Origin of the sequence: Streptomyces zhaozhouensis (assembly GCF_900230195.1) — a bacterium.
In the GTDB taxonomy this organism is placed as follows: Bacteria; Actinomycetota; Actinomycetes; order Streptomycetales; family Streptomycetaceae; genus Streptomyces; species Streptomyces zhaozhouensis.
The window spans coordinates 1-111,938 of record NZ_OCNE01000016.1; the positions used below are offsets into that span (position 1 = coordinate 1).

Here is a 111,938-nt window from a genome sequence, read left to right on the forward strand (position 1 = left end):
CGAACGGCTCGCGACGATGGCCATGCACCCGCCGGGACCAAGAGGTCACAACCCTACCCGTGAGGGCTGCAGAAAGGATGGTCCTCTAATGAGCGACGAGGCAGACGAGGTGTTCGGCATCGCGGAGGTGGCGGAGCGGATCGGGCTGGCGCCCGACACGTTGCGTTACTTCGAGCGTCAGGGGACCGTGCCGTCCCCCCAGCGCGACCACGCGGGTCGGCGCCGGTACACGGCGGCCGACATCGAGCTGATCCGCATGTTGGTGCATCTCCGCGAGACGGGGATGCCGCTGGCCGACATCGCGCGGTTCACCGGTGCCGACGGCGGGGCCGCCGATCCGGCCCGGCTGCGGCTGGAGTTGCTGACGGCGCACCGGCGCCGCATCCGGGAGCGGCGCGAGGAGCTGGACCGCGCGCTCGACGTGGTCAGCCGCAAGATCGCGGACTACGACGACCGGAGCACCGGCACGCCGCAGCGGCTCGAACGGCCGGACTGCGCGCTCGCCTTCGACGTCCGGGGCGAGGGGCCCCCGCTGTTCCTCGTCGGCGCCCCGGCCGGGCGGGCCGGCTTCGCGGCGCTGGCGCGGGAGTTGGCGGACCGGTTCACCGTCGTCACGCACGATCCGCGCGGCATCGGCGAGAGCCGCGCGGCGACGGGGATGGCCGAGCCCACCCCCGAGGTGCTGGCCGAGGATCTGGCCGCGCTCGTGGACCTCTTCACCGGCGGACCCGCGCTGTTCGTCGGCACCAGCGGCGGTGCCGTGACGCTGCTGGAACTGGTCACACGACATCCCTCACTGGTCAGCCGGGCCGTCCTGCACGAGCCGCCACTGGTCACCCTCCTGGACGACGCGGAGCTGACCAGTCGTGCCACGGCCGCGTTCGCGGTGGCGGAGCGGGACCCGCAACGTGCGGTGCAGGAGTTCTTCGACCTCACCGGCGCCGGGCACCGCACCGGCCCGGGGCAGACGCCTCCCCCGCACCTGCCCCTGCCCGAGCTGCCGGCCGGGGAACTGGACAAGAACCGCTACTTCCTGGGGCGGATGGCCGGCCCCACGGTCCTCTACGCGCCCGACGTCGAGGCCCTTCGCCGGGCGCCGGTGGCGCTGTGCGCCGGCGCGCTGAGCCACCAGCAGTTGGCGCGCCTGGCCACCCAGGCGCTCGCCGACCGGCTGGGGCAACCACTGGTCGACATGCCGGGCAACCATGTGGGCGCGAGCGCCGAGCCGGCGGAGTTCGCCCGCGCCGTGCTGCCGCTGCTGCGGCGACCCGACGCGCGGTGAGCCGCCCCCCTGCCGCCCTCGCCCCCGGCGCCCCGGCCGGAGCGCTGCGTCTGGTGGTGCTGATCCCGCTCACCGCCGCCGAGATCGACGTGCTGGAGTCCCCGGGGCAGGGGCGAGAGGCGCTCTGGGAACGGTGGCGCGCCGAGAAGACCCGGCTGTGGGACGTGGAACGGGCCACGGACCCCGCCGGGTGAGGAGGGCGCGCACCCGCGCCACGGACTTCGCTACCGGGTCCCGCGCTCGTCGACCGCGTGCAGAAACGCGCGCCAGGCCGTCGGCCGGAACGTGAGGATCGGGCCGTCGGCGCGCTGGGAGTCGCGGACGCCGTGGCGCGCGCCGGGCAGGGCGGCCACCTCGACGCAGGCCCCGCCGTTGCTGCTGTAGGAGGACTTGAACCAGTGCACTTCCGCTGGGGTGTTCAACGGTTCGGCTCCCTCGTTGTCCTTGTCGTCACGCCGGTTGGGCGCGGAGTCGGTCACCTCGGGAAATCGTCCCAAGACGCCGCCCGTTGGGCAACGGGGCCTCCGCGCACAACCGGCGCCGCGCTCAGTTGGCGCTGATGCGCCCGGACTTGACGCTCGTCACGAACGAGGAGAACGCGCCGGTGGAGAAGGTCAGGACCGGACCGTCGTGGCTCTTGGAGTCACGGACGGGGACCGTGCCGCTGGTCGCGGCGAGATTGTCGGCGGCCTCCAGGCAGGCGCCACCGTTGTCGCTGTAGGAGGACTTGAACCAACGGGGGGCTTCGGAGCTCACGGGGTGCCCTTTCGTTGCTGCTTGATCGCGGCGACGGAGGCCGACTGGGACAGCGCCTCCGCCTGTAGCTGATGGTAAGCCGTCAGCAGCGGGACCACGGACCCGTTATCCCGTTCCACATTTCCGCGAAGTGAGGACTCCGCGTAGGACAGCAGCGAGCGGTCCGACATCGTCAGGATGTGGACCGGCAGACTGAGGGTGCGGCGCACGCCCATCTCGAAGGGGGCGAGCTGGAGCACGGTGTGCGGCTGCCGGGCGAACTCCTCCAGATACGCCAACTGCGCGTTCATCACCGCTGGTTCCCCGATGGGCCGACGGATGCAACTCTCGTCCAGCACCACGGAGATCAGCGGCGCGGGCGTCCGCTCCAGCGCCGCCCGGCGCTCGGTGACGAGCGCGATCCGTTCCTCCGCCTGTTCGGCGCTGATCGCCCCCCGGTTGACGGCGCTTCGGGCGAGCTCCGTCGCATACTCCGGGGTCTGAAGCAGCCCGGGGACGACACCGATCTCAAAAAGCCTGATCTCGGCGGCGCGTCCCTCGCACTCGACGTACTCGGGGAACCCTTCCAGCAGGCTCCCGTGGCGGATATTGCGCCACTCGCGTTCGAACGCGTCCGCGGTGTTCTCGGTGCCGAGGACGCGATCGGCACTGCGCGCAAAGCGCAAGGTGGAAATCTTTCGACCAGTTTCCACGGAGGACATGTGGCTACTGGTGTAACCCATCCGGTTTGCCAGTTCCTCCTGCGTCCATCCGCGTCCCTCCCGCAGGCTGCGCAGACGCGCGCCGTACGCGGCCTCGGGGGAACTCTCGGGGACCAACTCCTTGCGGTTCAAGGGCAGCACACCAATCTTTCGTGCCGATCCAGCACGTTGAATGATCCCCGACCGAGCGGCACTCTGTCTACCCCAAGTAGTGGCGACGCTACGGAGAGGAGCAGTTATGCCCACTGCGAGCGGTCCTGACGTGCGGGTGCCCGAGGCCCCCGAAAGACCCCGCTTCCTCGCGGGCGGCCTTTCCGGAACGGGACCCGACGACGGCCCCCAGGACGCCCGTTGGTCCCTGACGGTCAGCGTGCGCGAAATCGAGGGCTGGCGTCGGACGGTCGCGGGCGCGCTGGCGGAGTGGCGGGTGTCGCGGGAGGCCGTGGAGCTGGCGCGGCTGGGCGTCTCGGAGCTGCTGGCCAACGTCGCGAAGCACACGGCGAGTCGGCGGTGCGGCCTGCGGGTGGTGCGGGCGGAGGCGGATCTGCTGGTCCAGGTCTTCGACGAGTCCCGGCAGTTGCCGGTGCTGCGCACGCCCGACTGGTGCTCGGAGAGCGGCCGGGGACTGTGGCTGCTGCGGGAGATGGCCGACGGGTTCGGCTTCATGCCGACGCCGTTCATGGCCGGCGCCTCCTGCCGGCTGGGCAAGGTCGTCTGGTTCTCCTGCCGGGACGCGGCATGAACGGCGCGGAGCGCGTGGACCTGGGGCCTGCGGAGTGGGAGTTCCAGATACCGATGCCGGGGTTGGTGGGTGCGGAGCAGCGGGCGTGGGGCCCCTGTTGGTTCTGGTGCGGGCACCGGGTGGCGCCGGTGGTGTGGATCGGCTGCCTCACCTCGGAGGACGCGACCGCCCCGCTCTACGCCTGCGACGCGTGCCTGCGCCAACTCGCGGCGATGGCCTGGGACTTCACCGACGCCGTGCGTGCGGCGCCGCGCGACCGCACCGGGCGGCCGTGGGAGCCCTACCGACCGGCGGACGGTGCATGGATGCCCTGGGCCCGGCGGGACCGGGGGCGGCCTCGCGCCCGCACCACCTTCGGCACCCGCTTCTGGAAAGGGGCCCGGCCCTCATGAACGACATCGTGCGGGGCGCGGACCGCGTACTGATCCAGGAGCGAGGCCCCGGGGTGCCGGAGGGCATCTACGGCGCGGAGTGCATGAGCTGCGAGGCGGTCTCCCCACTCTTCGACGACGACTCCCTGCCGGTGGCGGTATGGGCGCTCCAGCACTCCCAGGACCACCCCGACCACACCCTCTTCCTGGCCAGGACCGAGCGCCACTGGCGCGTGGTCCCCCGCCCGGACGACCCCCCGCCGCCGCCGTCCTGGGGCCCGGGGTTCGCCGGTCCGGCGTTCGTCGGCCTGATGTGCCTGCTCACCGCCCTCTCGGGCCTGCTGCCCGCCCTGACCACCTAACCCCTCAAGGAGACGACGACATCATGCTGACGACGATCAACCGTTCCCCGATCCCGATCACCTTCCACGTCCTGGCCACCACCCAGACCAACCACGTGCTGATGGTGCGCGGGACACGCGAGGACGGCCAGGAGGGCTGGGTCCTGCCCCACGGGCAGATCCCTCAGGGCCGCTGCATCATCCTCGCCGCCCGCGAGGCGTTCCTTGAGGCCACCGGCTGCGACCGCACCCTCTCCGAAATCCTCGCGGTCAGCCCCACCACGGACGACGCCGGGACGCTCAACGGCCTGACCTACGTCCTCGACGGCGGCGTCCTGCCCCAACTGCCCGCCAGGGAACCCAAGGAAGGCGCGGGCTGGGTCCCCCTGCGCGAACTGTACGAACCCCCGGCCCTCTACCAGTACGCCATCATCGCCGCCGGCCAACACCGCCGCCTCCCCCTCCTGATCAACACCGACCGCCCCGAAGCCGCCTTCATCTGACCGCACCCACCTCACCCTGACCTCGACCGGACGGGGCCGGCGGCCCGAAATCCCCGATGCGCCCCACCGGGCGGACTCTAGGCTGCTCACATGGCCGTTTCTGAGGTGTTGACGGAGCAGGACGCGCTGAGAGCCGAAGCCGGGGGTGTGTATCGGGACCTTCGGCTGGAGGAGCTGCTGTCCGACGTCGGCGCACCGACCATCGTGGGGAGCGCGGCGCTGGGTCTCATGGTCCGTCGGGATCTGGACATCGACGTGGCGTGTGCGCGTTTGGACGACGCCGCTGTGGCGGCCGTCACCGCGGTCGGCGCCCAGCTCGGGACCCACCCGCGCGTCCGCCTCGTGACCTTCCGCAACGACTGCGGGGTGTGGAACCAGGAGCCGGACGCGTACCCGGACGGCCTCTACCTCGGCGTGGAGTGCCGCGCATCGTCCGGGGCCACCTGGAACGTCGACATATGGTTCCTCGACCAGCCCGAACGACAGCCCTCCACCGTCCATTTGACCACCGTGCGCCCGTATCTGACGGATGAGACGCGCGTGGCCATCATCGGGATCAAGCGGGCATGGGTCGACCGCCCCGAGTACGGCAAGAGCGTCAAGAGCTTCGACATCTACCGCGCGGTCCTAGGTCGCCTCGTTTGGATCTTCGCGGGGGCGCGACGCCAGCTACGGCACCTCGCTGCGTTACCGAATCGCGCGAATACGACCAAGTATGAGCTGCGATCCGGCGCCTTGCGATGCACCGCATCTGACGCCGCGCCCTGATCCACGAAGATCCAAACGAGACGACCTAGACGACGGCGTCCGCGATGCCGCGCGGTTCGAGACCTGGGTCGGGCAACGAAAGGAGCCGTGACCCCGAGTACCGCGCCGTGCGGGCTCCGATCGGCGGATCATGTGCGAGGCCAGGGCCGGATCGCTGCGGCGGTGCCGACGCCGACGCCGTGGAGGACGTGGGCCCGCTCCGACGGGTGGCGACCGCGCGGGAGTTCTCCAACCGGTCGGTGGCGCGCTCGACCTCGTCGCGGCGCCGACAGCGGGCGCGGGCGAAGCCGGGTGGTCTGCCGCCTTCGCCCGTCACATGATCCGCCGGTCAGGCTCTAAACCGCGGCCGGCGGCACCAGGCGGCCCGGGGAGCCGTCGCGGATGAGGTGGTCCATGTGGACGTTGTGCGCGATGGTGCGGCCGTTCTCGACGTTGGCGCCGATCGCGACCGGGCCGAGCGAGTCGCCGTCCGGGAGCCCGGCGTAGTAGAGCCCGGGAAGCGCGCCGAAGATGCCCCGGCGCTGGATCGGCGCCCCGGTGTCGTCGAGAACGTGGCCCGGGAGGATCCGGTAGTCGGGGCCGAAGCCGGTGCACCAGAGGATGGTCGTGATGCCGTGGCGGGCCAGGTCAAGCCGGGTGCCGAAGTCGGCGACGCGGCTCATGTCGACACCGGGCGCCCGGTCGACTTCCGGTACCGGGAAGCCGCGTTCCCGGATACCGGTGTCGATCTTCTCGACGACGCGCCGGTAGGCGCGGGCGGCCAGTTCGGCGAGGGCGACGACGTTGTCCTCCAGCACCAGCACGTCGTTCCGCACCCCGCGCGCGGAGCCGACCAGGACGACGCCCTTGCCGGCGAGCGTGCCGAGGTTGAGCTCACCCTCCCAGTCGCGGGTGGCGGTCACCGGCAGGCCGGCGAGGACCGAGCGGCCGCTTCCGATGTCGAGGGCGGGCCTGACGTAGTCGTCGAGGAGCGAGAACGTGTGCATCCAGTCGTGGATGCGACGCCCTCGATGGCCGCTGGGCCAGGAGAGGTGACGGCCGACCGACAGATAGACCTCGCGGCCGGCGTCCGCGAGTTCGTCGGCGATCTGCTGGCCGCTGATGCCCGCGCCGACGACCAGTACCGCCCCGGCCGGCAGGGACCGGGCGTTGCGGAAGGACCCCGCGTGCACCTGGTGGACGGTGGGGCCGACCTCGGCGGCGAAGGCCGGGGTGCGGGGGCTCGCGTATCCGCCTATGGCGGCGACCACGTTGCGGGACTCCACGACGCCGCCCGCGGCGAGCCGGGTCCTGAACCGCGCGTCGTCGTGCACGCCGTCGCGCCCGGAGCCGTCCCCGAGGCACTCGATCTCGCGGACCGGCGTGTGCTCCCACACCCGCAGTCGCCGCCGTTCCACGTAACGGCGTAGATGCCGGGCGAGCTCGGGGCCCGACATGAAACCGTCGGGGTCGTCGCCGTCGTACTCCCAACCGGGGAACCGCACCGAGCGGTTGCCGCTGCCCACGCGCAGGCTGTCCCAGCGTTCGTGTGCCCACGCCTGGCAGATCTCCCCCTTCTCGATGACGAGCGCGTCGCGCCCCAGCTCCTGGAGGGCGGCGGCGACCCCGCATCCCTGCTGGCCGGCGCCGACGACGACGGTCTCCGTGTACTCGACTGTCACTGGTTCGAAGCCCTTCCGACATCGGGTCGCGGACCACGCGGGTCCGCCGGAACGAGGCAGCCGGGCACCACGGCAACGGGCACTTAGGCTAGCCTTACCTAAACCTTGCGTGGTGAAGTCGACTTGATGTCAAATGACGTCATGGACAACGAGCCCACGGTCACCATCGGCCAGGCCGCGGCGTTGTACGGCCTCGCCCCGTCCACCGTGCGGTGGTGGGAGCGTCAGGGCCTGCTCAACCCGCCTGCCCGGCGAGGCGGCAGGCGGGCCTACGGCCCTCTCGACCTGCGCCGCATCGGCATGGCCTATCTGTGCTGCGTGGTCGGAAAGATGCCGCTGGAGCAGGCCGCCGTCGTCACCTCGGGCGCCCACTCGCACGCCGACTGGCAGCGCACCGTGGGCGAGCAGATCGAGCAACTGGAGGAGCGGGCCGAGCAGTTGCGGGCCGCCAGGGACTACCTGCGCCACCTGCTGCTCTGCGAGGACGACGACATGGCGCGGTGCCACCTGCTGGTGGCCGAACTGGCCGCGCGCACCCCGCAGGGGCCGGTCCCGGACGGCGACCTCGTGGCCGCCGCCCGCGCGGCCCACCGCGGCGGGGCGTCGCGCGACCGGGAGGCGCGAGACCGGGAGGCGCGAGACGGGGAGGCGCGTGAGGAAAGGCCGGTCGCCCGCCTCCCGCGTGAGGAAACGTCGGGGGCGTGCGCCGGCTGCGCGGCGCCGATGCCGCGCAACTCCCGTGGCCGCCCGAGGAGATACTGCGGCCGCGCCTGCCAGCAGCGCGCCTATCGCGCCCGGCGCGCGGGGGACGGCCGCTAGAACCTCAAGGCTCAAGAGAGGCCCCGGACCACCGCGCGGGCGGCGCGCGGCGCAGCGGCGGCGGCCGCGGCGTCACGCACCACGGCGAGAGCGCCACCGCCGCCCGGGGCGACGGATCGCCCCGTCTGTCGCTCAGTGACGCCAGACGAAAGGCCGCTTCGGCGGGACAGGCGCGTCAGCGTGGCCGGAACACGGGACTCAACGGCCTCGCCACCCGCACCCGGAGACACGGGACAAGCCCTGACGTGCGGCAACTCCGCGCCCCACGAGGGGCGTTCACCCCTTCTGTGACCCAGGTCACCCTTTCCCGGCTGGACGCAAAGTGTCGCTGAATGCCAAGCTGTCACTTAGTGGCGCACAGGGGCCGCTCCCCCACCACCAACCCGGAAGAGCTGATCACCATGCAGACCCCCACCGACCCCCACCAGGCGACGGCCATGCGGACCGAGCCGGCCCCGGGACAGCCGAGGAAGCCGACCATGCTCGACCAGGCCGGCGGCACCAAGGGGCTCGTCTACTCCGCGCTCCCCGCGGTCGTGTTCGTGATCGCCAACAACGCCAAGGGGCTCAGGGCCGCGATCGTCTGCGCCGTGGCCGTGGCGGTGGCCATCGCCGTGGAGCGACTGGCCCGCAAGGAGTCGCTGCAGCCCGCGCTCGGCGGCCTGTTCGGCGTGGCGATCGCCGCCGGCATCTCCTGGTACACCGGCTCGGCGAGGGACTACTTCCTCATCGGCATCTGGACCAGCCTGGCCGGCGCGATCGTCTTCCTCGCCTCCGTGCTCGCGCGCTGGCCGCTGGCCGGCGTGCTGTGGAACGCCGCCACCGGCAAGGGCAACGCCTGGCGCCAGGACGCCCGTTCGCGCCTGTACTACGACATCGCCACCCTGACCCTGACCGCCATCTTCGCCGCCCGGTTCATCGTTCAGCAGTGGCTCTACGACGCCGACGACGTCGACTCGCTCGGTTTCGCCAAGATCGCGATGGGCTACCCGCTGCTGGCCGTCGGCCTCCTGGTTCTCGCCTGGGCCGCCCGCGCCTCGGACAAGCGGCTGAAGACGCTCGGGCTGGTGCCCGCCCAGCGGGGTTGAGACGGATGGGGAGACCCCGCGCTTCCACGCCCGCGCGCCGGAGGACCGGACCGGTCCGACCGGCGCGCGCCGGCGTGAGCGCGGGGCAGGGCGCGCGCGGCGGGTGCGCGCGGCGGGTGCGCGGCCTCCGGGGAGGCGGGGAGCGGCCCCTCTCCCGGAGGTAGCGCGGGCCGTCACTTAATGTCAATATGGCACTTGATGTGTCGGGTGCGGAGAAAGGGTGAAGAGGCGTGGCCACGACGAAACGGGTCAGGGGTGCGATGAGCGAGCAGCGCCGCCACCGCTTGCGGCTGGAGATCTCGCGGGAGGCGTCCCGGCTCTTCTGGAAGCAGGGCGTCGACGCGACCAGCGGCGACCAGATCGCCGAGGCGGTCGGCCTGTCGACCCGCACCATCTGGCGCCACTTCCGCTCCAAGGAGAGCTGCGCCGAGCCCATCGTCGCCCAGGGCGTGGAGTGGGAGATGTCCACGCTGCGCAGTTGGCCGCGCCATCTCTCCCTGGAGGAGCACTTCGCCCACGAGAGCCAGCGGTTCGGCCGGGTGGCGAGCGAGACGGAGCAGGGCGACACGGTGCTGGCGGTGCAGATGGTGCGGCTGGGGGACGACGAGCCGGCGATCCGCACGGCCTGGCTGATGGCCTGCGACCAACTGGAGCGGGAGCTGGCCGAGATCGTCGCCAAGCGGCTCGAACTCCCCGCCGACGACCTTCAGGTCCGGCTGCACGCGGCGGCGGCCGGGGCCGCCCTGCGGGTGGTGAACGAGCACATCGGCGCCGCGTTGCTGGACGGCGTCCCGGCCGAGGAGTTCGCCGACGCGCCCGAGCGGATCGCCAACGCCGTCCGGACGGCGACCAGCGGCGCCGTGGGCGACCCGATCGTCTTCTGAGCGGCTCCCGGAACGGGCCGCGGAAGCAGCGGTTCTGGCGGCTGGCGCGGGTGCCTTCCGCGTCCGTCGGGAAGAGAGCGTGTGATCGACCGCGCTACGTGTCCGTTCGCCGCGACCATACGAGAACGGGGCCGAGCTCCCCGGCGGTTCCACCACGGCGCCGGACTGGCGTCACCAAGTGACGCGGACGGCAAGCGCCGCCCCCGTCGTCCTAGCGAGCGCCGCGCGCCCGCCGCACCACCCGCGCGCCCGCGTACACGCCCGCGCCCAGCGCCAGAACCCCCGCGCCCGCCAGCACCGAGGAGGCGGGCAGCGCGAAGGCCAGAACAAGACAGCCGGCCAGGCCCACGGCCGGAACCAGCCTGGGCGGGCGCCCCTCGTCGGGCGCGAGCGTCCAGGCCGAGGCGTTGGCGACCGCGTAGTAGACCAGCACCCCGAACGAGGAGAACCCGATCGCCGCCCGCACGTCCCCCGTCGCCGCGACCACGGCCACCACCGCGCCGACCAGCAGCTCAGCCCGGTGCGGCACCGCGAACCGCGGGTGCACGGCGGCCAGCGCCGGCGGCAGGTGCCGGTCCCTGGACATGGCGAGCACCGTGCGGGAGACACCCAGGATCAACGCCAGCAACGCCCCCAACGCGGCCAGCGCGGCGCCGAGTCGGACCACCGGCACCAGCCACTCCGCTCCCCCGGCGCGGGCCGCTTCGGACAGCGGCGCCGACGCCTCGGCCAGCCCGTTCGGGCCCAGCACGGCCAGCACCGCGACGGCGACGGCCACGTAGACCGCCAGCGTGATGCCCAACGCGAGGGGGATCGCGCGGCGGACCGTGCGCGCCGGGTCGCGCACCTCCTCCCCCAGCGTCGCGACGCGGGCGTAGCCGGCGAAGGCGAAGAACAACAGCCCCGCCGCCTCGAACACCCCGCCGGCCGTCGCGTCCGAGCCGACGTCCAGCCGGCCGAACTCCACCGCGTCCGAGGTGAGCGCCGCGACCACCACGGCGGCGAGCACCGCCAGCACGACGGCGACGATCACCCGCCCGAGCAGCGCGGACTTCCGCACCCCCGCGTAGTTGACCGCCGTCAGCGCCACCACGGCCGCCACCGCGACGGCGTGCGCCTGCCCCGGCCAGGCGTACGCGCCGAACGTCAGCGCCATCGCCGCGCACGAGGCCGTCTTGCCGACGACGAACGCCCAACCCGCCAGATAGCCCCAGAAGTCGCCCAGCCGCTCGCGGCCGTAGACATAGGTGCCGCCCGAGGCCGGATAGCGGGCGGCGAGCCGCGCGGAGGAGGTGGCGTTGCAGTAGGCGACGACCGCCGCCAGCGCGAGGCCGAGCAGCAGCCCGGAGCCGGCGGCGCGGGCCGCGGGGGCGAGCGCGGCGAAGATGCCGGCGCCGATCATCGCGCCCAACCCGATGACGACGGCGTCCGTCACCCCGAGCGTGCGCCGCAACGCGTCGGGGGCGCTGCCGCGGTGCGGCGAGGACCCGGCCATGAGCGTCCTCCTCGTTCGACCTCACATGGCTTGCCGCCCGATTGTCGCCCGTACCCCACCCCGCGCCCCGCAACCCCCCACCGGCGGAGAAGGGGGCGCGGGCAACCACCCGCCGGGGTGGGGCCGACCGACCGACCGACACCGCGTCCCGGAGGGCCTCACCGGTCCAGGGTGCCGCGCAACGCCCGCGCCCTGGCGTCGTCGAACGACGCGAGCAGCCGCAACGCCGTGCGCCGCTGCGCGGCGGCGGCCGGCGGGTCCTCCGCGAGGAGCGCGCGGGCCAGGCCGTCCCGCGCCAACGCCTGCCACCAGGGGTCGTCGAGCGCGACGAAGACGTCCGCGGCCCGCCGGTGGAACGCCGCCGCCTGGTCGTCCCTGCCCAGCCCGTGGAACGCCTCACCCGCGCCGTGCCACGCGCGCGCCTCGTTGGCCCGGTCCCCCAGCCGGCGGTAGAGCGCGGCGGCCCGCTGGTAGGAGGCGAGGGCCTCGTCGAGCTGTCCGGCCGCCCGTTGCGCCGCGCCAAGCGTCAGCAGCCGGTACCCCTCCGAGGGGCGGCTGCGCGCCGTCAGCGCGAGGTCGACGGAGCGCCGCGCGGACCGCAGCGCCGCCGCCGTGTCGCCCCGTTCGCGCTGGATGTCGCTGAGCACGCGCAGCGCGGCGCCCTCTCCCCGTTCGTTGCCCTGCCGGCGGTGGTCGGCCAGGGTGGGGGCGACGACGGCCTCGGCGTCGTCGAGGCGGCCCGCTTCGTGGTAGGCGTTGGCCAGATTGGTGAGTGTGGCGGCGAGTTGACGGGCGGCGGCCGGGTCCTCGCCTTCGGCGAGGATGCGGAAGATGCCCTCGGCCTCCTCGAAGTCGGCGATGGCCTGCGGTAGTTGCCGGCCGCGCAGCCCGGTGAGGCCGAGCGCGTTGAGGGCGCGGCCCTCCGCCAGCCGGTCGCCCGAGGCACGGTGCAGCGCCAGCGCCGCCCGGTGGTGCTCCCGGCTCGCCGACAGGTCGCCACGCTGGGCGTGGGCGTCGCCCAGGCAGCGGAGTACCCGCGCCTCGGCCGCCCGGTCGTCCAGCGCGCGGCTGGACGCCAGCGCGAGCGCGGCCACGTCGAGCCAGCCGGCGGCGGGCGCCGCCCGGGTCCAGCAGCGCCACTGCGCGACGGCCAACTGCCAACAGAACGCGTGGAGTTCGGCACGGGCCGCCGCGCGTGCCGCGGCGAGCACGTTGGTGTGTTCCCGTTCCGCCCAGTCCCTGGCCTGGTCGTGGTCCGCGATCGCGTGGGGCGCCACCTCCGGGGCGGCGCCCCCGTCCAGCGGCAGCCGGTCGTCGCCGGGCGCCAGCAGCCGGTGGGCGGCGTCGGCGGAGCGCAGATACCAGCTGAGCACGCGGTGCAGCGCGGCCCGCCGTTCCTCCTCCGGCTCGTCCAGGCGCGCCTGGTCGCCGGCGTAGGCGCGCAGCAGGTCGTGGAACTCGAAACGGTCCGGGGCCGTCTGCGTCAACAGGTGCGCGGAGACCAGGGAGTCGAGGAGCTGCCGGGTCCTGGCCACCGGCGCGCCGCAGAGCGCGGACGCCGCCTGGAGCCGGAACTCCGGCCCCGGGTGCACGCCCAGCAGCCGGAAGAGCCGCGCCGCGCCCTCGGGCAGCGCGCGATAGGACCAGGCGAAGACGGTGCGTACGGCCTCCGCGTCGGGTCCCTCGCCGGTGCTGAGCGCGTCCCACAGCGAGGACTCGTCGCGCAACTCGGCGATCAGGTCCGGGAGTCGGGCGTACGGGTTGCTCGCCGCGCGTTCGGCCGCGATGCGCAGCGCCAGCGGCAACCGGGCGCAGAGCCCGGCCAGTTCCACCAGGTCGCGCTGGTCGGCGCCGTCCCGTCGGCCGCCGGTGAACGCCCGCAGCAGCGCCACCGCCTCCGCCTCGGGCAGCACGTCGAGCACGAGACGGTGGGCGCCGTCCCGAACGGTCAGCCCCGAGACGCGACTTCGGCTGGTCACCAGCGTCAGACAGCCGGGGCCGCCCGGCAGCAGCGGTCTGACCTGGGCGGCGGTGGCGACGTTGTCGAGAAGGATCAGCACCCGCCGGTTGGCCAGCCGCGTGCGGTAGAGCGCGGCGGCGGCGTCCGGGTCGGCGGGGACGGCGGCCGGCGGGACGCCGAGCGCGGTCAGGAAGTGGTGCAGCACCTCGCCCGGGGTCAACGGGGCGGCCGGGTCATATCCCCTGAGGTTGACGTAGAGCTGCCCGTCGGGGAAGCGGTCCGCCACCCGGTGCGCCCAGCGCAGCGCGAGCGAGGTCTTGCCGACGCCGGCCGTGCCGACCACCAGGACGACGGCGGAGATCCCGGGGTCCGGCACGCCGAGAACCGCGTCGAGATGCTCCATCTCGCTGACGCGGTTGACGAACCCCCTGGTGTCACCGGGGAGTTGGCGGGGACGCGCGGCCTCGCCCGGGTCGGCCCCGGTGTGGAAGTGGATGCCGCCGCTGACGCTTCCGGCCTGCACCACGTCCCTGGCGGAGCCGGAGAGCGCCGCGTGGGAGCCGTCCGTCGGTCTCCCCGCCGGGTCTTGGTCACCTTCGGTCATGCATCCGGGGCCGGGTCCGGGGACGCGCCGCCCGGAGGCGCGTCCGGTATGTGCGGCTTCGCCGACGCGAGGATGCGTCCGGGGATCACGACGAGGCGTTCACCGGGCGCGAGGGAGACGTCGCGCGGCAGCCGCCCGGCGTAGGACTCGGTGACGTCGTGCCCGATGACGGCCACGTCGTCGTTGTCCAGGAGCCACAGGTCGGGGCAGGCGGTCTCGCCCTCGTTGGGGTTGGAGAGCCCCAACTCGCCCGCCGACCTGCCCAACCGCCGCCCGAAGGAGGCCGTCAGGTCGGGTTTCCATGCTTCGGCCACGTGGGTCTCCGATCCGCTCGCTGAGACGGGGAGGATGAGGGGGGCGCCGGAACGGCCACCCAGTCTAGTTCGCGTCCCGGACACGCACCATGACGCCCCGTCAGCGCACGGGGGCGCACGAGGCGCGGGGCGCGGGGCGCGGGGCTCGGAAGCGCGGGGCTCGGGGCGCGGCGACACGGCGGCGCGAGGTGGAAGGGGAGCGCGAGGTGGAAGGGGAACGTGCGGTGGAAGGGGAACGTGCGGTGGAAGGGGAACGTGCGGTGGCGGAGGACCGCGAGGTGGACGGCGGGGGCGAGGTGTTCCGGGGCGCGTGGGAGCGCGCCGCGCGCCGGGTGGGGCGGCTGCGCGAGGACCACCCCTTCGACTTCGACCCGACCTACGGCTGCCCGCCCGACGCGCTGCTGACGGTGGACGCCCCCGCGCCGCCGGAGGACTTCGACGCGTTCTGGCGCCGGCGCTTCGCGCGGGCGCGCGAGGCGCGGGTCGCGCCCCGGCTCGGGCCCGAGGTGGCGCGGGACGCGCGGCACCGCACGCACCGGGTGGAGTTCGGCTCGGTGGGCGGCCGGCGGCTCGGCGGCTGGCTGACCCTGCCCGCCTCCGGCCCGGTCACCAGGGGCTGCGTCGCCACGCACGGCTACGGGGGGCGCGCACGCCCGGAGCCCGCGCTGGCGCCCCCCGGCGCGGCCACCCTCTGGCCGGTGCTGCGCGGGCTGCCCGACCTCAGCCGCTTCCCGGACATCCCGGAGACCTCGGACGCCCATGTGCTGCACGGGATCGCGGCGCGCGACACCTATGTGCACGGGGACTGTGCGGCCGACGTGTGGTGCGCGGCGACCGCGCTGCTGGAGCTGGTGCCGGAGGCCGCCGCCCGGCTGAGCTATCTGGGCACCAGCTTCGGCGGCGGCATCGGGCCGCTGGCGCTGCCGTGGGACGCGCGGTTCACGGCCGCCGCGTTGACCGTTCCCAGCTTCGGAGCCCATCCGCTGCGGCTGACCCTGCCCTGCGTCGGCAGCGGCGAGGCGGTTCGCCGGCTGCATCGCGAACGGCCGGGCGTCGCGAAGGTGTTGCGGTACTTCGACGCCGCGACCGCCGCCTCACGACTGCGGATCCCGACGCTGGTGGGGGCCGCGTTCCTCGACCCCGCGGTGCCACCGCCGGGGCAGTTCGCGGTCTTCCGGGCGCTGGCCGGGCCGCGCCGGCTCTTCGCCCTGACGGCGGGCCACTTCGACCACCGGGACGCGGCGGCCGAGGAGGCGGCGCTGGTGCGCGCCGTCCACCGCTTCCTGCCGTAGCCGGGCCGGCTTCCCGCCGCGGCCCGCCGGCCGGGGCACGCCGCCGGAAAACCCGGGGCGGCGTTCCCGGTCGGCTTGGTAGCGTGCGCCGGTCCGCACGGGGCGGGCGACAGAGGAGGTCACGGTGGAGGCTGCGACGGGGCGACGCGCGAGCGACGCGGCCCGGGGGATCGCCGGCGCGCTCGGGCTGGCGGCGGACGAGGCGATCGTGCTCCAGGACTCCAACAAGCTGACGCTGCGGCTGCTGCCCTGCGACGTCCTGGCCCGGGTCGCCGTCGCCGGGCCGGGAGAGGCGGGGGAGGAGGCGCGGCGGGTCGCGCGGTGGGAGATCGACCTCGCCCGACGGCTGGTCGACGCCGGGTGCCCGGTGGGCGCGCCCGACCCCCGGGTCGCGCCGGGGGCCCCCGAGCGCGACGGGTTCGTCGTCACGTTCTGGACCCACTACACGCCTCCCTCGCCCCCGCCCGTCCTCTCCCCGACCGAGTACGCCGGCGCACTCGCGCGGCTGCACGCCGGGATGCGCGCCGTGGATGTCGCGGCACCGCACTTCTCCGAGCGGGTCGCGTACGCCAGCGCGCTCGTCGCCGACCGCGCCCGCACGCCGGAACTGGCCGAGGCCGACCGTGAGTTGTTGAGCGACACGCTGCGGAACGCGGGCCGCGCGGTCGCCGAGCGGGGCGGCCCCGACCAACTGCTGCACGGCGAACCGCACCCGGGGAACCTGCTCGCCACCGCACGCGGGCCGCTCTTCATCGACCTGGAGACCTGCTGCCGAGGCCCCGTGGAGTTCGACCTCGCCCACGCTCCGCCCGGCGTCGGCGAGGAGTACCCGGGCGTGGACCGGGAGTTGCTGCGCGCCTGCCGGAGCCTGGTGCTGGCGGTGATCAGCGCCTGGCGCTGGGACCGCGACGACCGCCTCCCCGACGGCCGCGCGCTGGGCCTCGCCTGGCTCGACGAGCTCCGCGAGGCCCAGCGGACACGGTGACGCGGGGCGCCCCCGCGTGCACGGCGCGATGCCGCCGTCCTCCGCGCCCCGCCAGGGACACAGCGCCGCCCACCGGCGAAGCGGGCTGCGGGGAACCGCGCGAGCCACCGGGGACCGGGCCGAGCACGACGACCCACCAGGCCGCGCGCGCGAGTCGTGCGACCGACCCCGCCACCCGTGCCCCGCGCGGTCCCGGCCCCGGACCGTCCACCGGCCGTCTGTCGGACTACGCCCGGCCGAGGGCGGCGAGCGCGTGCGCGAGATGGTCGCCGAGGCGCGGCAACCAGTCGGGCCGCGCGTTCCCCAGAAGGTGGTCGCCGTGCGGGACGGAGAGACAGCGCCCCCGCGGCGCCAGTCGGGCCAGGGGCTCGCCGCCGCCTGCGCCCGGGAGGCGGGGCGCGGCCGCTGGCTGGAGTACGACCCGGCACGCGACTGGCTGCCGGAGCCCCCGGTCCAGGTCAACGTTCCGCCGCGCGAGCCGTGAGGGTCCTGCGGCAGACCTTGCCGGTCGGACCGTGTGGCATCTCGGCGACGGGCAGCAGCAGTTCGGGGAGCTTGCGCCGCTCCAGCCCCCGTGTGTCGCGCAGGAACGCCTGGAGCGCGGCCAGCGTCGGCGGCGGTGCGCCGGGGGCCGGGCGGACGCAGGCGCAGAGGCGTTCGCCGAGGTCGGGATCGGGGACCGGGACGCAGGCGACCTCGGCGACGTCGGGGTGGGCGGCGAGGTGGCGTTCGACCTCGGCGGGGCTGATGTTGTAGCCGCCCCTGATCACGACGTTCCGCAGCCGGCCGAGGAGGAACAGCCGTCCGCGCGCGTCCAGTCGGCCGAGGTCGCCGGTGCGGACCCAGCCGTCGGGGGTGCGGTGGCGGGCGTCGTCCGCCCGTTCGCCGAGGTGGCAGAGCGGGGTCATCGGCCCCCGGGCCTGGATCTCGCCCGGCTCCCCCGCCGGGAGCTCCCGACCGTCGGGGCCGACGATCCGCACGGCGACCACCGCCGGGTCGGGGACGCCGACGAACCCGGCGGGCGCCGCCGGGGTGGCGCGGGTGTGGCAGTTGACGCCGTCGGAGGAGCCATAGACGGTGATCACCGGCCTCCCGAGGCGGCGCTCGGTCACCTCGGCGGTGGCGGGAGGGAGTTCGGCGCCGCTGGAGACCGTGGCCACCAGGGTCGACAGGTCCTCGCCCGGCGACGGCGGCCGTTCGGCGATCCGGCGGAGCATGGTCGGGACGGCGAAGAGATGGGTGGCGCGGTGCGCGCTCGCCGCCCGCAGCGCCTCGGCCGGGTCGAACGCGGGCAGCACCAGCAGCGTTCCGCCGAGCGCCGCCACGGTGAGCACCCCGCAGGAGCCGAACGAGGAGCCCAGCGGCACCAGCACCAGATGGCGCCTGGGCCCGGGGTCGGGGGTGAGGGCCCGCAGATAGCGGGCCCGGCCGCCGCCCATCGCGTGGTGGGAGTAGGCGACCATCTTGGGCTCGGCCTCCGAGCCGGAGGAGACCATCAGCCGCGCGGGCGCCGTCGGATCGACGGCCCCCGGCCGCCACCGCGTGCGCGCCGGCGCGCCCAGCCAGCGCACGCCCCCCGCACGCCCGGCGGGTGCCTCGTCGGTCGTGAAGACGGCGCGCAGGGTGGGAAGTCGGTCGGCGAGCGCGAGGTCCGAGTGCTCGGCGAACACCGCGCCGGCGGCGCGCGCACGGCCGAGCAACGCGAGGGTGTCGCGGCGCCCGCCGCCCGGCGGGTAGGGCAGCGCGACCGCGCCGATCGCGTAGACCGCCAGCTCGGCGGCGACGGCGGCGCGGCCGTTGGGCAGCCGCAGCGCCACCACGTCACCGGCGCCGAGCCCGGCCTCGGTGAACAGGGCGGCGATCCGGCGGACCTCGGCGTCCAGGGTGGCGTAGTCCCAGCCGCCGCCCGGCGGGTCGCCGGCCTCGACGACCGCCTGCCGGGCGGGATGGGCGGCGACGCGTTCCCGGAAGAGGGCGGCCACATCGCGGTCGGGGCACAGGCCCCCGGCGACCCAGGAGCGGCGCTCGGCGAGCGGCACCAGGTCGGGGAGGGCGAGCCCGGCACGGCTCGTCCAGACGGGCACGGTCGGCACGGCCGGTTCGGCGGACGCGGCGGGGGCGGCGGGCGCGGTGGGTACGGCGGGCGCGGTCACGAGAAGGTCCAAGGGGTGCGGGGGCGGGCGTGGCCGCCGGGCGGTGCGGGGGCGACGGCGGCGCGGAACGCGGGGTCACGCGCCAGGGCGGGCAGCTCGGTGACCACGGGAACGGCGGCGACGCCCGCCTCGGCGAGCGCCGCGCGCCACTCCTCCGTGGCGCGGGTGGTGAAACGTTCCGCGACCGCGCCCGGCGCGCGCGTCAACACTCCGGTGACGCGGGCGAGTCGGGCCGGGTCGGCGGCGGCGTCGGCGGGCAGCGCGAGCCAGCCGTCGGCGGTGCGCAGCGGCTGGTCCAACGGGGTCAGGACCGCCCGCGCGCGGGGGCGCGGGACGAGCGCGGCGGCCGAGAGCAGCGAGGACTCCACGCGCGCGCCCCTCCCCGCGCCGGCGCGGCGCAGCAGCGCGGAGACCGCGCCATGGGCGCAGAGCGCCCCGCCGAGCACGTCGGTGAGGGTCATCAGGGAGGGCGTCGGCGCGTGGCCGGCGGGGCGCAGCGCGGCGGCGAGGCCGCCGTGGGCCTGGGCGAGGTAGTCGGTGCCGATGGGCGGCACCGCGCGTCCGAAGGCGTCGCCGAAGCCGGAGGCGGCGGCGTGGACCAGCCCGGGACGCACCCGCCACAGGTCGGCGGCGGTGAGGCCGAGCCGCTCGGCGCGGCCCGGCGGCCAGTTGTGGAGGAAGACGTCGGCCCCGGCGGCGAGTTCGGCGACGGCGCGGCGGCCGGCCGGGGTCGCCAGGTCGATCTCGGCGACGGACTTGCCGGCGTTGAGCGCGGCGAACCGCGCCGACACGCCGCCGGCCAGCGGGGGCAGCCCGCGCATCGGGTCGCCGCCCGGCGGTTCGACGCGCAGCACGCGGGCGCCGAGCAGCCGCAGCAGATGGCCGGCGAGCGGGCCCTGCACGCGGTTGGTGACCTCGACCACCTGCAACCCGCTCAGCGGCAACGCGCCCTCGGCGGCGGGCAGTTCCCTCCGCGCGCGCCCCGGCGCGCACGCGGTGCGCAGCGGCGCCGGCAGTCCCGACGGGTCGGGGTCGTCGGGGAGCGCGACCAGGCTGAGGCCGGCGGCCCGCGCCGCCTCGGCGAGGTCGGTCAGCGGGTGGGCGTTGGCCGCCCGGCGCAGCTCGGGCGGCAACGGGCAGCTCCCGGTGGCGAACCGCTGCTGGAACGGCGCCCAGCCGCGTCCGGCGAGCGCGGGCTCCACGCCGAGCCGACGCCAGAACTCCCGCCAGGCGTCCGGGGCGAGGGTCTCGATCTCGCAGGTGACGCCGTCCGCGGAGACCAGGCTCGCCCCGCCGGGAGCCGGGTCGTCGGCCGGGTCCTCCGGCGCGGTGGCGGCCGCCAGGTACTGGGTGAGGGAGAGCAGCGCGCCCTGCGCGACCGAGGTGGTGACCCGGCGCAGCGCCAGGCCCCGTCGGCGGGCGAGCAGCGCGGCGTGGACGCCCAGCGCGGTGAGGACGCCGGCCACCGTGGCGGCGTAGGGAACGGCGAGGTGTTCCGGCGTGCCCGAGGCGCGGCCGTGCACCTGGGCGATGCCGCAGGCGGACTGGACGGTGCGCTCGTCGGTCAGCGGGAGCGCGACGGGGCCGGCCCAGTCGACGACGTCCTGCACCTCGCGGCGGGCGGACGGGGGCAGTTCTGCCAGCAGGCGCCCGGCGACCGCCCGGTGCGCCGGAGAACGCGCGGGCGCGCGGGCGGTGACGCTCGCGCCGGGAGTGGCCGGGACGTGAGGGGAGACGTTCACGTTCCCCATCGTGGGTGCCGGGCAAGGGAGTTGGGGCGCCAAGCGGCCGGGATGCACCCCGAAGGGTGAGCGCCTCGCTCACGGGAACGAACGCCCGCCGGCGGCGGTGCGAGGGCGCCCCCCTGCTGACCGGTGCGGCGCCGACGCACGGCGCCGCCCGCCACCTGAGGGGGTGGCGGACGGCGGGTTCGGTGTGCCGATGGCACGTGTACCGGCGGCACGTGTGCCGGTGGCACGGTCGAACGGCCGAGCGGTCAGCAGGACAGGTTGCCGCCCGGGTCGACGCCGAGGATCGCGGAGAACCGCGTGAAGGTGTCGATCCGGCTCTGCACCTGGCCGGGGTTGCCGCCGTTGCACTCGATCGAGCCGTTGATGGCGCGGATGGTCTCCCCGAAGCCGACCTCGTTCACGATGGCGTCGTGGGGGGTCATCGTGCCCGGGCCGCTCTGGGTGTTCCAGTACCACAGCGCGGTGCGCCAGGCGACGGCCGCGTCCTCCTGGACCAGCCAGGGGTTGTTCAGCAGGTCGATGCCGAGGGCGTCGCCCGCGGCCTTGTAGTTGAAGTTCCAGCTCAGCTGGATCGGGCCGCGGCCGTAGTAGGCGTCCTGCCCGGCGGGGCAGCCGTAGGGCTGGCTGGGGTCGCAGTAGTGCGGGTAGTTGGCCTCGTTCTGCTCCACGATGTGGACCAGGCCGCCGGTCTCGTGGCTGGCGTTGGCGAGGAAGGCGGCGGCCTCCCGGCGGGCGATGGTCTCGCCGCCGGCGTTGGCGAAGTCCGGGTAGGAGCTGAGCGCCGCGGTCAGGCCCTGGTACGTGTAGAAGGGATTCCGGTTCGGGAACATCTCGTTGAACTGCGCCTCGGAGACCGGGAACGCGGTCGGGCGGACGTCCTCGGCGCCGACCGGGTCGGTGGCGGTCGCCGACGAGGCGGGCAGCGCGTTGAGCAGTCCGGCCAGGAGCGTGGCGACGGCCAGGAAGCCTGCGGCGCGGAGGCCGCGCCGCCATCTGTCAATCATGCTCATGCCAATCCTTCTCTCGGGACGGTGCGCGGTGCGCGGGGTCACGCGGGGGGAACCACGAGTAATTGAAGAAGCAGCGCGAGGGAGCGTCAAGGGGTTGGTCTGTACCAATCGGTCTGTACCAATGATCGCGCGCCGAAGGCGGGTTGGCCGACGCGAGGCCGCCCTCCCCGCGCCGGCCGTCAGAGCCGCAGGATGACCAGCGCGGTGTCGTCCTCGGTGCCCTCCGGGGGCAGCATGTCGGCCAGCAGCGCGTCGGCCAGCGACTCGGCGTCCTCGTGGCGGTGGCGCCGCAACGCGTCGGCCAGCCGCTGCAGCCCCCGGTCGATGTCCTCGTCGCGCCGCTCCACCAGGCCGTCGGTGTAGGTGACCAGTACGTCCCCCGCGCGGAACGACGTCGACGCCTCGACCGCGTCCCCGTGCGTCGGGAGCGCGGCGAGCGGCGGGTTGACGGCCTGGTCGAGGAAGTCGACACGGCCGTCGGTCCTGGCCAGCGCGGCCGGCGGATGGCCCGCGCTGGCGTAGGTGAGGGTGTGACTGCCCCAGTCCACGAAGAGCTTGACCACGGTGGTGGACTGGGCCCCCGGCACCGAGCGGGCGTAGAGGTCGAGCACGTCCAGCGACCGGGAGGGGCTTCCCGAGGCACGGGCGACCGCGCTGAGCGCACTGCGCAGCTGCCCCATGACGCCCGCGGCCTCCAGCCCGTGGCCGACCACGTCGCCGACGGCGAGGGTGATCTGCTCCTCGCTCAACTCGATGATGTCGTACCAGTCCCCGCAGACGTTCATCACGGCGCTGGCCGGCCGGTAGCGCACCGCCGAGTCGTGGGACAGCCGCAGGTCGGTCGGGGGCAGCATGGACCGCTGGAGGCTCAGCGCCACCTCCTGCTCCTGGGCGTGCGCCGCGCGGAGCCGCTCGTTGCTGGCCTGCAACTCCCCTGCCCTGCTGAGGACGTCGGACTCCATCCGGCGCCCCCGTTCCCCGGCCGCCGTGCCGCGCGGCGCCCGTTCACTCGTGATCAGGTCGGTGACCTCCTCCACCCGGTGGAGCAGCAGCCGCACCTTCCCGTGCTCGTCCAGGACGGGGGCGTTGACGACGCTCCAGTAGCGTTCGGCGAAGCCCTCCGCGCCCTCCTCGGGGCGCACGTCGAAGCGCTGGATCGCCATCGGGTCGGTCTGGCCGGTGGCCGCGACCCGCTCCAGGGAGAGCCGCAGGTTGCGCGTGCCGCTGGGGTCGCCCTCCTCGGGGTTGTCGGGGAACACCTCGTCGAAGGTGCGGCCGAGCAGTTGCTCCCTGCTCCGGCCCGCGGTGCGCGCGTAGGCGTCGTTCACCTCGACGTAGGTCAGATCCGGGCGCAGCAGCGCGACCGGCGCGGGATACGCACGGTAGACCGCCGCGTAATCGACTTCCGACTCCGTCATCTGGGCCACCTCAGACCTCGCCTCGTGATCCCCGCCACCCTAGAGTCGGAGCGAGCCGTGCGGGGCGCGGACCGGGTCCGGTCGCCGGCAGGTCACACGGACGGCCGCGCGGCGGGTGTGAGCGGGGTCACAGGGGCGGGCCGCTCAGTTCCGCGCCGCCGGCCGGTCGGAAGGGTGAGCAGTCGCCACCCGAGGACGAGGGAGCAGGGCCATGGCCAACCCGGCGAAGGGACCCGCCAGTTACTTTCCGAGCATCGAGCGGACGTACGGCCGCCCGGTGGGCGAGTGGCAGGCGCTGATCCGCGCCTCGCCGCTCGGCCGGCACGGCGAGCTGGTCTCCTGGCTGAAGACGGAGCACGGGCTGGGGCACGGTCACGCCAACGCGCTGGTCGCCCACACCCTGGCCGAGGACCGCCGCTGAGCCGCCCGGCCACCCCGACCGCCGCCCGGCCGCCCCGACCGCCCCGACCGCCGCACGACGACGGCGGCGGCGGCCGGGGCGGGGGGGCAGGCGGTCGCCCGGGGGCTCAGCCCTGCGGGAGGGCGTTGAGCGTGTACCAGGCCTCCGTGCTCCACAGCGTCTCGCCGTCGGCGGAGCTGAAGGGGCGCGGGGACTGCACGTGGACGACCCGGTCGGGCTTGAGGCCGTCGATGGTCAGGGTCACCTCGGTGCCGTCCTCGGAGAGTTCGGCGCCGGTGACGCGAAGCGTCTCCTCGTCCAGCTTGGGCCCGCCGTAGTCGGCGGTCGGCTCGTAACGCCACTGGTCGACGCGGTAGGAGTCGGCGAGCGCGTCGGCGGTCTCCTGCGAGAGCGGCTCGGTGTAGCTGAGCGTGAACCCGTCGGGCGTGGCGCGCATGTCATGGATGTCGAACGCGCTGTCGCCGTTCGGGGTCAACTTCTGGAGCCCGTGGTCGAGTTTGCCCTCCTGGCCCCAGTTGCCGCCGGCGCCGAGGCCGCCGGTGTAGATCGCGCCGTCCGGGCCGATGCTGACCCGTGTGACGCCGGCCTCAAGGCCCTGGGTGTGGCGGAAGAGCGCGCCCTGGTAGGCGCCGTCGACCTTCTCCAGGGAGGCGCGCTGGAGACCGCCGTAGGTGACGTCGCCGATCAGCACCTGTCCGGCGAAGGGCCCCTCGGTGAGGGTGACCGGGGTGCTGGGCGAGTTGCCGATCTCGTTCTGCGGCAGCCAGAGCACCGGCTTGGTGACCGGGTTGTCGTCGAACGGGCCCGGCGGGTTCATGTAGTGGTTGAAGAACGCGTCCTGCTCGATGTGGAGCAGCTTGGACGAGGGCAGCCAGCCGCCCTGGTTGTCGGTGACCAGGATCTCGCCCTCCGGGCCCCAGCCGATGCCGTGCGGGGTGCGCAGCCCGCCGGCGAGGTAGTCGACCTCGCCCGTGTCCTTGTCGACGCTGATGGTGGTGCCCCGGTCGGGCGCCGGCTGCGGGTCGGTGGTGGCGCCGCCGAGGTCGATGGCGACCGACAGGTTGAGGTAGAAGTGGCCGTCCTCGTAGAGCATCCCGAAGGCGAACTCGTGGAAGTTGCCGCCGTAGGGCCACTCGGCGACCGTCTCGTGGGTGTCGGCGACCTCGTCACCGTCCTCGTCGACCAGCCTGGTCAACTGGTGCTTCTCCGAGACGTAGAGGGAGTCGTCGACCCACTTGATCCCCATCGGCTCGTTGAGGCCCTCGGCGATCCGCGTGTAGGTGACGTCCTCGGGACCGGTGGCGCCGGTGACGTTCTCCAGCAGGTAGACCTCGCCGGCCACGTTGTCGGTGCCGCCCCAGGTGGCGATGGCCAGCCGGTCGTCGGGGAGCCAGTCCATGGCGGAGACCTGCGGCTCGAAGCCCTCGGGGCGCAGGTCGGTCAGGTCGTAGGAGGGGTGGACGGAGTCCAACGGCAGCCCGTCGCCCGGGGAGTCTGCGCCGCCCTCGCACTCCTTCTGGCCCGGCGCGGTGACCCGCACCACGTCGGCGTCGGTGGACAGCACGTCGTTGGGCACGGTGACGAAGTCCCCGGCGCCCGGCGGCCGCCACTGGAGGGTGAGCTGCTGCTCGGCGGAGGCGTCGAAGTAGTCGATGTGCAGGGAGTGGTAGCCGGCGGTGAGCTGGACGCTGCCGTCCTTGGGCTCGGCCGAGTGGAGGCCGTCGTGGTCGATGACCAGCTGGTCGCCGATCGTCAGCCGCGAACCGTCGTCGCTGATGAGGCGGAAGGCGTAGTCGCCGTCCTCGGGGACGTTGATGTTGCCGATGACCTGGGAGACGAAGTAGTCCTCAAGGCCGAAGTCCTCGGTCGACTGCCAGTCGATGACGGGCATCAACTTGTCGACGTTGGGGGTCTGACCGGCCTTCAGCGTGCACAGCTGCTCCAGTGGTGATCCCACGTCGAAGCTGCGCAGGGTGACCCCGGGCTCCTGCGGGGGGATGTCCGCCGCGTCGCGCGGCGCCGCGTTGCCCGGCGCCGCGAGTCCGCCGAGGAGCAGCGCGGGGAGCAGCACTCCCACCGCACGTCTGCGGGCGCGCCGCGTCTGCCGTCTTTTCACCGTGTCCTCCTGCCGCTTGGCGGGTGCCGTGGGCCGTCGTCGAGCACGGCGACACGCGTGTGTCATGTACTCGTAACAGACCCATCTGCACGGCAACGTAAGGACTTTGATCGAACCTGTCCATAACTTTCGCCACTCAGAGGACATCTTCGTCCGTTCCCGGAACGACCGGGACCACCGGGCGCACGCCACCCCCTCGAGGATGCCCTGGACGGCATATAACCATGCGGGCATACTGAGCCCATGCCCCCGCCGTTCGAAGTGCTGGCCGACCCCACGCGCCGGCTGATACTCGACCTGCTCCGCGAACGTCCGCGTTCCGTGGGCGAGTTGGTCGACGCCCTGGCAATCAGCCAGCCCCGGGTCTCCAAGCACCTGCGAGTGCTGCGCGACGCCGGCCTCGCGACCTCGCGGGTGCGGGCCCAGTCGCGGCTCTACACGCTGCGGCCCGAGCCGCTGGCGGAGCTGGACGCCTGGCTGGCCCCCTACCGCCGACTCTGGGAGGAGCGACTCGACCTGCTGGAACGGCATCTGGACACCATCCCCGAGACCCCCGAGACCCCAGAGCCCCCCGGTCCCGCCGGGGAGGCCGCACCGCCCCCCGAGGAGCGACCATGAGCACCATCACCCACGAGGGCCGTCCCGCCCTGCGCGTCGAGCGCCGGCTGCCCCGCCCCGTGGAGGCCGTCTGGCGCGCGGTCTCCGAACCGGCCCGACTGAGCACCTGGTACCCCATGCGGGTCACCGCGCTCGACGCGCGCGTCGGCGGCCGGATCGTCTTCGACAACGGCGAGGACACCGTGCTGAACGGCACGGTCACCGCCTGGGAGCCGCCCCGGCTCCTCGCCTTCGACGAACACGGGGGCGGGGAGGACGGCCCCGCGGCGGACGACCACCTCCGCATCGAGCTGCACGACGACCCGGCGGGCTGCCTGCTGGTCCTCATCCACGTCCCGCACGACTTCGCCACCGCGATGAGCGCCGAGAAGGGCTGGAACGCCTGCCTGGACCAGCTGGTCGTCGACCTCTCCGGGTGACCGCCGCCCGCCGCCCGCGCGCCTAGTCGTCCAGGAACCAGTCGGGCTCGGGCCGCTGGTGAAGGGCCGGGGCGGCACGGGGCCGGTCCGGCTGGGCCGCCCAGCGGGTGGCGTTGGCCAGGACCCGCAGCACGTGCGGATGGTGGTAGACGGGGAACTCCTGGTCGCCGGGGCTGAAGTAGAAGATCCGCCCGTGGCCCCTGGTGAACGTGCAGCCGGAGCGGAAGACCTCGCCGCCGCTGAAGGAGCTGATGAAGACCAGCTCGTCAGGGGCCGGGATGTCGAAGTGCTCGCCGTACATCTCCTGCTGCGGGATGACGATCGGGCTGGGCACCCCCTCGGCGATCGGATGCGTGGGCGCGACCGTCCAGACCAGCTCGCGGTCCTCGCCGTTGCGCCAGTCCAGGGAGCAGGTGGTGCCCAGCAGGGTGGTGAAGATCTTCGAGTAGTGCCCGGAGTGCAGCACCAGCAGCCCCATGCCGCCCTGCACATGGCGCCGCACCCGGTCCACGACCGCGTCCGAGACCCGGTCGTGGGCCGCGTGCCCCCACCAGGTGAGCACGTCCGTCGCGGCCAACACCTCCTCGGTCAGGCCGTGTTCCGGCTGCTCCAGGGTGGCGGTGCGGATCTCGGCGCCCGGCAGCCGCTCGGCGAGGCCGTCGGCTATCGCCCCGTGGATGCCCTCGGGATAACGCGCGGCGACGGCGGGCTCGGTGGTCTCGTGGACGTTCTCGTTCCACACGGTCACGCGGAGCGGCACGGTCAACGGGATCTCCTCCTTGGCGTCGGCTCTCCCCGCGCGAAGAACGCGCGACCCGCCCCGCGCGTTCCCCCACCCACCCGGCGCACGCCGACGGCCCGTCCGGCCGGTGCCGCACCGCGGTCGACTCCCCCGCCACTCGGCATCCGCGCGGTTCCCGCGCCACCCACCGGGCCGCGGCAGTCACCCCACCCTGGCGCCACGCGACATCACCCGACACCATCTGGCGCCATCCAGCGCCATCTGGCACCACCAAGCGACTAGCGCTTGGCGCCAAAGTGATGCCATGATGGCGCCATGGACCTCACCCCGTATGTCGACGCCCTCCGCCGCGAGCTGGCGGTGGCCGCCGAGGCCGGCGGCGACGAGGCGCGCGAGCTGGCCGAGCGGCTGACCGCGCCGCTGGAGTCGGCGACCCGCCTGACCCTGCTCAACGCGCTTTCCGCGGCCACGGACGAGATCACCAGGGATCTCGCCCCCGGCTCGGTGGACGTCCGGCTGCGGGGGCTCGACCCCGACTTCGTCGTCACGCCCCCGCCGAGCGACCCCGCCCCCACCGAACGGCCCGCGTCCGCCGAGCAGTTCAGACCCTCCTCGCCCGCCCCCGGCCCCGGCGAGGGCGACGACGGGGGCACCGCCCGCGTCAACCTGCGCCTGCCCGCCCACCTCAAGACCCGCGCGGAGGAGGCCGCGGGCCAGGAGGGGCTCTCGGTCAACGCCTGGCTGGTGCGGGCCGTCGCGGCGGCGCTCGACGGCGGCCACCGGCCGCGCCCCGCCGAGCGGACCATGACCGTCGGCCAGAGCATCACCGGCTGGGTGCGTTAGCGCACACCGCCTCCGACGCACACCAACGGCACACCCCCACGCACACCACTCAACGCGCACCACTCACACGGCCCCGACCAGCGGGGACGCTTCCAGGACCCACGAGGACGGTACCGCCATGCCTACTTTCGACACCCCAGAGCCCGTCGCCGCCACCGCCCATGTGGAGGCGGGTTCGATCCGTTTCGTCGCCACCGACCGTGCCGACACCGTCGTCGAGGTGCGCCCCCGCGCCCCGGGCAGGGACCTGGACGTGCGGGCCGCCGAGCAGACGGAGGTCACCCACGCCAGCGGCGTGCTGCTCGTCAGAACGCCCAGGCCGCGCTACCGCGTCGGACGCACCGGCACCGTCGACGTGACGGTGGAGCTGCCGACCGGTTCGCGCGTCGAGGTGACCGGCGCCTGGCTCCAGGTCTTCGGCGAGGGCCGGCTGGGCGAGGTGCGGGGAAAGACCTCGCTGGGCGACACCCGGCTGGAGACCTCGGGCCCGCTGCACCTGACCGCCGCCCACGGTTCGGTCGCGGTGGACCGGATCGAGGGCGACGCCGAGATCACCACCAGCTCCGGCTCGCTGCGCGTCGGGCTGATCGACGGCCGGGCGACGTTGAAGAACTCGCACGGCACCACCACCCTCGCCGCCGTCACCGGCGAGCTGCGGGTGAACAGCACCACCGGCGGCGTCGACATCGGCCGCGCCGAGGACTCGGTCACCGCCACCACCACGCACGGCTCGCTGCGGATCGGCGAAGTCGTCCGGGGCACGGTCGAGTTGGGCACCGCGCACGGCGCCATCGAGGTCGGCGTCCGGGAGGGCACGGCGGCCTGGCTCGACGCCAGCTCCGCCGTGGGGCAGGTGCGCAACACCCTCGCCGCGACCGACAGCCCGGCCGGCGCGGAGGAGACGGTGAGCATCCGCGCCCGCAGCCGGGTCGGCACCATCCACATCCTCCGCGCCCGCCCCTGAGCGACCCGTCACCGCCCCGTTGCCGCCCCGTCACCGCCCCGGAAGACCCGACCATCCACACCCCTTCACACGGGGAGGGCCCATGCCTTCATCTGTCATGCCCACGTCCACTCCGGACCCCGCTCCCCCACCCGCCGTCTCCGCCGTCGGCCTGCGCAAGTCCTACGGCGGGCGTGCCGTACTCGACGGCGTCGACCTGCGCATCCCCGCCGGCACGGTCTTCGCGCTGCTCGGACCGAACGGCGCGGGCAAGACCACCACCGTGCGGATCCTGACCACCCTGGTCCGCGCCGACGGCGGACTCGCCCAGGTCGCCGGCCACTCGCTGGCCTCCGCCCCGGAGCGGGTGCGCGCGGCGATCGGCGTCACCGGGCAGTTCTCCGCCGTGGACGGGCTGATCACCGGCTGGGAGAACATGCTGCTGATGACCGACCTCCACCGGCTGCCCCGGCGCGAGGGACGGCGGGTGGCGGCCGCGCTGCTGGAACGGTTCGACCTGACCGGGGCCGCCTTCCGCCCGGCGCAGAGCTACTCCGGCGGGATGCGGCGCCGCCTGGACATCGCGATGACCCTGGTCGGAAACCCACGGGTCGTCTTTCTCGACGAGCCGACGACCGGCCTGGACCCGCGCTCCCGGCAGGGCATGTGGGAGGTCGTCCGGGAACTGGTCGCCGACGGCGTGACCGTCTTCCTCACCACGCAGTACCTGGAGGAGGCCGACGAACTGGCCGACCGGATCGCCGTGTTGCACAACGGCGTGATCGCCGCCGAGGGCACGGCCGCCGAGCTGAAGCGCCTGGTCCCCGGCGGCCATGTGCGGCTCCGCTTCACCGACCCCGACGCCTACCGTTCCGCCGCCGAGGCACTGCGCGACGGCGCCGCGCCGGACGGCGAGGCGTTGACGCTGCGGGTGCCCTGCGACGGCGGCCAGCGGGAGCTGCGTTCGCTCCTCGACTGGCTGGACGCCGCCGGCGTCGAGGCGGACGGGATGACCGTGCACACCCCCGACCTCGACGACGTCTTCTTCGCCCTGACCTCACCCACGGCCGAGCAACGGGAGGCCACCCGATGAGCGCCCTCACCCTCGCTACCCGCGACGCGACCACCATGCTGCGGCGCAACCTGCTGCACGCCCGCCGCTATCCGTCCCTGACGCTCAACCTGCTGCTGACGCCCGTCATGCTGCTGCTCCTCTTCGTCTACGTCTTCGGCGACGTGATGAGCTCCGGCATGGGCGCGGGGGCGGGCGGCGGCGACCGTTCCGACTATGTCGCCTACGTCGTTCCCGGCATCCTGCTGATGACCATCGGCAGCACCCTGGTCGGCACCGCCGTCTCCGTCGCCACGGACATGACGGAGGGCATCGTCGCGCGGTTCCGCACGATGGCGATCCACCGCGGCTCCGTGCTCTTCGGACACGTCGCGGGGAGCGTGCTCCAGGCGGTCGCCAGCGTGGTGCTGGTCGGCGCCGTCGCGGTGGCCGTCGGCTTCCGCGCGACGGACGCCACCGTGCTGGAGTGGTGCGCGGCGCTCGGCCTGCTGGCGCTGGTCGCGCTGGCGTTCACCTGGGTCGCGGTCGGGATGGGCCTGGGCAGCCCGACCGCCGAGGCGGCCAGCAACAACGCGACCCCGTTGATCCTGCTGCCGCTGGTCTCCAGCGCCTTCGTGCCGGTCGACGCGATGCCGGGGTGGTTCCGGCCGGTCGCCGAGTACCAGCCGTTCACCCCGGCCATCGAGACGCTGCGCGGGCTGCTGCTCGGCACGGAGATCGGCCACCACGGCTGGCTCGCCGTCGGCTGGTGCCTGGCGCTGGCGGCGGTGGGTTACGCCTGGTCACGGGTGCTCTACGACCGCGAGCCGAGCTGACCGGGGACCGTACCGGTATTGGTATAACGGTGAGGGGCGGGGCTACGATCGGGGCATGGTGCGCACACCTCTGACCCCCTGGGAACGGCAACGCGGCGAACGGCTGGGCGCGTTGCTGCGCGAGGCGCGCGGGGAACGCAGCATGGTGGAGATCGCGGCGGCGGCCGGGGTCTCGGCCGAGACGCTCCGCAAGATCGAGACCGGTCGCGCCCCGACCCCCGCCTTCTTCACCATCGCCGCGCTGGCGGCGGCCGTCGGGCTCTCCCTCGACCAGGTGGCCGCCGCGGCGGCGGACTTCACCTTCGACGAGCGGGCGGCGTAGCCGCGGCGTCACCGGCCCGCGCTCAGTCCCCGCCGCACAGAGCGGACTCCAGCAGCGCGTTCGCGCGGTGGTTCTGCTCCACGAGGCTTTCCATCGAGTCCCGCACCTGGGTGGAGAGAAAGGCGCTGACGCTTCGCCGCCCGCTGTCCGTAATGCCCGTGCGGGTCATCGCCCCCTCCACGTCGCCCCCCGAGTGCCAGTAGTGTCCCGGACACGAGGTGAAGCCGACGCGGAACACACCCAGCCCGTACTCGGCCCCGCCCGGCCAGGCTTCCTCGTACCCCTCCCCGGCGACCGGCACGGTGCGCAGCATCTCCCTCAGTTGTGGCGCGTCCAGCACCTCGCCGCCGAACAGCGCACGCAGGAAACGCTCCAGGTCCGCCGTGGTGGAGATGAGGGAGCCGGAGGCCTCGGGCAACACGAGGCGGGTGACGTCCACCAGCGATCCCCCCGGCTCGAACACCTGGTAGCCGGTCGCGTGCGGGTCGGGGAGGGTGGGCGCGTACCCCGGCCAGTAGGTGTCCGCCAGACCGAGAGGGCGGATCAGGCGGTCGTGCACCTCCTTCGCCCAGTGGTGTCCGGTGACCTCCTCGATCACCATGCCGACCACCACGTACCCGGTGTTGGAGTACGCCCAGCCGGTGCCCGGCGGGAAGAGCGGCCCGTTCGCCACCGTGGCGGCGACCGTCTCCGCCGGGTCGGCGACGTCGTCACGGTGCTCCCGGTAGTACTCCTCCGATCCCAGCTCCGGGTCGTCGTAGTCCTCCAGGCCGCTGGTGTGCTGGAGCAGTTGACGGATGGTGATCGCGCGGCCGTCGAAGTCCGGCCCCGCCAGCAGGTCGGGCAGCCATCGCTCGACCGGGTCCTCCAGCGTGAGGCGGCCCTCGGCGACGAGTTGCAGGACCACGGCGGAGACGAACGTCTTGGTGACGCTGCCGGCCCGAAGGTAGCCGACCGGGGAGACAGGCTCCCCTGTGGTCACGTCGGCGACGCCGCTGGTGACCGTCCGGGTCGCGCCGTCCGCGTCGGTCACCCGGACCTGCACCCCCGTGACACCGAAGTCGACGATGGCGTCCGCGGCGCGCTGGACCGGAGCCAGGCCGTCGTCGCGCCCGCCCTCCCGGGGCGCCGGGGCGGCGGCTACCAGGACGGCGGGAAGGGCGAGCGCCAGGATCGACAGCAGAGCAGCCGTGCGGAAACGGCGGCGAGCTGACGGAGTATGTGCGGATGCCATGACGGCACCCTAGGGAGCGTGGCGCCCGGAACCCATCGGGGTGGCTGGCCGGTCGATGAGGGGGTGCGCACCCCGGGGTCCCCCTAAGGGTCTCTCTGCAATCATCGTGCGGACCACAACAGCCCCCTCACCGCTGCGAACGCGGGGCCCAGGCGGTGCCCGCCTAGAGAACGCCCCGCCGGGTGAGTTCGCCCGCGAGGCGCCAGGTGCGCCGGCGCGCGGCCTCGCCGCCCATGGCCGTCTGCGACAGGACGACCTCGGTGGCCCCGGCGTCCCGGTAGCGGCGCAACTCGGCCACGACGGCCTCCTCGTCGCCCACGACCGCCAGTTCGCCGGCCCGCTCGGCGCCGCCGAGGTCCAGCACCCGGCGGTACGAGGGGATCGCCTCGTAGAAGGCCAGGTCCCGCACGGCGGTCTCCCGCACCCGCTCCGCCTCCTCGGTGACCACGGTCGGCACCAGCGCGATCACCCGGGGCGCCGGGCGGCCGGCGGCCTCGGCGGCGGAGGTGAGCGCCGGCACCACGTGCTTCTCCAACGCCCGGGGCCCGGCGAGGAACGGCAGGGTGATGTCGGCCAGTTCGCCCGTGACCCGCAGCGCACGGGGGCCCATCGCCGCCACCAGCAGCGGGGGGACCCGTTCGGCGCCCGGCAGCGAGACCGGCAACGAGGGCGCGGCGCTGAGCAGTTCGCCGTGGAAGTCGGCGGTGCCGTCCGTGAGCAGCGCGCGCAGCGCGGTCAGAAACTCGGCCAGCAGATCGACGGGGCGCTCGTACTCGATCCCGAAGGCGCTCTCCACCAGCGCCTTCGCGCCCATCGCGAGCCCCAGCTGGAACCGGCCGCCGCTCGCCGCCTGGGCCGTCAGCGCCTGGCCGGCGACCAGCACCGGATGGCGCGCGAAGACCGGGATGGCCGAGGTGCCGACGGTCAGCCCCGGCACCGCCTGCCCGACCACCGCCGCCAGCGAGGTCGCGTCGTAGTCGAACAGCTGCGACAACCACCCCGATCCGACCCCCGCCTCGTGCGCCTCGCGCGCCCGCGCCACGGTCCCGTCGACATAGTTCGGCTGATCGGTGCCCGACAGCACCACTCCTACATCCATGCCGTGTCAACGATTCCCGGGCGCGAAGGTATTCCGACACGGTGAGCGAGGCGCCCGGAGCAACCTGCCCGGCACGCCTTGACCTCAAGTGCACGTGAAGTCGCAGCCTGGAGACACAAGCGCACCGCCCAGCAGAAGGAACTCCCGTGACCAGCACACAAGAAAACGATGAGGCCGACCGCTCGGGCCACGAGCGGGAGATCGCCGAGGTCGTCTCGCGTTACGAAGACGCCTTCAACCAGAACGACGCCGGCGCCATGAACGCCCTCTTCACGCCGGACACCATCTTCGTCAACTTCGGCGGCAACCTGGTGTTCGGGGCCGAGAACCTCTACCGGGCGCAGTCCTTCGTCTTCGCCGAGGAGGGCCCCCTGGCGGACATCTCCGTGAGCTACACCATCGAGAGCATCGTCCTTCTCACACCCGAAGTCGCCGCGGCCCACGCCCGCCAGCGGACGGTCGGGGAGAGCGCCGAGCGACTGGCGGAAGGCAGTGATCCCATGGAAGGCGTTCTCGCGATGACGCTGATGCGCGACGCCGAGGGGCGGTGGCGCATCCGCATGGCGCAGAACACCCCGGTGCTCGCGGAGTAGCGGGCCGCACGGGCCCGCGCCGCAGCCGGCCTCCCCGGCGGGCGCACGCCGGTGACCCGTCAACCCGCCGCGCGGTCCCGTTCGCCGGCCTCCACACAGAACTCGTTGCCCTCCGGGTCGGCCAGCACCACCCAGCCCCGGCCGCTCGCGCCGGTGCGGTCGGCGACGAGGCGGGCGCCCAGGTCGAGGGCGCGGGCGACCTCCTCGGCCCGGGTGCGGTCGGTGGGCCGGAGGTCGAAGTGGATCCCGCTCCTGACCGCCCCGCGCGCGTCGGCGCGCACGAAGAGCAGCCCCGGCCCCTCGCCCTGGGTCTCCACCAGCACCTCGTCGTCGCCGGGCGCGTCGATCGCGGAGATCGAACGGCCGAGCAACGCCGCCCAGAAGCCGGCCAGTTCGTAGGGCTCGCCGGCACAGTCGAAGGTCAGATGGCGGATCGTGGGTCCCAAGGTCGCGCTCCAGGCTCGTCGGGCGGGGCCGTTCCCGACGCATCATCGTCGCAACCTCGGGCCGGCGTCGAACGGTTAACCCGGCGCCGCCGGACGGCCCGCCGCGCTCGGCCCCCGGCTTTCGGACCTGGAACGGTGGGCGAGGACCCAGCGGTTGGCCGCCAGCGGGTCGTGGGGGATCTCGCGGGGGCCCCGGCCGTGGCGGCGGGCGAAGGTGAACGGGGAGTGGGCCGTCGCCGACCAGCCGCGCGCGACCAGGTCGGCGACGGAGTCGGGGCGCGGGCCCGGCGCGAAGAGCGCCAGCAGGTCGACACCGGCGTCGCGGACGGCCCGGGTGTACATGGCGTCGGCCCTGACCTCCGGCGGCTCGGGGCGCTTGATCTCGTAGAAGAAGGCGCTGCCCGGCGCGCTCAACCGGTCGACGGTGTCGACGAGTCGACGTTCGGCGGCTTCCGGCAGGTAGAGCAGCAGCCCCTCGGCGAGCCAGGCGGTCGGCCGGCCCGGGTCGAAGCCGGCGTCGGTCAGCGCGCTCTCCCAGGGGCCGGCCAGGTCGACGGGGACGGCCACGCGCCGCGCCCGCTCGTCGGGGGCGGGCGCCGAGGGCGGAAGGGCGGCGTGCACCCGGGCCTTGAACGCCAGCACCGGCCGGCGGTCCAGCTCGTAGACGGTGCGGCCGGCGGGCCAGGGCAGGCGGTGGGCGCGGGTGTCGAGGCCGGCGCCCAGCAGGACCACCTGCCGGACGCCGGCCCGGGCCGCGCCCAGCAGGAAGTCGTCGACGACCCTGGTGCGCAGCCCGAAGTAGCGGCCGAGCCGCCCCCACAGCGGATCGGCCTCGCCGCCCGCCACCCGCTCCGGCCGCAGGGGCCAGTCGGCGCAGGTGGGTTCGGCGTGTACGAAGTGCTCGGCGTAGGGGTCGGCGGCGAGGGCGTCGGCCCGGTGCGTCTCGATCGCCCGGGCCGCCGCCACCAGCAGCGCCGTCCTGGCCACGCCGTGCGCGGCGGCCGGGGGCTTGGCCTCGGCCATCGGCGGACTCTCCGTCGACACGGTCAGGAGGCCACGCCGTCCGCGAGGCGGTCGCCGGGGATACCCGCCTTGTCGGGCGCGTAGTAGGCGATGATCTCGTCCTCCCAGACGGCGGCCTCGATCCGGTCGTCCGGGGAGGGCCCGAAGGCGTCGAAGAGCGCGGTGATGTTCTCCGGGGCGAAGCCGATCGCGGTCATCAGCGCCATGAAGTCGTCCCGGGCGACCAGCCCCTGCCCCTCCGGGTCGCCGAGCCTGGTCAGCGCGCGGGCGAACGCGGCGATGGTGGGCTCGAACCGCTCGGGCGTCAGGACGCAGGCGGTGTACTCCTGGAAGTCCACCCGGCCGTCACCGTCGGTGTCCAGCTCGGAGACCAGCGTGGTCCAGTAGCGGCGGAACGAGAGGCGCAGCGCCTCCCGCTCCTCGTCGGTGGAGCGCGGCGCCGCCGCCATCACCCGGTCGGCCATCAGGTCGAAGTCCGCCGACTCCAGCACGCCGTTGCCGTCGGCGTCGAGCAGGGAGAAGACGACCCGGACCCGGTTCACGGCCTCTTCGCGCATGAGCATCCCACCTTCTTGGTCGCGGCGACTCGTCGGGGCGAGCCCCGTCGGGCACCACCCGGGTGCACTTCCCGGGTGACGCCCCAACTATCGGGCGCGCGGGCGGTGTTGGGCGGGGAGAAACGAGATGCCTCATACGAACGTGGGAAGCGTCGGAATCGGTTGACGCGGCGGCGCGGACCGGGGCGCGAAGGGCGCGCGGCCAACGAGGGCCGGTCGCGGCTCCGTTGTCAGTGGCTCGTGTCACGATACGCGCATGACTGATGGACAGAGTGTGACGGATTCGGGGTGCTGGCTGGACTCCCTCTGCGAGCAGGGGTTCCGGGTGACGTTCGCGCGCCGGCTGGCGCCCAGGGAGTTGCTGACGCGGATGGGCGCCGACCCGCTGGCGTTCCGGCGGCGGGACCCGGCGGCGGCCGAGCAGGCGCAGGGGCGGTTGGAGTGGGGGCGTTCCGTGGCGCGGGCCGGGCTCCACGAGGGCTGGGCCTACGCGGTGGAGAGCGTCGGGGTGCCGGACGCGCGGGTGGGGGCGCTGCGCCGGGTCGCGCGCGGGACGCGGGCTCTGACGCTGCTGCGCACCGGGGGCGGCTGGGGGTTCGCGCTGGCGGAGGACGGCGAGGTGGTCGCCACGGAGGCGTCGGTGGTCGCCGAGGGGCCCGGCGGCCCCCTGGGCGACTGGCCGTGGCGCAGCGGGCTCGTCGGGGGCGCGCCCGAGGCACGGGGGGAGGTGGCGGCGCGGCTGCTGGCGCTGGCGGAGGGCGCGCTGGCGGCGCGGCTGCCGAGGGACCAGGTGGAGTGGGGATGGCTGGTCTCCGCCGAGGTCGGCGAGGCGGTGGCGCGGCAGGCGGCCCTCCCGGACCGTGCGTTCAGGCCGCTCGGCGGTGTTCCCTGAGCGCGCGCCGCTCCCCCGCGTCCCGCCAGGCGGCCAGGAGGGGCGGCACCAGCGACAGCACGAGGCAGAGCAGCGGCCCGGCCAGCAGCCACCAGGCCACCGCCTCCTGCTCCTCCGCCCGCCACTGCACCCACGCCATCGGCAGGAAGGCGAGGCCGAGCAGCGCGTTGCACAGCAGCAGCGCCCTGGCCAGCCGGCGCGCGGAGGCCGCGTTGGCCGGGCGGTTGCCGGAGACGGCGGCCGCCGCGGCCCAGGGGCTCTCCGGCGGCGGCATCCGGTCCAGCGGCGTCGTCCTGAGGGCGGACCAGGCGCAGCCGATCATCAGCACGGTCAGCCCCGCGTAGACGAAGACGGGCACGAAGGCCAGGGCCACCCCGCGCTCGCCCCAGGCGTCCACGCCGCCCGGGCCGATGTGCCGGGGGATGCGATCGGGAAGATCGGGGTAGCGCGCCACGCCCCAGACGGTCAGCCCCGTCAGCAGCAGCAGGCTGGGGGCCGCCCACCACCACAGCCCGGTCGCCTGCCGCTCCCCCGTGTGCTTCTCGGTGCCCATGGCCTCCCCCTACCCGCTCGCCCTTCCCCTACCCGTTGCTGTCGCGAAGTGCTCTGGTGCCGACGGCCGCCGGAGCGGGACGGCGCCGCCCGCGACCGGCGGCCCGGGGAGCCGGTCGCGGGCGGCGGCGGTACCGTGCGGGGCCGGGGGTCAGAGACCCCGTTCCAGCCGCTCGTTCAGCAGCTTGGCGAACCTGGCGGGGTCGGCCAACTGGCTGCCCTCGGCCAACAGCGCGGAGCCGTAGAGCAGTTCGGCCGTCTCCCCCAGCGCGGGCTCGGCCGGGTCGGCGGCGTGCGCCTTGCGCAGCGCGGTCACCAGCGCGTGCTCCGGGTTCAGCTCCAGGATGCGCTTGCTCTCCGGCAGCTCCTGCCCCATCGCCCGGTAGAGGTTCTGGAGCGCCGGCGTCACGTCGCCCGCGTCGGTGACCACACAGGCGGGCGAGACCGTCAGCCGCGAGGTGAGCCGCACCTCCTTGACCTCGTCGGACAGCCGCTCGCCGAGCCAGGTCAGCAGCTCCGCGAACTCCTCGCGCCGGCGCTCCTTCTCGGCCTTGGCCTCCTCGCCTTCCTCCTCCTCGCCGTCCAGCTCGGCCTCGCCCTGGGCGATGGAGCGCAGCTCCTTCCCCTCGAACTCGGGCACCGCGCCGACCCACACCTCGTCGACCGGGTCGGTCAGGATCAGCACCTCAAGGCCCTTGGCCTCGAACGCCTCCAGGTGCGGCGAGTTCTCGATCGCGGTCCTGGACTCACCGGTCATGTAGTAGATGTGCTTCTGGCCCTCCTTCATCCGCTCCACGTACTGCGCGAGCGTGACCAGCCGCTCCTTGTCGCGGGTGGAGGCGAAGGAGCAGATCTTGAGGATGGCGTCCTTGTTGTCCGGGTCGTTGAGCAGGCCCTCCTTGACGACCCGGCCGAACTCCCGCCAGAACGTCGCGTAGTTCTCCTCGCGCTTGGTCATCATCTCCTTGACGGTGGACAGCACCTTCTTCACCAGCCGCCGGCGCATCAGCTGGATCTGGCGGTCCTGCTGGAGGATTTCGCGGGAGACGTTGAGCGACAGGTCCTGGGCGTCCACCACGCCCTTGACGAAGCGGAGGTACTCGGGGACGAGCGCCTCGCAGTCGTCCATGATGAAGACGCGCTTCACATAGAGCTGCACCCCGCGGCGGTTGGCCTGCGAGAAGAGGTCGTGCGGGGCGCGCGCCGGCAGGAAGAGCAGCGACTGGTACTCGAAGGTGCCCTCGGCCCGCAGCTGGATGGTCTCCAGCGGGTCGGTCCAGTCGTGGCTGATGTGCTTGTAGAGCTCGTGGTACTCCTCGTCGCTGACCTCGTCGCGCGACCTGGCCCACAGGGCCTTCATGGAGTTGAGCGTCTCCGGCTCGGGCGGCGCGGACGCGGCGGGCTCCTCGCCCTCCTCCCCCTCCGGGGCGGCGGCTTCGGCGTCCTCGGCCGCCTCGGCGGCGGGCGCCTCGGGGGCCATCCGCACCGGCCAGGTGATGAAGTCCGAGTACCGCTTGACGATCTCCCTGATCTTCCAGGGCGAGGTGTAGTCGAAGAGCTGGTCCTCGGCGTCCTCCGGCTTCAGCCGCAGGATGACGGCGGTGCCCTGCGGGGCGTCCTCGACGGTCTCGACGGTGTAGCCGCCCTCGCCGGTGGAGGACCAGCGGGTGCCCTCGCTCTCCCCGGCCTTACGGGTCACCAGGGTCACCTCGTCGGCCACCATGAAGCTGGAGTAGAAGCCCACACCGAACTGCCCGATCAGGCCCTCGGCGGTGCTCTCGTCCTTGGCCTCCCTCAGCCTCGACAGCAGCTCCGCGGTGCCCGACTTGGCGATGGTGCCGATGAGTTCGACCACCTCCTCGCGCGACATCCCGATGCCGTTGTCCCGCACGGTCAGGGTGCGGGCCTCGCGGTCGGGCTCGATCTCGACGTGCAGGTCGCTCACGTCGGCGTCCAGCGAGTCGTCGCGCAGCGACTCGATGCGCAGCTTGTCCAACGCGTCGGAGGCGTTGGAGATCAACTCGCGCAGAAACACGTCCTTGTTCGAGTAGATGGAGTGGATCATCATCTGGAGAAGCTGACGCGCCTCTACCTGGAACTCGAACGTCTCGGTCGGCATGGTCCTGGGTTCCTCACGTCAATCGCACGGTCGCGGAAGCCTGGCGCCCCCCGCGCCCGGCGCGTGTGGGGGCCGCCGAGAGCGATGGTAAGCGAGGTCGCGGGGTTCCTCCCGACCTTCCGGCCGACCGGCGCCCCGCCGGGGAGGGCCGGCGCCCGCGGCCGGCCTCTGCGGGCGCGGACCGCGGCCGGGTGGGCGCCGATCGTCCGCGTTTACCCGCACGCCGCCTCCCTCCGGGGCGGCACCCCGGAGGGAGGCGGCGTGAGCCGGGCCGGGGGCGTCGACCGCGTCGTCACCGGAGCGGGGTGCGGAGGAAGTCACCGATCTCGCGCACGACGCGTTCGGGGGCGTCCTCCATGAGGAAGTGGCCGGCTTCCGGCACGACGACGAGGTCGGCGTGCGGGATGGCGTCGCGAAGCCGCCGCGCGTAGCGCACGGGCTGCCACCGGTCCCTCTCTCCCCACAGGATGCGAACGGGCATGGTCAGTTGCCCGAGCCTGTCGCTGATCTCCTCGGTGTACCTGGAGTCGTAGTGGCGTACCTGGTGTTCGAAGAAGGAGGCGCGCCCCGGCGCCGACTGATGCGGCGCCAGGTACGCACCAAGGACGTCTCCCGTCATGAGCGAGTCGTCGGCGACGGTCATCCGGAGCTGCCGGGTCAGCAGGGCGTCGAGCTCGTCCTGCGACATGCTCGCGAAGCCCTCCGGGTTCTCGTCGATGATCTTCCGCCAGGTCGCGGAAGGCCACGAGTCGTAGCTGACCGAGTCGATGAGCATCAACCGCCGCACCCGCTCGGGACGGGCGAGGGCGAAACGCTGTCCGATGGCGCCGCCGATGTCGTGGGCGACGACGTTGACCTGCCCGACGCCCAACGCGTCGAGCAGGTGCCCCAGGAGGTCCGTCTGGGCGGCGACCGAGGTGTCGCGGCCCACCGGCCGCTCGGAGCCGCCGTATCCCAGCAGGTCGTAGGTGACGACGCGGAAGCCGGCCGCCTCGACCCGCGGCACGACGTCGCGCCACTCGTAGGAGTGCGAGGGCGTGCCGTGGAGGAAGACCACGGGTTCGCCCCGGCCGCGGTCCCGGTAGGCCAGGCGCACTCCGTCGACGACGAGGCTGTCGGTCAGAAGGGTCATGGTGCTTCCTCGGGTCGCTGAGACGGGGGGGGACGGCTCGGCCGTCGCTGACCGGGTGCCGCGCGCCCCCCACAGTAGGTAGACTTGTCTGTCTAGTCGAATCGAGGTTCCGATGAGTGAGACGAAGCGGGCACCGGGCGCCGGGAGGCGGCGGCCGGCCCGGGAGCGTGTACTGGCCGCCGCCGCGTCGCGCTTCTACCGTGACGGCGTCACGGCCACCGGCGTCGACACGATCACGGCCGAGGCCGGGGTGGCGAAGATGAGCCTGTACAACAACTTCTCCTCCAAGGCCGAACTGGTCCGCGGCTACCTGGACCTGCGGCACCAGGAGTGGCTGACGCGCTACCGGGCACGCCTGCGCCCCACCGAGGACCCCCGCGACGGCGTGCTGGCCGTCTTCGACACCTACATCGACAGCGCCGCCGAGGACGGCTTCCGCGGTTGCGGACTGCTCAACGCCGCCGCGGAGATCCCCGCCGGGGACGAGGGGCGCGCCCTGGTGCGCCGACACAAGGAGGCGGTCGAGGACCTGATCGCCGGGCATGTCGCGGCCCTGCTGCCCGAGCACCCCGACACGGCGCGCACCACGGCGGAACACCTGGCCTTCCTCCTGGAGGGGGCCATGGCCCGCGCCGGCCTCGAGGGCGACGGCGACCGGCTGCGGCACGCCCGCGCCATGGCGGCGGACCTGCTGAACCGGCTGCGCCCGGATCGGGCGCCCCGCGAGGGCCCGCACCCGCGATGACGAGGCTCACACCCGCCCCAGGCTCCGGCGTCGAGCGCCGGCCCCGACGGCCAACTCCCGTTTCCCCGTCGCCCGTTACCGACCCGGCTGGCCGGCCTGGGGCTTCCGGCGCCGGTGGACGGCCCCGCGAGCGGGTTCTAGGGTGTCGACCATGACACGTCATGCGCCGGTTCCGTCGCCGGTCGAGCCGTCCCCTCGCTCGCCCGGACACCCGTCGGCCTGAGGGCGAGGCGGCGCCCGGCGCCGCTCCCGCGACCCCGACGCGCACCGGCCGGCCCGCGCCACCGGGCGCCCCCAGGACCGTCGACCGCGTGAACGAGAGGAACCCCTTGCCCGTCTCGCCCCCGACGCCCACCCCGCTTTCCGAGCGGGCGGCCGACGCCCTCGCCCAGGGACCGCGCCCCGATGTCGCCGCCGCGCCGGCGCGCGCCACCGGCGTGGGGGGCGGGCGATGACCCCGGGCGAGCGCGTCGAGACCGGCCATCTCACCGGCGCGGAGTACAAGTCGGTCTTCCGCCGGCACCCGGCCGGGGTGGCGGTGGTGGCGATGACCCACGACGGACGGCCGGCGGGGTTCACCGCCACCTCGGTCATCTCGGTCTCCGCGGAACCGCCCCTGCTGGCCTTCTCGTTGGCCGCCACCTCCTCCTGCGCCCCGGCGGTGGCCGCCGTCGACACCCTCGCGGTCAGCCTGCTCGCCGACCACCAGCGCGACCTCGCGGTGCGTTTCGCCACCAGCGGACTGGACCGGTTCGCCGCCGGCGGCTGGCACCGGCTGCCCACGGGCGAACCGGTGATCGACGGCGCGCACGCCTGGATACGCGCCCGGGTGCTGGAGCGCACGCCGGTCGGCGGCAGTCTGCTGATATCCCTGCTCGCCCTCGGGGCCGAGGTCCGCCCCGAGGCCGGCCCGCTGGTCTTCCTCGACCGCGCCTACCACCGACTGGGGCCGGACTCCGCGCTCTGACGCCCCGCCCGCCCCACCCCTCCTGTCCCGCCGCTCACGTTCCGCCCTCGCCCGCGCCGGACACGGAACATCGCCGCCCTCCCCGGACACGGAACGTCGCCGCCCGTGGCGATCTGCGTGAAGGTCGGCGCCACCCCTTGACGGGGCCGGGGCGGGAGGACGAAGGTGCTCGTTAATCCGCATTAGTTCAGACCGTGGCGCTCCGCTCCACTCAACTAATACGCATTAGCGAGCACGACAAGGACGTCAGCGAGGGGTTTGCAGGTGACCGGGAAGATCAGGCGAGGAAGGCCCCGTCAGGCCGAGGTGGCGCGGTTGGCCGGGGTCTCGCAGACGACGGTCTCCCTGGTCCTGGGCGGCAACAAGCAGGGCATCGTGATCCAGGAGTCCACCCGGCAGCGGGTCCTGGAGGCGGCCCGCACCCTGGGCTACGTCCCCGACCCGGCGGCCCGGCGGCTGGCCGCCGCCAGCAACAACCTGCTCGGCGTCTTCAGCTTCACCGCGACCTTCCCGACCGACCCGGCGCACTCGTACTACCCGTTCCTGGTCGGCGTGGAGCGGGAGGCCGCCGAGCGCGGCTTCGACCTGGTGCTCTTCACCGGCTCCAGCAGCGGCGGCGGCCGGGCCGCCGCGCCCGGCGCGCTGGAGCGGGTGCGGCTCGCCGACGGCTGCCTGCTCTTCGGCCGCCACGTCCCGACCGAGCCGCTGCGGCGGCTGGTCGACGACGGCTTCCCGCTGGTGCACGTCGGCCGCCGCGACGAGATAGCGGAACTGGCGTGGGTCGGCGCCGACTACGTCGCGGCCAGCTCCGAGGTGGTGGCCCACCTCGTGGACGCCGGCCACCGCCGCGTCGTGCTGGTCCGCGAGGACGACGACGCGCCCGCCTCCACCGACCGAGAGCGCGGCTTCCGCGAGGGCCTGGCCACGGCCGAGGGCACCGTCGTCCGGGTCGGGGCGCCCGCCCGGGAGCTGACGCCCGAGTGGGTGCTGCGGCAACGGGCCGCCGGCGTCACCGCGTTCGTCGCCGAGGAGACCGACACCGGCGCGGTGTGGCGGGCACTGCACGACGCGGTCGCCGCCGCCGGGCTGCGGGCGCCCGAGGACCTGTCGCTGGCGCTGCTCGGCTCGCCGCCGCCTGACCTGCCGCTGGCGACGCCGGTCACCGGCTTCGACATCCCGCGCGCCGAGTTGGGCGCGGCGGCGGTGCGGGCGTTGACCGACCTGCTGGCCGGGCAGCGCCCCGGCGCGACGCTGGCCGGGTGCGCCTTCCGCCCCGGCGCGACGTCCGGGCCTCCCCCGGCGAAGGAGGCCCGATGACCCACCCGGCCGGTCACCGCCCCCGCGCCCCGGGACCACCCACCCGCCGAGGAGCGCGGAAAGCCCCGCGGGCGCCCACCGGCAGCCCGCACCCGCCGAGCCACCGCACCACGACCGCACCGACGTCGCCCCCCGGAGGGGCCCGCACCACCCAGGGAGAGAAGACCCCATGCCGACCTCCGACACCGTGACCACCCCCACCCCCGCCCCCACCTCGCCGGCCGGCGCGCGCGAGTCCGTCACGGACGTGCTGATCGTCGGCGGCGGGCTCGGCGGGGTCGCGGCGGCGCTCGCCGTCTGCCGGGCCGGGCACCGCGCCGTGCTGACCGAGGAGACCGACTGGCTCGGCGGGCAGTTGACGTCGCAGGCCGTGCCGCCGGACGAGCACCCGTGGGTGGAGCAGTTCGGCGTGACGGCCAGCTACCGCGCGCTGCGCGAGCGGATGCGGGACTACTACCGCCAGTGGTACCCGCTGCGTTCCGAGGCCAGTGCGTTGCCGCAGCTCAACCCGGGTGCCGGCCGGGTCAGCAAGCTCTGCGTCGAGCCGCGCGTCGCGCTCGCCGTGATCGAGGGGATGCTGGCGCCGCACCGCGCGGCGGGCCGGTTGACCGTACTCACCGAGCACCGCCCGGTCGCGGCCCACACCGAGGGCGACGAGGTGCGCGCCGTGACGCTGCGCGACCTGCGCGGCGGCGGTCGGCACACGGTCGCCGCGCCCTATGTGCTGGACGCGACGGAAACCGGCGAACTGCTCGAACTGGCCGACGTCGAGCACGTGTTGGGCGCCGAGGCGCGTTCCGAGCACGACGAGCCGCACGCCCCGGAGCAGGCCGACCCGCTGAACCAGCAGGGCATCACGTTCTGCTTCGCGCTCTCCCACCACGAGGGCGAGGACCACACCATCGACCGGCCGGCGGACTACGCGTTCTGGCGCGACTACCGGCCGCCGTTCTGGCCGGGCCCGCTGCTGGGGTTCCAGGCGCCTGACCCGCGTTCGCTGGAGTCGGTGCCGCGCACGTTCGAGCCCAACCCGGAGCAGGACCCGCTGGCGGTCTCGGCCGACCAGAGCGCGGACGCCGGCGACAAGGAGCTGTGGGGCTTCCGCCGCATCCTGGCCCGCAAGCTGCACCGGGAGGGCGCGTTCGACTCGGACATCACGCTGGTCAACTGGCCGTTGAACGACTACTGGGAGTCCCCGCTGATCGGCCTCGGCGAGGAGGGCGAACGCCGGGCGCTGCACGGCGCGCGGCAGCTGTCGCTGTCGGTGCTGTACTGGCTCCAGACCGAGGCGCCGCGCCCGGACGGCGGCACCGGCTTCCCCGGGCTGCGGCCGCGCGGCGACGTGACGGGCACCGCCGACGGCCTGGCCAAGGCGGCGTACGTGCGGGAGGCGCGGCGCATCCGCGCGGTGACCACCGTGACCGAGCACGACGTGTCGATGGAGATCGTCGGCCCCTACGGCGGCACCCGCCACCCCGACTCGGTGGGCGTGGGCGCCTACCGGATCGACCTGCACCCGTCGACGGGCGGCGACAACTACGTGGACATCGCCTCCGTCCCGTTCGAGATCCCGCTGGGCGCGCTGCTGCCCCGGCGGGTGACCAACCTGCTGCCGGCCGGCAAGAACATCGGCACCACCCACGTCACCAACGGCTGCTACCGGCTCCACCCGGTGGAGTGGAACGTGGGCGAGGCCGCGGGCGCGCTGGCCGCGCACTGCCTGTCGGAGGGCGTCGTCCCGCACCAGGTCAGGGGCGAGGAGAAGCATCTGACCGACTTCCTGCGCCGGTTGGACCGCGAGGGCGTCCAGCGGCACTGGCCCGACGTGCGGGGCTACTGAACGGCCCGCGGCGCGCCCCCAGCGGGCGACCTGCCGGGCGAGTCAGCTCCACCTGGCCCGCCCGGCCGTCCCCACCCACCACCACAACGCGAAGACACGAGGAGGTGTCCAGACGATGACCTCTCACCGGCCGACCCATCCGCACACCCGCCAGATCCGCGTCGGCATCGACGTGGGCGGAACCTTCACCGACGCCGTGGCCGTAGACGCCACGACGCTCGCGCTCGTCGGCCAGGTCAAGGTGCCCACCAGCCACCACCACGAGGACGGGGTGGCCCACGGCATCGTCACCGCGCTCGACCGGCTGCTGGCCGAGACCGGCCACACGGCGGCCGAGGTGTCCTTCCTGGCCCACGGCACGACCCAGGCTACCAACGCCCTGTTGGAGGGCGACGTCTCCCCCGTCGGCCTGATCGGCGTGGGCACCGGGCCCGGCGCGGCGCTGACCAGGCGCCTCTCGGCGCTGGCGAAGCTGCCGTTGACGGAGAACCACCCGTTCCCGCTGCGCTACGCCCATGTGCCCGACCCGCACGACACCGGCGCGGTGCGCGAGGCGGTCCGGGGGCTGGTCGACGGCGGCGTCGGGGTGCTGGTGGTCAGCGAGCCGTTCAGCGTGGACGACCCGGAGGGCGAGCGGGCCGTGTTGGAGGTGGCGCGCGAGTTCGGGCTGCCGATGACGGCGGCGCACGAGATCACCTCGCTCTACGGGCTGCGCAAGCGCACCAGGACGGCGGTGGTCAACGCGGCGATCCTGCCCAGGATGCTGGCGACGGCGGACCTGGTGGACGGCAGCATCGCGAAGGCGGGGATCACGGCGCCGCTGATGGTGATGCGGTGCGACGGCGGCGTGATGTCGCTGGACGAGATGCGGCGCCGGCCGCTGCTGACGGTCCTGTCGGGCCCGGCGGCCGGGGTCGCGGGCGCGCTGATGCGGGAGCGGATCAGCGAGGGCGTCTTCCTGGAGACCGGCGGCACCTCGACCGACATCAGCGTGATCCGCAGGGGCAAGGTCGCCGTGCGGCACGCGACGCTGCTGGGCCGTTCCTCCTATCTGCCGGCGCTGGACGTGCGGACGGTGGGCGTGGGCGGCGGCTCGATGGTGCGGATCGGGGACGGGAAGGTGGTGGCCGCGGGGCCGCGCAGCGCGCACATCGCGGGGCTGCGCTACGCCTGCTTCGCCGATCCCGAGGAGCTGCGGGACGCGCGGCTGGCGCGGATCGCGCCGCTGCCGGGCGACCCGGAGGACCACGCGGTGCTGGAGGCGGCCGGCGGGACGTTCGCGGTGACGATGACCTGCGCGGCCAACGCGCTGGGCGAGGTGCCGGAGGGCGACTTCGCCCGCGCCGAACCGGCGACGGCACGCGCCGCGTTGGCCCCGCTCGCCGAGGCGCTGGGCACGGATGTCGCGGGCGCGGCGCGGGCGGTGCTGGACGCGGGCGTGAAGGAGGTGCGTTCCGTCGTCGACGCGATGCTGCGGGACTACCGGCTGGACCGGGACGCCGTGGTGCTGGTCGGCGGCGGGGGCGGCGCGGCCAGCGTCACCCCGCACCTGGCGGAGGTGGTCGGGCTGCCCGGCCGGATCGCCGAGCACAACGAGGTGATCAGCCCCATCGGGGTGGCGCTCGCGCTGGTGCGGGAGCAGATCGAGCGGATCATCCCCGGCGCCACCCAGGAGCAGATCCTGGCGGTGCGGGCGGAGGCCGAGCAGGCGGTGGTGGAGCAGGGCGCGGCGCCGGCGGGGGTCGAGGTGGAGGTCACGGTCGACCCACAGACCAACACCGTGCGGGCGGTGGCCACCGGAGCGACCGAGCTGCGCACCCAGGACCGGGCGCACCGCTCGGACGACGCGGAGCGGCTGGCGACGGCGGCCCGCAGCCTGAAGACGGAGGCGGAACGCGTCGAGGTGCTGGGCCGCACGCCCACGCACACGGTCTTCGGGACCACCAGAAGCCGCCGCTTCCGGCGTGCCACACACCCGGTGCGGGTGGTGGACGCGGACGGGGTGGTGCGGCTGCACGCGGCCGACGCCACGGTGGCGTCCACGACGGTGGGCCAGGCGCCCGAGCTGCTGGCGACGCTGGTGCGGGACACCACCGCCTACGGCGACGGCGGGGTGCGGGCGCCGGCGGTGCGGCTGCTGCTGGGATCGCGGATCGCGGACCTGTCGGGGGTGTTGGACGCGCAGCCGCTGCTGGCGCTGGCCCGCAGCGAGCTGCGGGCCCGCTCCGCCGACGAGCCGGTGATCGCCGTGGTGGAGGCCCGCTCATGAGCGCGCCCACGTCGACGGCGGGGCGGCGCGCGCTGCGGGCGCGCGGCGCCGAACTGGCCGCCACCGAGGACATCGAGTTCGGCCGGCTGCTGCTGGCCAACATCCCGCTGCACGCCGGCCGCGACGACGCCGAGCTGCGCCGCTGGGCGGAGGTCGCCCGGGAGTTCGGCGCCGAACTGGCCGCCGCGCACCCCGAGGCGGGTGCCGAGGGCTGGTCGGGCGAGGCGCGTGTCGTGGAGCGCGACGGCGGCCTGGACGACGACCGGCTGCTGCTGGCGCGCTACCGGTCCCGGCCGGTGGAGACCGTCGAACTCTTCACGGACACGCTGGCGTTGGCGGAGGAGACCGTCGAACTGCTGGGGTGGCGCGACTGGTTCCCGCCGGGCTCGGCGCGCCGGGCGGCGCTGGTCCACGAGGAGGGCCACCGGCTGCTCGGCGACCGTGCCCACCGCGCGGAGCTGCGCCGCCGGCTGGACCACACGGCGTTGCGCGTGGGGCGCTTCCGACGGCTCGGCCATGTGGCCGGCGCCGACGAGCTGGCCGCCCACGCCTTCGCCCACACCGTCTGCGGCCTGGGCCGCAGTCCCCTGCTGCTGACCGCCGCGCTGACCCACGCGGTGTCGTCGAGAGAGAGCTGAGTGTCGCCATGGGTGTCGTGATTCTGTTGATGATGCTGGTGGGCGTCGTGCTGATGCTCTCCGGCAAACTGCCCACGGCGTTCGCGCTGGTGCTGCTCGGCGTCTCCATCGCCCTGGTCACCGGCGCGCCGCTGACCGGCGAGGAGAGCGTGCTGGACACGGTGCTCCAGGAGGGCGCCGGCGGGTTGGCCGCGACGATGATCGCGATCCTGCTCGGCTCGTGGCTCGGCAAGCTGCTGGACGAGACGGGCATCGCCGGGACCCTGGTCCGCAAGATCGTCGAGTTCGGCGGCGACCGGCCCACCGTGGTGGCGCTCGGCGTGCTGGCGGTCTCCGGGCTGGTCGGCACGGTCACCGGCTCGGCGCCGGCCGCGATGCTGGCGGGGATCATCGGCATCCCCGCGATGATCGCGGTGGGCGTGCCGAAGGTGACGGCCGCGGGCACCATCCTGATGGGCCTGGCGGCGGGGCTGCCGTTCGAGCTGCCGGTGTGGCAGTTCTTCTCCACCGCGCTGGACCTGCCGGTGGAGACGGTCCGCAACTTCATGATCAAGCTGTTCCCGTTCGCCGCCTTCTTCGCCGTGCTCTTCGTGCTGATCGAGACGCGTCGGCGGGGCGTGGAGCACGCCTGGTCGCTGAAGTCGGTCGACGCCTCGGCCGAACGCCGGCCCTCCCGTCGGCGACGGCTGGGCGACGCGCCCTGGTACGCGCTGTTCACCCCGGTCGTTCCGCTGGTCCTGGCGCTGGGCCTGGAGATCGCGATCATTCCGTCGCTGCTGGGCGGCGTGCTGTACGCACTGGTCACCACCACCAGGCCCCGGGAGATGAACCGCCGGCTGCTGCGCACCCTGTACGCCTCGTTCGACGTGGCGGCTGCGCCGATCGTGCTCTTCGTGGCGATCGGCATCCTGCTGGCCGCCGTGCAACTCCCCGGCTCCATCGAGGCGTTGGAGCCGCTGGTAAGGAACGTCAGCCCGCAGAACCCGGTGGTCTTCGTCCTGGTCTTCGGCGCGCTGGTGCCGCTGTGCCTCTACCGGGGGCCGCTGAACGTGTACGGGCTGGGCGCCGGCATCGCCGGCGTGCTGATCGCCGCCGGCATCTACCCGGCGGTCGCCGTACTGGGCCTGACCACCTCCTACAACCAGGTCTTCGGCGTCGCCGACCCGACCAGCACCCAGACGGTGTGGAGCGCGCAGTACTCGGGGGTCAGCCCCCAGCAGGTGATGCTGCGCACCCTGCCCTACGTCTGGTGCGTGGCGCTCGGCGGGCTGATCGTGACCGCCTCGCTGTATGTCTGACCACCTTCCCGTACCGGACCACTTCCCCAACCAGTTCACCTGACCACCTCTCTGACCCGCGTTCGCACCCCCACCACCGGTTCAACGACGAACGGAGAACGTGTCATGTCCCACACCCCCTCGGTCGACCGTCGCACGCTGCTGCGCGGCGCGGCCGCCGCCGGCACCCTGCTGGGCGTCGGCGGCGCCGCGACCGCGCTGGGCGCCGGACCGGCCTCGGCCGCGCCGGGCGGCTTCCCCGACTACCGCTATGTCACGACGCTGCTGCGCCCGGCCGACCTGATCTACCCGCCCAGCCAGAAGGAGATCATCTTCCCCTGTGTGCGGGGGGTCTACGACCGGCTCAGCGACCCGCTCGGCCGCTACTACCTCTACTACGCCCCGCACGACGACCCGGGCGGGATCTGCCTGGCCTACGGCGACTCGCTGGAGGGCCCCTTCACCGAGTACCCGGGCAATCCACTGGTCAGCAACGTCTGGGACGACCACTACTCCGTCCCGCACGTCTCCTCCCCGCACGTGCTGTGGAACGAGGACGAGCGCGAGATGTGGCTGTACTTCCACGGCGACAACCGCACCACCCGGCTGGCCCGTTCGACCGACGGGATCAACTTCACCTACGACAGGACGGTCCTCCACACCTCGATGCTGCCCGAGGGCAGCAAGGAGGCGTCCTACGCCCGCGTCTTCCGCCACGACCTGCCGGCGCGGGACAACGCCCGCTACGTGATGCTCTTCATGATCAACGACGCCAGCAACCACCGGGACATCGGCTGGGGCTGGTCGCGGGACGGCCGCGAGTGGACGTTCTCGCAGGAGCGGCTGATCCGCCACACCGACGTCGGGGTGAACGACATCAGCGGCCCCCACCTGCTGACCAGGAACGGCAGCGCGTACGTCGTGTACCACTCGGACAAGGCCAGCGGCGGCAGGATGTTCATCACCGAGGTCGGAAACGACTTCTCGCTCCGCGACCACCTCGGCGTCTTCCACACCCCGCTCTCCGGGGCGCCGGACGACGGCCGGTCGGCGGCGCCGTCGTTCGGCACCGACCGGGGTGTCGCCTACATGGTCTACGAGGCGGGCGAACGGCTCTCCGGCTCGATCGCGGTGGCCAAGGCCGTGTCCTGAGCCGACCCCCGCGGTGACACCCGTGCGGCCGGGACGTTCCCTCGCGAACGTCCCGGCCGCACGGCGTTTTTGTCCACACGGTGCGCGGCATTCTCCACGCGAATACTGCTCCCAACGCGATGGCGAACGTTCTCCGATATTCCCTTCCGGGGAATTCACGCGCGCCGGGAGAACCCTCGCACCAACTCCTTGACGCGGCCGATGAGCTGCGGTTACGTTCCGAACGAAAAGACGCACACGGAAGGGGATTCACGGCCTTCCCATGCCGGGCATTCTCCTCCGCACAGAGCGGCACCAAGCGAAGCAGCAGAAATAGCCGGGCCCGCGGAAAAGGCCGCGCGTTGCCCGCCCCACGAACGGAGCCGGCCCCGGCCACCATCCGACCAGCCCCCGGATCGGCCGTTCCGGCTCTCCCCGCGCGCCCGCACTCTCCCGTCCGGGCGCGCGGGTCCCCCGTCTTCGCCCGGCCCGGCGTCAGACGGGTGGGCGCAGCGCCACGAACAGGGTGCGCTCGGCGCCCCCCTGCTCGGTCACGGTGGTGACCGCGAACCCGGCCTCGGCCAGCCACTCCTGCCACCGCGCCACCGGGAAGAGCCCCGTGTGGTGCGCCTCGTGCACCAGCCGCACGGAACCGTCGGCCGCGCGCAGGGTGAAGCTGTAGTCGGTGCGCACGCTGGTGGCGCCCGGCTCGGGCGGCAGGCTCCACTCCAGATAGCGCACCCCGCTGCCGTCCGGCGCGTCGCTGCCGCCGCAGTCGGTCACCGGCTCGTAGGTGTCGGCGACATGGTCGGGGAAGAAGACCGCCACGCCGCCGGGACGCAGATGCGCCCAGGCCGTGCGAAACGTCGCCGCCAGATCGGCGGCGGTGGTCATGTAGTCCACCGCGTCATGGACCAGCACGGCGTCGAACTCCCGCCCGAGCCGCAACTCCCGCATGTCGCCTGCCAGATGCTCGGTCCCCGGGTTGACCTCGCGAGAGACCGCCAGCATCTCGGGCGAGAGGTCCACCAGCGTCAACGTGAACGTGTCCCGCAGATGACGCGCCAGATGCCCGCCGCCGCTGCCCAGCTCCAGCACCTCCCGCACCGGGCGGGGCGCCAGCCCGAACAGCTCCCTGGTGGTCGCGGCGTCCTCCTCGTAGACCTCGACCGGCGAGATCAACGGCCACCAGGGCGCCAACTCGCCGTAGAGCCGAGGGCTTCCGCTCGCGCCCGTCATCCCACTCCCGCCGCCGACCGACCGTTCGCCATCCTGGCGGATGCCGTGCACGGCATCCGCCAGGATGGTAGCCCGCGCGCCCAAGTCACCGGCGCGGCGGGCCCGGGACTACGAGAGGAGACCCGCGAGGTCGGAACCGACGGCCCGCATCACGGAAACCGTCCCGAGCGAGAAGCCGGACATGGTCGAGGCCCCGTCCGCGACCTCCCCGCCCGCGTGGTCGGCGTGGCCCGCGTGGCCGGCCCGCACCGCGGCGGCCGCGGTGGCCTCGTCGGACGCGGCGGCGACCTGCTCCGCGCTCAGGGTCTGGTCCCCGAGGGTGACCTGGCCGTTGCCGCCGTCGAAGACGACGTCCGAGCACGAGTAGAAGTTCTCCTGGCTGTCCGAGCGAATCCAGTGCACGAAGACGATGTGCTGACCGGAACGGTTCGGCAGCTGAACGTTCCAGTAGTAGTGCCCCTCCTCGGAGCCCACACCACCGCGCTGCGGCGGGTTGGTCACGGTGCTGATCTGCTCCAGGTCACCCCAGCCGAGCGACTGGTTGGGTGACCAGCTGCTCTTGGTGATATAGACGTTGAACTCACCGGGGTGGTGCGCCCAGTTGCTGTGCCGCAGCTCGATGTTGGCCCCGGAGGACAGATGCGTGGTGGGCCAGTCGGAACGCACCGCGCTGTACGGGGAGAAGTCGAACGGACCACGGTTGCCACCGCTGCACAGGGTGCCGTCCGGTATGTAACCGGTCGTCCGGCCACCGCCGTTGGAGTCGAGCACCGCGAACCAGTTGTAGAGCGGGCCGGTCCCGCTCTGCTGCACGGCCGAGGCGCAGGCCGGGTTGGACGGCATCTGGGTGCTGCTGTTCTCCCTCAGGTCCAGGTAGCACAGATAGGTGCGGGACCCGGGGAGGATGGTGGCGCCGTGGGCGGCGGCCGGGCTGGGCAGGGAGGCGACCAGCAGGGCGAACAGCCCCACTCCCAGCACGCTGAGGAAGCGGAACCTGCCGCGCGCCCTGGTGGGCCTGGCCGCTCTGGGTCTCGGACCGGTTGATTCGTTGGACACGGGTCACTCCTTGGGAAGAAGAGTCGTCTCCCGAGTAGGGCAACCGACGGCATCGGCCCGAGCCGATGCGCCGACGGCCCGTCGTCGGTGCTGCTGCCGCGCGTGGGAGCGCTCCCTAGGGCGGAAGTTAGCCCCGCTTTCCCCCGCCCGTAAGCGCTGCTTCCGGCCGTTGCCACCCGCCCGGCGCCGCTTTCCGGCCAACTCACCCGCCGGCGCGCCCTCGCCGCCGGGGCCGCGCCGTCGCGCGTGCGGGTTCTGTCGCGCGTGCGGATCCGCGCCGTCGCGCGTGCGGGTTCTGTCGCGCGTGCGGGTTCCGCGCCGTCGCGCGTGCGGGGTTCCGCGCCGTCGCGTTCGGCGGGCGCGCACCGTCACGCGTACGGATCCGCGCCGTCGCGCGTGCGGGGTTCCGCGCCGTCGCGCGTGCGGGTTCCGCGCCGTCATGAGCGGCGGGCGCGCACCGTCACGCGTACGGATCCGCGCCGTCGCGCTTGGCGGGCGCGCACCGGGCGATCACCGTCCGGCTCCGGGGGTGACGGATGTCTCCCTCATATAGTTCGACTTCTACCTATAACCTTTAGGTAGTTTGGTGAGAGCCGAAGGAAGACGAGAGGGGGCGACAGCCGTGGCACGTGCGGGACTGTCGACGGAGCGACTGACCACCGCCGGCGCCGAGTTGGCGGACGAGGTCGGGTTCGACCAGGTGACGGTCTCGGCCCTGGCGCGGCGGTTCGACGTCAAGGTCGCGAGTCTCTACTCCCATGTCCGCGGCTCCCAGGACCTGCGGACGCGGATCGCCCTGCTCGCGCTGGAGGAGATGGCCGACCTGGCCGGCGAGGCCGTCGCGGGCCGGGCGGGCCGGGAGGCGTTGGCCGCGCTGGGGAACGTCTACCGGGACTACGCCCGCGAGCATCCCGGCCGTTACACCGCCGCGCAGCTGCGGCTCGACCCCGAGACGGCCGCCGCCAGCGCGGGCGCCCGGCACGCGCGGCTGACCCGCGCCATTCTGCGTGGCTACGCGCTGGAGGAGCCGGACCAGACCCACGCGGTCCGGCTGCTCGGCAGCGCCTTCCACGGCTACGTCAGCCTGGAGCTGGGCGGGGGGTTCAGCCACAGCGCGCCCGACACCGACACGACCTGGCTGCGGACCCTCGACGCCCTCGACGCCCTGCTCCGCAACTGGCCGGCGCCGGCGCCCTGACGGTCCGTGACGGAAGGTGACCGTTCCGGTCCGGTTCGGCTCTCTTCTCCGTCTCCGATTCTTCGGCCGCTTCCCTGTTCCGCCTCTCTTGCGTCCTGCCCGCCCCGCCCTTTCCCGCCCCCGTCCCTTCCCTTCTCCGCTCCCTACCCGCCCCTTTCCCACCCTTTCCCGCCCTGTTCCGCCTCGTCCGAGGCCGGTCTCGTTCGATGAGAGCACTCGCATGACCACCTCACTGATCACCACGCCCCTCGCCCCCGAGCTCTTGCGCGGGGCGCTCGAAGTGGAACGCACGCCCCACGGCCTGCTTCCGCATCGCCTTCCCGCGCGGGCGCGCGCCCAGTGCGCGGACCCGCAGCTCGCGATGGTCGAGTCGCAGCCCTCCGGCGTGCGGCTGGCCTTCCACACCGCCGCCACCGTCGTCGAGCTCGACACCCTGCCCACCAAGCGGGTCTATCCCGGTATGCCGCCGCGACCGGACGGCGTGTACGAGCTGCTGGTCGACGGCGTGCTCACCGGCCAGGCGACGGCGGTCGGCGGAGGCCACACGCTCACCATCGACCTCGCGGCCGGCGCCACCGCCCACCACACCGGCGAACCGGTCACACTGCGCTTCGCCGACCTTCCGAACCGGTCGAAACACGTCGAGATCTGGCTTCCGCACCAGGAGACCACCGAGCTGGTCGCGCTCCGCGCCGACGCCCCCGTCGAGCCCGCCACGGAGACCGACCGCCCCGTCTGGCTGCACCACGGCAGCTCGCTCAGCCACGGCTCCAACGCCACCCGGCCGACCGGCATCTGGCCCGCCGTGGCCGCGGCGCGCGGCGGCGTGGAGCTGGTCAACCTCGGGCTGGGCGGCAGCGCGCTGCTCGACCCCTTTCTGGCCCGGACGCTGCGCGACACCGCCGCCGACCTCATCAGCATCAAGATCGGAATCAACCTGGTCAACGGTGATCTGATGCGGCTACGGGCCTTTGGCCCGGCGGTCCACGGCTTTCTCGACACGATCAGGGAAGGCCATCCGACGACACCGCTGCTCGTCGTCACCCCGCTGTACTGCCCGATCCACGAGCACACCCCGGGGCCGGCGGCGTTCGATCCCGAGGCGATGGCGGCCGGTCACCTCTCCTTCCGCGCGACCGGTGACCCGGCCGAGGTGGCCGCCGGGCGGCTGACGCTCTCGGTGGTCAGGGAAGAACTGACGCGCGTCGTCACCCAACGCGCCGCGGACGATCCGGGCCTGCACCTGCTCGACGGCCGGCTCCTCTACGGCGAGGCCGACAGCGCCGAACTGCCCCTCCCCGACAACCTGCACCTCGACGCGACCGCCCACCGACGCGTCGGGGAGCGTTTCGCGAAGCGGGTCTTCGGGGCGGACGGCGCGTTCCGAGGCGCCTGAGGGCGGCGGCGCCCGAGACCGCGCGGCGTCGGAGGACGGCGAGCGCCCCGGCGCCGCGCGGCGTTTCCCCGGCCGAGCGCCAGGGCCGTGCCGCGAAGGCCCTACAGCCCGGAGAGGCGCCGCGCCTCGGCGAGGGCGCCGGCGTCGAGGTCGGCGACGGCGGGAACGTCGTTCCACTCGGCCCAACCGTAAGCGCCGTTGAGTTCCGCGAGCCTGCGGTCGGCCTCCGGTTCCTCGATCACCAGCCACTCGCTCTCGGCGACGAAACGTCCCGGGCTCAGCTCACCCCGAACGGTCAACGCCGCCAGGGCGCGCAGGGCGGCGGCGTGCGTCCGCGGGTCCGACTCCGGTGCGCGCCAACCGAGTTCGTCCAGGACCTCGGGTACGAGCAAGGGGGCCTCATAGTCGACCTCGCGACGGGAGAGGCCGGCCAGCCGGCACAGCGCCGGCGAATCGAGGCCCGCGACCAACGCGTCACAGGCCGCAGCCACCAACTCGTCGGACCACACGAAGCCGATGTGCCACAGCGCCACCCGGTCGACGAACGCGCGGAGCGCCGCGGGTGGCGGCGAGGGGACGGACGACTCGCGGGACAGCACGTCGTTCATGGCGTTCATACTGGTCGGTGCACCAGCCGCCGCCCACCAGGACCGCCCCCGTCCGGCGCCGCCGGACGGGCGCTCAGTCACCGGTGGTCGGGAGCCAGACGCGCATCGGGGAGACCTCCCGGTTGGCCCAGGCGTAGTAGGGGACGGCGGTCAGGGTCAGGGGTTCGCCGTCGGGCTCGGGGAGCGCCGTGGTGGCCGCGCGGTAGGGCCACCAGGGGGCGTGGGCGTCCGGGGCCGCGCGCCGCCGGGCGCGCGCGACGAGGGTGAGGCCGGTGACACCGCCCGGCAGGTCCTCCCGCTCGGAGATGCCGATGCCGGCCGTGGTGTCCACGGCCAGGTCGTCCAGGCCCAACTCCTCGGGCAGCGCCGGCAGGTCGACACCTTCGACGCAGTAGACCAACGGCCCCCGCTCCACCGCGACGCAGCCGCGCGCCGCGTCCACCCGGGGGTCAGCACGGACGAAGCGCGGCGCGAGGTCCAGCGTCAGTTCCACCGTGTCCCCGGGAACCCAGCTCCGGCGCAGCCGCAGCCAACCGTCCTCGTACCGCCGGGCGTCGGCCGCCGGCTCGACCCCGTTGACCAGTAGCGTCCAGTTGTCGGCTGACCAGTGGGGCACGCGCAACGCCAGGGCCCACGGCGCGGAGCCGGTCGCCTCGACGGTCAACGCGATCCGCCCGTCCCACGGATAGTCGGTGGTCAACCGCAACGCGGCCTCGGCCCCCGCGACCGGCGCCGTGACGGTGCCGGTGGCGTACTGGTGAATCTGGACGGTGCTCCCGTCGGCCGAGGTGGAGGCGAGATAGCCGGGCAACGAGGCGAGCAGCCGCATGATGTTGGGCGGGCAGCAGGCACAGGTAAACCACGGCGTGCGGCGCGGCCGGGGGCCCTCCTGGTCGGCGTGGCCGTCCCTGACGTGCAGCGGGTTGTCGTAGAGGTAGGTGTCGCCGTCGAGCGAGACGCCGCAGAGCACCGCGTTGTAGAGGGTGCGTTCCGCCAGGTCGGAGTAACGCGCCTCACCGGTCAGCAACGCCATCCGCCAGCCGAACTGGACGGCCGCGATCGCCGCGCAGGTCTCGGCGTAGGCGCGTTCGTTGGGCAGTTCGTAGGGGTGGCCGAACCCCTCGTCGGTGTGGTGGGCGCCGATACCGCCGGTGACATAGCTCTGCCGGGTGGCCATGTCCTCCCACAACCGTTCGGCGACGGCGCGGAGTTCGGCCTCGCCGGTCTCCGTGGCCACGTCGGCGGCGCCGGCCAGCAGGTAGAGCTGACGGACGGCGTGGCCGGTGACGGCGGGCGCCTCGCGCAGCGGGAGGTGGTCCTGGCAGTAGCCGGGGCGGGCGGTGCCCTTGGTGGCGCGGGTGGGGAACGCCCCGCCGTAGCGGCCGAGGAAGTAGCCGGCCAGCTCGACATGGCGCGTGTCGCCGGTCTCGCGGGCGAGTTCGACCAGTGCGGTCTCGATCTCCGGGTGGCCGTCGACGCTGTCGACCGGTCGCCCGGACCCCTCGGGCCCGAAGGTCGCGCCCAGGTGGTCGGCCAACCGCACGGCGACGTCGAGGAGTTCTCGTTCGCCGGTACAGCGGTGATGGGCGACGGCGGCCTGGATCAGGTGGCCGGCCGTGTACAGCTCGTGGCCCCAGCGGAGTTCGGTGAAGTGCGCCACCTCGGGCTTGGCGACCTGGTAGTAGGAGTTCAGATAGCCGCTCGGCTGCTGCGCGTCGGCCAGCAGCCTGGCGAACTCGCTTATGCGCGCGGCCAGTTCGGTGGCCTGCTCGGGTTCGGTCGTCGGGTCACCGAGCTGCCAGGCGGCGGCCTCCAACCACTTGTGCACATCGGTGTCCATGAACGGGACACCCTCGTAGCCGCTGGTCTCGCCGTCGGCGGCACGGCGCAGATTGCGGAGGTTGCCGGCCTCGGTCAGCCGGTCGGGCCCCTGGGCGATGCTGACGCGCGCGTTGACCCGGCGCCGCTCCGCCCAGAAACCGTCGGTGACGGTGACTCGGGCGGACGGCCGCAGCGCGACCGTGGCGTTCTCGCTCGGCCGCGCGGGCGCGGCCGGACGGTCGGACGTGGAGGGGGGCATCTGCGGCTCCGAGGGTTCGGGGCGGGAAGGGTGCGGGCGGGCCGGTCGCGGCCAGGCCGGCGGCCGGGTCCCGGCGGTGCGGCAACACTGAGGAAACCGTTTGCCTGCGCCGCGACTCTAGGAGCTCCGCCGGCCCCGAGTCAACGGCCCCCACCGGGCCGCCCCCGAGGCGAAGGGCCGGGTGCGGCGCCGGCGGCAACCGCGTGGCATCATGACCGGCACCCACTCGGCCGTCCGGGTGCCGGGGCGAAGGAAACGGGTTGCGTCATGACGGGAACGTCACGTCCTACGGCGGGAGAGCGACGCGCCGTGACACTCAGCGATGTGGCGGCGCTGGCGGGGGTCTCGCCCGGCACCGCGTCCAAGGCGCTCAACGGGCGGGGGCACCTGCGCCCCGAGACCAGGGAACGGGTGGCCGAGGCGGCGGAGAAGCTGGGCTTCCATCCCAACGAGGCGGCCCGCAGCCTGCTTTCGGGCCGCACCTACACCGTCGGGCTGATCACCACCGACAGCGTCGGGCGGTTCAGTCTGCCGGTGCTGCTCGGCGCCGAGGACGCCCTGGGCGCGGGCCGGATCTCAGTCTTCCTCTGCGACACCCGGGGCGACTCCATCCGCGAACAGCACTACGTACGCACGCTGTTGGCGCGCCGCATCGACGGACTGATCGTCACCGGCCGCCGCACGGACGCCCGTTCCCCACTGGTCCTGCCCTCTCCGGTACCGGTTGTCTACGCGTTCGGGCCTTCGGCGGACGAGCGCGACGCCTCGGTGGTACCGGACGACGCGGGGGGCGCCCGGCTGGCGGTGGAGCATCTGCTGGCCACCGGGCGCCGGCGGGTCGCCCATGTGACCGGGCCCGCGCACCACGCGGCGGCCACCGTCAGGGCCGCGCACGCCGAGCGCGCCCTGAGCGATGCGGGGCTCGAACTCGCGGGCGGCCGGGCGCTGTTCGGTGAGTGGTCGGAGGCGTGGGGCCGGGCGGGAACGCACGCGGCGCTGCGCGCCGCCCCGGACGTGGACGCGGTCTTCTGCGGCAGCGACCAGATCGCGCGGGGGGCGGCGGACGCGCTGCGGGAGGCGGGGCGTCGGGTGCCGGAGGACATCGCGTTGGTCGGATACAACAACTGGCAGGTCATGGCGGCCGCCACGCGTCCGCCCCTGACCACCGTGGACATGAGTCTGACCGAGGTGGGCCGCACCGCCGCGCTGCGGCTGATGGAGGCGATCGACGGACGCCCCGCCCACGGGGTGGAGGTGGTTCCGAGCCGGCTGGTGGTCAGGGACTCGACCGTCGCCGGTCAGCAGGGTTGACCAGTTCGTCGCCCGCGGTCGGCGGACCCCCTGGCACGGAGGTCACCCGGCCGGCCGGAACGCCACGGCACCGGCCGGCCGGACCCCTCGGGCCGCTTCCGGGCCGGATAGCATCGGGCGCCTCGAACGATCGGAAGGTCCGCGCTCGCGAGGGACGCGGGCGGTGGAGGAGCAAGCGCGATGGCGTCCCTTGTCGTCTATGACCTGGAGTTCACGACCTGGGAGGGCGCGGTGGAGGGCGACTGGTCAGCGCCGGGACAGCTGCGCGAGATCGTCCAGATCGGCGCCGTGCGGCTCGACGAGGCACTGGCCGTTCAGGGCGAGTTCGAGGTACTGGTCAAGCCAGTGGTCAACCCCCGGCTGTCGTCGTACTTCGTCGAACTGACCGGGGTCCGCCAGGAGGACGTGGACCGCGACGGGGTGCCGCCGGCCGACGCGCTCGGCCGGTTCCTCGGGTTCTGCCGGGGCGAGACGGCGCTCTCCTACGGCAACGACATGGTGGTCCTCGGCGAGAACGCCGGCTGGGCGCGGGCCCGGGGGGAGGCGCTCGACCACGGGCTTCTGACCACGCCCTTCCTCAACATCCGACCGTGGCTCAACGCCCTGGCGCCGGCGACGGCGACGGCCAACTCGGGGCGCCTGTGGAAGGTCCTCGGTCTGCCGCGCCCCACGGACGGCGCGGAGCACTCCGCCCTCTTCGACGCCCGCTCGGTGGCGGCGGCGCTGCGTCACCTCCGCGCGAACGGCCATGCCCTGCCGGCGGGTTGCCGCTAGCGAGCGTCCGCTCAGTCCGCCCGGTGGATGTCCCCGCTGGTGGCGGAGAGCACGGGGCGGACGGCGGCGGGGGCGCCTGGCGGGATGCCCGGGTGGTGGCCGTCGGCGGGCGAGGGCGCGGTGGGGGACGCGGGCAGGTCGTGCAGGGAGAGGCGCGAGACGATGCGGTACCGGTCGCCCCGGTAGAGGGAGTGGCAGTACTCGACGGTGCGGCCGGCGGTGTCGGTGGTCACCCGCCCGAAGAGCAGCGCCGGGGAGAACGGCGGCACGTCGAGCAGCCCGGCCTCGGCCTCGCTGACCACGGTCGGCTCGATGGACTGGGTGGCCTCGCCGACCTGGAGGCCGTGGCGCTCCCGCAGGTGGTCGTAGAGGTCGCCGGCGGCCAGGTCGTTCTCCACGAGCCCGGGTACCAGGGCGACCGGCAGATGCAGGTACTCGATCGCCATGGGCACGGACTCGACCAGGCGGAGCCTGGCCACGGCGAAGACGCGCTCCGCCGGGGACCTGCGCAGCTTGCGGCCGACCCGGGGGCCGGCCGCCTGGACGGTGAACTGGAGGACCCGGCTCGACCAGGTGCCGGAGGCGAGGGGGACGGCGAGGGAGTCTCCCGTCCCCGGGACGAGTTCCTGGGTGATCTTCCCCGGGGCGATGAACATGCCTCTGCCGTGTTCCCTGACCAGTTGCCCCGTGGCCACCAGCTCGTCGACGACGAGCCGCAGGGTGGGGCGGGAGACCTCAAGTCGGGCGCAGAGCAGGCGTTCTGAGGGGATGGGGTCGCCGGGGCGGCGCTCCTCGATGAGTTCGAGCAGATGCTCGCGGACCCTGTCCCGCTTGAGCACCGCCCCGTGTGAACGCCTGGTCATGCCCCACTCCCCCGCACTCGGCTGGCGCCGGTCTCGGCTGCTATCGCTCACCAGAATATGACCCGTTGTAACCGTCGGCGCCGGGCGTTCGCCCAGCGCCGACAAATCGATCACCGTGAGTCACGAACGGGCGGGGGCATTCACCGGCCGCCACACACCGTTCAGGGGGCCGTCACCGTGTCGGTGAACGCGGTGCCCTGGTCCCGGTGGGCCGTCACCCGTTCGTTGACCTCGTCGGGGCTGAGCACCGTGTCGGCCGCGTGGTACACGTAGTCGACCTGCTGGTCGTAGGAGCGCGGTGTGGTGTCGGTCTGGCCGAGCAGGTCGATGAACCACTGGTTGAAGTTGATCGACATCGGTCGCTCGGGCAGATAGGGCTCCCCGTGCTCCGCGAAGAGCCGACCGTCTACGTAGTAGCGAATGCTGGTCTCGTCGATGGTAAAGACCAGGTCGTGCCAGCCGGCGAAACTGGTCTGCTCCTTCGTGTGGGTGTTGACCGCCTCCCAGGGATCGGGCCGGTAGGTGTCCCAGGAAGTGGTAAAGAGCGTGTGGTCGGTCTCGCCCCAACCGCCGTTGGGCAGGTACTCGAAGTCGTACTCCGAGTAGTCGGGGTCCATCGGGGCCCGCAGGTCGTTGATGGAGAAGAACGTCTGCACCAGCCGGTCGCCGTCGGGGCCCGAGCGGGGCTCGTCGGAGAAGCGGACCCGGGCCGCGTAGGTGCCCTGCTCGAACTTGACCGCCGAGGTGAACACCTCGGTCTGCTCGGTGCCTTCGGGCGTTCCGTCCGTTCCGGACTCCAGGTTGAGCACGGTCCCGCCCTCGCCCGGCGCGAAGGTGACGTTCTCGGCCAGCCAGCCCGCCCCCGGGACGCCGGGACCCCCGCCGCCGGTGCGGACGACCCAGCCGTGCTGGGAGAGCGCGGGGTCGTCGTGGGCGGAGTAGCTGAAGTCGTCGAAGAGCTCCTGCGCCGGGGGCTCCACGGCGCGCGGCGCGGCGGTGTCCTCGGCTTCCGGCTCGCCCGCCTGGGAGGTGCCGGCGACGCCGAGGCCGGCGAGCAGCGCGAGTCCGGCGCCGAGGGCGGCGCAGCGCCTGGGCGTGAGGGTGCGGGTGCGGGTGCGGTGAGGCATGGGGGTTCTCCTTCGCGGAGTGCGCTCGGGGATCTCGGGTGGGGGTGGCAGCGGCCCCTCGGTGCCGGTGGTCAGCCCAGAGGGCTGTCCTGGGGCGCCGGGGGGCGGTGCGGGGTTCGGTGGTTCACGCCCAGCTTGTCCAGTCGCTCGCCGTGCTTTACCAGTCGTTCGGTGAGGGAACGGGGCCCGCGCGCGGGGGCGGCGCCCGGCGCGCTCCAGGCCGCCTCGGCGAGCGCGGCCAGTCGGGGGAAGGCCAGGTACTCCACGTCCGCGGGGGTGGGGGCGAACTCGGTCCACAGCTGGGCCTGGGTGCCGAGCACCGCCTCGGCGTGCGGGAGCCGGGCGGGTGCCGGGTCGAAGCCGGCGACGGCGTCCAGGGTCACCACCCCGTCCTGGCCCAGCGGTTCGCCCGGGTCGGCGGAGCGCGGGTAGTCCAGATAGGTACGGTCCCAGGGGGTGGCGACGACCCGGTGACCACGGCGGGCGGCGAGCGCGGTGTGCTCCCCGGCGCGCCACGACATGGTCAGCGTCTCGGGCGGCAGCGCCGCCTCCTCCCCCTCGTCCCAGCTGACCGGAGTGCGGCCGTTCTCCCGCAGGAACTCCGCCATCCGCCGCAGGAACCAGCCGCGCAGCGCGGCGGGGCCCGAAAGGCCTTCGGCGCGGACCCTGGCCAGCGCGGCCGGGCTGCTCTCCCACTCGACGGTGGGGCACTCGTCGCCGCCGATGTGCACGTGCTCGGCGGGGAAGACGTCCATCACCTCGGCCAGCACCTCGCGGCACAGCTCAAGCGCCGCGTCGGAGACGCCGAGCACGTTCCGGCAGACGCCCCACTCCGTCCAGACCGGGAGGCGTCGGGTCGGGTCGTTGCCGAGGTGCGGGTAGGCGGCGAGCAACGCCCGTGTGTGGCCGGGGAGTTCGATCTCGGGGACGACGGTCACACCGCGCGAGGCCGCGTGCTTTACCAGTTCGGTGAGCTCGCCTCTGGTGTAGTGACCACCGTGCGGAACGCCGTCGAAGCGGCCACTGCCGGCGCGGCCGACCATCGACTCCGCCCGCCAGCCGCCGACCTCGGTGAGCGCCGGGTGGCCCGCGACGGGCATCCGCCAGCCCTGGTCGTCGGTGAGATGGAGGTGGAACACGTTCAGCTTGTGGAGCGCCAGCAGGTCGACGAACCGTTTGAGGAACGACAGGGGCTGGAAGTGGCGGGCGACGTCCAGCATGGCACCGCGCCAGGGGAACCGCGGCCGGTCGGTGATCTCCACGCGGGGAAGTCGCCAGACGACGTCGCGCGCCGGGCTCGCGCCGAGCGCCGCGGGGGGCAGCAGTTGCAGCAGGGTGGCGGCGCCGTTGCGCAGGCCGGCGAGGGTGCCGGCGCGCAGCAGCACGGCCTCGGAACCGACGGTCAGCCCGTAGCCCTCGGGGCCGAGGCCGGTCAGCGCGGGATCGATGACCAGTGACAGCTTCCCGTCGGCGCGCGCCGGCAGCGACAGGCCGGTGCTCGGGGCGAGGGTGGCGCGCAGCAGTGCGGCGACCGGTTCCGTGCCGGGTGTCAGCCGCAGCGCGGTGTCGGCGGTCAGGTGGAAGTGGCCGGTGCGTTCGAGAAGGTGGTGGGGCAGCGGGATGAGCACGGATGCCTCCGAGGGGCGGGCGGCCCGGGGTCCACGGGTGGGGAGACGTGTGTCTGCTTCACCAACTGGTAAGCAAAAAGCCGAAGCTGGTAAAGCAAAGTGGCAGCCCCGGCGGAACGATGTCAAGGGTGGCGGGGGCACGGAACTCGCCGGCCCCCGGGGGACGGCCGTCGGTCGCCGAGGGTGACAAACCTCCATGCCGCAGGGGTAGTTCGCGGCGTCACCCGGCCGAACCGGGAATTCCCCGCAGCCTTGACGACCCCAAAGGTCTATGCCATTTTCGACGCTTACCACGCCCCACAGCCAAGCCAACTGGTCAATCACGCCTGTCTCCTTCGCCCTCCCCCACCCGAGGTGACCCGTGAAGTTCCGTCCTCTGGCCTGTGCCACCGTCCTGACCAGCGTCATGGCCCTGACAGCCTGCGGGGGCTCCTCGGGCGACGGCGACGGTCCCGTGACCCTGGACGTCTGGCTGATGCGCGACAGCGTCAGCCAGGAGTTCCAGGAGGAGTTCGTCACCGCCTTCGAGGAGGCGCACCAGGACATCGACGTCAACGTGCAGATCCAGGACTGGAACGGCATAGGCGAACGCGTCACCGCCGCCCTGGCCAGCAACGACGCCCCCGATGTCATCGAGGTGGGCAACACCCAGGTCGCCCAGTACGCGGCCAGCGGCGGGGTCACCGACCTCACCGACCGGGTCGGGGAGCTGGGCGGCGAGGACTGGTTGCCGGGGCTGGCCGAGCCGGGCGCGGTGGAGGACCGTCAGTACGGGATCCCCTACTACGCGGCCAACCGAGTGGTCATCTACCGCACCGACCTCTTCGAGGCCGCCGGCATCGACCCGGCCGAACTCACCACGCGCGACGCCTGGTTGTCCGCCACCGAGCAGTTGAACGAACCCGAGGGCCAGCAGGGGATCTATCTGCCGGGACAGAACTGGTATGCGCTGTCCGGGTTCATCTGGGACGAGGGCGGCGAACTCGCCGTGGAGACCGGCGACGGCTGGGAGGGGGCGCTGCACACCCCCGAGGCCCTGGCCGGCATGGAGTTCTACGAGCGGCTCCAGGCACTGGGGCAGGGCCCGCGCGACTCCGACGAGGCCGAACCCCCGCAGGTCGAGGTCTTCGCCGGGAACGAGGTGGCCCAGATCATCGCCGTGCCAGGCGGCGCGAAACTGATCGCGGAACGCAACCCCGAACTGGAGGGGAGGATCGGCTTCTTCCCGATCCCCGGCAAGACCGCCGACACCCCGGGCGCCGTCTTCACCGGCGGCTCCGACCTGATCATCCCGGCCGCCTCCCACGACCCCGAGGCCGCCTTCACCTTCGTCGAGGAACTGACCGGGGAGCACTGGCAGCAGGAGCTGTCGCGCGCCATGAGCTATGTGCCCAACAAGACGACGCTGGTCGACCAGGTCGCCGACGACCCGGGCGTGGCCGCGATGGCGGTCGGCGCCGCCAACGGCCGGGCCACGCCCAACACGCCCGCGTGGGCGGCGGTCGAGGCGGAGAACCCGATCAAGGAGTATCTGACGGCGGTGCTCACCGGCTCCGATCCGGCCGACGCCGCGCGCGACGCCTCCGAGATCATCACCAGGGCGCTCAATCCGTAACGCGCGCCCCTCGCCCCACGCACGCGCCCGGCACTTCGGCGCACCCGCCCCCCGCGTTCCGTCCCCCACACCACTCCGCGCGCCCCACTCCACGCGCACCGAGCCACGCGCCTTAAGCCACGCCCCACGTCCCGTTCCCCGAGCGGGTCCCCTCCGGGTGGGCCCGTGCCCGGCCCACCGCCGGACCGGTCGTCCCCCACCGGTCGGCGCCCCGGGCGGAGTCGAAGGGAGTCCCATGCAGGCCACCGGCCGGCGCCCACGGCGCGCCACGCCGTCCGCGACCGTTCCCGAGCCCCCACCGAGCCGGGGCACGCCCCACCCCGGAGGCCGCCCGCGCGGCTCGGGCTGGTGGCCCTACCTGCTGATCGCGCCCACGGTGCTGGGCGCGGCGGCGCTGCTGCTGGTTCCGTTGCTGCGCGGCGTGCTGATCTCGCTCCAGGACTTCCGACTACGCGAACTGATCAACGGTGACGCGCGGTTCGTCGGGCTGGACAACTACACGGAGCTGCTGGGGGACCCCCGCTTCTGGGAGGTGGTCCGTCGCACCTTCCTCTTCATGGCGATCAACGTGGTGCTGATCATGGTGCTCTCCACGCTGGTCGCGCTGCTGGTCGAACGGTTGGGGCGGTTCGGCAGGACGATGGTGCTGAGCGGTCTGGTGCTGGGCTGGGGGATGCCGGTGATCGCGGCGACCACGGTCTTCCAGTGGATGTTCCACTCGGAGTACGGAGTGGTCAACTGGTCACTAACCAGTCTGGGCTTCGACTCGTTCGACCGCTATCCCTGGTTTGCCAACGGCCCCGCGGCCTTTGCCATCGTGGTCTTTCTGGTGGTCTGGCAGTCGATCCCGTTCGCCGCCATCACCCTCTACGCCGGACTGACCACTGTGCCCAGGGAGTTGCACGAGGCCGCCCGGCTCGACGGCGCCGGCGCCTGGCAGGCGTTCCGCACCATCACCTACCCGATGCTGCGGCCGATCTTCCTGCTGGTGCTCTGCCTGGAGGTGATCTGGACCTTCCGGGCGTTCGTCCAGATCTGGGTGATCACCCAGGGCGGCCCCGGCGACGCCACCACGATCCTGCCCGTCTACGCCGTGCAGACCGCGCTCTCCCAGCAACGCTACGACCTGGGCTCGGCCGCCTCGATGATCACGGTGCTGCTGATGTCGACCGTCCTGGTCGTCTACTTCCGCCAGCTCTACCGGCAGGAGGCCGAGCTGTGACCCCCGTCGTGTCGTCGTCCTCCCCCGCCGGGGCCCGGCCGCGGCCTCCCCGCCGCCGGCCGCGCCGCCACCCGCTGCGCTCGGCGCTGGCCGTCGGGGTCTTCGTCTTCTGCGTCTTCCCCGTCTACTGGATGTTCTCGACCGCCTTCAAACCGGCGACGGACATCCAGACAGACACACCCCAACTGATTCCGCTCGACTGGACATTGGAACACTTCCGGACCGCGATCAGCAGTGACGGCTTCTGGCTGTTCTGGCGCAACAGTCTGATGCTCACCGTCGGCGCCGTACTGCTCTCCCTCGTCGTGGCGCTCGGTGCGGCCTTCGCCGTGGCCAGGATGCGCTGGCGCGGCCGGCGCGCGTTCCTGCTGATCGTCTTCGCCGCGCAGATGGCGCCGTGGGAGTCGCTGATCATCCCGATCTACATCATGTACCGGGACGCCGACCTGCTGGACCGGCTGCCCGCGTTGACGTTGGTCTACTTCATGATCACGCTGCCCTTCACCATCGTGGTGCTGCGCAACTTCCTGGCCACCGTGCCGGAGGAGCTGGAGGAGGCGGCCCAGGTCGACGGCTGCACCCGCCCGCAGGCGTTCCGGCGGGTGGTCTTCCCGCTGCTGGCCCCCGGGCTGATGGCGACCTCCCTCTTCGGGTTCATCACGGCATGGAACGAGTTCGCCTACGCCAACTTCCTGATCATCAAGGACCAGGACAGTCGCACCCTGCCCGTCTGGCTCACCTCCTTCCAAAACACCTTCGGCACCGACTGGGGCGCCACGATGGCGGCCTCCACCCTCTTCGCCGTGCCGGCCCTCCTCATCTTCCTGTTGCTGCAACGCCAGGTGACCTCGGGCTTCGCCTCGGGAGCCGTCAAGGCGTGAACGCGCGGGCCCGCGCCGCACCGCCCTCCGGACCAAAGGAGCGCCATGACCGCCGATCTCCCCTCCCACCGTCCGCCCCGCCTCTCCCGACGCGGTCTCCTCGGCGCCTCGGCGGCCCTCGGCGCCGCCGCCGCCTTCGGACCGTCCTCCCCCGCGGCCGCCGCGCACCCCGCACGCGCCGCGCGTCCCCCACGCACCCCACGCGCCGCCGCCGAGGTGGTGCCCGTCGACTGGGCCGGACTCGGCGACTACGCCGCGACCGACCCGGCCGGCGGCCGCACGGTCACGGTCCTCGCCGGCAGCGCGCGCTACCTCATCGGCCCCTGGTACGCCGGGACCTACCGCACCTACCTCCCCGACGGCTACATCGACCTGCGCGGCACCGACGAGCGCGCCATCCGGCTGCCCGCCATGGCGGCGGTGGCCGCGACCACCGCCCTGACCACCGGGGTCTACGACCCCCGCGACCTGTCGGCCGCCAACGCCACGATCCGCACCCGCAACCTGATCCGCACCCTCGCCGCCCGCCACCTGGCCAACAACGAGGACGAGAAGACCCGTTGGGGCGGCGGCTGGCAGACCGCGCTGTGGGCGTACTACACCGCCCTGGCCGGCTGGCTGTTCTGGGACGAACTGGATGCCACAGAACGCGGCCATGTCGTCGCCATGACGGTCTGGGAGGCCGACAGGTTGACCACTGGTAATGACCTGTACCTGGTCGGGACCAGTGGTCATCAGCTCTACGAGCGGCGACGCGACGGCACGGTGGTCACCCCGGGCGACAGCAAGGCCGAGGAGAACAGTTGGAGCGCCGCCGTGCTCTCCCTCGCCGAGGTAATGCTCCCCGACCACCCGCACGCCGCCGCCTGGCAGCGCCGCAACATCGAGCTGCTGGTCTCCGCCGCCGCCTGCCCAGCCGACCTGACCAGCAACGAGACGGTCAACGGCATCGAGCTGTCCCGTTGGCTGCGCGGTACCAACATCGCCGACGACGGCACCCTCGACAACCACGACCGGCTGCACCCGCTCTACATGGTCTCCTTCGACCAGAGCCTCTACCAGGGCTTCGTCTACGGCCTCGCCGACCGTGGCGCGCCCCTGGCCGCCCTGCACCACATCCCCCGGGTCTACTCGGCGCTGGTCGACCTGCCGTTCCCCGCCGAGGACGGCTCCACCACGACGATCTACCAGCCGGGTTCCGGCGAGATCCACTACCCCGAGGGCAACGACTGGGGAACCCACTTCCCCTTCTACTTCGGCAACTTCGACCTGCTGGTCTCCCTCACCGGCCAGGACACCGGCATCGCACCGCCCGCCGCCGAGTGGGAGCGGCTGCACAACGAGGAACAGTTGCGGCTGATGGACCGCTTCACGGACGGCCGCACCTACGGCGAGTCCGGCGAGAACACGTACTACGGCCGCGAACACCGCATCGGCGCGATGGCCGGGCAGGCGTTCCTCACGCTGTATGTGGCCCGCAACGACCGGGAGAACCGGCTGCGTTTCGTCTGAACGACCGGGGTCGGCACTTTGCCGGACGGCGCGGCCGGTCCGCGCGGCCGGTCCGCGCGGCCGGTCCGCGCGACCATCGATGTCGGCCGTCGTCACCGGCCGGCCGCACCCGTGCCCCCGACGACGCCGTCGCGCCGCCCCCGCCCCGCCCGCGCGCACTCCGAGGGGGAACGGCGCCCCCGGGCCTGGCGGCTGCCCGGGGGCGCTGTCCCCTGCGGAAACGGGGGTGGTTCAGGCCGTCGACCTGGGCCGGCCTCCCAGATACAGCTCGGAGAGGCGCTGGTCGGCGAGGAGTTCGGCGGCCGGGCCCGAGATGTGGACGCGGCCGAGGTCGAGGACGCAGCCGAGGTCGGCGGTCTCCAGCGCGCGCCGCGCGTTCTGCTCCACGAGCAGCACGGCCGTGCCCGCGTCCCGCATCCGGGTGATCTGCTGGAAGACCGTCGCCGTGGTCTTGGGGTCGAGCCCCATCGACGGCTCGTCGAGCAGCACCACCTTGGGGTCGATCATCAGCGAACGGGCGAACTCCACCTGCTTCTGCTGCCCGCCGGACAGCAGCCCGGCGAGTTGCTTCCACCGCTCCCCCACGATCGGGAAGAGCTCCTGGACGAACGCCACCCGCTCCGCGATCCGGGCCCGGTCGCGCAGCGTGTACGCGCCGAGCAGCACGTTCTCCTCGACCGTCATCTCGCGGAAGACGCTGTGCCCCTGGAGCACGTGGGCGAGCCCGGAGCGCAGCATCTGCTGCGGTCCCTGGCCCGTGACGTCCGAGCCGTCGACCACCACACGCCCCTCGCGCGGGCGCAGCAGTCCGCTGGCGACCTTGAGCACGGTGGACTTGCCGGCGCCGTTCGGGCCGACCAGGCAGACCACGGTGCGCGGCGGCACCTTGACGGAGAGCCCCCGCAGCACCATGGCGGCCCGGCCGTAGCCGGCGTACACGTCGTCGAGCACCAGCAGCGGGCGTTCGGCCGGCCGCGTGGTCCCGTCCTTCTCCTCAGACGCCAAGGTAGGCCTCCAGCACTCGCGGGTCCTCCTGCACCACCGAGGGCGGCCCCTCGGCGATGGGCCGGCCCCGGTCGAAGACGACCACATGGTCGGAGAGGCTCATCACCATCTCCATGTTGTGCTCGACGATCAGGAACGTCTTGCCCTCGGCGTTCAACTCCCTGACCAGCGAGCCGATCCGGCCGATCAACGACGGATTGACGCCGCCCGCCGGCTCGTCGAGCATGATCGTGTCGGGGTCGGACATCAGCACCCCCGCCAGTTCCAGCAGCTTCTGCTGTCCGTAGGAGATGGCGCCGGCCTCGGCGTTCTCCAGGTGGTCCAGGCCGACGCGCACCAGCAGCCCCCGTGCGCGCTCGATCGCCTCGGCCTCGCGGGCGGGCGCCAGCAGTTGGCGCAGCCCGGTGGCGCGGACCGCCACCAGCAGATTCTCCAGCAGGGTCATCCGGGGGAAGATCCGGCACAGCTGGAAGCTGCGGCCGATGCCACCGCGTGCGATCCGGTGCGGCGGGCGGCCGGTGATCTCCTTCCCCCGCAAAAGGACAGAACCGGAGTCCGGTTTGATCATCCCGGTCACGCAGTTGAAGAAAGTGGTCTTGCCGGAACCGTTCGGCCCGATCAACGCGTTGATCCGACCGTCGCGGAAGGCGACCGTGGCCTCGTCGACCGCCCGCACCCCGCCGAAGGACTTGGTCAGGCGCACGGTCTCCAGACCGGTGGCCGGCTTCTTCGCCGCCTCGCTCATGGCGTTTCCCCGCTTCCGTCGCTCGGCTTCCCGCCGCCCCGGCCGGCCGCCGCGCCCTCGCGCTCGGCCGCCGCCCTGTTCCGCTCCAGCAGCTCCTCGGCGGTGATCTCCCGGATCGAGGTGTCCTGCGGGCCGAAGCGGCGCAGCAGCGCGCCGGCCGCCGGGATGACCCCGTCCGGCATGAAGAGCACCACGATGCCCAGCAGGATCGCCGTGAAGACCAGGTGGAGCTGGGTGTCACCGAACTCCAGCTTGAAGTACTCCAGCGCCGACCCGACCACCACGGCCCCGACCAGCGGGCCGAACAGGTGCCGCACGCCGCCGAGCAGCGCCATCAGCACCATGTAGGCGCCCAGCAGGATCGAGAACTGGAAGATCGGGTCCAGGTCGCCGAACCACAGCGCGTACATCCCGCCGGCGAGCGCGGTGAAGGTCGCCGAGATCAGGTAGGCCGCCAGCTTGTAGTCGCGGGTCGGCACGCCCAGCGCCTCGGCCTTGTCCTCGTCCTCCCGCACCGCCTTCAGCCCGGCGCCGAAGCGTGAACGGTCGATGACCCACCAGGTGAGCAGCATGACCGCGAGCAACGCCACGAACAGGTAGAAGAAGATGCGGTGGTGGTCGGGACGGTAGAGGTCGGCGAACGGGCGCGGCACGTTCAGCCCGTTGGCGCCGCCGGTGAAGGCCTCCCACGCCTGGGAGACCAGCAGCAGGATCAGCACGAACGAGATGGACACGATCACGAAGGACGCGCCCCGCACCCGCAGGGCGGCGATGCCGACCGGGATGGTGATGACGAGCACGATCAGCCCGGACAGCAGCCAGGCCAGGAACGGCTGGAGCGAGAGGTCGCGGATCAGGATCCCCGTGCCGTAGGCGCCCATGCCGAAGAAGGCGGCGTGGCCCAGTGAGACATAGCCGGTGAACCCGCCCATGAAGCTCCAGGCGGTGGCCGTGCAGGCGTAGGAGGCGACGATCACACCGGCCGACAGCACATAGGCGTTCGGCACCAGCTCGGGGAAGAGCAGGACCAGCGCGACCCCCACGGCGAGCGCGGCGGGGCGCACCCATCCGGGCATCGTGAAGCCGCCTCCGGTCGACCGGGCGACTCTCTCCTCGGTGTCAGAAGCGTTGGGCAAGGCGACCTCCGAAGAAACCCTGGGGGCGGAGCATCAGCGTCAGGAACAGGGCCACATAGAACAGGGTCTGTGCCCAGGTGGTTCCCAGTTCGACCTGCAGAAGGCTCTGGCCGACGCCGAGGACCAACGCGGCGATCGCCGTGCCCGGGATCGAGCCCAGGCCGCCGACCACGATGATCGCCATCAGCGGGCCGATCCAACTCCAGTGCAAAGAGGGGTAGATGGTGGCGTCCAGGGACAGCGCGGTGCCGCCGATGGCCGCCGTGGCCAGGCCGATGCCGAAGCCGATCCCGGCGACCCAGTCGGTCCTGATGCCGACCAGCTGGGCGGCCTCCCGGTGCTGGATGGTGGCACGCAGCGCCAGCCCGAACCTGGTCTTCTTCATCAGCAGGAAGAGCAGCGCCAGGGAGAGCACGGCGAGCCCGAAGGCGATCAGCTTGACGACCGCGATCCTGGCTCCGAAGAACTCGAAGTTGTCGCCGGAGTAGGACAGTTGCACGCGGCGCTGGGTGCCGGACCAGAAGAGGCCGAGCAGCCCCTCGATCAGCAGCGCGATCGCGAAGGTCAGCAGCACCGACATCATCGTCAGCGTCGCGGGCCGCAGCCGGGTGATCAGCACCCGTTGGATCAGCACGCCGATGACGAAGAACAGCGGCACGGTCAGGACCATCGAGAAGAGCGGGTCGAGGCCCGTCTCCCGGTGGAACCACCAGGCCAGGTAGGCGGCCAGGATCACGAACGCGGCGTGGGCGATCATCACCACCCGCATCACGCCGAAGTAGAGCGTCAGCCCGGCCGCGAGGATGGCGTAGAGCCCGCCGAGCAGCACGCCCAGCACCAGACTCTGGAAGAGAAGTGTTCCGTCCATGCCCTGCTCACCACTCCGGCTTCGGGTAGAGGAACTCGGCTTCCCTGGTCTCCCCGGGAAGCACGATGCGGATCTCGCCGTCCACGTACTGCTGGATCAGGTGCGCGCCCTCGGGGCGGCCCTGACCGTCCCAGCTCAGCGGGCCGACGATGGTCTCCACCTCGTTCTCGTGCAGCCAGTCGACGAGCCGCTCCTGGCACTCGCCCTGCTCGGCGCAGCCGACCGCCTCCACGGCGGCGGCGACGACCTGGCCGGTGGTGAAGGCGTTCGCCTCGTCCTCGGCCGGCGGGGTGCCGAACATCTCCTGGTACAGCTCGACGAACTCCACGTTGGAGGGGAAGGGCGCGTCCGGCGTGTAGCCGGTGGGCGAGACGATCCCCTCCGTGCGGGAGCCGATGGCCGCCGAGAACTCGGGGTTGGTGGGGGCCGTGGAGAACGCCGCCAACTTCGGCTGGTAGTCCAGTTGTTGCAACTGGACGATGATGTTGACCGCGTCCTGGTACTGGGTGCCGCCGACCACCATGTCCGCGCCCGAGGCGTTGATCTTGGCGGCGATGCTGGAGAAGTCCGTCGTGTTGGGCGGGTACTCCTCGTCCACCACGATCTCCAGCCCGCCCTCGCGGAGCCGGTCGCGCAGACCGTAGGCGGTGGCCTGCGCGAACGGGTCGTCCATCGACGCGACGGCGACCGTCTGCGGCCGTTCGTCCTCGGGAAGCGACAGGATGTGATCGGCGAGGTGGTCGTAGTGGTCGTTGGCTATCGCGGGGGCGGCGTAGAAGAGGTTTTCGAAGCCCTGCTCGAAGACCTCGTTGGCCGCGCCGGCCGGTTCGACGAAGAGCATCCCGTACTCCTCGGCGACCCGCGCGCTGGGGATCACGAGCCGGGTGGAGAACGGCCCGAAGACCAGGTCCACCTCGTGCAGCGCGATCAGCGCCTCGTAGTCCTGGACGACCCGGTCGGCGGCCGACTGGTCGTCCAGGATCTTCAGCTCGACGCGTCTGCCGAGGAGTCCGCCGTCGCGGTTGACGGACTCGACCCACGCCTCGTAGCCACGTTGGACGCCCTTGCCGGGTTCGGAGAAGTCGCCGGTCAGCGGCAACGAGACGCCGATCAGCACGACGTCCTCGTCACCGCCCCGGGGATCTCCGGAACAGGCCGTCACCAGAAGCACGGACGCCGAAAGCGCCGCAGCCCAGGAGACGGCTCTCCTTCGCCGCTTGGCCATGTAAGGGGTGCTCCTTGCAGTTGATCGCCGGATCGTGGGATCGCGGGCACGGAAAAGGTACGGAGGGTCACGAAGATCTCGGCGGTCACGGGGGACCGGGTCGGAACGGTTGGGCCCGGCGGAGACCGGAGGAAGGCCGGTTGGTGCCGGGTTGACACCGAGTGGGACCGGTGCGGAAGGAAGAGGGGGAACGGCGATCCCGACCGTGGCGGCAGTGGATCAGACCTGCGCGCAACGGACAGGGTAAGCGCTTTCCCTCCGCTGAGTGGGTACCGTAACCGGCCCAGTAAAGAACGGGCAATACGCTCGACACATCGAGCCGATTCGTAATCTTCGACGCGTTCCCGGCTCCACCTCGCGCCCTCCTCGGCGCCCTCCCCGGCCGCGGCCGGCCCCGGCCGGGGGCGCCGTTCACTCCCCGTCACGGGCGCCGTCGACCGCGGTGACCGACACCGTTCACTCCCGGTCACCGGCACCGTTCCGCCCGGTCACGGGCACCGTTCCGCCCGGTCACAGGCATCGTTCTGCCCGGTCACGGGCACCGTTCCGCCCGGTCAACGGCGTGGCGGGCCCCGGTCAACGGCGTGGCGGGCCCCGCCGGGCGGCGTTCACCCGTGGTGGTCGAGCAGCTCCGCGGCGAGCTGTCGGACCCGGGCGCGGGCCTCAGGCGGGCCGGTGACGGTGACGCTGCCGCCGAACGGCAGCAGCAGTCGGACGTCCTCGACGCCGCGGCCGTTGACGGTGATGCCGACCCACGGCCCGTTCGCCTCGCCCACACCGGCCAGTCGGCTGCCGAGGAGGCGTCTGGCCTTCCCGAGGTGGCGCGCTTCGAGTGTGGCGTGGATGGTGAAGTCCTCCGGGTTCTCCCAGCGCGCCGTCAGCTCCGCCGCGACGCCGGCCAGGGTCGCGTCCGGACGGTGCCGCCGGGGCGCCCGCACCGGCTCCCAGTCGACCAGCCGCTCCAGCGCGTAGAGCCGGGGCCGCCCCACGGAGTCCGCGACCAGATACCACCTGCCGGCCTTGGCCAGCAGGCCGTAGGGGTCGACGACGCGCCAGGTGGCCTCGCTCTCCTCCGCCCGCCGGTAGTTGACGCGCAACCGCACGCCGCGCCGCAGGTCGGACACCAGCGCGGCCGGGGGCAGCCCCTCGATGTCGCGGGAGTACCAGGGGCTGTTGTCGGTGGTGACGACGGCACTCAGGGGCAGCGCGGCGTCGGCCGAGGGGCGCAGCGTCGAGCGCACCTTCCGGTGCGCGCGCCGGGCGTCGGTCGAGGCGCCCAGCTGCTCGCGCTGGGTGTCGTCGAGGCCGGGGAGGGCGAGGTGGTCCCGTTCGCCGGGCGTGAGCCGGGCGGTGTCGAGCGGGCCACCCGGCAGAAGAGTCACCCCGCCCCCGCGGCCCCGCCTGACCAGCACGGGGAAGCCCGCCTCCTGGAGCCACCGCACGTCCCGGAGGACGGTGCGCACCGACACACCGACCTGGGTGGCCAGTTCGGCGGTCGTCGTGGTCTCCCGGGACTGGAGCACCAGCAGCAGCGAGAAGAAGCGGTCAGGAGTCACAGATCCAAGAGTTCCAGAGAACACGACAGGATCCGTCAGGAATGACCGGCAGGCTCCCCGCGTCAGGAAACCACGACGCTAGGAACAAGCCATGTCCTCCTCGATCGTCTTCATCGTCCACGTCACCGACGCGCCGGAAGCCACCCGCTTCTACGCGGACCTGCTGGAGATCAAGCCCAGCTTCGAGACCCCCGGCTATGTCGCCTTCGCCCTGGGCGAGGGCGCGAGCCTCGCCCTCTGGAGCGGGCAGCTCACCGAGGCGAGCGCGGCGGCGCCGCGCGCCAGTGAGGTCTGTCTCGAACTGCCGGGCGACCCGGCGGAGATCGACCGCAGGTTCGCCCTCTGGGTGGCGAAGGGCGTCCGCGTGGTCAGCGAGCCGGCCGACACGGTCTTCGGCCGCACGTTCGTCGCCGCGGACCCCGACGGCAACCTGCTGCGGGTGGTCGCCCCGACCGTCTGACGAGGGCCGGGGGCGCCGGGAACGGGACCGGCGCGGGTGTCCGGGGGGAGTGGGACACCCGCGCCGGAGCGTGCCTCCGGTCAGGCGGGCGCGCCGGTGACCGTGGAGCCGGAGGTGGTGAGCGTGTAGTCCACCGTGGCGCCGCTCCAGAAGTGGAACGTCAGCTCGACCGTCGCCCCGTCGCGCACCTCGGCGAAGAACTCCGCGGTGAGCGCGACGGTGCCGGCCTCGTAGTCCGGGTCGAAGGTGTAGCCGAACTCCTTGAACGGCGTCCAGTCCTGCGGCCCGGCGATGCTGCCGTCGTCGTAGTACGCCTCCATGGTGGCCAGTTGGTCGCCGAGGAAGGCGGCCGGGACGAGGAGTCCCTCGGTGGTGCCGGAGGCCGACTCCAACGTCGGGGTCTCGTGGACCAGCACCCGGACCTGCCACGGCACGCCGGAGGAGTACTCCAGCTCCAGCGTCGCGTTGACCCCGTGCTCCTGACCAGCCGTCAGTTCGGTCAACAGCTCGGCGCTGAGCGTGAGTTGGTCTCCCGTGACGGTGTAGTCCGCGCCCTCTGCGAGGGGCTGCCCGTCGTGGGTGACGGCGGTGAGGGTGTGCCCGTTGGGGTTGAGCGTCAGGGTGGCGTCCCCCGGATCGGCGCCGCGTTCCACGTAGACCTGGTCGCTGGACGCGGTGCCAGAACGGCCGCTCCAGCTCGCGGAGATGTGCGCGAAGAGCGCCGGGTCCTGCCAGCCGAAACCGCCCACGCGGTCGAGGTGCTGCCCGTTGTCCCAGAGCATGGTGGTGACGCCGTGCTCGCGGGCCTCGGCGCCGAACGCCTCGAAGAACTTCAGCTTCTCGCCCTGCTGCACGGTCCCGGTGTGCCGGTCGAAGCCCAGCAGCCCGTACTCGCCCAGGATCACCGGGATGCCGCGCGAGACGAAGCTCTGGTCCACCCGCTCGAACATGCCGGTCAGGTCGGCCTCGGTCTCCTCGTCGAAGCGGGTGTAGCCGGCGACGTTCACACTGAACGGCCAGAAGCCGTAGTAGTGGACGGTGGCCGCCAGGTTGGGGTCGTCCAACGCGTCGAAGGTCGCGTTGAGTTCGTCGAGCCGCGCCTGGTCGGCCGAGGTCTGGAGGGTGGGGAGCACGAGCACGCGCTCGGCGTTCCGGCCTCCGGTGGAGCGGACGATCTCGTGGAACGTCGCGTTCAGCTCGTGGAGCAGCTCGGCGTTGTGCGCGTCTCCCGAACTGCCCTCGAAGAACGGCTCGTTGATGCTCTCGAACAGCACCTCGGCGGGAGCGTCCGCGAACGCCTCGGCGATCTGGGTCCAGGTCGCGGTGTAGCGGTTGAGCACCTCGTCGTGGCGGGTGGGCAGGTCCATCACCCACTGCCAGGAGTCGTGGTGGACGTTGACCAGTACATAGAGGTCCTCGGCCAGCGCCATGTCGACCACCTCCCTGACCCTGGCCAGGTGGTCGGCGTCGATGGTGTGGTCGGGCGCTTCGCCCTGGTACTGGGTCCAGGTCACGGGTATCCGGACGCTGTTGAACCCCTCCGCCTTGACGGCGGCGAGCAGTTCCCGGGTGACGCGCGGGTTGCCCCAGGAGGTCTCGTCGTCGCCGGTGGCGTCGAGGGTGTTGCCGAGGTTCCAGCCCGGCTGCATGGCCGCGACGGTCTCCTCGGCGGAGGCGGGCGCGGCGTCGGCGGCTTCGGAGCGGTCCTCCGCCGGGACGGCGGGCCCGGCGTGCGAGACGGCGGGCAGCGCGGCCAGTCCGACCACGGCGAGGATCGCGGCGAGCAGGGTCAACAAGGGTCGTGCGCGGCTCTTCACGTGCGCCCCTTCCGTCGGGGTGGTGGGGTGGTGGGGTGGTGGGGGGTGAGCGACGTCGGGCACGGAAAGTCATGGGAGCGCTCCCGCGCCCTCTTCGGCGCGATGCTAGCTGTCGAACGTCGTTCGCGGGACCCCGCGGGCGAGCGCGGCGGAGCACGCCGGGACCGGCGCCGCCCCGGCCACGGGCACGTGGCACGGCGGGCGGACGGGGACATAGGGTGCCGGGATGTTCGAGGTACCGGAAGCGTTCGCGCAGGACACCGTCGCCCGCGAGGGCGAGGCGGGCACCGCCTGGCTGGCCCGTCTGCCCGCCCTGGTCGACGAACTGCTGGAACGCTGGAACTGCTCCCCCGACGGCGCCGCCGTCCACGGCGCGGTCGGGGTCGTCGTGCCCGTGCGGCGGCGGCCGTCCGGCGAGCCCGCGGTGTTGAAGGTGTCGTTCCCGCACCCCGGCAACGACCACGAACCGCACGCGTTCACCGTCTGGGCGGGCCGGGGCGCCGTGCTGCTCCACGAGCGCGACGACGAGCGCTACGCGATGCTGCTGGAACGCGCGCGCACCGCCTCCCTCGCGGAGGTCGAGGACACCGACGAGGTGATCACCGTCGGCGGCCGGATCAGCCGCCTGCTGGCCGTTCCGGCGCCGCCCGAACTGCCGAGGCTGAGCGCGCGGGCCGACGAGTGGGAGGCCCGACTGCGCCTGGACGCCGACGAGTTGACCCACGGCATGGACGGCCACACGGTGGCGTCCGCCATCGCGACCGTGCGCGAGCTCGGCCACGACCAGCCGGAGGTCATGGTGCACGGCGACCTCCACGCCGGCAACATCCTGCGCGCCGCACGCGAGCCGTGGCTGGCCATCGACCCCAAGGGCTACGTCGGCGACCCCGCCTACGACGGGGGAACGCTGTTGAAGGCCCGCGCGCTCGCCCTGCTCCGGGCGGACGACCTCGGCCGGGCCGTGCGCCGGGCGGTCGACATGTTCGCCGAGGCGGCCGAGGTCGATCGCGAACGGGCCCGGCGTTGGGCCCAGTTCCATGCCGTGGAGGCGGCGTTCTGGGGCCGGCGCCACGGGTTCCACATCGCCCGGCAGCACGAACAGGCCGCCGGACTGGTGCGGTTCGCCGACGAGCTGGCCGGGCTGCTGGCTCAGCCCTGGGGCGCCGCCTCCCGGGCCACTCGGGGCGGTTGAGCCGCCGACCGGGCGCGGTGGCGACCGGCCGGCGGCTCGCGGCGCGCACGGGTCAACCCCTTGGCCCGCCGCGGCCGGCCGCGGCGGGCCGGCAACTGGTCAACCGCGGTCAGCTGCGGCCTGCCCGCAACTGGTTCAACTGCGGCCAGCAGCGCCCTGCCCGCAACTGGTTCAACTGCGGCCAGCCGCGCCCTGCCCGCAACTGGTCAACCGCGGCCAGCCGCGCCCTGCCCGCAACTGGTCAACCGCGGCCAGCCGCGCCCTGCCCGCAACTGGTCAACCGCGGTCAGCCGCGGCCGGCCGGCAACTGGGCAACCGTGGTCCGGTGGTTAAGTGGTCGGCCGCCGGTGACCCGCCTCAGGGGACCGGAGGACGGCCGGCGGTCACCGCGGGGTAGTCCGTGTATCCCCGCGGGCCGCCCGCGTAGTACGTGTCCCGGTTGGCGACGGCGAGCGGGTGCCCCTGGGCGAAACGGTCGACCAGGTCCGGGTTGGCGATGAAGGGGGCGCCGAAGGAGACCGCGTCGGCCAGTCGCCGTTCGAGCAGTTCGTTGCCGCTCGCCCGGGTGAGGCCCAGGTTGGCGACGATGGCACCGCGGTAGTGGGAGCGGTAGCGGGTGAAGGCGGTGAGGGCGTCGTCCGTTCCCGTGCCGGGTTCCGGGCCGAGCAGGTGGAGATAGGCCAGGCCGCTGTCGTCGAGCCTTCCCAGGAGCCGGTCGTAGTCGGCGAGTTGCTCGGCGTCGGCGGCGAAGGCGGGCCCGCCGTTCCAGTAGGGCGAGAGTTTGACGCCGACGCGGTCGGCGCCCCACACCCCGCTGACCGCGTCCACGACGTCGAGGAGGAACCGGGCCCGCTTCTCGGCGCTGCCGCCGTAGGCGTCGGTGCGCCGGTTGAGGCGGGGATTGAGGAACTGGGCCACCAGATGGGAGACCTGCGCGTGGATCTCCAGGCCGTCGAACCCGGCGCGCAGGGCGTTGGCGGCCGCCTGCCGGAAGGCGTCGATCGTCCCGGCGATCTCCGCGGCGGTCATGGCACGCGGCGTGACGGACTCCTTCGGGCCGTCGGGGGTGAAGGCCGTCTCCCGCGGGTTGATCGCCGAGGGGCCGGCGGGGAGCCTCCCGCCGTGGTGGTCCGGGTGCGAGACGGCGCCGGCGTGGCCAAGCTGCGAGACGATCCGGCCTCCCGCGGAGTGCACGGCTTCGGTGGTCCGGGCCCAGCCGGCGATCTGGGCGTCCGTGTAGATGCCGGGGACGTGGACGAAGCCGATCGCGTCGTCGCTCACCCAGGTCCCCTCGCTGACGATCAGGCCGGCGCCGGCGCGTTGCGCGTAGTAGGCGGCGTGCAGGGCGGTGGGGGCCAGCTCCTCGTTGTCGGCCCTGGCGCGCGTCATGGGCGCCATGACGACGCGGTTGGGCAGCCGGAGCGCGCCCAGTCGAACGGGTCGCAGGAGGGGCTGGACGTCGGGTACCGAGGTCGGGTGGGGCATGGAGGTCTCTTTCTGACGGAGGACGCTCCTCCCTGGCGGAGGGCGCCCCGCCGTGGCGGAGGGCGCTCCCCGCGAACGGGAGGAGGGCGAACTGGCGGGCGTATCAGTCCTGTTGGAGGACGTGGAGGGCGGACAGGGGGCCGCCGAGCTGGATGAGGCGTCCTCCCTCACGCAGCGTTCCGAGGTCGACGGGGGCGAAGCCGAACTCGGCGGCGAGGCCCTTCACGGTGTCCTTGGCGTCGGGGTCGTCGCCGGCGAGGAACAGCACCTGCCGGCCCGCCTCGTGGCGGGGATCGGGTGCGAGGTACCGCGCGTGGAGGGCGTTGAACGCCTTGACCACGCGCGCGCCGGGAAGCAGGGAGGCCACGTGTTCGCTGCCGGTGAGGTCGCCGAGGTCCGCGATCCTCGGGTTCGGGGGAAGGGAGGCGAACTGGTTGGTGGCGTCGACGACGACGGTCCCGTCCAGGCGGGGCAGTTCGGCGACGGCGTCGGGGATCCGCGTCCAGCCGACCGCGAGGACGACGAGGTCCGCGGCGGCGGCCTGCGCCGGGGTCCCGGCCGTCGCGAGCGTGCCGAGCTCCTCGACCAGCGGGGCCAGGGAGGCGGGCCCCCGGCTGTTGCTGAGCACGACCTCGTGGCCGTGCCGGATCGCGTGCCGGGCGATGGCCTGGGCGACCGTCCCGGCTCCGAGCGTTCCGATCCTCATCGGACGCCTCCCTGTTCCGACGCGGCCGTCCGCCGTTCGGGTGCGGTCGTCGGCCGTGGCGATGCGGTCGTCGGTTGTCGCGATGCGGCCGTCCGCGGTTCGGAAGCGGCCTTCGGCTGTTCCGATGCGGCCGTCGGTTGTCGCGATGCGGCCGTCCGCCGTTCCGATGCGGCCGTCGGCTGTTCCGATGCGGCCGTCCGCGCCGTGGTGAGCAGGACGGTCCCGCTCTTGGCCGGGCGGCGGGCGTGCTCGACGGCGGCCTCGAAGTCGGCGAGGTCGTAACTGGCCGCGACCTCAAACAGCTCCGGCGACCTCCGCGCCAGGTCCCGGGCGAAGGCCACGTCCCGGGCCCGCTCCTCCGGCGCCAGGCTCGACCAGCGCAACACCGACACCCCCCGGACCGTCAGCGCCCGCGCGATGAGGGGCAGCGCCTCCAGCGGTGTGGTGCCGGACCCCAACTGCCCGTAGGAGATGAGGGTTCCACCTTCCGCGAGCAGCGCGGACAGGTCCCGGGTCATGGCGCCGCCGACGCTGTCGAGGACCACCCGGACGCCCCGCTCGCCGGCGTGCCGGCGGACCTGCTCCCGCCAGTCGCCGTCGCGGGTCACGACCACGGGCTGGGAGGGGTACAGCCTCCGTGTCCTCTGGGCACCCGAGTCGCCGCGCACGAGGTTGACCAGTTGAAGGTCGTGGCGGACCGCTGCCGCGCTGATCAGTCTGCCGACGGACGAACCGGCGGCGGTCTGGACGACGGTCCCGCGCTGCCCGCACAGGGCGTCCTCCACGGCGCGGTGGAGCATCCGCACCGTCAGCGGGTTGACCAGCATCAGGGCGGCGGTCTCGTCGCTGACCCCGTCCGGCACCGGCACCGCGAGGTCGGCGGGGACCACGACGAAGTCGCTCCACGTTCCCTGCACGGGGAAGAACGCCACCCGCTGCCCCGGGCGTGGCGCGTGAACGCCCGCTCCGACGCTCTCGACGACTCCCATCCCCTCCACTCCGGGAGTCCGGGCCTCCGACCGCTGTGCTGGCGGTACTGACTGTTCCGGGGCGCCTGCGGATCCCGGAGGGCCTGCGGATTCCGGGGGGCCTGCGGATTCCGGGGGGCGCGGGGGGCCCTCCACCGCGAGCAGGTCTCCCCGGTGCACGGGCCGGACCAGAACGCGGACCAGGATCTCCCCGGCGCCGGGAGCCGGCCGGTGGGGCCGCTCCCTCAGCGTCAGCACCTGTGCGGCTTCCCCTTGCCGGGTGTACTCCACGGTGCGCATGGCACCTCCACCTCTTTTAATGACGGGCAACATTAAAGAATGATGAGAGGTAACATCGAAAACGTCAAACACCGCCGACGCGGGAGGGCGGCCGTGCCGCGCATCACCAGGGAAGACAAGGCCAGGAACCGGCAGAACATCGTCGAGGCGGCAGGACGCATGTTCCGCTCGCAGGGTTTCGACGCCGTGGGGATCGCCGAGCTGATGAAGGAGGCGGGGCTGACCCACGGCGGCTTCTACAACCACTTCGCCTCCAAGGACGAGTTGGCCGCCGAGGCGTGCGGCGCCTCGTTCGAAGCCTCTCTGGGCGTTCTGGACCAGGCCCTTGAGGAAGGCGTCGCCCCGGCCGGCCCGCCGCTGAGGCGGGTGGTGGACGACTATCTCTCGGCCGCCCACCGCGACGCCACGGACGGCGGCTGCCCCTCCGCCTCCCTGGTCACCGACGCCGGGCGGCACAGCGAAACGGTGCAGAGCGCCTACGCGGCCGGGGTGGAGGGTTATCTCGCGGGCTTCGCCGGGGAGTTCGCCCGTGAGCGGGAAGGGGAGATCTCCCCGGAGGAGGCGCGGGACCGCGCCATGCTGCTGCTCAGCCGGCTCGTGGGGGCGATGGCCCTGGCCCGGGCCGTGCGTGACGTCCAGCCCGAACTGTCCGACGAGATCCTGCGGACGTGCCGTGCCCACGCGCTCGACTGACTGAAACACCCGGTGAGTGGCCGCCCTTCCCCTCACCAACTGGTCAGCTTTGCCGCCAGCGGCTACCGCCGGTGGCGGGTGGTTAGTGGCGGATGGCAGGTGGTTGGTACCGGTGGCTGGTGCCAGTCGGTGCCGGTGGTCGGTACCGGCGGCAGGTGGTTGGTACCGGTGGCAGGTGGTTGGTACCGGTGGCTGGTGCCGGTGGTCGGTACCGGTGGTCGGTGCCGGTGGTTGGTGCCGGTCGGTGCCGGTGGTTGGTACCGGTGGTTGGTGGTCGGTACCGGTGGTCGGTGGTAGGGACCCGTGGTTGGTGCCGGTGGTCGCTACCGGTGACAGGTGGTCGCTACCTGTGGTTGGTGCCGGTGGTCGGTGACCAGTGTCGATGGTCGGAGCCGGGAGCCCGGCCCCAACCCAGGCCCCGGCCCAGGCCGGAGGCAGGGGGCCGAGGGCCAGGGGCCAGGGGCCAGGGGCCGGGGGCCAGGGGCCGGGCGGGACGCCCCCGGCAGGGGCGCTACTCGGTGCGGGTGGCGGCCAGTTCACGCTGGAGCCGTTCGCCCTCGACGTCGAGGTCGGGCAGCGCGCGGTCCAACGGGCGCGGCAGCCACCAGGCGGCGCGCCCCAGCAGGGCCATCGTGGCGGGCACCAGGGTCATGCGCACGACGAAGGCGTCGATGAGCACGCCGACGGCGAGGGCGAAGCCGATGGACTTGATGATCGGGTCGTCCGCGAGCGCGAAGCCGGCGAAGACGGAGATCATGATGACGGCGGCGGCGGTGACGACGCGGCCGTTGTGTCCCAACCCGTTGATGGCGGCCTGGCGCGGGGCGTGGCCATGGACGTAGTCCTCCCGCATCCGGGAGACGAGGAAGACCTCGTAGTCCATGGCCAGTCCGAAGAGGATGCCGATGAGCAGGATCGGCAGGAAGCTGACCAGTGGACCAGTGGTATCCAAACCGACGAGTTCGGCGAGGTGCCCCTCCTGGAAGACGGCGACGGTGAGGCCGAACGTGGCGCCCACGGTCAGCAGGAAACCGACGGCGGCCTTCAGCGGGACCAGGACCGAGCGGAAGACCAGCATCAACAGGAAGAAGGACAGCCCGACGACCAGGAGCAGATAGACGGGCAGGGCGTCGGCGAGCTTCTCGGAGACGTCGATGCCCACGGCGGTGGTGCCGGTCAGGGCGATGTCGGCGCCCTCGATGTCGGCGACCTGGTCGCGGAGCGCGTGGACGGTGTCCTCCGTCGCGGCGTCGGTCGGACCGGTCGCCGGCGTGACGTTCAACAGCGCGGTGGTGCCTGTCTCGTTGGGCTGCGGCGGGGTGACCGTGACGACCCCCTCGGTGGCGTCGATGACGCCGGCGGCCTCCTCGGCCGCCCGGGCGGTCGCCTCGGGGGTGTCACCCGTGACCACGGCGACGAGCCGGGCGTTGAAACCGGGGCCGAAGCCCTCGGTGGTCAGGTCGTAGGCCCCCCGCTCGGGGCTGTCCTCGGCGGCCGTCGAGGCGTCCGGCAGCGCCAGCCGCATGTCCTGCATCGGCAACGCGAGCAGCCCGAGGCCGGCCACCCCGACCAGGAGCAGCGGAAGGCGCAGGCGGGTGACCAGTCGTCCCCAGGCGAAGCCGGCGCCCCGGCCGTGACGCTGCCGCGCGTCGGCGTCGGCGTCGGCACCACCACGGGTTTCGGCACCACCAACGGCGTCGGCACCACCCCCGGTTTCGGCGCCACCGGCGGCGTCGGCGGCGTGGGCGCGGGCCTTCGCGCCGGCGTCCGCCGACCCGCCGCGTCGGGCGCGGGGCAGCACGCGGTCGCCGGCGTAGCCGAGCATCGCGGGCAGCAGGGTGAGGGCGACCACGACGGCCACCGCGACGGTCGCGGCGGCGGCCAGCCCCATCACGGTCAGGAACGGGATGCCGACGACGGACAGGCCGGAGAGCGCGATGACGACGGTGGCGCCGGCGAAGACGACGGCCGACCCCGCGGTGCCCGTGGCACGGCCCGCGGCCTCCTCGGGGTCGACCCCCTCGGTGAGCAGCTGGCGGTAGCGGGAGGCGAGGAAGAGCGAGTAGTCGATACCGACGGCCAGGCCCAGCATCAGCGCGAGGATCGGGGCGGTGGAGCTGAGTTCGACGGAGCCGCTCAGCGCGAACAGCCCCGCCATGCCGACGCCGACGCCGATCAGCGCGTTCAACAGGGTCATGCCGGCGGCCACGAGGGAGCCGAAGGTGAGGACCAGCACGACCGCGGCGACCAGCACGCCGATGACCTCGGTCGCCCCGGCGTGGACCCCCGCCTGGGCGGTGACGACCTCGCCACCGTGCTCCACCCGCAGGCCGTCGGCGTCGGCGCCGACCCGCTGGAACGCGTCGGTCTGCTCCTGGGTGATGTCGGCGGTGGCGCTCTCGAACTGGGTCTGGATCAGGGCGTAGCGCCCGTCGTCGGAGACGGCGCCGGTGGCGAAGGGGTCCATCGCGGTGACGACGCCGGGAATGGCCGCCGCCTCCCGGACCAGGGGCGCGAGGTCGGCCGGCTCCAAAGTCTCGCCCTCGGGGGCCGCGACCACGACGGTGCCGGCGGCGCCGGAGGCCTGCGGGAAGTCACGTTCCAACGCGTCCATCGCCCGCTGGGACTCGGTGCCCGGCATGGTGAAGTCGTCCGTCATCGTTCCGCTGAACGCGGCGGCGGCGCCGCCGAGCAGGCCCAGCAGGAGCAGCCAGACCGCGACCACGCGTCCGCGGCGGCGGAACGCCGCGCGGCCGAGCCGGTAGAGGAGGGTAGCCATGGGGGTCTTCCTTCGGTGGGTTTCCGGGGCGTCGGGATCGTGGGGGCGTTCGGGATCCTGGGGGCGGGGGGCGGGGCGCCCGGGGGTCAGACGTCGCGGCCGAGGGCCCGCAGGGAGGCCTCGACCAGGCCCTGGCGCAGGTCGGCGTCGGAGCCCTCGCCGCCGACGGGGGCGTTGTCGGGGGCGCTCGCGGTCAGGGCGACCCCGGTCAGCACCATGGAGGCGGCCACCCGGGCGCGGGGATCGCGCGATCTTCCGGTCAGACAGTCGAACAACCGGTCGGTGCTGTCGGGCAGCAGGTTCAGCTCGGGTCGGTGCGACAGCCGGGGCAGGTCCTCGAAGAGCAGGCGGATCTCCAGCCGGTACTCCAGCGCGCTGTCGACCAGGTCGGCCACGGTGGTCCTGACCAGTTCCTCGCCGTCGAGCGGGGCCACCTTCTCCAGCAGCTCGACCACCCGCTGCCCGACGGGGGTCAGCAGCTCGGCGAGCAACGCGTCCTTGTTTCTGAAGTGGTAAAGCAGCGCGGCCTTGGAGCAGCCCACGTCGGAGGCGATCTCCTGCAATGAGGTGGCTTCGTAGCCGCGCTCGGAGAAGAGATGCCGGGAGGAGTCCAGGATGCGGCCGCGGAGCGCGGCGGAGGGGCGGGCCATGGCCCCACCGTAACCTGACCGATCGGTCAGTTCTGACCGATCGGTCAGTGACAAGGTTCACTCCGCACCTCGCTCGACCTCTCCCCGCGCGCTCGCCTCGCCCCCTCTCACGTTCCTGTCCCCGCCCCGGACGCGTCAGACCGGGGTGGCGGGGCGCACACTGTTACGAATCTGGCGACCGCCCGTGCTGGAGCGGTGTCCGTGAAGCTGGAACGCTGGACCGCATGGAGAGAACTCACCGAGAGGAGGACGATGACGCGAACGCGCACAACGAGATCAACGGCGGAGACATCGGCCAGGTGGGACAGTTCGGCTCCGTCTACGGGAGCGTCAACTTCAACCTGAGCGAGCGACACGACCCCGACGAGCTGCAGCGCGCCTTCCGCGACGCCCTGCGGGAACGCGACCGCGAGGAGGCCGAAGCCAGACGGAGAAGCGAGCGGGAGCGCAAGGAGGCGGAGCTGGCGGAGGAGCGCGCGGAGCGCTTCACGGCGGTCGTGGGCTACCTGGTGGCGGCAGGGCTGCTCTTCGCCCTGCTCCATTTCGTCTTCGACCTGTGGTGGCAGTTGTCGCTGGGCGTCACCGTCGTCGTGCTGATCAATGTGGCCGCCGACCGACTGGACAGGTAAACCCGGAGGTCATGAGGGGAGCGCGGCGCACCGCGCGAGAGCGCGCCGCGGTCTCCGGCCTGACGGCGCCAACCCGTTGACCGACTGGTCAAGCCGCGAGCCGGTCAAGCCGCGAGCTGGTCAACCGGCATGGGGGACGGGGTCACGCGTGGCACGGCGGCCGTCGGGGTGGCGGCGGGTGAGCAGAGCGGCGTCCAGCGCCTCCAGCAGCGGAACGGCCACCCGTCGACTGGTTCCCAGCGCCCTGGCCGCCTCTCCCACGGTGAACGGCTGCGGCAACCTCCGGAGTCGGGCCGCGGCCCGCGGGGTTGCCCCGGGGGCGAGATACAGCGTGCCGACGCGTTCGAGTCGCCCGCGCCGCACCAGCAGCGCCAACGCGTCGCCGCTCAGACCCAGTTCGTTGAGCCGCTGTCGGGTGGGGGCCGCGAACGGGGCCTCCGCCAGCTCGGCCAGCAGCCGGTCGAGGGCGGTCGCGACGGCGGGGGGCAGCCGTTCGGCATCCACCGCGCGGTAGAGGCGTTCCCCGCGCTCCACCAGGTCAGGACCGGTGAACGTCGACAGCGGTACCCCGTCCGGGAGTTGAAGCCGTCGGCGCGCCGCGGCCAGTGGCAGTCCCGGGTCGTCGGGGTGGGCGGCGGCGTGCTCGCGCACGGCCCCGGCCAGCGCGGCGGCGAGGCGTTCGGCGTGCGCGGGGTCGACCAGCCACTGGTCACCCGAGGTCGGCAACGCGTAGCCCATGCTTACCAGTTGATGGCGCCGGGCCAGCCCGGTGGCCGCCACGCGGACGGCGGGGTCGTGGGGGTCGGTGACGGCCGCGAGTCGGCGGGCGCGGTGGGCCGCCGCCCCCCGACCGGTGAGCAGCGGCGGGTCGAGGTCGAGGACGGTGGCGCCCAGCAGCAGGCGGGAACCCGGGTCGCGCAGCAGAATCCGGTCGCCGACGTGCAGGGGCAGCGGCGTGCGCAGGGTGAGCCGGGCCGAGTCCTCACGGAGCGGCCGCAGGCGGGCGCTGGTCACGGCCGTTCCGCAGTGGACGAGCGGTTCCGCGGGCAGCCGTGGGGACGTGGTCGACGCGCCGGCGCGTCCCGAGCTGCCGGGGGCGTGGCGGATGTCGACGGTGGTGGCGCTCCACCACCGCTCGGGGGTCAACAGAGCCTGGCCCCTGCGTAGTTGGTCGGCCTGGACGCGGCGGAGGTTGACGGCGACCCGGGCCGGGCCCGTGACCCGGGAGACTTCGCGGCCGAGGCTCTGCAGACCGCGGATCCGGACGGGCGCGTCGCTGGGGGCCAGCCGGAGCGTGTCGTCGACGGCGAGGGTGCCGGCGGTCAGGGTTCCGGTGACGACCGTTCCGGCACCGTCGACGGTGAACGCCCGGTCCAGCCAGAGCCGTACGGGTGCCGCGGCGTCGGGCATGGGCAGGTCGGTGGCCAACGCCGCCAGTTCAGCACGGAGTTGGTCGAGGCCGGCGCCGGTGCGGGCGCTGACCGCGACGGCGGGGGCACCGGCGAGGCCGCTGCGGGCGAGGCGTTCCCCCGCCTGAGCGCGAGCCGCTCCCGGGTCGGCGAGATCGCTGCGGGTGATGACGAGGAGGCCGGAGCGGATGCCGAACGCGTCGATGGCGGCCAGGTGTTGCTCGGTCTGCGGGCGCCAGCCCTCGTCGGCGGAGACGACCAGCAGCACGGCCGGCGCGGTGGCGACGCCGGCGAAGGTGGTCGCCAGATAGCGGTGGTGTCCCGGCACGTCGACGAAGGCGAGGGGCCGGCCGTCGGGCGCGGTGGTCCAGACGAAGCCGAGGTCGAGAGTGAGGCCGCGGCGGCGTTCCTCGGCGAGCCGGTCGGGGTCCGTGCCGGTGAGGGCGCGCAGCAGGGCGGACTTGCCGTGGTCGACATGGCCCGCGGTGGCGACGACCAGCCCCGGGCGGGGCGTCGCGGTCATGGCGCGGTCCCCGTCGCGTGCGGCCCGGTCCCCGTCGTGTGCGGCGCGGGCGCCGTCGCGTGCGGCGCGGGCGCCGCCGCGAGGAGCGCGGCGAGAAGCGTGGGGTCGTCCTCCTCCGGCACGGTCCGCAGGTCGAGCAGCAGTCGGTCACCGTGCAGGCGGCCGACGACGGCCGGGTGGCCGGCGCGCAGTGGCAAGGCGAGTGCGGCGGGCAGCGCGACGGCCGCACTGGGCAGGACCACCTCGGGCGCGCCACCGCCGCCGACGCGCGCCTCGCTCGTGCGGACCTCGGCGGCGACACCCTCGGAGGTGAGCCGGTCGACAAGGGCGGCCGCCCGGGCGGCCAGTGCGGCGGTCGGCGTCTCAAGGGCGTCGCGCGTGGGCGGTGGGGGGCCGATGAGGGTGGCCTCCAGGGCGGCGAGTGTCAGTTTGTCGACGCGCAGCGCGCGGGCGAGCGGATGGGCGCGGAGCCGTTCGATCAGGTCGCGGCGGCCGAGCAGCAGCCCGGCCTGCGGCCCGCCGAGCAGCTTGTCGCCGCTGGCGGTCACCAGGTCGGCGCCGTCGGCCAACGAGGTCGCGGCGTCGGGTTCGGCCGGCAGCGCGGGGTGCGGCGCCAGTAGTCCCGAGCCGATGTCGTGAACCAACGGAACGCCGAGAGTGGCGAGTTGGGCGACGGGCACGGAGGCGACAAAGCCGGTGGTGATGAAGTTCGAGGGGTGGATCTTCAGGACGCAGCCGGTGTCGGGGCCGAGGGCGCGGGCGTAGTCGGCGAGATGGGTGCGGTTGGTGGTACCGACCTCGACGAGCCGTGCCCCGGTGGATTCCAGGAGCTCCGGCAGTCTGAAGCCGTCGCCGATCTCGACGAGTTCGCCCCTGCTGACGACGATCTCCCTGCCGCCGGCCAGCGCGGTGGCGACGAGGGCGAGTGCGGCGGCGTTGTTGTTGACCACGTGGACGGCCTCGGCCCGGGGCACCGCCCCGGCGAGCGCCGCCAGCGCGCCCCTGCCCCGGCGGGCGCGGCGGGCGGCGGTACTGGTCAGGTCGAACTCGACGTCGGTGGTTCCCGAGGCGACCCGCAGTGCCTCGACGGCGGCCGGGGAGAGTGGTGCGCGGCCGAGATTGGTATGGACGAGGACTCCGGTGGCATTGACCACCGGCCGCAGGGTGGTGGCGGCGCGCGGCAGGGCGGCGACGGCGGCTTCGGCGGCGCTTTCGGGGGACAACGCGCCCGCGCGCACCCGTTCCTGGGCGTCGACGACCGCTTTGCGGACCAATGCGCGGCCCAACGTCCGTTCGGCTGCGGCGAGTCGAGGGTCGCTCAGCAGTACGTCGGTGCGCGGCACGCGGCGTCGCGCGTCGGTCAACGCGGCCTCCCCCGGGACAAACGGGCCCGCCGCCGGGCCCCGGCACAAACCGCGCCGTGCGGCTGCGGCAGCGACGGCCCCAACCTATGCGAAGCCCTTGATGCTTACCAGTGTTCCGTGCCATGGCGCACCGCCGCACGGCGCGCGGCGACGGGTGGCTAGGCTCTCGTCATGGACGGGGATGACGCCGGGCGGATCGTGGACGGCCGCTTCGAACTGGTAGAGCAACTGGTCAACATCGAGGGGGCGTCCGGCGCTGCCTGGCGGGCGCGCGACGTCGATCTCCGGCGGGAGGTGGTGGCCAAGCGGGTGCCGTTCGGCGCCGCGGGGGACGAGGAGCCCCCGGCGGCCGAGGAGCGGGCGCTGCGGGAGTCCAGAGCGCTGGCGGGGCTGGGTCATCCGCACGCGGCGACCGTTCTCCATCTCGCCGTCGACCGTGCGGACTCGGCGCTGTGGGTGGTGATGGAGCGGGTGGCCGGGCGCAGCCTCGCCGCCCGGTTGGCGGAGGGGCCGCTGGCGCCGGCGGAGGCCGCGACGTTCGGGCGCCAGGTGCTCTCCGCGCTGCGGGCCGCGCACGGGGCCGGGCTGCGGCACGGCGATGTGCGGCCGGAGCACGTGATCCTCCGGCCGGAGGGGGGCGCGGTCCTCACCGGCTTTCTCTCCGAGGGCGTCCGGCGGGCCGAGGCGTCGGGCGACGCGGGTGCCTTCCCCTCTCCGGAGTATCTGGCGCCCGAGCTGATCAGGGGCGGCGACGCCGGGCCCGCGGCCGACCTGTGGGCGCTGGGGATGCTGCTGTACGTCTCCGTGGAGGGCGCGCACCCGTCACGCCGGCCGACGGCGATGGCGACGCTGGCCGCCGTCCTCGACGGGCCGCCGCCCGCGACCCGGGCCGGGGCGCTGGCGCCCGTGCTCGCGGCGCTGTTGGTCGCCGACCCGGCGGCGCGGCCTTCGGGCGAGCGGCTGGACGCGCTGCTGGGCGCGGCTCTGGCCGGCGGCGAGCCGCCGGCGACGGTGGCCTCGCCCGTTCCGTCGCCGCCCGGACCGGCCCTTCCCGCTCCTCCGCACCCGCCGACCCTGGCCTCGGCGCCGCCTCCGCCGCCGGCCGGGCCACCGCCCGCGCCGGCGGTGCCGGCGGCCGGCGGCCGGCGCTGGCCCGCGGTGGTGGCCGGGGGCGTCGTCGTCGCCGCGTTGGCCGTCGCCGTCGCGGTACCCGCGCTGAACTCCTCGTCCGACGACGAGGACACCGCCAAGGGCGGTGGTCGGCCCGGGGCGAGCCAGTCCCCCGCGGAGGAGGGTGACGCGCCCGCTCCCGGGGAGAACGGGGAGAGCGAGGAGTCGGAGTCGGCCGAGGAGATCGGCGGGGTACGGGTCCAGGAGGCCGGGGTCTACCGGCACGAACTGGGTGCGTCCAGTGAGGCCGTCCCCTATGACTGGTCAGGTCCCGGGCCCAGCGCGCTCTCGGTCACGGTGCACGAGGTCGAGACGGGCGAGCCCGGCGAGCTGTCGGCGGACATCATGGACCCCGTCCAGTCGGAGGGGCTCAAGCCCGTCTATCTGCACGTCTCACTGGAAAACCTCGGTGGTCAGGCGCTCACGGTGACATCCAGCGGCTGGGTGGGCCACCTCGGCACCTTTACCAGCTTCGAGGAGGGCAGCGTCCCGACGGCCAGCAGCAGGTACGCGTTCGGTGTCGACGGCGGTCGGGGCGACTTCGGCGGGCGGCACGAGGACCAGATGCTGCCGGTCGGGCAGTCCGCGGACTTCTGGGTGATCGCCGCGGTCCCGGCCGACGAGGACCCGACGCTGGTCTACTGGAAGCCGGACTGGGACCCGATGGCCAACGGCTGGGTGCTGTGGGAGATCAACTGACCAGGCTGACCACGGCTGACCAGTTGACGCTGCTTGCCGCCGCCCTATGAGTCACCCCCGCGACCGACGAGCGTGGCCAGGATCTCCTCGGCACGGGTCCACAGCACGGCGCCGCCGACGCCCGGCACGAGGTGACGGCGGGCGCCGGGGACCCGGGCGGCGAGCCGTGCGCCGTTGTCCGGCGAGTGGCCGGTGTCCTGTGCGCCGTACCAGATGTCGACCGGCACGGTGATCCGGTCGAGCGCGAACGGCCAACGCCCCATCGCCAGCACGGTGTCGCGGGCGTACCCGGCGCCGCCCTGGACGAACGCCTCGTCCAGCGCGGCGCGGTAGGCGGCGGCGAACGCGGGCTGCCGGTAGACCGCCAGGTCCGACTCCGGGCTGCCGGCCATGACCATCCGCCACATCGCGTCCGGTCCGAGCCCGGCGAAGAACGCCTCGGCCTCTCCCGGGTCCCGCGCGGTGCGCGCGACGACACCGCGCAGCTCGGGGGTGAGGGCGTCGGCGAACTCGGGGGCGGCGACCTCGTCCGCGCCGGAGACGACGGCCAGCGCGCTGGCGACCCCCTCGACGGCGCAGGCGAGGGCGAACGGGGCGCCCTGCGAGTTGCCCACCACGGCGGGGCGGCCCAGCCCGCGCCGCTCGGACAGTCGCCGCATGTCCTCGGCGAAGTCGGCGAACGTCCGGCCCGGCGCGGGGGACGAGGCTCCCAGGCCAGGCCGGTCGGTGGAGACCAGGCGCACCCCCAGCGCCGCCACGGCCTCGGGGCCGAACCCGAGCCGGCGGCTGGTGGCCGCGCCGGGACAGAGCAGGACGGGCAGACCGTCCTCGGGCCCCCACTCGGCCCAGCCCAGCGTCCGACCGTCGGGCAGCCGTGTCTCGCCGAGCCGTGCGGGGGCGGTGGTAAACGTACTCATCCCCCCATGATTGACCACCGGTAGGAACGAGTACGCACCTGGTCAGGGACCGGGCCCGACAGCGCCAGGGTGGTCGGGGGTGGAGACCTCTCCCCGAGGCGGGACGGCCGCCGTCGCGCCCCGCCGTCCGCCCGTCAGCCCCGGGCGCGGGACGGACGGGCGGACGGACGGGAGGGAGGCGGGGTGCCGGGTCAGCAGCCGCTCCCGACGCGGATCGAGGTCATCTTGTCGTTGAAGTGCGAGGCCACGGCGGCTTCGGAGGCTCCGGGGGCGACGGAGAACATGCAGCCGGTGTAGTTGGAGTGCTCGTACACGCTGACGGTCTTGCCCGTGCGGTTCCAGTAGGAGGTCATGCGGTCGTTCATGTAGTCGCCGACATTGGCGTTGGACGAGGTGTAGTGCCGGAAGTCGCCCCGGTAGCTGGACTGTTCCCAGACGCAGAACGAGCCGTTCGGACACTGGTCGGAGTCCGCCGAGGCGGTGTGGGTGCCGAGTGTCGCGGTCGCGGCGGTGAACACCAGGACGGCCGCCGCCGCCCACAGGCGCGGGCCGATGTTCCTGAGTTCCCTGAGTCGCTGCATGGTTCTCCTCCGGTCGGTGGCGCACACCCGTGGCCGACGCACGAGCCAGGCGGAACAGTAGGAAGGCGACGGTCGCGTCCGCCATGGAGTCCCGGAGCGTGCCGCAGGGCAGAAACGGCGTGTTTCCGCTGGTGGGACGCGTGTCGGCGGGGTGAGCCGGGGGTGGCGCTTCACTCGGAGGTGGGGCGCGGGGGCGCGCGGAACGGGCGGGCGTCGCGGAGGCCACCCGCCGGGCCCGGCGGGGCGCCCTGGCGGAGGCGTATGGGAATCGAACCCACCCGGCCGGGGTTCCCGACCGCATCGGTGTTGAAGACCGTGGGGGCCACCAGGCACCCGCCCGCCTCCGCCGGGCAGTGTACTTCGCGGGTCGCTCTCGCCGGTCCACCCGCCTGACCGGTCACCTCTCCCGTCACCTGACCCGTCGCGCGCGGACGCCTCCCGTCACCTGACCGGTCACCTGACCCGTCACCTGATTACCCGTCAACTGACCCGTCGCGCGCGGACGCCGTTCCGGCTCTGGCCCGCGTCACCGTTCGGCGGTAGCGTCCGGCGGATGACCGTTCGACTGACACAGTTCGCGGGCGGCGGAGGCTGCGCCTGCAAGATCCCGCCGGGCGAACTCGACGCGCTCGTCGCCACACTGAGCAGTGACACGAGCCAACCGGTGGCACCGGCAGCGGAGTTGCTGGTGGGGCTCGACGGCGGCGGGGACGACGCGGCGGTGGTACGGCTGGACGGTGAACGGGCGATCGTCACGACCGCCGACTTCTTCACCCCGGTGGTGGACGACGCCTACGACTGGGGGCGGATCGCGGCCGCCAACGCGCTCTCCGACGTGTACGCGATGGGCGGCACGCCCTGGGCGGCGGTCAACCTGCTGGCCTGGCCTCGGGAGACGCTGCCGATGGAGCTGGCGGCCGAGGTGTTGCGCGGCGGGCGTGAGGTGGCGCACGCGGCCGGCTGCCAGGTCTCGGGCGGGCACAGCGTGACGGACCCCGAGCCGAAGTACGGGATGTCGGTGGTCGGGATGGTCGACCCCGCGCGGATGCTGCGGCTGGACGCGGCGGAGCCGGGCCGTGCGCTGACGCTCACCAAGCCGCTGGGCACGGGCGTGCTGAACGCGCGGCACAAGGCGACGGGCACGGTCTTCCCCGAGGCGGTGGCCGTGATGACCGGGTTGAACCGGGACGCCTCCCTCGCGGCCGTGGCGGCCGGGGTGCGGGCGGGCACCGATGTGACGGGGTTCGGGCTGCTAGGGCACGCCTACCGCATGGCGCGCGCCTCCGGGGTGACGCTCGCCCTCGACGCGGCGGCGGTGCCGTTGCTCGCGGACGCGCGCGCGGCGGCGGTGGACGGTTTCGTCAGCGGCGGCTCGCGCCGGAACCTGGACTGGGTCGCGCCCCGGGTGGAGTTCGGCGCGCTGCCCGAGGTGGAACGCCTGTTGCTGGCCGACGCGCAGACCTCGGGCGGGCTGCTGCTCGCGGGTGAGGTACCCGGTCATCCGGTGGTCGGCGAGGTGCTGCCGCGCGGGGAGGCGCCCGTCGTCGTGCGGAGTTGAGGGGGCGGGAGCGCGGATGGTCCGCGACCACCCCTCCATTGTCTGTACACCGTCATTCAACACGGGTAGAGTCAACGGCCGTCCGGGATAACGGACTTGGGGCACCGACGCACGCTCCCCGGGAGGAACCACGTGGCGCCATCCGCAGCCGTCGAACACCGCGCGCTGGACGGCGTGGCCTACCGACTCGCCGCCGACCTCGACCTCACCCGTCCCGCGACCTCCGTCGTGGAGGTCGTCGCCGACGGCCGACTCCACGAACTGACCGCCGGACCCGCCGAGTTCGCCGAGGCGGTCGCCTCCTCCCTTGGCGTTACCAGTTTCGACAGCGAACTCGCCTTCCAGGGCGGCACGTTGCGCACGGCCACCACCAGCGAGTACGACGCCCAGTCGCAGCAGGTGGAAAACCCGACACTGGTCAGCTGGCAAGGCCGCCGGTTCAGCCTGATCACCCGGCTCTACCGCGCCCGCCTCACCGATGTGCTGTTGCTGCTGCGCACCCTCGGCATCGCCGAAAACCAGGACGGGATCACCCTCGCCCCCGACACCTCCGCCGGCACCCGGCTGGCCCGGCCGGCGACGGTGGTCAAGGAAGTGCCCACACTCGGCCTGGTCGAGATCGGCCGCCCCACCCGCGAGCACACGGTGCAACTCCCGCCCTGGCAGGGCGCCTCGGTCCCCTCCGGCGAGCTGTTCCGCGACACGCTCTCCGACGGCCGCCCCTTCTTCGTGCTGTCCTCCTCCGAGGTGTGGGCGACCATCGTGCCGCTCGCCGACACGGCCGTGGACCGCGTCCCGACGCTGGTCGACGGGCTGGAACTGCGGACCGCCGGGTGAGCGCCGCGTGACGCCCCTGCTCGCCGCCGTCGCCACCGGTGTGACGCTGCTGGCGCTGCTGGCCGGCTGCGCCGCGCATCTGAGCCGACCCCGCACGCTCCCCGACGCGCTCACCGCCCACGGCCTGCTGCCGCGCCGCGCCGTGGTGCCGGCAGCGCGAGCCGTCACGGCGGCCGAGGGGCTGCTCGTGCTGGCCGGGACCACCGCTCTGCTGACCAGTGAACGAGCCCTGCTGGCAGCCGTGTTGACCACGGCCACGGCACTGTTTACCAGCTACGCCCTCTACACCCGCCGCGCCCTGGCCCATGGTCGTGGCGGCCCCTGCGGCTGCTCACGCGCCGAGGTGCCGCTCAGCGGCTGGGTCGTCGGCCGGGCCTGGGCGTTCGCCGCGTCGGCCCTCCTCGGCGCCGCACTCGCCGCCGGGTCCGCGGCACCCCCCGAGGGCGCCGCGCGGTGGGCGGTCGCGGCGCTGGCCGCCTCGGCGCTGACCGCCCTGCTGTGGACGCTGCCCGCCGCCATGGTCTCCCCTGACGCCGGTCGGCAGGGACACCACCGTCCGCCCCCTCACCCGTCCCCCGCCCGCCCCCTGGCCGCCGCCGAAGGAGGCCGCTGACCGTGGACTTCACCACCAGCGCCCTGATCCTCTCCTGGGTCGCCATCGCCCTGCTCGCCCTGGTGGTCTCCGGACTGGTCAGGCAGGTTCACCAGCTCTCCAGGGGCGGCCCCGTCCGCGCCCCCGGACGGTTGGGCGTCCCCCCGGGCAGCAGCGCGCCGGGCGCCGACGAACTGCTCGCCCCCGACGTGCTGGCCGAGGGCCGCGAGACCCTGCTGCTCTTCCTCAGCGCCGAGTGCCGCACCTGCGCCGAGGTGCTGGCCGAGGCCGCGAGGCCGGGCACCGCGCCCGCCGTGCGCGCGGTCTACGCGGGCGACGCCCCCGCGCCCGGGGACGCGGCGGACACCGCGGGCGTACCCGTTACCGAGCGCCGCCCCGACCTCTTCACCGCCTACGACGCGATCGCCACACCGTTCGCCGTCCTCGTCGGCCCCAGCGGCCATGTCACGCGGAGCGAACCGCTCGGCTCCGCCGCCGCGTTGCGCGAACTGCTCGCCTCCGCCGCACCCCACCGACCCAGCCAGCCGAGGAGCGCGTGATGACCAGCCTCGACCAGGTTCCCCAGCTGCGCCGCGCCGGCAACGCCGACCGGCCGAAACGCCGCCCCCGCGTCTCCTCGCTGCCGAGCTTCGCCCCGCGACGCCGCACCGTCCTCCAGTCGGCCACCGTCGTCGGCTTCGCCACGCTCGGCGTCTTCGGTCCGGCGAGGCAGGCCTACGCCGACGGCTACGACATCTGGACCGGCGACTGCCCCTCCTACGCGTCCGAGCACGACTGCTCCCCCGGCTGCGGCCCCAGCACCGTGCACGCCGCCGCCTGCGAGACCAGTGGTCAGTACGAGGGCTTCCACCGCAACGACGGCGTCACCTGGACGCTGCGCCCCAACCAGTGCTACTCCGGGTCCTACGACGGCTGGCTGTGGGCGTTCAGCGGCGCCTGTGGTGCCTGCGGCTGCGGTATCGAACGACGCTGCCACGACGGCTACTTCAACTCCGGCTCCGGCTGGGTGCGGTCCATCTGCCGCTGGACGACCGACTGCGGCTGCGAGGGCACCGTCACGTGGCCGACACTCCAGAACGGCTCACGCGGGCCGGACGTCCATACCGCGCAACATCTGGTCAGCCACCACGGCTTTACCACCGAACCGGACGGGATCTTCGGCCCGAACACGGCGACCGCCGTCGAGAACTTCCAGGAGTCCGCCGGCCTGACCGCCAGCGGAACCGTCGACCCGACCACCTGGACCCACCTGGTCGTCACCGTCCGCCAGGGCGACAACGGAGAGGCTGTCAGCGGGGCCCAGCGGCAACTGGTCAAGCACGGCTACCCCCTGACCGTGGACGGCGCCTTCGGGGCGCTGACCGCCGAGGCCGCACGGGAGTTCCAGCGCGGGGCCGGCCTGACCGTGGACGGCATCGTCGGTCAGCAGACCTGGCGCACCCTCGTCGGCGGGGCCTGAGCCTTGGGACATGTCGAGGCAGCCCCGGCGACGCCCGCGTGGCGCCGCCGGGTGACCGACCCGGCGGTTCCGGTGCTCGTGCTGGTCCTCGGCGCGGTCGCCACCAGTTGGTACGCGCCCGTGCTGACCTGGACGGTGCTCGGCGGGTTGGCCGGCTACGCGCTCTCCGGTTCCGTTTGAACGCGCAACAGCGCGCACGCGCTTGCCTCGCCAGGTTGGCGGGCCGTACACCGACAGACCACCGTCCTGGGGGTCTTCTCCACCGGGCTGCTGCTCGGCGCCCTGCTCTCCGCGCTCGTACTGTGGCTCGTCTCCGGGCTGGTCGCGCCGGTCCCCGCGGGGTGGCGCGCCGCGGCGACGGTCGGCTTCGCGCTGCTGGCCGTGGCACGCGACGCGGGACTGCTCCCCCGCCTGAGGCTGCCGCAGAACGCCCGGCAGGTGCCGCAGGACGTCCTGCAACGCGACCTGGCACGCGGCGCGCTCCAGTTCGGCTTCGAGATGGGCACCGGTGTGCGCACCTACGTGTCGGCGAGCCTGCCGTACGCCCTCGCCCTCGCGGTGCCGCTGGCGAACGACGTCGGGGTGGCGCTGCTGGCGGGTCTCGGCTTCGCGCTGGGCCGCGCGGCCACGCCGACGCTGCGGTTCGCCTCCGGCACGGGCGAGGAGTGGGACGACCGGCTGATCGACCGCCTCCCCCTGCTCACCACCGGCGCGTCGACCGCTGCCGCGGTGGCGTGGTCGGTGCTGGCGCTGCGCGCCTGGTAGCCGGCCGGGCGGCGGAACGACGGCACCGGCCCGCGCCGCGCGCGGGCCCGCCAGAGGCCGCGTGCCGGTGGGTGCCGCGTCCGGGTCGGGGGCCGCGTCCGGGCCGGGGGCCGCCGTCCGGGCGGGACTGTCAGTGCCGCGTGGCAGACTCCGGCGCATGGTCGAACACATGGCACGCGCCCCGGAAGTGCGGTTGCGCGAGGTGGAGGATGCTGACCTGGAGGTGTTTCTCGCCCAGGAGCACGACCCGGAGGCCGCGCGGCGGTCCCGCTTCCCGCCGCGGGAGCGGGAGCGGTTCCTCCGGCACTGGCGCACCAACGTCCTGGGCGCACCCGGGGTGTTCGTGCGCGCGGTGACCGTCGACGGACGGCTGGCGGGGAACGTGGTCGCCTGGTGGGACGGCGAGCGCCGCTTCCTCGGGTACTGGCTGGGCCGCGAGTTCTGGGGGCGGGGCGTCGGCACCCGCGCGGTGGCCCTCTTCCTGGAGCGGGAGCGGCACCGGCCGCTGCACGCCGACCCGCATGTGGGGAACGTCGGCTCGGTGCGCCTGCTGGAGCGGCTCGGCTTCCGCGAGGCGGGCCGGGAGGGCGAGGGCGACGAGGCGCACGTGCTGCTGGTGCTGGACGGGGAGGAGTGAGCGGGCGCCGCGCCGGAGAGTGAGAGGGCGCGCACCGCGCGGAAGCGGGCGCGGGGGCGCCGTGGGGGGTCAGTGCGCCGGCCCGGAGGGGGACAGCGTGCGCCGGGTGGCCTCCGCGCGGAGGCGTTCCAGGAGGTGGGCCTGGCGTTCCGCCCGCGTGAGAAGCATCCGCACCTCGGCCGCCCGGCCGGTGGCCGCGATCTGCGGCAGCGCGGCCAGGGCACGCCACAGCGCGGCCTTGCCCTGCACGCCCAGCAGCATGGCCTCCAGTTCCACCACGTCGCGTGCCTCCGCCGTGCGCAGCAGCCGCCCGTTGGGCTTCAGCCGGCCGAGCCGTTCGGCAAGAACGGCGCCGAGCGCCAGGGACCGGCGCGGGGAGACGCCCAACTCCCGCATCAGCGTGCGCAGTCGGGCGCGGTCGTCGCGCACCTCGGCCGCCAGGGCCGTCAGTTCGTCGGCCGCCGCCGGGGCGGGGCGGTGGCGGGCCAGTCGCCCGGCGAGCGCCACGCCCGCCGTGGCGCCGGCGAGGTGGTCGTTGAGGTAGACCGTCAGCGCTCGGCCGGAGGCCGGGGGGACATCGGCCACGTCGTTCACTCCCTCCGCCGTGGCGGGCCGGGTACCCCGTCGCGGCGGGCCCAACCCGACCGTCCGAGAGCGGGCCCCAATCGAGGCGTCCGAGGGCGGACCCCACCCGTAGCCGTCCGAGGAATCGCACGTCGCGGGGGTGCGCAGGGAAGCAGTGCACATGGAATGGGAAACGAAAAGGGAAAACGGCACCGAACACGCCTCCGGCCGTTTTCCGGCGGTTATCGATTTCCCCTGTCGGATGCGGGACCCGAAAAGTTCCCGGCCTTCGCCAACTTTCTCGGCCTTTCTTCCCGCCCCTTCTGCGAAGCGCCGCCACCGGGGATCATCGCAGACGAAAGCGGGTGTGAGGCGGCGTAGACGCAAGGCGCCCAGGAAATTCCGGAACTCTCCACTTCGTCTTCCCCGTTGGGCACATCGTCGTTATTCTTCTGAGCCGGGAGCGTGGGGCCACGTTGTCGCCGCCGGTCACTCTTCACCGAGGGACCTCGCGGTGTGCCACTGGAAACTGGAGTTGTGTGATGGCTGAGGTCTCCGAATCGGCACCGTCCTCCGCCCCCGGGGCGAGAGGGCGCCGCACCGGGTTCGACTGGGCGGGGCTGCGCGCGGATCTGCGGGGGGCGGTGCCGGACGCGTCGTTGGCCCTGGTGCTCACGCTGTTGATCTACTGGCTGCTCTACGCACGGGTGGAGAGCGGCGCCTCGGCGACGATCAAGATCATGCCGATGTTGGCGGACGCCGACAAGTACTGGATGTACTGGATGTGCCAGGCGTTCGGCTGGTCGGCGATGCTGTGGGCGTACATCACCGTCGCCTTCGGGCTGATGCGCTCCGGGCCACGGCCGCGCTGGCGCTGGCTGTCGGCGGCGCGACTGGAGAAGTGGCACAGGACCACCAGCCTGACCACCATCGGGCTGATGTTCATGCACGCGTTCTTCTTCTTCACCGACCAGATCAGGGACAACCAGACCCGCTGGTCGTTCGGGCGCAGCGTGTGGACCGCGTTCGTCGACTCGTTCGTGCCGGGTGGCTACGCGACCGGCACGGGGCAGGTCGCGATACTCGTCGGGCTGCTCGCGCTCTATCTGGCGCTGCCGCTGGGCCTCGCGTTCTATCTGCGGAACCGCACGGGCTCCCGGATCTGGCTGGCGCTGCACCGGTTCGTCATCGTGGTCTACGTCCTCTCCATCTGGCACACCCTGCTCTACTCCAGCCAGGCGTGGTTCGACGGGCCGTTCAGGACCATGGTGTGGGCTCTGCAACTGCCGTTGGCGGGCCTGTTGTTGTGGCGGCTGATGGCGCCGGCCCGGCCGGGGGAACGGCTGCGGTCGCGTCGGGACCACGCCGTGCCGTTCAGCGCGCGGCTCGCGGGGCGGGTCGTGGTCGGGGCGACGCTGGTGGGGCTGGCACTGGTGATCGTGACCGGGGTGGACGGTGGTCGTTCCCCGGACGGGGTGTCGGCCGCGCCGTGGCCTGACCAGTGGGTGCTCTGGTCAGGGCTGCTGGTCTTCACGGTGGCCGTGGTGGTCACCGTGCTGCGGCTGCGCGGTCGTGCCAGGCGCTCGCCGGGAGGGCGACCGGCGGCGCCGGGCGCCGGGGCCGAGACAGAGACCGGGGCCGGGACCGGGACCGGGACCGGGACGGAGACCGGGGAGCGTTCGCCGAGCCCGGTCGATCCGCGCTGAGCCCGCGCGCGGCGGCCGGGGCGACCGCGCGGGGGCGCCTGCTTTCCGGCCCCCCACTCGCCCTGCTGGTCGGCGGGTTCCTGGTCAACATCGGCACGTTCGCGGTCTACCCGTATCTGGCGGTGCTGCTGCGGGACCGGCTGGGCGTCGGGATGGCGACGGTCGGCGTGGTGTTGGGCCTCGCCACGCTGGTCCAGTTCGCGAGCGCGCCCTTCACCGCCGCGTTCGCCGAACGGATGGGGCTGCGGCGGGCGTTGGTGCTGGCCACCGCGCTCTACACGGCCGGCGCCCTGACCTATCTGGCCGGGGTGCGGATCCCGGCGCTCACGGTGGTGGGGCTCTTCCTCAGCTGTGCGGCGGGCGCGCTCTACTCACCGGCCTACCGTTCCGCGCTGGTCAGGACGGGAGGCTTGGCGGAACGGCCGCGACTGGTCTCGGCCGGCAACGCGGCGGGCAACCTCGGCATCGCGCTCGGCCCGGTGGCCGGGGCGTTCTTTCTGCACCGGCCGAGCCTGCTCTTCGGGGTGACCAGCGTGCTCTACACGCTGCTCGCGGTCGGCCACCTGCTTCTGCGGCCGGGCTCGGCGCCCACACGGGCGACGGACGCCGAGCCGTTCCGCCGGGTGTTGCACGGGCTGGCGTGGGTGCCGTTCACGGTCACGGTGGTCACCCACTACCTTTACATGCAGTTTTACCAGTATCTGTCGGTCTTTGTGACCGGTCGGCTGCCGACCGCGGGCTACGGACTGGTCATGATGGGGTACTCCCTGGGGCTGGCCGTTCTCCAGCCACTGCTGGCCGCCCGGGTGGGCGCGGTCCGGCACACGGCGGCCATGGTGGTGGGCTTCGGCTGCATGGCGGTGGGGCTGGGGGCGTTCGCCACCGGCGGGCCGGCGGGGGTCGCGGTCGGGGCGGCGGCGTTGAGTCTCGGCACGGCGGTGCTCTTCCTGAAGAACGACCTGGAGGCGATCGCGCTCTCGGCGCGTTCGGTCACGGTCACCTTCGGACAGCAGCGACTGGCCGTCGGGATCGGTGCGTTGCTCAGCGGGGTGGTGGGCGGGGCGGCATACGGGTTCTTCGAACGCGCCGGTGTCGTCGAGGCGTTCTGGCTGAGCGCCGCCGCGCAGTGCGTGGTGCTGCCCCCGCTGGCGCTGCTGCTGGGCCGCCGGCTGGCCCGCCGCCGCCAGCCGGGTCCGGCCGACTCCGGTCAGTAGACCGGTTTCTGATATACCGTCACATACTCGCCCTCGCCCCGGAACGGCTCGCGGTGCCATCCGCCCCAGCGGTGGAGGCGTTCCAGCCCGGCCAGCCGCGCCATCAGGTCGAGTTCGCTCGGCCAGGCGTAGCGCATGAACGCGGGCGCCAACTTGATGCCGTCGTCGGTGATCAACACGTGCTGTCCCTCGAAGCGTTGCTCCACCGGGTCGTGGCGGACCGCGGTGAGCCGCACATGGTCGAGCCCGACCTGGTGCGCCGCGACCCGCTGGTCGCGGTCGTAGCGCGCGACGTCGGGCATCGGGCACTCCAGCACGAAGCGTCCGCCGGGCAGCAGGCGGCGGGCGACGTTGGCGAAGCAGCGCACCTGCTCGTCCTGGGACATCAGGAAGAAGAAGGTGGAGAAGACCACGAAGACCATCGCGAAGGAGGCGTCCGTCTCGGGCTCGACGTCCGCCATGTCCCCGATGGTGACGGGCACCTGATCACCTCCCGGCTTGGCGCGCAGCCGTTCCACCATCGCCTCGGAGGCGTCGATGCCCCAGAGTTCGACGCCGCGCGCGGCCAGCGGGAGGGTGACCCGCCCGGTGCCCACGGCCAGTTCCAGGACCGGGCCCTCGGGCCCCTCGTCGATCAGCTCGGCCAGGCCGCGCACGGCGTCGCCGGGGTCGTTGGCGGAGTGCCACTCGTCGTACACGTCGGCGTTCAACTCGCCGTAGGTCTCCGGGCGCAGGGGGTCCATCGAGGGTTCCTCTCCGGTCGGCTCCGTGGTGCGCGACGACGTCGCACACCACAGGTCGGGCGGGTGGGCCGGTGAGTTCCCGGTCCACCCGCCCGTTTCCGCGCGACCGGAGGAGCGGCCGGAGGGTCAGCCCTCGGGCATCGCCGACGAGTGGTGGTTGACGATCATCCAGTCGCCCGTGGCCTCGTCCCGCTCGTAGACGAAGGTGTAGCGGGCGGCCACGTCGGCCACCGTCCCGGTCTCCGGGTCGGTCAGCGTGAAGGTGTAGGCCCCGGAGTCGACCGCCGCGTCGGGGCCGAGGAGTTCGACGTAGGACTCGTTGATCTCACCGACGGGCTGCTGGGCGAGAAAGTGCTCGAAGTAGTCGACTATGCCGTCGCGGTCGGTCCGTATGACGTTCGACTGTGTCGGTTCCAGGACCGCGTGCGCGGCGTAGAGGTCGGCGACGGCCTCCGGGTCGCCGGTGGCGAGCGCGTCGTTCCAGTCCTCGAAGAGGTCCCGGATCTCCTGCTCGTCGGTGGGCCGGGGGTGGTGGGCGCTTTCGGGGTCGCCGGTGGCGGACTGGGCGACCGCCACCCCCGTCAGCAGCGTGCCCGCGGCGGCTGTGGCGAGGATGGCCTGAACCGCTCGGGTGCGATGAATGGTCTTCATGCGGTCAAATTTGGCTTCCCCACGGTCAAAACGAGGACAAGCAGGCCACCGCACTGGGCAAAGCTTCTACTTGATTGCGTCAAACGGACGTTGACCTTCCGCTAGCCTCTCCGTTCTCTCCCCGCGGGCCCCCTCCCCGAACCGCGCCGCGGGCCCCTCCCCCTCGGGCCGAGCCGGGAGCCCGCGCCGGGGGCCGAGCCGGGAGCCGCGCGGTATCCGCTTGAGTCTCCACCCGCTGGAAGGTGAAGGGTTGCACCCGTGAGCGATCACGACGAACGACGAGAGCACCGCGAGCGGGACGGGCACGACGACGGGGAGGAACTCCTCACGATCGGCGCCCTCGGCCGGCGGACCGGGCTGCCGGTGCGCACGATCCGCTTCTGGTCGGACATCGGGGTGACACCGCCGGTCGGCCGTTCGACGAGCGGCTACCGGCTGTACGACAGCGAGTCCGTGGCCAGGCTGGAACTCGTCCGCACGCTGCGGGACCTCGGCTTCGACCTGGAGACGGTCCGCCGGGTGCTGGCCAGCAGGGCGACGGTGCGCGAGGTGGCCGCGACCCATCTGCGGGCGTTGGACGCGGAGATCCGCACGCTCCGGATCCGGCGCGCGGTGCTGCGGTGGATCGCTCGACACGGCAGCACGACCGAGGAGATGAGACTCATGCACGAACTGGCCAGGATGTCGGCCGACCAACGGCAGCGCATCATCGACGACTTCGTCCAGGAGGTCTTCGAGGGGGTGCCCTCGACATCGCCCGGGGCCGGGATCGCCGACGCGATGCGCGCCCTGCCGGCGGAACTGCCCGCCGACCCCACCTCCGAGCAACTGGAGGCGTGGGTGGAGCTGGGGTCGCTCGTGCGCGACGAGGCGTTTCGCCGCCGGGTCCGCGAGATGGCCGTGGCCGGGGCGCGTCCCGCCGAGGCGCCCACGGGCCCCGACCCCTCGCGCGTCCAGGAACTCGCGGGCGGCGCCGCCCGGGAGGGGACCGACCCGGCCTCCGCCGAGGCCAGGACGGTCCTCGACCAACTGGTCGACCCCGGGCTCTCGACTGGTGAACGTCACCGGTTGGCTGACCAGTTGGCCACCTTCACCGACGCAAAGGTGGAACGTTACTGGCAGTTGCTAGGCGTCCTCAACGACTGGCCGGCACGCCCGTCCGCGGTCCCGGCGTTCGACTGGCTGATCGCCGCGCTGCGGGCCCACCCCACCGACTGACCGGGTCGGGCCCCGGCCCCGTCAGGGAGTCGCCGCGCGCGCCAACGCCGAGGAGAACAGGGCGACGGAGGCGTGCGCGGCCTCGTCGTCGCGCGCGCTGAGCCAGGCGGAGGTGATCCCGATGGAGGCGGCGACCAGCGCCTCGGCCAGCGCCCGCGAGTCGACGGACAGCCGGCCGCCACCGGACTCCTGCCAGCGGCGGAGCATCCGGTCGACATGGTCGACATAGGTGGTGTGCTCCCTGCGCGCCACGTGCGCGAGGGCCGGCGTGCGCGCCGCCATGTCCGTCAACTCGGCGGAGAGCAGGTGGTACTCGGGGTCGGAGCGGACATGGTCCAGGAGCGCGCGCAGCGCGGCCGCGATGCTGGCCTCCATGTCCCGCACCTCGGCCAGGGCGTCCCACACCTGGCCGAGGGAGGCGTTCAACTCGCGTTCCAGTAGGGCGGCGAACAGCTCGTCCTTGGAGCGGAAGCAGTAGTGGAACGCGCCCTGCGGCAGTCCGGCCCGTTCGGCGACCGCGCGCGTGCTGGCCGCGCCGATACCGCCCTCGCGCATGACCTCGACGGCGGCGTCCAGCAACTGCTCGCGACGTTCGGCCGCCGACCGGTGCTCTCGTGTCCTGCGTGTCATCCGGCGCCTGTCTCCACTCCGCTCACGCCCGGCCCCTGGTCGGCCAGGCCCGGACACCGGTCAGCCCCGCCGCCGGTCAGCCCTGCCGCGCGAGGGCCCCGGTGTGCGCCCCCGGTCGCCACATCGCGATCGGCCGCGCCCCCGGCGGGAAGCCCTCCACCCTACCGGTGGGCAGGAATCCGAACCGTTCGTAGAGGGCGGCACTGCGCTCGGTCGACGCCTCCAGATAGGCGGGCGCGGCCGTTGCCGCGCGGTCCACCGTGCTCAGCCTCCCGTCCAGCAGGGCGGACCCGACGCCGAGACCGCGCCCGGCCGGCCGCACGCCGATCGCCGCGAGATACCAGTGCGCCTCGCCCGGACGCGCGAGGTGGAGCACCCGCTCGAAGCCGCGCGCACGCCACAGACCGAACGGCCCGAAGGCCCGCAGATACGACCCGGCGTCGCGGAGGCGCTGGAGCCCTCCGGCGTCCCGGTGGCCCGGGGCGGACCAGACCGCGACGCCGAGCAGGGTCCCGTCCCTGTCGTCGCGCGCCAGGTCGACCACGCCGCCGGCGAGGCCGGCCCGCACGGTGACGCGGAACAGATGGCCGAGCCGGGCTTCGCGCTCGTCCGGTCGCCCCCGGAAGAACACCGACATGACGGGGTCCTCCCGGAAGGCGCCGACGAGGACCCGCACCGCCTCCTCCGCGTGGGCGGGCGCGGCCGGCGTGACGACGATCATGAGGACTCCCCAGGGATGGCGCGACGGGTGGACGTCCCCACTGTAGACATTTTTAGGTCGATCGACCAAGTCACATAACCAAGTCATTCGACCTGGTCGATCGCCCAGGACACTCCACCACGTCGTTCGAGCCGTGCGGGCGAGCGTCCGCCGCCCTCGCTGCCGGCGGAGTCGCCCCCGGGCCCTCGCGCGAAGCCGCGCCCCCGGGGCCCTGCCGCGTCCCGCTCGGCGACCCGGAGTTCTCCCGGCCGGCCGCCCGCCTCGGCGCACGGCGACCCCGCGAGGGGACACCCGCGCGCCACGGTGATGAGGTGCTTCTACCGTCCGTCCCGCGCCCCGCCCCCGCCGGCCTCGCTCTCGTCGGCGGCCAAGGCGGCGGCCAGCGCCTCCCCGGCGGCGAGCGCGGCGGCCGCCTGGGCGCGCACCTGGTCGTCCGGGTCGTCGACGGACAACGCGCGCACGGCGTCGAGCACTTCCTCGTCCCGGCACCACCCGAACGCCAGGCTCCACGCCAACCCGGCGCGCACCGTGCCGTCCTCGTCGTCCCGCATCCGCGCGACGAGCGCCGCACCGCTCTCCGGCTCGGCGACGGCCCACCTCCGCAGGGCGAAGAGGCGGTTGTCGGGGTGCGGGTCGTTGACGGCCCGCTCGCGCGCGACGGCCAGCGCCAGATCGGGACGGTGCCGGACGAGCAGCTTCAGGGCGGTGGCACGCGGCCGGTGGTGCGGATCGTGGACGGCGCGTTCCCGCCACAGCGCGCACGCCTCCAACGGGCCGTATTCCACGAGGCATTCGAGTGCCGTCTCCCGTGGTGCCCAGTCCGGGTCCTCGACGGCCCTCGCCCGCAGCAGGGCGTGCCAGTCGGGGCCGGATGCCTTCTCCGACTCGTCGTCCCGGTCCTCGAGGAAGTACGCGTCCAGGGCCAGGGCCCGCTCGTTGGCGTCGGGCGCGCTCACGGCGAGTCTCCGTAGCGCGTCGAGTGACGCCCCGGCGGGGTCCTGCTCGCCCAGCAGATGACGCACCAGGGAACCGGTGCCGGGATCGGGGTCGGCGACCGCGCGCTCCTCCAACAGCCCACGCGCCTCGCCAGGCCAGCGCTGCGTCAGCCATGCCAGGGCCAGGTGGCGCGGCACGGGATCGTCGTCGGCCACGGCACGCTCCTCCAACCGGCCACGGGCCTCGTCCGGCCAGTGGTGGATGAAGGTCTCCAGCGCGTTGGCCCGCACCCGGGGATCTGGGTCACTGGTCAACTGGTCAAGGACCAGTTCCCTGGTCTCCCGGGGCCATGCCGCTGCCAGCAGTCTCAACGCGGTCCCGCGCGGCGCCGGGTCGGGGTCGGCGACGGCCCGCTCCGCCCAGAGCGGGCGCGCCGCGTCCGGCCAACGCGCCAGCTCCCGAAGGGCGACGTGTCGCGTGAAGGGGGCGGGGTCGTCGGTCGCGCGCTCCTGGAACAGCTCTCGGTGCTCCTCAGGCCAGCGCTGCGCCAGCCACGTCAGCGAGAAGGCGCGCGGCCCCGGCGCCGGGTCGGCCACCGCCCGCTCCCGCAGCAGCGCCCGCAACGTGTCACCGGCCCGCGTCGGCCAGCCCTCGACCACCGCCCAAAGCGCCTCCTCCCGGGCCTTGGGCTCCGGCGCGTGACGCGCGAGCACCAGGTGCGACGCCGTTCCCGGACGCAGCGCGGACAGCAGCGACCGCGACGAGGGACCGCCCGGCACGTAGCCGTCGGTGAGGAACTGCCCCAGCACGAGAACCCAGTGCAGAAACCGGCGGCCGCCCACCCACTGGTCGCCGAAGGACCGCAGCGCCGGCCTCGCCTTGTCCAGCGCCTCCACGCCCAGCGGCCAGTGCGTCAGATGGTCGGTCAGGGCGTCCACCACCGCCTCGCCGCACCTGGTCATGACCGGCGTGCCGAGCTTGCGGACCTCGGCCAGGGCCCGGAGGGCGAAGCCCACGACGTCGTCCTCGTCCGTCGCCCGGAAGCGTGCGAGCAGCCGGTCGACGAAGAGCGCCGCGTCGTGCTGGTTCAACTGGCCGGTGACCAGCAGGAGAACCTCCTCCCAAGCCTCCTCGCCCACCCGGGGAACGAGCACCTGACCGGTCAGCTCCTCGGGTGACCACTCGCGCTCCTCCTTGTAGCGGTGGGCGATGTCGCTCGCGGCCAGGTACTCCAGGAACGCGCGGTGGACGAAGCCGTACACGCCGCCGCCGTAGTAGCTCAGAATGAAGTTGCGCTCGCGCAACTGGTTGACCAACGCGGTCGCCGTGGCCCGCACCCGGACCTCGGGCAGCTGGAACCCGGCAAGGAACTCCCTGATGACGGCTGCCAGTTCGTCGGCGTGGAGGAAGTTGCCCGCGATGCCGCCCTCGCCGTTCTGCATGTGGCGGGCCAGCAGCCGCAGCAGCTCCAACAGGTCGCGGGCGTCCAGGGACTCCAGCACCTCGCGGACCTCGGGGCGTCCCGCCGGGGCCAGGTGCTTGACGTCCTGGTCCAGGTGGGCGACCAGCACGGTCACCGCGTGCTCGTAGACGCCCTGCCGGTCGCGCGGCAGCGTCCGGCGTCGGCCGATGATCGCGAGGATCGTCAACAGCAGTGGATTGCCGGCCAGTTCACGCACCGCCCGGGAGTGGGAGAGCGCGTCGGTGAGCCCGTCGGCCAGCCTGGCCGCCAGCCCCGGGTCCTCCGGGCAGGCGAGGCGGTACCAGCGGCGGGCGAACTCGGCGATCTGCATGCCGGTCAGGTCCTGGAGCGTGTAGTGGGTGAACCCGGCCGCGGTCAGCGCCCCCTGCTGGTAACCCACGATCCGGGAGGTCACCACCACCCGGGAGTCCGGGTAGCGGGAGGCGAACGCCGCGATGCGCTGCGCCGTCCTCGTGCGGTCGGCCGGGTCGAAGATCTCGTCCAGTCCGTCGAAGACCACCACCGCGCGCCCGGCCCGCAACAGGCCACGCGAGACCGGCGGCGGAACGGACAGGCCCTCGGTGCTGTGGAGGTGGTCGAGAAAGTCCTCGAACGTGGCCTCCCGCCAGCGCTCCTCGGCGCAGCGACGCAGCTCCACCAGCAGCGGGAGCCGCTCCCGCAGCGCCTCGGGGAGCTCGGGCCGGCCGTCGGCCTCCCGCGTCAGCCGGAGGAGCAGCGCGCGACCCAGCGTGGACTTGCCGGCGCCGGGGTCGCCGAGGACGACCAGTCGCCGGTGATGCTCGGCGCCGAGCACGCGCCACAGCGGCTCCACGGGGCGCTCGGCGAACTCCCGTGCCCGTTCGACATGTTCGGGGTAGAGCCCCGGCGGAAGCGCTGCCCGCTCCCCCTCGGCGCGGCCCGACCCGCCACGGGCGCCGTACGCCTCGCGCTCGGCGATGCGGCGCGCCAGCTCGCGCGGCAGCGTGGACGGCGGAGCGCCCTCCCGGACGCCCGGGGGGACGAACACCTTCCGCAGCTCGATCGGCTGGTGTTCGCCCTGGTCGGAGAGCGGCGTCAGCACCTCCATGTCCAGCCTGGCGTACGTCTCGCGCACCCGACGGGCGTAGGCGGCGAGCGCGTCGCGCACCGCCTCCGGCGTCAACGCCCCGTCCGCCGCCGCCCCGGGGGCGTCGGCGGCGAGCCGCACCACCAGCTGTTCCACGTGCAGCACACCGGAGTTGGCGATGCCCCCGCCGTCCGCGCTGGCACGCCCGGTCTCCGAGGCGCCCGGCCCGCGTCCGCGCCGGCGTCCCCACCTCAACGGTCCGACCAGCCGGTGTTGGCGTCGCTGCCGAACCCGTCCGCCCGCGCGTCGCCGGTGTCGCCGACAGGTCCGGGAGGCAAGCCGTCGCCATCCTTACCGGTCGTGACCACGACTCCGCTGTTCGCCAAACCACCGCCCGTGGCCGTCGCATCGCCGGTGCCGGAGACGACCGGACCACCGGGCTTACCAGTTCCACCGGCGCCGGTGTCGCTCCAGATCCCCCAGACCAGTCCGACGACGCCGACCACCCCGCCGACCACGCTGGCCACCCAGCCGGCCCGTTCCAGGTCGACCAGCAGCCAGGTCCCCGCCATCGCCGCCAGCAGGAGCCCGGAACCCGCCAGCACACCCGTCTTCACCCACCCGCTCATGCCGCCATTGTCCCGCGAGCGCGCTCGCGGGGAACCCACGTGCCCCGAGTCGACCGCCGTGGAATCGATTTCTCTCCCAGTCCGTCCAAAGCCTTGACTCGC

105 protein-coding genes, 1 tRNA gene and 1 pseudogene are annotated in these 111,938 nt (G+C 73.4%); 55 read left to right on the plus strand and 52 right to left on the minus strand.

Features of this window, described 5'->3' with window-relative positions; genetic code table 11:
* The first annotated feature begins 88 nt into the window (after positions 1-88).
* Entirely contained in the window at positions 89-1,282 is a 1,194-nt protein-coding gene (locus CRP51_RS20345; RefSeq protein ID WP_097232725.1) for an alpha/beta fold hydrolase, read from the plus strand.
* Complete coding sequence (locus CRP51_RS28550; RefSeq protein ID WP_141514631.1) at positions 1,279-1,476, plus strand: hypothetical protein; 198 nt, start codon at positions 1,279-1,281, stop codon at positions 1,474-1,476. Before CRP51_RS20345 ends, CRP51_RS28550 begins: the two co-directional genes overlap by 4 nt.
* 30 nt (positions 1,477-1,506) lie before the next feature.
* Here CRP51_RS28550 and CRP51_RS20350 read toward each other — a convergent pair whose 3' ends face one another.
* From CRP51_RS20350 to CRP51_RS20360, 3 genes are all read right to left on the minus strand, one after another.
* Positions 1,507-1,761, minus strand: coding sequence for a DUF397 domain-containing protein (locus CRP51_RS20350; RefSeq protein ID WP_097232726.1), 255 nt, complete (start codon positions 1,759-1,761; stop codon positions 1,507-1,509).
* 67 nt (positions 1,762-1,828) lie between these two features.
* A complete protein-coding gene (locus tag CRP51_RS20355; RefSeq protein ID WP_097232727.1) occupies positions 1,829-2,038 on the minus strand; it encodes a DUF397 domain-containing protein in 210 nt (69 codons plus the stop codon).
* Positions 2,035-2,871: a helix-turn-helix domain-containing protein gene (locus CRP51_RS20360; protein WP_097232862.1), complete on the minus strand. Its 837-nt coding sequence runs from the start codon at positions 2,869-2,871 to the stop codon at positions 2,035-2,037. Before CRP51_RS20360 ends, CRP51_RS20355 begins: the two co-directional genes overlap by 4 nt.
* Before the next feature lie 106 nt (positions 2,872-2,977).
* Between CRP51_RS20360 and CRP51_RS20365 the strand changes: the two genes are divergently transcribed.
* From CRP51_RS20365 to CRP51_RS20385, 5 genes are all read left to right on the plus strand, one after another.
* Positions 2,978-3,481 carry an ATP-binding protein gene (locus CRP51_RS20365; RefSeq protein ID WP_141514632.1) on the plus strand — a complete coding sequence of 168 codons (504 nt, stop codon included), beginning with the start codon at positions 2,978-2,980 and terminating at the stop codon, positions 3,479-3,481.
* Entirely contained in the window at positions 3,478-3,873 is a 396-nt protein-coding gene (locus tag CRP51_RS20370; RefSeq protein WP_097232729.1) for a hypothetical protein, read from the plus strand. Before CRP51_RS20365 ends, CRP51_RS20370 begins: the two co-directional genes overlap by 4 nt.
* Positions 3,870-4,214, plus strand: a complete 345-nt coding sequence (locus CRP51_RS20375; RefSeq protein ID WP_097232730.1) for a DUF7848 domain-containing protein — start codon at positions 3,870-3,872, stop codon at positions 4,212-4,214. The genes CRP51_RS20370 and CRP51_RS20375 overlap by 4 nt, the downstream gene beginning before the upstream one ends.
* A gap of 23 nt (positions 4,215-4,237) precedes the next feature.
* Positions 4,238-4,696: an NUDIX domain-containing protein gene (locus CRP51_RS20380; RefSeq protein ID WP_097232731.1), complete on the plus strand. Its 459-nt coding sequence runs from the start codon at positions 4,238-4,240 to the stop codon at positions 4,694-4,696.
* 90 nt (positions 4,697-4,786) lie between these two features.
* Complete coding sequence (locus CRP51_RS20385) at positions 4,787-5,464, plus strand: hypothetical protein (protein WP_212615945.1); 678 nt, start codon at positions 4,787-4,789, stop codon at positions 5,462-5,464.
* Positions 5,465-5,799: 335 nt separating this feature from the next.
* Here CRP51_RS20385 and CRP51_RS20390 read toward each other — a convergent pair whose 3' ends face one another.
* Positions 5,800-7,125, minus strand: a complete 1,326-nt coding sequence (locus tag CRP51_RS20390) for an NAD(P)-binding domain-containing protein (protein WP_097232732.1) — start codon at positions 7,123-7,125, stop codon at positions 5,800-5,802.
* A 141-nt stretch (positions 7,126-7,266) separates the two neighbouring features.
* Here CRP51_RS20390 and CRP51_RS20395 point away from each other — a divergent pair, with 141 nt between their 5' ends.
* The 3 genes from CRP51_RS20395 to CRP51_RS20405 all read left to right on the plus strand — a co-directional run bounded on the left by CRP51_RS20395 (position 7,267) and on the right by CRP51_RS20405 (position 9,916).
* A complete protein-coding gene (locus CRP51_RS20395; RefSeq protein ID WP_097232733.1) occupies positions 7,267-7,944 on the plus strand; it encodes a MerR family transcriptional regulator in 678 nt (225 codons plus the stop codon).
* Positions 7,945-8,345: 401 nt separating this feature from the next.
* Positions 8,346-9,032 (plus strand): DUF3159 domain-containing protein, encoded by a 687-nt coding sequence (locus tag CRP51_RS20400; protein WP_097232863.1) that lies wholly within the window; start codon positions 8,346-8,348, stop codon positions 9,030-9,032.
* Positions 9,033-9,262: 230 nt separating this feature from the next.
* Positions 9,263-9,916, plus strand: a complete 654-nt coding sequence (locus CRP51_RS20405) for a TetR/AcrR family transcriptional regulator (protein ID WP_245880706.1) — start codon at positions 9,263-9,265, stop codon at positions 9,914-9,916.
* A gap of 211 nt (positions 9,917-10,127) precedes the next feature.
* On the opposite strand, the gene CRP51_RS20410 is transcribed toward CRP51_RS20405, so the two are convergent.
* From CRP51_RS20410 to CRP51_RS20420, 3 genes are all read right to left on the minus strand, one after another.
* Positions 10,128-11,411 (minus strand): APC family permease, encoded by a 1,284-nt coding sequence (locus CRP51_RS20410; protein ID WP_097232735.1) that lies wholly within the window; start codon positions 11,409-11,411, stop codon positions 10,128-10,130.
* Between the two features lie 158 nt (positions 11,412-11,569).
* Positions 11,570-13,975, minus strand: coding sequence for an ATP-binding protein (locus CRP51_RS20415; RefSeq protein ID WP_097232736.1), 2,406 nt, complete (start codon positions 13,973-13,975; stop codon positions 11,570-11,572).
* The gene (locus CRP51_RS20420) at positions 13,972-14,289 is read right to left on the minus strand and encodes a hypothetical protein (protein WP_097232737.1); all 318 of its coding nucleotides are present in this window, start codon (positions 14,287-14,289) and stop codon (positions 13,972-13,974) included. The genes CRP51_RS20415 and CRP51_RS20420 overlap by 4 nt, the downstream gene beginning before the upstream one ends.
* A gap of 332 nt (positions 14,290-14,621) precedes the next feature.
* Here CRP51_RS20420 and CRP51_RS20425 point away from each other — a divergent pair, with 332 nt between their 5' ends.
* The 3 genes from CRP51_RS20425 (at position 14,622) to CRP51_RS28175 (ending at position 17,050) form a co-directional block, all read left to right on the plus strand.
* Positions 14,622-15,581 carry an acetylxylan esterase gene (locus CRP51_RS20425; protein ID WP_097232864.1) on the plus strand — a complete coding sequence of 320 codons (960 nt, stop codon included), beginning with the start codon at positions 14,622-14,624 and terminating at the stop codon, positions 15,579-15,581.
* A 124-nt stretch (positions 15,582-15,705) separates the two neighbouring features.
* Entirely contained in the window at positions 15,706-16,566 is an 861-nt protein-coding gene (locus tag CRP51_RS20430) for a phosphotransferase (protein ID WP_097232738.1), read from the plus strand.
* A gap of 319 nt (positions 16,567-16,885) precedes the next feature.
* Positions 16,886-17,050, plus strand: a complete 165-nt coding sequence (locus CRP51_RS28175) for a hypothetical protein (RefSeq protein ID WP_212615957.1) — start codon at positions 16,886-16,888, stop codon at positions 17,048-17,050.
* Here the strand turns inward: CRP51_RS28175 and CRP51_RS20440 are convergent.
* From CRP51_RS20440 to CRP51_RS20455, 4 genes are all read right to left on the minus strand, one after another.
* Positions 17,025-18,719 (minus strand): class I adenylate-forming enzyme family protein, encoded by a 1,695-nt coding sequence (locus CRP51_RS20440; RefSeq protein ID WP_342749082.1) that lies wholly within the window; start codon positions 18,717-18,719, stop codon positions 17,025-17,027. The two genes, CRP51_RS28175 and CRP51_RS20440, sit on opposite strands and share 26 nt — an antisense overlap.
* Positions 18,716-20,461, minus strand: a complete 1,746-nt coding sequence (locus tag CRP51_RS20445) for a CoA transferase (protein ID WP_212615946.1) — start codon at positions 20,459-20,461, stop codon at positions 18,716-18,718. The genes CRP51_RS20440 and CRP51_RS20445 overlap by 4 nt, the downstream gene beginning before the upstream one ends.
* Before the next feature lie 254 nt (positions 20,462-20,715).
* Positions 20,716-21,480, minus strand: a complete 765-nt coding sequence (locus CRP51_RS20450) for a chitinase (RefSeq protein ID WP_245880707.1) — start codon at positions 21,478-21,480, stop codon at positions 20,716-20,718.
* A gap of 179 nt (positions 21,481-21,659) precedes the next feature.
* Positions 21,660-22,898 (minus strand): PP2C family protein-serine/threonine phosphatase, encoded by a 1,239-nt coding sequence (locus tag CRP51_RS20455; protein ID WP_097232866.1) that lies wholly within the window; start codon positions 22,896-22,898, stop codon positions 21,660-21,662.
* 211 nt (positions 22,899-23,109) lie between these two features.
* Here CRP51_RS20455 and CRP51_RS20460 point away from each other — a divergent pair, with 211 nt between their 5' ends.
* Positions 23,110-23,319 carry a DUF4287 domain-containing protein gene (locus CRP51_RS20460; protein WP_097232741.1) on the plus strand — a complete coding sequence of 70 codons (210 nt, stop codon included), beginning with the start codon at positions 23,110-23,112 and terminating at the stop codon, positions 23,317-23,319.
* Positions 23,320-23,434: 115 nt separating this feature from the next.
* Here the strand turns inward: CRP51_RS20460 and CRP51_RS20465 are convergent.
* Positions 23,435-25,435 (minus strand): annotated as a pseudogene (locus CRP51_RS20465) (PA14 domain-containing protein); the annotation flags it as partial.
* A gap of 243 nt (positions 25,436-25,678) precedes the next feature.
* Here CRP51_RS20465 and CRP51_RS20470 point away from each other — a divergent pair.
* Together CRP51_RS20470 and CRP51_RS20475 are read left to right on the plus strand one after the other, a co-directional pair.
* Positions 25,679-26,053, plus strand: coding sequence for an ArsR/SmtB family transcription factor (locus CRP51_RS20470; RefSeq protein WP_097232743.1), 375 nt, complete (start codon positions 25,679-25,681; stop codon positions 26,051-26,053).
* Positions 26,050-26,472 carry an SRPBCC domain-containing protein gene (locus CRP51_RS20475; RefSeq protein WP_097232744.1) on the plus strand — a complete coding sequence of 141 codons (423 nt, stop codon included), beginning with the start codon at positions 26,050-26,052 and terminating at the stop codon, positions 26,470-26,472. Before CRP51_RS20470 ends, CRP51_RS20475 begins: the two co-directional genes overlap by 4 nt.
* Before the next feature lie 22 nt (positions 26,473-26,494).
* Here the strand turns inward: CRP51_RS20475 and CRP51_RS20480 are convergent, their stop codons facing one another.
* Complete coding sequence (locus CRP51_RS20480) at positions 26,495-27,232, minus strand: ThuA domain-containing protein (protein ID WP_245880720.1); 738 nt, start codon at positions 27,230-27,232, stop codon at positions 26,495-26,497.
* A gap of 297 nt (positions 27,233-27,529) precedes the next feature.
* Between CRP51_RS20480 and CRP51_RS20485 the strand changes: the two genes are divergently transcribed.
* From CRP51_RS20485 to CRP51_RS20505, 5 genes are all read left to right on the plus strand, one after another.
* On the plus strand, positions 27,530-28,057 hold the full coding sequence (locus CRP51_RS20485) for a hypothetical protein (protein ID WP_097232746.1): 528 nt from the start codon (positions 27,530-27,532) through the stop codon (positions 28,055-28,057).
* 118 nt (positions 28,058-28,175) lie between these two features.
* Positions 28,176-29,021: a DUF4097 family beta strand repeat-containing protein gene (locus CRP51_RS20490; protein ID WP_097232747.1), complete on the plus strand. Its 846-nt coding sequence runs from the start codon at positions 28,176-28,178 to the stop codon at positions 29,019-29,021.
* An 82-nt stretch (positions 29,022-29,103) separates the two neighbouring features.
* Complete coding sequence (locus CRP51_RS20495) at positions 29,104-30,093, plus strand: ATP-binding cassette domain-containing protein (protein ID WP_097232748.1); 990 nt, start codon at positions 29,104-29,106, stop codon at positions 30,091-30,093.
* A complete protein-coding gene (locus CRP51_RS20500; protein WP_097232749.1) occupies positions 30,090-30,887 on the plus strand; it encodes an ABC transporter permease in 798 nt (265 codons plus the stop codon). Before CRP51_RS20495 ends, CRP51_RS20500 begins: the two co-directional genes overlap by 4 nt.
* A gap of 55 nt (positions 30,888-30,942) precedes the next feature.
* A complete protein-coding gene (locus tag CRP51_RS20505) occupies positions 30,943-31,209 on the plus strand; it encodes a helix-turn-helix domain-containing protein (RefSeq protein WP_097232750.1) in 267 nt (88 codons plus the stop codon).
* A gap of 22 nt (positions 31,210-31,231) precedes the next feature.
* Here the strand turns inward: CRP51_RS20505 and CRP51_RS20510 are convergent, their stop codons facing one another.
* Both CRP51_RS20510 and CRP51_RS20515 read right to left on the minus strand, forming a co-directional pair.
* Positions 31,232-32,443: a serine hydrolase domain-containing protein gene (locus CRP51_RS20510; RefSeq protein ID WP_097232751.1), complete on the minus strand. Its 1,212-nt coding sequence runs from the start codon at positions 32,441-32,443 to the stop codon at positions 31,232-31,234.
* A 163-nt stretch (positions 32,444-32,606) separates the two neighbouring features.
* Entirely contained in the window at positions 32,607-33,542 is a 936-nt protein-coding gene (locus CRP51_RS20515; protein WP_097232752.1) for a TIGR03564 family F420-dependent LLM class oxidoreductase, read from the minus strand.
* Between the two features lie 146 nt (positions 33,543-33,688).
* Between CRP51_RS20515 and CRP51_RS20520 the strand changes: the two genes are divergently transcribed.
* Positions 33,689-34,135, plus strand: coding sequence for an SgcJ/EcaC family oxidoreductase (locus CRP51_RS20520; protein WP_097232753.1), 447 nt, complete (start codon positions 33,689-33,691; stop codon positions 34,133-34,135).
* A gap of 59 nt (positions 34,136-34,194) precedes the next feature.
* Here CRP51_RS20520 and CRP51_RS20525 read toward each other — a convergent pair whose 3' ends face one another.
* The 3 genes from CRP51_RS20525 to CRP51_RS20535 all read right to left on the minus strand — a co-directional run bounded on the left by CRP51_RS20525 (position 34,195) and on the right by CRP51_RS20535 (position 36,161).
* Entirely contained in the window at positions 34,195-34,581 is a 387-nt protein-coding gene (locus tag CRP51_RS20525) for a VOC family protein (protein WP_097232754.1), read from the minus strand.
* Between the two features lie 75 nt (positions 34,582-34,656).
* Complete coding sequence (locus CRP51_RS20530) at positions 34,657-35,604, minus strand: SAM-dependent methyltransferase (RefSeq protein WP_097232755.1); 948 nt, start codon at positions 35,602-35,604, stop codon at positions 34,657-34,659.
* A gap of 23 nt (positions 35,605-35,627) precedes the next feature.
* On the minus strand, positions 35,628-36,161 hold the full coding sequence (locus CRP51_RS20535) for an EF-hand domain-containing protein (RefSeq protein ID WP_097232867.1): 534 nt from the start codon (positions 36,159-36,161) through the stop codon (positions 35,628-35,630).
* A 256-nt stretch (positions 36,162-36,417) separates the two neighbouring features.
* Between CRP51_RS20535 and CRP51_RS20540 the strand changes: the two genes are divergently transcribed.
* Positions 36,418-37,053: a hypothetical protein gene (locus tag CRP51_RS20540; protein WP_141514633.1), complete on the plus strand. Its 636-nt coding sequence runs from the start codon at positions 36,418-36,420 to the stop codon at positions 37,051-37,053.
* Here the strand turns inward: CRP51_RS20540 and CRP51_RS20545 are convergent.
* The 3 genes from CRP51_RS20545 to CRP51_RS20555 all read right to left on the minus strand — a co-directional run bounded on the left by CRP51_RS20545 (position 37,028) and on the right by CRP51_RS20555 (position 40,856).
* Positions 37,028-37,606 (minus strand): DUF1648 domain-containing protein, encoded by a 579-nt coding sequence (locus tag CRP51_RS20545; RefSeq protein WP_097232757.1) that lies wholly within the window; start codon positions 37,604-37,606, stop codon positions 37,028-37,030. The genes CRP51_RS20540 and CRP51_RS20545 overlap by 26 nt on opposite strands.
* Before the next feature lie 150 nt (positions 37,607-37,756).
* The gene (htpG, locus tag CRP51_RS20550) at positions 37,757-39,724 is read right to left on the minus strand and encodes a molecular chaperone HtpG (RefSeq protein WP_097232758.1); all 1,968 of its coding nucleotides are present in this window, start codon (positions 39,722-39,724) and stop codon (positions 37,757-37,759) included.
* Between the two features lie 292 nt (positions 39,725-40,016).
* Positions 40,017-40,856: an alpha/beta fold hydrolase gene (locus tag CRP51_RS20555; protein ID WP_097232759.1), complete on the minus strand. Its 840-nt coding sequence runs from the start codon at positions 40,854-40,856 to the stop codon at positions 40,017-40,019.
* 112 nt (positions 40,857-40,968) lie between these two features.
* Here CRP51_RS20555 and CRP51_RS20560 point away from each other — a divergent pair, with 112 nt between their 5' ends.
* The 8 genes from CRP51_RS20560 to CRP51_RS20595 all read left to right on the plus strand — a co-directional run bounded on the left by CRP51_RS20560 (position 40,969) and on the right by CRP51_RS20595 (position 51,061).
* Complete coding sequence (locus CRP51_RS20560; RefSeq protein WP_097232760.1) at positions 40,969-41,601, plus strand: TetR/AcrR family transcriptional regulator; 633 nt, start codon at positions 40,969-40,971, stop codon at positions 41,599-41,601.
* A gap of 451 nt (positions 41,602-42,052) precedes the next feature.
* Entirely contained in the window at positions 42,053-42,568 is a 516-nt protein-coding gene (locus CRP51_RS20565) for a flavin reductase family protein (RefSeq protein ID WP_097232761.1), read from the plus strand.
* A 306-nt stretch (positions 42,569-42,874) separates the two neighbouring features.
* A complete protein-coding gene (locus tag CRP51_RS20570; RefSeq protein ID WP_097232762.1) occupies positions 42,875-43,885 on the plus strand; it encodes a LacI family DNA-binding transcriptional regulator in 1,011 nt (336 codons plus the stop codon).
* 169 nt (positions 43,886-44,054) lie between these two features.
* Positions 44,055-45,725: an FAD-dependent oxidoreductase gene (locus CRP51_RS20575; protein WP_097232763.1), complete on the plus strand. Its 1,671-nt coding sequence runs from the start codon at positions 44,055-44,057 to the stop codon at positions 45,723-45,725.
* A gap of 115 nt (positions 45,726-45,840) precedes the next feature.
* Positions 45,841-47,994, plus strand: coding sequence for a hydantoinase/oxoprolinase family protein (locus CRP51_RS20580; RefSeq protein ID WP_097232764.1), 2,154 nt, complete (start codon positions 45,841-45,843; stop codon positions 47,992-47,994).
* Complete coding sequence (locus CRP51_RS20585; protein ID WP_097232765.1) at positions 47,991-48,632, plus strand: hypothetical protein; 642 nt, start codon at positions 47,991-47,993, stop codon at positions 48,630-48,632. Before CRP51_RS20580 ends, CRP51_RS20585 begins: the two co-directional genes overlap by 4 nt.
* An 8-nt stretch (positions 48,633-48,640) precedes the next feature.
* The gene (locus CRP51_RS20590) at positions 48,641-49,930 is read left to right on the plus strand and encodes a TRAP transporter large permease (protein ID WP_097232766.1); all 1,290 of its coding nucleotides are present in this window, start codon (positions 48,641-48,643) and stop codon (positions 49,928-49,930) included.
* Positions 49,931-50,035: 105 nt separating this feature from the next.
* Complete coding sequence (locus CRP51_RS20595; RefSeq protein WP_097232767.1) at positions 50,036-51,061, plus strand: glycoside hydrolase family protein; 1,026 nt, start codon at positions 50,036-50,038, stop codon at positions 51,059-51,061.
* A 474-nt stretch (positions 51,062-51,535) separates the two neighbouring features.
* On the opposite strand, the gene CRP51_RS20600 is transcribed toward CRP51_RS20595, so the two are convergent.
* Positions 51,536-52,279 (minus strand): class I SAM-dependent methyltransferase, encoded by a 744-nt coding sequence (locus CRP51_RS20600; RefSeq protein ID WP_097232768.1) that lies wholly within the window; start codon positions 52,277-52,279, stop codon positions 51,536-51,538.
* 108 nt (positions 52,280-52,387) lie between these two features.
* A complete protein-coding gene (locus CRP51_RS20605) occupies positions 52,388-53,257 on the minus strand; it encodes a lytic polysaccharide monooxygenase auxiliary activity family 9 protein (RefSeq protein ID WP_245880721.1) in 870 nt (289 codons plus the stop codon).
* Between the two features lie 700 nt (positions 53,258-53,957).
* Here CRP51_RS20605 and CRP51_RS20615 point away from each other — a divergent pair.
* Together CRP51_RS20615 and CRP51_RS20620 are read left to right on the plus strand one after the other, a co-directional pair.
* Positions 53,958-54,533 carry a TetR/AcrR family transcriptional regulator gene (locus tag CRP51_RS20615; RefSeq protein WP_097232769.1) on the plus strand — a complete coding sequence of 192 codons (576 nt, stop codon included), beginning with the start codon at positions 53,958-53,960 and terminating at the stop codon, positions 54,531-54,533.
* A 220-nt stretch (positions 54,534-54,753) separates the two neighbouring features.
* Positions 54,754-55,929, plus strand: a complete 1,176-nt coding sequence (locus CRP51_RS20620; protein WP_097232770.1) for an SGNH/GDSL hydrolase family protein — start codon at positions 54,754-54,756, stop codon at positions 55,927-55,929.
* Positions 55,930-56,030: 101 nt separating this feature from the next.
* Here the strand turns inward: CRP51_RS20620 and CRP51_RS20625 are convergent, their stop codons facing one another.
* Positions 56,031-56,537, minus strand: a complete 507-nt coding sequence (locus CRP51_RS20625) for a hypothetical protein (RefSeq protein WP_141514634.1) — start codon at positions 56,535-56,537, stop codon at positions 56,031-56,033.
* A gap of 73 nt (positions 56,538-56,610) precedes the next feature.
* A complete protein-coding gene (locus tag CRP51_RS20630; protein WP_097232772.1) occupies positions 56,611-58,617 on the minus strand; it encodes a glycoside hydrolase family 127 protein in 2,007 nt (668 codons plus the stop codon).
* A 267-nt stretch (positions 58,618-58,884) separates the two neighbouring features.
* Here CRP51_RS20630 and CRP51_RS20635 point away from each other — a divergent pair, with 267 nt between their 5' ends.
* Entirely contained in the window at positions 58,885-59,928 is a 1,044-nt protein-coding gene (locus CRP51_RS20635; protein ID WP_097232773.1) for a LacI family DNA-binding transcriptional regulator, read from the plus strand.
* 180 nt (positions 59,929-60,108) lie between these two features.
* Positions 60,109-60,702: a 3'-5' exonuclease gene (locus CRP51_RS20640; protein ID WP_097232774.1), complete on the plus strand. Its 594-nt coding sequence runs from the start codon at positions 60,109-60,111 to the stop codon at positions 60,700-60,702.
* Positions 60,703-60,713: 11 nt separating this feature from the next.
* Here the strand turns inward: CRP51_RS20640 and CRP51_RS20645 are convergent, their stop codons facing one another.
* The 3 genes from CRP51_RS20645 to CRP51_RS20655 all read right to left on the minus strand — a co-directional run bounded on the left by CRP51_RS20645 (position 60,714) and on the right by CRP51_RS20655 (position 64,320).
* Positions 60,714-61,565 carry a GntR family transcriptional regulator gene (locus CRP51_RS20645; protein WP_097232775.1) on the minus strand — a complete coding sequence of 284 codons (852 nt, stop codon included), beginning with the start codon at positions 61,563-61,565 and terminating at the stop codon, positions 60,714-60,716.
* A 161-nt stretch (positions 61,566-61,726) separates the two neighbouring features.
* A complete protein-coding gene (locus CRP51_RS20650; RefSeq protein ID WP_107500852.1) occupies positions 61,727-62,692 on the minus strand; it encodes a glycoside hydrolase family 16 protein in 966 nt (321 codons plus the stop codon).
* Between the two features lie 71 nt (positions 62,693-62,763).
* Positions 62,764-64,320 (minus strand): beta-N-acetylhexosaminidase, encoded by a 1,557-nt coding sequence (locus CRP51_RS20655; protein WP_245880709.1) that lies wholly within the window; start codon positions 64,318-64,320, stop codon positions 62,764-62,766.
* Positions 64,321-64,681: 361 nt separating this feature from the next.
* On the opposite strand from CRP51_RS20655, the gene CRP51_RS20660 reads away from it, so the two are divergent.
* The 4 genes from CRP51_RS20660 to CRP51_RS20675 all read left to right on the plus strand — a co-directional run bounded on the left by CRP51_RS20660 (position 64,682) and on the right by CRP51_RS20675 (position 69,550).
* Complete coding sequence (locus CRP51_RS20660) at positions 64,682-65,935, plus strand: extracellular solute-binding protein (protein WP_245880710.1); 1,254 nt, start codon at positions 64,682-64,684, stop codon at positions 65,933-65,935.
* A gap of 235 nt (positions 65,936-66,170) precedes the next feature.
* Positions 66,171-67,157 (plus strand): carbohydrate ABC transporter permease, encoded by a 987-nt coding sequence (locus tag CRP51_RS20665; protein WP_097232777.1) that lies wholly within the window; start codon positions 66,171-66,173, stop codon positions 67,155-67,157.
* Positions 67,154-68,038 carry a carbohydrate ABC transporter permease gene (locus CRP51_RS20670; RefSeq protein ID WP_245880711.1) on the plus strand — a complete coding sequence of 295 codons (885 nt, stop codon included), beginning with the start codon at positions 67,154-67,156 and terminating at the stop codon, positions 68,036-68,038. Before CRP51_RS20665 ends, CRP51_RS20670 begins: the two co-directional genes overlap by 4 nt.
* 45 nt (positions 68,039-68,083) lie before the next feature.
* Positions 68,084-69,550, plus strand: coding sequence for a twin-arginine translocation signal domain-containing protein (locus CRP51_RS20675; protein ID WP_097232778.1), 1,467 nt, complete (start codon positions 68,084-68,086; stop codon positions 69,548-69,550).
* A 231-nt stretch (positions 69,551-69,781) separates the two neighbouring features.
* Here CRP51_RS20675 and CRP51_RS20680 read toward each other — a convergent pair whose 3' ends face one another.
* The 6 genes from CRP51_RS20680 to CRP51_RS20705 form a co-directional block, all read right to left on the minus strand.
* Positions 69,782-70,555, minus strand: coding sequence for an ABC transporter ATP-binding protein (locus CRP51_RS20680; protein ID WP_212615948.1), 774 nt, complete (start codon positions 70,553-70,555; stop codon positions 69,782-69,784).
* A complete protein-coding gene (locus CRP51_RS20685; RefSeq protein WP_097232780.1) occupies positions 70,545-71,300 on the minus strand; it encodes an ABC transporter ATP-binding protein in 756 nt (251 codons plus the stop codon). Before CRP51_RS20685 ends, CRP51_RS20680 begins: the two co-directional genes overlap by 11 nt.
* Positions 71,297-72,436 carry a branched-chain amino acid ABC transporter permease gene (locus CRP51_RS20690; protein ID WP_212615951.1) on the minus strand — a complete coding sequence of 380 codons (1,140 nt, stop codon included), beginning with the start codon at positions 72,434-72,436 and terminating at the stop codon, positions 71,297-71,299. Before CRP51_RS20690 ends, CRP51_RS20685 begins: the two co-directional genes overlap by 4 nt.
* Entirely contained in the window at positions 72,420-73,304 is an 885-nt protein-coding gene (locus CRP51_RS20695) for a branched-chain amino acid ABC transporter permease (RefSeq protein ID WP_097232782.1), read from the minus strand. Before CRP51_RS20695 ends, CRP51_RS20690 begins: the two co-directional genes overlap by 17 nt.
* Before the next feature lie 7 nt (positions 73,305-73,311).
* Positions 73,312-74,529 (minus strand): amino acid ABC transporter substrate-binding protein, encoded by a 1,218-nt coding sequence (locus CRP51_RS20700; protein WP_097232783.1) that lies wholly within the window; start codon positions 74,527-74,529, stop codon positions 73,312-73,314.
* Positions 74,530-75,137: 608 nt separating this feature from the next.
* Positions 75,138-76,085 (minus strand): helix-turn-helix transcriptional regulator, encoded by a 948-nt coding sequence (locus CRP51_RS20705; RefSeq protein WP_097232784.1) that lies wholly within the window; start codon positions 76,083-76,085, stop codon positions 75,138-75,140.
* Between the two features lie 91 nt (positions 76,086-76,176).
* On the opposite strand from CRP51_RS20705, the gene CRP51_RS20710 reads away from it, so the two are divergent.
* The gene (locus CRP51_RS20710; RefSeq protein ID WP_097232785.1) at positions 76,177-76,545 is read left to right on the plus strand and encodes a VOC family protein; all 369 of its coding nucleotides are present in this window, start codon (positions 76,177-76,179) and stop codon (positions 76,543-76,545) included.
* Positions 76,546-76,625: 80 nt separating this feature from the next.
* On the opposite strand, the gene CRP51_RS20715 is transcribed toward CRP51_RS20710, so the two are convergent.
* Positions 76,626-78,362 (minus strand): cellulase family glycosylhydrolase, encoded by a 1,737-nt coding sequence (locus CRP51_RS20715; RefSeq protein ID WP_170970622.1) that lies wholly within the window; start codon positions 78,360-78,362, stop codon positions 76,626-76,628.
* Between the two features lie 226 nt (positions 78,363-78,588).
* Here CRP51_RS20715 and CRP51_RS20720 point away from each other — a divergent pair, with 226 nt between their 5' ends.
* A complete protein-coding gene (locus CRP51_RS20720; RefSeq protein ID WP_097232786.1) occupies positions 78,589-79,554 on the plus strand; it encodes an aminoglycoside phosphotransferase family protein in 966 nt (321 codons plus the stop codon).
* Positions 79,555-79,911: 357 nt separating this feature from the next.
* Here the strand turns inward: CRP51_RS20720 and CRP51_RS20725 are convergent, their stop codons facing one another.
* The 3 genes from CRP51_RS20725 to CRP51_RS20735 all read right to left on the minus strand — a co-directional run bounded on the left by CRP51_RS20725 (position 79,912) and on the right by CRP51_RS20735 (position 82,734).
* Entirely contained in the window at positions 79,912-81,039 is a 1,128-nt protein-coding gene (locus CRP51_RS20725; protein ID WP_097232787.1) for an alkene reductase, read from the minus strand.
* A gap of 103 nt (positions 81,040-81,142) precedes the next feature.
* Positions 81,143-81,745 carry an NADPH-dependent F420 reductase gene (locus CRP51_RS20730; RefSeq protein WP_097232788.1) on the minus strand — a complete coding sequence of 201 codons (603 nt, stop codon included), beginning with the start codon at positions 81,743-81,745 and terminating at the stop codon, positions 81,143-81,145.
* The gene (locus tag CRP51_RS20735) at positions 81,742-82,734 is read right to left on the minus strand and encodes a zinc-binding dehydrogenase (RefSeq protein ID WP_245880712.1); all 993 of its coding nucleotides are present in this window, start codon (positions 82,732-82,734) and stop codon (positions 81,742-81,744) included. Before CRP51_RS20735 ends, CRP51_RS20730 begins: the two co-directional genes overlap by 4 nt.
* A 372-nt stretch (positions 82,735-83,106) precedes the next feature.
* Between CRP51_RS20735 and CRP51_RS20740 the strand changes: the two genes are divergently transcribed.
* Complete coding sequence (locus tag CRP51_RS20740) at positions 83,107-83,706, plus strand: TetR/AcrR family transcriptional regulator (RefSeq protein ID WP_097232790.1); 600 nt, start codon at positions 83,107-83,109, stop codon at positions 83,704-83,706.
* Between the two features lie 511 nt (positions 83,707-84,217).
* Here the strand turns inward: CRP51_RS20740 and CRP51_RS20745 are convergent.
* Both CRP51_RS20745 and CRP51_RS20750 read right to left on the minus strand, forming a co-directional pair.
* Positions 84,218-86,485: an MMPL family transporter gene (locus tag CRP51_RS20745; protein WP_097232791.1), complete on the minus strand. Its 2,268-nt coding sequence runs from the start codon at positions 86,483-86,485 to the stop codon at positions 84,218-84,220.
* 86 nt (positions 86,486-86,571) lie between these two features.
* Entirely contained in the window at positions 86,572-87,135 is a 564-nt protein-coding gene (locus CRP51_RS20750; protein WP_097232792.1) for a TetR/AcrR family transcriptional regulator, read from the minus strand.
* Between the two features lie 224 nt (positions 87,136-87,359).
* On the opposite strand from CRP51_RS20750, the gene CRP51_RS20755 reads away from it, so the two are divergent.
* The gene (locus CRP51_RS20755) at positions 87,360-87,764 is read left to right on the plus strand and encodes a hypothetical protein (protein WP_097232793.1); all 405 of its coding nucleotides are present in this window, start codon (positions 87,360-87,362) and stop codon (positions 87,762-87,764) included.
* 120 nt (positions 87,765-87,884) lie between these two features.
* On the opposite strand, the gene selB is transcribed toward CRP51_RS20755, so the two are convergent.
* Entirely contained in the window at positions 87,885-89,696 is a 1,812-nt protein-coding gene (gene selB / locus CRP51_RS20760) for a selenocysteine-specific translation elongation factor (RefSeq protein ID WP_097232794.1), read from the minus strand.
* Entirely contained in the window at positions 89,693-91,060 is a 1,368-nt protein-coding gene (gene selA / locus CRP51_RS20765) for an L-seryl-tRNA(Sec) selenium transferase (protein WP_097232795.1), read from the minus strand. Before selA ends, selB begins: the two co-directional genes overlap by 4 nt.
* Positions 91,061-91,231: 171 nt before the next feature.
* Between selA and CRP51_RS20770 the strand changes: the two genes are divergently transcribed.
* Positions 91,232-92,929 (plus strand): protein kinase domain-containing protein, encoded by a 1,698-nt coding sequence (locus tag CRP51_RS20770; protein WP_097232796.1) that lies wholly within the window; start codon positions 91,232-91,234, stop codon positions 92,927-92,929.
* Between the two features lie 44 nt (positions 92,930-92,973).
* Here the strand turns inward: CRP51_RS20770 and CRP51_RS20775 are convergent, their stop codons facing one another.
* The 3 genes from CRP51_RS20775 to CRP51_RS28925 form a co-directional block, all read right to left on the minus strand.
* The gene (locus CRP51_RS20775; RefSeq protein WP_097232797.1) at positions 92,974-93,846 is read right to left on the minus strand and encodes an alpha/beta fold hydrolase; all 873 of its coding nucleotides are present in this window, start codon (positions 93,844-93,846) and stop codon (positions 92,974-92,976) included.
* Positions 93,847-94,037: 191 nt separating this feature from the next.
* A complete protein-coding gene (locus tag CRP51_RS20780; RefSeq protein ID WP_097232798.1) occupies positions 94,038-94,427 on the minus strand; it encodes a peptidase inhibitor family I36 protein in 390 nt (129 codons plus the stop codon).
* Positions 94,428-94,676: 249 nt separating this feature from the next.
* Positions 94,677-94,772: transfer RNA gene (locus CRP51_RS28925), tRNA-Sec, on the minus strand.
* 208 nt (positions 94,773-94,980) lie between these two features.
* On the opposite strand from CRP51_RS28925, the gene selD reads away from it, so the two are divergent.
* The 8 genes from selD (at position 94,981) to CRP51_RS20815 (ending at position 100,296) form a co-directional block, all read left to right on the plus strand.
* Positions 94,981-95,985: a selenide, water dikinase SelD gene (gene selD / locus CRP51_RS20785; protein WP_097232799.1), complete on the plus strand. Its 1,005-nt coding sequence runs from the start codon at positions 94,981-94,983 to the stop codon at positions 95,983-95,985.
* Between the two features lie 132 nt (positions 95,986-96,117).
* A complete protein-coding gene (locus tag CRP51_RS20790) occupies positions 96,118-96,822 on the plus strand; it encodes a hypothetical protein (protein WP_097232800.1) in 705 nt (234 codons plus the stop codon).
* A gap of 7 nt (positions 96,823-96,829) precedes the next feature.
* Positions 96,830-97,435 carry a MauE/DoxX family redox-associated membrane protein gene (locus CRP51_RS20795; protein WP_097232801.1) on the plus strand — a complete coding sequence of 202 codons (606 nt, stop codon included), beginning with the start codon at positions 96,830-96,832 and terminating at the stop codon, positions 97,433-97,435.
* 2 nt (positions 97,436-97,437) lie between these two features.
* Entirely contained in the window at positions 97,438-97,974 is a 537-nt protein-coding gene (locus CRP51_RS20800) for a hypothetical protein (protein WP_097232802.1), read from the plus strand.
* Positions 97,974-98,894, plus strand: a complete 921-nt coding sequence (locus CRP51_RS20805; protein ID WP_097232803.1) for a peptidoglycan-binding domain-containing protein — start codon at positions 97,974-97,976, stop codon at positions 98,892-98,894. The genes CRP51_RS20800 and CRP51_RS20805 overlap by 1 nt, the downstream gene beginning before the upstream one ends.
* Before the next feature lie 51 nt (positions 98,895-98,945).
* Positions 98,946-99,074, plus strand: coding sequence for a hypothetical protein (locus CRP51_RS30025; RefSeq protein ID WP_281259693.1), 129 nt, complete (start codon positions 98,946-98,948; stop codon positions 99,072-99,074).
* A gap of 201 nt (positions 99,075-99,275) precedes the next feature.
* Positions 99,276-99,659, plus strand: a complete 384-nt coding sequence (locus CRP51_RS20810; RefSeq protein ID WP_245880713.1) for a hypothetical protein — start codon at positions 99,276-99,278, stop codon at positions 99,657-99,659.
* Positions 99,660-99,828: 169 nt separating this feature from the next.
* Positions 99,829-100,296 (plus strand): GNAT family N-acetyltransferase, encoded by a 468-nt coding sequence (locus CRP51_RS20815; protein ID WP_170970623.1) that lies wholly within the window; start codon positions 99,829-99,831, stop codon positions 100,294-100,296.
* A 69-nt stretch (positions 100,297-100,365) separates the two neighbouring features.
* Here the strand turns inward: CRP51_RS20815 and CRP51_RS20820 are convergent, their stop codons facing one another.
* Positions 100,366-100,881 (minus strand): hypothetical protein, encoded by a 516-nt coding sequence (locus tag CRP51_RS20820; protein ID WP_141514635.1) that lies wholly within the window; start codon positions 100,879-100,881, stop codon positions 100,366-100,368.
* 521 nt (positions 100,882-101,402) lie between these two features.
* Between CRP51_RS20820 and CRP51_RS20825 the strand changes: the two genes are divergently transcribed.
* Positions 101,403-102,566 carry a ferric reductase-like transmembrane domain-containing protein gene (locus CRP51_RS20825; protein ID WP_097232806.1) on the plus strand — a complete coding sequence of 388 codons (1,164 nt, stop codon included), beginning with the start codon at positions 101,403-101,405 and terminating at the stop codon, positions 102,564-102,566.
* Positions 102,567-102,604: 38 nt separating this feature from the next.
* Positions 102,605-103,780: an MFS transporter gene (locus CRP51_RS20830; protein WP_439333199.1), complete on the plus strand. Its 1,176-nt coding sequence runs from the start codon at positions 102,605-102,607 to the stop codon at positions 103,778-103,780.
* Here CRP51_RS20830 and CRP51_RS20835 read toward each other — a convergent pair.
* The gene (locus tag CRP51_RS20835; RefSeq protein WP_097232807.1) at positions 103,774-104,523 is read right to left on the minus strand and encodes a class I SAM-dependent DNA methyltransferase; all 750 of its coding nucleotides are present in this window, start codon (positions 104,521-104,523) and stop codon (positions 103,774-103,776) included. The two genes, CRP51_RS20830 and CRP51_RS20835, sit on opposite strands and share 7 nt — an antisense overlap.
* Positions 104,524-104,649: 126 nt before the next feature.
* The gene (locus tag CRP51_RS20840) at positions 104,650-105,174 is read right to left on the minus strand and encodes an SgcJ/EcaC family oxidoreductase (protein ID WP_097232808.1); all 525 of its coding nucleotides are present in this window, start codon (positions 105,172-105,174) and stop codon (positions 104,650-104,652) included.
* Positions 105,175-105,432: 258 nt separating this feature from the next.
* On the opposite strand from CRP51_RS20840, the gene CRP51_RS20845 reads away from it, so the two are divergent.
* Complete coding sequence (locus tag CRP51_RS20845) at positions 105,433-106,392, plus strand: MerR family transcriptional regulator (protein WP_097232809.1); 960 nt, start codon at positions 105,433-105,435, stop codon at positions 106,390-106,392.
* Positions 106,393-106,413: 21 nt separating this feature from the next.
* Here CRP51_RS20845 and CRP51_RS20850 read toward each other — a convergent pair whose 3' ends face one another.
* The 4 genes from CRP51_RS20850 to CRP51_RS20865 form a co-directional block, all read right to left on the minus strand.
* Positions 106,414-107,022: a TetR/AcrR family transcriptional regulator gene (locus CRP51_RS20850; protein WP_097232810.1), complete on the minus strand. Its 609-nt coding sequence runs from the start codon at positions 107,020-107,022 to the stop codon at positions 106,414-106,416.
* A 76-nt stretch (positions 107,023-107,098) separates the two neighbouring features.
* Positions 107,099-107,743, minus strand: a complete 645-nt coding sequence (locus CRP51_RS20855) for a GNAT family N-acetyltransferase (RefSeq protein WP_170970624.1) — start codon at positions 107,741-107,743, stop codon at positions 107,099-107,101.
* A gap of 317 nt (positions 107,744-108,060) precedes the next feature.
* The gene (locus tag CRP51_RS20860; protein WP_097232812.1) at positions 108,061-111,462 is read right to left on the minus strand and encodes a HEAT repeat domain-containing protein; all 3,402 of its coding nucleotides are present in this window, start codon (positions 111,460-111,462) and stop codon (positions 108,061-108,063) included.
* Positions 111,459-111,836, minus strand: coding sequence for a hypothetical protein (locus CRP51_RS20865; RefSeq protein WP_141514636.1), 378 nt, complete (start codon positions 111,834-111,836; stop codon positions 111,459-111,461). Before CRP51_RS20865 ends, CRP51_RS20860 begins: the two co-directional genes overlap by 4 nt.
* Positions 111,837-111,938: the final 102 nt, after the last annotated feature.

Coding starts and splice junctions, on each gene's coding strand:
- CRP51_RS20345 (WP_097232725.1), top strand. CDS start 89: ATGAGCGACGAGGCAGACGAGGTGTTCGGCATCGCGGAGGTGGCGGAG.
- CRP51_RS20365 (WP_141514632.1), top strand. CDS start 2,978: ATGCCCACTGCGAGCGGTCCTGACGTGCGGGTGCCCGAGGCCCCCGAA.
- CRP51_RS20370 (WP_097232729.1), top strand. CDS start 3,478: ATGAACGGCGCGGAGCGCGTGGACCTGGGGCCTGCGGAGTGGGAGTTC.
- CRP51_RS20375 (WP_097232730.1), top strand. CDS start 3,870: ATGAACGACATCGTGCGGGGCGCGGACCGCGTACTGATCCAGGAGCGA.
- CRP51_RS20380 (WP_097232731.1), top strand. CDS start 4,238: ATGCTGACGACGATCAACCGTTCCCCGATCCCGATCACCTTCCACGTC.
- CRP51_RS20385 (WP_212615945.1), top strand. CDS start 4,787: ATGGCCGTTTCTGAGGTGTTGACGGAGCAGGACGCGCTGAGAGCCGAA.
- CRP51_RS20395 (WP_097232733.1), top strand. CDS start 7,267: ATGGACAACGAGCCCACGGTCACCATCGGCCAGGCCGCGGCGTTGTAC.
- CRP51_RS20400 (WP_097232863.1), top strand. CDS start 8,346: ATGCAGACCCCCACCGACCCCCACCAGGCGACGGCCATGCGGACCGAG.
- CRP51_RS20410 (WP_097232735.1), bottom strand. CDS start 11,411: ATGGCCGGGTCCTCGCCGCACCGCGGCAGCGCCCCCGACGCGTTGCGG.
- CRP51_RS20415 (WP_097232736.1), bottom strand. CDS start 13,975: ATGACCGAAGGTGACCAAGACCCGGCGGGGAGACCGACGGACGGCTCC.
- CRP51_RS20450 (WP_245880707.1), bottom strand. CDS start 21,480: ATGAGCATGATTGACAGATGGCGGCGCGGCCTCCGCGCCGCAGGCTTC.
- CRP51_RS20455 (WP_097232866.1), bottom strand. CDS start 22,898: ATGACGGAGTCGGAAGTCGATTACGCGGCGGTCTACCGTGCGTATCCC.
- CRP51_RS20460 (WP_097232741.1), top strand. CDS start 23,110: ATGGCCAACCCGGCGAAGGGACCCGCCAGTTACTTTCCGAGCATCGAG.
- CRP51_RS20470 (WP_097232743.1), top strand. CDS start 25,679: ATGCCCCCGCCGTTCGAAGTGCTGGCCGACCCCACGCGCCGGCTGATA.
- CRP51_RS20475 (WP_097232744.1), top strand. CDS start 26,050: ATGAGCACCATCACCCACGAGGGCCGTCCCGCCCTGCGCGTCGAGCGC.
- CRP51_RS20485 (WP_097232746.1), top strand. CDS start 27,530: ATGGACCTCACCCCGTATGTCGACGCCCTCCGCCGCGAGCTGGCGGTG.
- CRP51_RS20490 (WP_097232747.1), top strand. CDS start 28,176: ATGCCTACTTTCGACACCCCAGAGCCCGTCGCCGCCACCGCCCATGTG.
- CRP51_RS20495 (WP_097232748.1), top strand. CDS start 29,104: ATGCCTTCATCTGTCATGCCCACGTCCACTCCGGACCCCGCTCCCCCA.
- CRP51_RS20500 (WP_097232749.1), top strand. CDS start 30,090: ATGAGCGCCCTCACCCTCGCTACCCGCGACGCGACCACCATGCTGCGG.
- CRP51_RS20505 (WP_097232750.1), top strand. CDS start 30,943: ATGGTGCGCACACCTCTGACCCCCTGGGAACGGCAACGCGGCGAACGG.
- CRP51_RS20510 (WP_097232751.1), bottom strand. CDS start 32,443: ATGGCATCCGCACATACTCCGTCAGCTCGCCGCCGTTTCCGCACGGCT.
- CRP51_RS20515 (WP_097232752.1), bottom strand. CDS start 33,542: ATGGATGTAGGAGTGGTGCTGTCGGGCACCGATCAGCCGAACTATGTC.
- CRP51_RS20530 (WP_097232755.1), bottom strand. CDS start 35,604: ATGGCCGAGGCCAAGCCCCCGGCCGCCGCGCACGGCGTGGCCAGGACG.
- CRP51_RS20535 (WP_097232867.1), bottom strand. CDS start 36,161: ATGCGCGAAGAGGCCGTGAACCGGGTCCGGGTCGTCTTCTCCCTGCTC.
- CRP51_RS20540 (WP_141514633.1), top strand. CDS start 36,418: ATGACTGATGGACAGAGTGTGACGGATTCGGGGTGCTGGCTGGACTCC.
- CRP51_RS20545 (WP_097232757.1), bottom strand. CDS start 37,606: ATGGGCACCGAGAAGCACACGGGGGAGCGGCAGGCGACCGGGCTGTGG.
- htpG (WP_097232758.1), bottom strand. CDS start 39,724: ATGCCGACCGAGACGTTCGAGTTCCAGGTAGAGGCGCGTCAGCTTCTC.
- CRP51_RS20555 (WP_097232759.1), bottom strand. CDS start 40,856: ATGACCCTTCTGACCGACAGCCTCGTCGTCGACGGAGTGCGCCTGGCC.
- CRP51_RS20560 (WP_097232760.1), top strand. CDS start 40,969: ATGAGTGAGACGAAGCGGGCACCGGGCGCCGGGAGGCGGCGGCCGGCC.
- CRP51_RS20565 (WP_097232761.1), top strand. CDS start 42,053: ATGACCCCGGGCGAGCGCGTCGAGACCGGCCATCTCACCGGCGCGGAG.
- CRP51_RS20575 (WP_097232763.1), top strand. CDS start 44,055: ATGCCGACCTCCGACACCGTGACCACCCCCACCCCCGCCCCCACCTCG.
- CRP51_RS20580 (WP_097232764.1), top strand. CDS start 45,841: ATGACCTCTCACCGGCCGACCCATCCGCACACCCGCCAGATCCGCGTC.
- CRP51_RS20585 (WP_097232765.1), top strand. CDS start 47,991: ATGAGCGCGCCCACGTCGACGGCGGGGCGGCGCGCGCTGCGGGCGCGC.
- CRP51_RS20590 (WP_097232766.1), top strand. CDS start 48,641: ATGGGTGTCGTGATTCTGTTGATGATGCTGGTGGGCGTCGTGCTGATG.
- CRP51_RS20595 (WP_097232767.1), top strand. CDS start 50,036: ATGTCCCACACCCCCTCGGTCGACCGTCGCACGCTGCTGCGCGGCGCG.
- CRP51_RS20600 (WP_097232768.1), bottom strand. CDS start 52,279: ATGACGGGCGCGAGCGGAAGCCCTCGGCTCTACGGCGAGTTGGCGCCC.
- CRP51_RS20620 (WP_097232770.1), top strand. CDS start 54,754: ATGACCACCTCACTGATCACCACGCCCCTCGCCCCCGAGCTCTTGCGC.
- CRP51_RS20625 (WP_141514634.1), bottom strand. CDS start 56,537: ATGAACGACGTGCTGTCCCGCGAGTCGTCCGTCCCCTCGCCGCCACCC.
- CRP51_RS20630 (WP_097232772.1), bottom strand. CDS start 58,617: ATGCCCCCCTCCACGTCCGACCGTCCGGCCGCGCCCGCGCGGCCGAGC.
- CRP51_RS20635 (WP_097232773.1), top strand. CDS start 58,885: ATGACGGGAACGTCACGTCCTACGGCGGGAGAGCGACGCGCCGTGACA.
- CRP51_RS20640 (WP_097232774.1), top strand. CDS start 60,109: ATGGCGTCCCTTGTCGTCTATGACCTGGAGTTCACGACCTGGGAGGGC.
- CRP51_RS20645 (WP_097232775.1), bottom strand. CDS start 61,565: ATGACCAGGCGTTCACACGGGGCGGTGCTCAAGCGGGACAGGGTCCGC.
- CRP51_RS20650 (WP_107500852.1), bottom strand. CDS start 62,692: ATGCCTCACCGCACCCGCACCCGCACCCTCACGCCCAGGCGCTGCGCC.
- CRP51_RS20665 (WP_097232777.1), top strand. CDS start 66,171: ATGCAGGCCACCGGCCGGCGCCCACGGCGCGCCACGCCGTCCGCGACC.
- CRP51_RS20675 (WP_097232778.1), top strand. CDS start 68,084: ATGACCGCCGATCTCCCCTCCCACCGTCCGCCCCGCCTCTCCCGACGC.
- CRP51_RS20685 (WP_097232780.1), bottom strand. CDS start 71,300: ATGAGCGAGGCGGCGAAGAAGCCGGCCACCGGTCTGGAGACCGTGCGC.
- CRP51_RS20695 (WP_097232782.1), bottom strand. CDS start 73,304: ATGGACGGAACACTTCTCTTCCAGAGTCTGGTGCTGGGCGTGCTGCTC.
- CRP51_RS20700 (WP_097232783.1), bottom strand. CDS start 74,529: ATGGCCAAGCGGCGAAGGAGAGCCGTCTCCTGGGCTGCGGCGCTTTCG.
- CRP51_RS20710 (WP_097232785.1), top strand. CDS start 76,177: ATGTCCTCCTCGATCGTCTTCATCGTCCACGTCACCGACGCGCCGGAA.
- CRP51_RS20720 (WP_097232786.1), top strand. CDS start 78,589: ATGTTCGAGGTACCGGAAGCGTTCGCGCAGGACACCGTCGCCCGCGAG.
- CRP51_RS20725 (WP_097232787.1), bottom strand. CDS start 81,039: ATGCCCCACCCGACCTCGGTACCCGACGTCCAGCCCCTCCTGCGACCC.
- CRP51_RS20730 (WP_097232788.1), bottom strand. CDS start 81,745: ATGAGGATCGGAACGCTCGGAGCCGGGACGGTCGCCCAGGCCATCGCC.
- CRP51_RS20735 (WP_245880712.1), bottom strand. CDS start 82,734: ATGGGAGTCGTCGAGAGCGTCGGAGCGGGCGTTCACGCGCCACGCCCG.
- CRP51_RS20745 (WP_097232791.1), bottom strand. CDS start 86,485: ATGGCTACCCTCCTCTACCGGCTCGGCCGCGCGGCGTTCCGCCGCCGC.
- CRP51_RS20750 (WP_097232792.1), bottom strand. CDS start 87,135: ATGGCCCGCCCCTCCGCCGCGCTCCGCGGCCGCATCCTGGACTCCTCC.
- CRP51_RS20755 (WP_097232793.1), top strand. CDS start 87,360: ATGGAGAGAACTCACCGAGAGGAGGACGATGACGCGAACGCGCACAAC.
- selB (WP_097232794.1), bottom strand. CDS start 89,696: ATGACCGCGACGCCCCGCCCGGGGCTGGTCGTCGCCACCGCGGGCCAT.
- CRP51_RS20770 (WP_097232796.1), top strand. CDS start 91,232: ATGGACGGGGATGACGCCGGGCGGATCGTGGACGGCCGCTTCGAACTG.
- CRP51_RS20775 (WP_097232797.1), bottom strand. CDS start 93,846: ATGAGTACGTTTACCACCGCCCCCGCACGGCTCGGCGAGACACGGCTG.
- CRP51_RS20780 (WP_097232798.1), bottom strand. CDS start 94,427: ATGCAGCGACTCAGGGAACTCAGGAACATCGGCCCGCGCCTGTGGGCG.
- selD (WP_097232799.1), top strand. CDS start 94,981: ATGACCGTTCGACTGACACAGTTCGCGGGCGGCGGAGGCTGCGCCTGC.
- CRP51_RS20805 (WP_097232803.1), top strand. CDS start 97,974: ATGACCAGCCTCGACCAGGTTCCCCAGCTGCGCCGCGCCGGCAACGCC.
- CRP51_RS20815 (WP_170970623.1), top strand. CDS start 99,829: ATGGCACGCGCCCCGGAAGTGCGGTTGCGCGAGGTGGAGGATGCTGAC.
- CRP51_RS20825 (WP_097232806.1), top strand. CDS start 101,403: ATGGCTGAGGTCTCCGAATCGGCACCGTCCTCCGCCCCCGGGGCGAGA.
- CRP51_RS20835 (WP_097232807.1), bottom strand. CDS start 104,523: ATGGACCCCCTGCGCCCGGAGACCTACGGCGAGTTGAACGCCGACGTG.
- CRP51_RS20840 (WP_097232808.1), bottom strand. CDS start 105,174: ATGAAGACCATTCATCGCACCCGAGCGGTTCAGGCCATCCTCGCCACA.
- CRP51_RS20850 (WP_097232810.1), bottom strand. CDS start 107,022: ATGACACGCAGGACACGAGAGCACCGGTCGGCGGCCGAACGTCGCGAG.
- CRP51_RS20855 (WP_170970624.1), bottom strand. CDS start 107,743: ATGATCGTCGTCACGCCGGCCGCGCCCGCCCACGCGGAGGAGGCGGTG.
- CRP51_RS20865 (WP_141514636.1), bottom strand. CDS start 111,836: ATGAGCGGGTGGGTGAAGACGGGTGTGCTGGCGGGTTCCGGGCTCCTG.